Genomic DNA, 113,560 nt, shown 5'->3' with positions numbered 1-113,560 from the left:
AACCGGGGGCGCATCTCCCGGCAGGGAAGCCGCATGCCCTTTCTCTGGACGGAGACGGAACGGGATGCCGGCGGCTTCTGGGTGGGCGGGCGGACCTTCTCCGGGACGGAAAGGCGCACCTTCCCCCGGTATCGAGGAGATGCCACCGCCTGCCGACCCGGCGGTCCCTGCCGTCGGCGCGGCTGCTCCCTCCACCGGCCGAGGGCCCTCTGCCGACCGGGCAGCTTGCTCCGACGACCGGGCTACTTCCACCGCCTCGGCAGCTTCCTCCACCGCCACGAGCTCGTCCACGGCCTTGGCGGCAGCTCCCTCTGCCTGCCCCGTAGCTCCCTCCGCCGACCAGGCCGCCTCCACCGGCGCGTCGGCTCCCTCGGCTCCCTGCGCCGACCGGGACCTCAGTGCCGACCCGTCGGGCCCCACCGCCGACCGAGCGTCCACTGCCGACGGGGAGGCCCCCTCTGCCGGTGGGAAAGCTCCTGCCGTCGACTGGGAAGAAGCCCCCTCGGCCGACCACCGCGAAGTCGCTCCCGTCTCCACTCCGGGTGCCCGCTTGAGTGGGCCGGTCGGGGCGAAGCCGGGGGGCAGGGGGCCGAGTTGGTCGAAGATCTCGATGGTCTCGTCGTCGGGGCCGGGTTCCGGAAGGAGTTCGGCGGCCGAGGCGAGTGCCTTGCGCGCGCCCGTTGCCGTGCGGAAGCGGGCGTGCGGGTCGGGCTGGAGGAGCGAGGCCACGACCTGCCACAGCGGGTCTGGAATGCCCTGGGGGGCACTCGGGGTGCCGTGCGCGGCAAAGTACTGGATCAGGGCCTTGGCATCCGGCTTGGCGCCCTGGAGGAGGTACAGCGCGGTCAGTCCCACGGCGAACAGGTCGGCGGGGAAGTCCGGTTCGGCGCCCATCATCTGCTCGGGGGCGAGATAACCGGGCGTCCCCACCACGAGGTTGGTCTCCGTCAGGCGTGGCTCGCCCAGCCGCATCGCGATGCCGAAGTCGGACAGCCGTAGCCGGGGCCGTCCCATGCCGGTGGCTTCGAGGAGCACGTTGGCGGGCTTGATGTCCCGGTGGACGACGCCTTCCGCGTGCACCGCGGCGAGGCCCGCCAGGAGTTGGTCGAGCAGGGTGCAGACGAAGGCGGGTGGGAGAGGGCCGTAGTCGCCGATCAGGTGGACCAGCGAACCGCCGGCGACCAGGTCCATGGTGAACAGGACCTTGTCGTCGTCGGCGGCCCAGCTGGCGGGTGCGAGCACATGAGGGTGGTCGATCCGCAGCGCCTGTTCACGGACGAAGCGCAACAACGCGTGCGCGTCGCTCTGTTGCAGGACCTTGGCGGCGACATACCGGCGGCGGCGGTGGTCCCAGGCGCGCCAGACGGCGCCCACTCCTCCGCGTCCGATCGGGTCGGCCAGTTCGTACCGGCCGGCGAAGACCTCACCCATGGCTGTGCGTCGCCCCTCCCCCTTCGGTTACCCCCTTGCTTCTCCTGCTTCCCCCGTGATGAGCGATACGACCCCTCTCGCGCCCTCGTCGCTTAGGGACACACCCCCGCGTGTCCCTCCCGGCGAAGGCCGCGACCCCCTCGCGTTCCTCCTCGGCCGTCGGCCCGGCTGCCGAACCCCCTTCGGTGGCCGGGCCGCGGGTTCAGCTCTGGTGGGACTGGTAGTGCGTGACCGCGTCGGAGGTGCGGCCGGCGCCGTACACCCGGAGGAACTCTGCCAGTTCCGGGTGGGTCGGGGCGAGAGTGTCGGCCGCCTCGATGATGTCTCCCGCGGCGGCCACCGAGCGCAGCAGCGACTGGATCTCGCGGACCACCCGCTTGACCGTGGGCGCTCCCGAACTGCTGGTTGTCTGTGTGGTGTTGCTGAGCACCGAGCCCCCCTGCGACTTCTTGATCTCGTCCATGCGGTCGGTCGCCTCGGCCGCACTCACGCTGCCGTCCGCCACCTGTCCCGCGAGGTCCTGGAGCAGTTGCACTCGCTGGACCACGGCAGGATTGCCGATCTTCGCCCGCTGGCCGCTCATCAGCTGCGACAGCATCGGTGCGGACAGTCCCAGAACCCCCGCGAGACGAGCCTGGTTGAGACCAAGATCATCTATGAGCTTACGGAAGAGCGCCCCCAGCGGCTCCCCGTACCAGTTCCGCTGCAGTTCCCGCGCTCTTGCGGTGGCTTCCTGCTGTGCGGCGTCCATTGCGTCTCCCCATCGCTTCCCCAAAAACGGTGGTTCGCTGTAGCGAACCACGCGGAGCATCTTACGGAGAGTGGTCGTCCACGGGGACCCCCCATCTTTTTGCGAGATCCTGGGGGTGACCCGGTACTCTGGTCAGCGTCGTCACCCGGTATGCGGTTCTTCCGGGCGGGCGGCCATTTTCCGGGGCCTTAGCTCAGTTGGTAGAGCGCTGTCTTTGCATGGCAGATGTCAGGGGTTCGACTCCCCTAGGCTCCACGCACCAAACGCCCCCTGATCTGCGGAAACGCAGTTTCAGGGGGCGTTTTGCATGGTCATACCGGGGTGGCCTGGGCGAGTGGACGCTGTTTCACGTGAAACCGGCCCAACCCGTGGCCCGCTCAAGGCAGTTGTGGGGCGGAGGACCGCTCGGTCCTCCGCCCCACAGTGAGAGTCTTGCTCACCCGCGTTCGTCGCGGTGCGCAGCCTCCTCCTCGGCCTGCTTGGCCTGTACCTCAGGGTCGAGTACTGCCTGGCCGCTGCCGTCGACCGAGGTCAGATGGCTCGACTCCGGTACCTCGGTCGCGGCGGGCGGCTCGACCAGCCAGTCCGGGTTGGCCTGCTTGTCCCACCACTTCCAGGCGGCGAAGGCGCCGCCCGCGACCAGGCCCGCCACCGCCAGCGCCTTGGCGAGCCGGCCGGCCCGCGCCCGCCGCTCGTGCTTGCGGACGAGTTTCTGGATCTCCTTGGGCGAGACCTGGCCGCGCAGGGCGGCCACGGCGGCCACGCTACGGGCGGCAGCCTCGTCGCGGACGGGACCGGCCACGGCCACGGCCTGTTCGATCCGCGGTCGGGAGTAGTCGGCGGCCTGCTTGGCGGCCATACGGGTACGGGTCGCGGCCTCGTGTGCGGCCTGGTCGACCTTCGGCGGGACATGTGCGAGAGCCTGCGAGCGGGCCGACTCCAGACGCGGCGCGAGATGAGCGTCGTACTGGACACGAGCCTGGTCGGCGGCCTGCGACACCTTCGGCGCGAGCCGTACGCGTGCCTCGTGTGCGTAGTGTGCGGCCCTGTCCTTGGCCGTGTCGGCGTAGGGCGCCACCACTTCCGCGGCGTGCAGCACGCTGTCCTTCGCCGAGCCGGTCGCGGCGCGCACGCTGTCGATGCGGGTCACGGGTTCCTCCTCCTCGGTGGCGTACGGTATTTCGACTTTCCACCCTTTTACGGATCATGCCTGTCCGGGAGCGCCGGAGCATGTGAGGGCGGGCATCCGGGTCACAGCCACAGACTCCGGATGATCTCCGATCAAGAACTGCTCAAGATCCGATCACGTGTAATAGCGGATGAATACAGGGCAACAGGAGCTTGTCGTCGACAATGCCACGGATCGCCGCCATGCGCCCCCGGCCCGAGGCCACTCGACCGGATTTCTGCATGCGAAACCGCCGAACGCCGGGCGCCCGGGCGGGTGCCGGACGACGCACGGCAGGAACCATGCAAGGATCGGAAGGGCACAGAAGGACAACGGAAGGCAGATCGTGGCCGAGCAGCTTTACGCCACCCTGAAGACGAACCACGGCGACATCGAAGTCCGGCTCCTGCCGAACCACGCCCCCAAGACGGTCCGTAACTTCGTCGAACTCGCTCAGGGCGAGCGGGAGTGGACCCACCCGGCCACCGGCGAGAAGTCCACCAAGAAGCTCTACGACGGCACGGTCTTCCACCGGGTGATCAGTGGCTTCATGATCCAGGGCGGCGACCCGCTCGGCACCGGCATCGGCGGCCCGGGCTACGAGTTCGAGGACGAGTTCCACCCGGACCTCTCCTTCAGCAAGCCCTACCTGCTGGCCATGGCGAACGCCGGCCCGGGCACCAACGGCTCGCAGTTCTTCGTCACCGTCTCCCCGACGGCCTGGCTGAACCGCAAGCACACGATCTTCGGCGAGGTCACCGACCCGGCCAGCCAGAAGGTCGTGGACGCCATCGCCGCCGTCCCGACCACCCGACCGAACGACCGCCCGGTCAAGGACGTCGTCATCGAGTCGGTCGTCATCGAGACCCGCCAGGGCTGATCCCCCCCAAGAGCCCTCGAAGGCCCCGAGACCCCCGAGGCCCCCGCGATCCGCGCGACCGGTAACCTCTCCGGCCTGCGCGAAGGGAACCAAACGCCCCGTTCATCCGTAAGGATGGACGGGGCGGTGCATGTCTGTACGACGACTTAGGGGATGTCATGGACCAGGCGGCGAGTAGTTCACAGGACGCCCGAAGCCTGCCCGGCTGCTACCGGCACCCGGACCGCGAGACCGGCATCAGCTGCACCCGCTGCGAGAAGCCGATCTGCCCCGAGTGCATGATCAGCGCCTCCGTCGGCTTCCAGTGCCCCGACTGCGTCCGCGGCGGCTCCGGCACCGGCCACGCCCCCACCGCGTCCCAGCCCCGCACCATCGCGGGCGGCACCATCGCGGCGGATCCCCGGCTGGTCACCAAGATCCTCGTCGGCATCAACCTCGCGGTGTTCATCGCCATCCGGGCGTCGGACTCGCTGGCGACCGAACTGGCCCTCATCGGCGCCTGGCCGCCGGCCCCGTTCTCGCCCACCATGGGCGTCGCGGACGGCCAGTGGTACCGCCTGGTCACCTCGATGTTCGCCCACCAGGAGATCTGGCACATCGGGTTCAACATGCTCAGCCTGTGGTGGCTCGGCGGCCCCCTCGAAGCCGCCCTGGGCCGCGCCCGCTACCTCGCCGTCTACTTCGCCTCGGGCCTCGCGGGCAGCGCGCTCGCCTATCTGCTCGCCTCCCCGACCACGGCCACCCTCGGCGCCTCCGGTGCCGTCTTCGGGCTCTTCGGCGCCACCGCCGTCCTGATGCGCCGCCTCAACTACGACCTGCGGCCGATCATCGCCCTGTTGGTGATCAACCTCATCTTCACCTTCAACCCGGGCTTCAACATCTCCTGGCAGGCCCACATCGGCGGCCTCGTCGCCGGCTTGATCACCGGCTACGCCATGGTCCACGCCCCGCGCGAGCGCCGCGCGCTGATCCAGTACGGCACCTGTGCGCTGGTCCTGGCCGTGGTCGTGATCGTGACTGTGTTGAGGACCGCGCAGCTCACCTGAGCTGCGGTTGTCCACAGTGTGTGGCGAATCTTGTGCATACCGTGCGGGAACAGGTGTGCCCCCTGTCGCTGACCTGTGTTTCCGCAGGTCGGACAGGGGGCGAACAAGCTTTCGGTTGCCGGTGTGTCAGTCACACCGGCGTCAACACCCGATGGGTTATCCACAGATCGTCTTTCTTTTCCCCATGTGGAAAACCGCTGTGGATAACTCAGTGGATACCCCTGGGCAGAGCCCAGCGGCCGCTACTTCCACTGTGTGGAGACACCGAATCCCGCCGCGATGAAGCCGAAGCCCACCACGATGTTCCAGTTGTCGAGAGAGTCGATCGGCAGTGACCCGTCCGTCACGTAGAAGACGACGATCCAGGCGAGTCCGATGAGGAACATGGCCAGCATCACGGGTGCGACCCAGGAGCGGCTGGTCAGCTTGATGGCGGTCGCCTGCTTCGCCGGGGGCGGCGTGTAGTCGGCCTTCTTGCGGATACGTGACTTCGGCACGAGGGTCTCTCCTGTCGATGCGCTGCGTGGCCGCGCAGGGAACTGGGGCGGGCTCCGGGGCAGCGTACAAGGGGACACTTAGTGCTCCCCCGGGCGTCCGTTAGCGTAGTGCTTCCGCGGCGCCGAAGGAGATAAGGGTACGTTGAGCAATTCTGCCGACTCCCCCGGGACGGGATCCAGCCCTGCCGGCCGGCGGCGTTTCCGGCCCGTGCGGGTGCTCACGGCAGCCGTCTTCGCTCTCGCGGGGCTCATCTTCTTCACGAGTTTCAACACGGCCAAGGGCACCAACATCCGGACGGACGCGTCCTTGCTGAAGCTGTCGGACCTCATCCATGAGCGCAGCCAGAAGAACGGCGAGCTGGACGAGTCCAACGGCGCCCTGCGGCAGGGCAACGAGGCGCTGGCCGATCGCGACGACGGCAGCACCAAGGCCGAGGACGACAAGCTCGCGGCCCTGGAGGAGAGCGCGGGCACGCAGAAGCTCACGGGCAAGGCGGTCTCGGTCACCCTCAACGACGCCCCGCCGGACGCGACCGCCAAGCTCCCCGGCTATCCCGAGCCGCAGCCCGACTACCTGGTCATCCACCAGCAGGACCTCCAGGCCGTGGTCAACGCCCTGTGGAAGGGCGGCGCCAAGGGCATCAAGGTCATGGACCAACGGCTGATCTCGACCAGCGCCGTGCGCTGCGTGGGCAACACGCTGATCCTGCAGGGCCGCGTCTACTCGCCGCCGTACAAGATCACCGCGGTCGGTGACCCGGACGCGTTGCAGAAGGCGCTGGCGGAGAGCCCGGCGATCCAGAACTACATGGTGTACGTCAACGTCTACGGGCTCGGCTGGAAAGTCGAGGAGGACGGGGCGGTGACTCTTCCCGGCTACTCGGGCACAGTGGATCTGCAGTACGCGAAGCCCGTGGAGTGAGTCCCGAGTAGGCCCTCAGGAGCTGCCGGTGCGCGTCGTCGTCAGGACCGTCAGTGAGTTGTGCATCACCGCCGGTGCCCTGATCGTGCTGTTCGTCGTCTATGTGCTGTTCTGGACCGGTGTGAAGGCCGACCATGTGATGGACGACCAGATCGACCGCTTGCAGGACCAGTGGGCGCAGGAGCCCGTGCGGCCCACGACGTCGGCGGGTGCCTCCGAGAGTCCGGCCGAGCCGGCGCCGTACCGGGCGGGGAAGCCGTTCGCGATCATGTACATCCCGCGTCTTGGTTTCACGTGGAACAAGCCGGTCCTGGAGAACACCGCCACGAACACCCTGAAGAAGGGCCTCGGCCACTACGCGGGCACCGCGCAGCTCGGGCAGAAGGGCAACTTCGCGGTCGCCGGGCACCGGCGCACGTACGGGGATCCCTTCAAGGACTTTCCGAAGCTGCGGCGGCGCGATGCGGTGGTGCTGACGGACGGGACGACGTGGTTCACGTATCGGATCGACAAAGGCCCCTACAAAACAGTGCCCTCGGACGTCGAGGTGATCGACCCTGTGCCACGTAAGTCGGGGTATACGCGCCCGGGCCGCTACCTCACACTGACCACGTGTGATCCGGAGTGGGGGCACAGCCACCGGCTGATCGTCTGGGCGCATCTCGACTCCACACAGCCTGTGGAGGCAGGGAAACCACCGGCCCTGCGCCGTTAGTCTGGTGCGGTACGGCGTGAGTCTGGTGCCGTGGTGCGACGGAAGGGACGGCATGTACAGCTTTATCTGGCGGCATCTGCCGGGGAACGCCTGGGTGAAGGCGCTCATCTCACTCGTGCTGGTCGTTGGTGTCGTGTACGTCCTGTTCCAGTACGTCTTTCCGTGGGCCGAACCGCTGCTGCCCTTCAACGATGTGACGGTGGACAACCAGTGAGTGCGCGGATTCTCGTCGTCGACAACTACGACAGCTTCGTCTTCAACCTGGTCCAGTACCTGTACCAGCTGGGCGCCGAGTGCGAGGTGCTGCGCAACGACGAGGTGTCGACGGCGCACGCCCAGGACGGCTTCGACGGCGTGCTGCTGTCGCCGGGGCCGGGGACGCCCGAGGAGGCAGGGGTCTGCATCGAGATGGTGCGCCACTGCGCCGCGACCGGTGTGCCCGTCTTCGGCGTGTGCCTGGGCATGCAGTCGATGCAGGTGGCGTACGGCGGTGTCGTGGACCGTGCGCCCGAACTGCTGCACGGCAAGACCTCGCTGGTCGAGCACGAGGGCGGGGGCGTCTTCGCCGGGCTGCCGACGCCCTTCACGGCGACCCGTTACCACTCGCTGGCCGCCGAGCCGGCCACGGTTCCGGCCGAGCTAGAGGTCACCGCCCGCACCCACGACGGCATCATCATGGGACTGCGCCACCGGGAGCTGCCCGTCGAGGGTGTGCAGTTCCACCCCGAGTCGGTACTGACGGAACACGGGCACCGGATGCTGGCCAACTGGCTGGTGCAGTGCGGGGACCAGGGCGCGGTGGCGAGGTCGGTGGGGCTCGCCCCGGTGGTGGGCAGGGCCACGGCGTGACCGCGCTGCGCCCCGAGCGCGAGGACTCGTACGGCGGGGTGCCGTACGAGTCGTACGACTCGGTGCCGTACGAAACGTCCGCCGGTCGCGAGGTGCCGTACGAACCCTCCGTGGGCCGCGAGGTGCCGTACGAAGCGCCGGTCGCCCCCGAGGCGCCGTACGAACCTCCCATCGACGACGAGACGGTGGCGCTGCGGATACCCGAGCCGCCGACGCGTCCGATCGGCGGCGAGTCCATATCCGCCACTGACGCTTCATCCGCCTCGTCCGCCACAGGAACCCCCATGGGCGGCCGTGCGGCCCGCAGAAGGGCCGCCAAGCGCCGTGGCGGGCGTCATGGGGCCGGTGGGGGGACGGCGGCGGAGCCGTCGGAGTCTTCCGACGAGGGCAGGCCGCTCTCCCGGGTGGAGGCGCGGCGGCAGGCGCGGGCGCGCAAGCCCGGTGCGGCGGTCGTCGCGAGCCGGGCGATCGGTGAGGTGTTCATCACCACGGGCGTCCTCATGCTGCTGTTCGTCACCTACCAGCTGTGGTGGACGAACGTCCGGGCGCATGCGCAGGCGGACAGGGAGGCGAGCAGCCTCCAGGACGACTGGGCGAACGGCAAGCGCAACCCCGGGACGTTCTCGCCGGGGCAGGGCTTCGCCCTCCTGCACATCCCCAAGCTGGACGTGGTGGTGCCGATCGCGGAGGGCGTCAGCAACAAGAAGGTGCTGGACCGGGGCATGGTCGGCCACTACGCCGAGGATCCGCTGAAGACGGCGATGCCCGAGGCGAAGACCGGCAACTTCGGGCTCGCGGGCCACCGCAACACGCACGGGGAGCCGTTCCGGTACATCAACAAGCTACAGCCGGGCGACGCGATCGTCGTGGAGACGCAGGACGAGTACTTCGTCTACAAGATGGCGAAGATGCTGCCGGTGACGTCGCCGAGCAACACGAGCGTGCTGGATCCCGTGCCGCCGGGGTCGGGATTCACGACGACGGGTCGCTACATCACCCTCACCACGTGCACTCCGGAGTTCACCAGCAAGTACCGGTTGATCGTCTGGGGCAAGATGGTCGAGGAACGGCCGCGCAGCAAGGGCAAGCCGGATGCGCTCGTCGAGTAGGGGCAGATGACAAGTGGCAGCGACCACCGACGGCACCGCAGAGCAGACCGACATGTCCGGGCCCGCGCCGGCACCGCGCCGCCGCGGCATGGGCCGGATCGCCATGGCGGTCAGTGTCTTCGGTGAACTCCTCATCACGGCGGGCCTGATCCTCGGCCTCTTCGTCGTCTACTCGCTCTGGTGGACGAACGTCCTCGCCGACCGCAAAGCGGACCAGCAGGGCGACAAGGTCCGTGACACCTGGTCCCAGAAGGACACCGGGCCCGGCGCGCTGGACACCAGGGAAGGCATCGGCTTCCTCCACGTGCCCGCGATGAAGAACGGCGAGGTCCTGGTCGAGAAGGGCACGTCGTCGAAGATCCTCAACGACGGCGTCGCCGGCTACTACACCGACCCGGTCAAGTCCGCTCTCCCCACCTCCGGCAAGAAGGGCAACTTCAGCCTCGCCGCCCACCGCGACGGCCACGGCGCGAAGTTCCACAACATCGACAAGCTCAAAGAGGGCGACCCCATCGTCTTCGAGACGAAGGACAAGTGGTACGTCTACAAGGTCTACGCGATCCTTCCCGAGACCTCGAAGTACAACGTCAAGGTCCTGTCGGCGGTCCCCAAGGAGTCCGGCAAGAAGAAGGCGGGCCACTACATCACCCTGACGACCTGCACTCCGGTGCTCACGTCCCGGTACCGGTACGTCGTCTGGGGAGAGCTGGTGCGGGTGGACGCGGTGAACAACGAGCGGACGCCGCCCAAGGAACTGAGCAGCTGACCCGGGTCCTTCGAGGACGACCACAGAACGAAGCCCCGGCGCCCTCTGGTGAGGGTTCCGGGGCTTCGTTCGTGTCGCGAGCGACGGTGGTGAGCGGGTAGGTCACTCCTCCGTGCGGGCCGCCGTTCCGGTCGGGCCTCCGAAGATGTTGCCGTCGTCGCCGCCGTTCCCGCCGTTGCCGTTGCCGCCGTTGCCGATGCCGATGGTGGTCAGGTTGACCTGGGTATTGGCGGGGTCGTCAACCTCGCTGCCCGCGCCCGGGTCCTGCTGGCTCACGAAGGCGGTATCACTCTGATCGCTGCCGTTGGCGAACTGGATGTTGTTGAAGCCGGCCGCGTTGAGGATCTGCTTGGCCTGACCGACGGTCTGGCCGACGACGTTCGGGACCTCCGTCTTGTCCGCCGCCTTGCCGATCTGGATGTTGACCGCGGAGTTCTTGTCAGCCTGTTGGCCTGCCGACGGCGTGGTCTGGATGACCTTGCCGATCTGGTTGACGTCGTTGGTCTCGACCTCGGTGCAGTTTCCGACCAGGTTGCTGGCCGTCATCTGGGCCTTGGCCTCGTCACAGGTCCTGCCTAGGACGTCCGGGACCGTGGCCTTCTCCTCGGCCTTGGCGATGGTGAGGGTGATCGTGGAGCCCTTCTCCACTTCCTCGCCCTTGACCGGGTCCTGGTCGAGGACGGAGCCCGGGTCGTCCGAGGACTCCCGCGTTTCCGTCTTGACCGTGAACTCGTAGTCGTCGCCGCTGAGCTGTTCCTTGGCCTCGTCGACGGGCAGGCCGATCACGCTGGGGACGGTGACCTTCGGGGCGCCGGTCGACACGACCAGGTTGACCGTCGTGTCCTTCTGGACCTTCGTCTCGGGCTTCGGGTCCTGCTCGCAGACCTGTCCCTTGGGCTGGGCCTCGCAGGCCTTCTCCGAGGTCGTGAACTTCAGACCGGCATTGATCGCCTGTTTCTGGGCGTCGTCCTGCGTCTGACCGATGAAGTTCGGCACGGCGACCGTGCTGTTGCTCACCCCGCCGCCATCGAAGATCCACTTGCCGATGAGGATCGCGCCGACCAGCACCAGGACACCGGCCACGACCAGCAGGATCGTCGAGGTGTTCGACTTCTTCTGGCGGCGCCGGTCCGGGCGGTCGTCGTAGCCGTAGCCGCCGTCGTCCGGGTTCATGGGCGGCAGCATGGTCGTGGCGCCCGCGTCGGCGCGCAGGGCCGTCGTCGGCTGGTCGTCGGGGTAGCCGCCGTAGCCGACCGAGCCCATCGCGGCCGTGGCCGCGACCGGCTGGCCGTCAAGGCAGGCCTCGATGTCGATGCGCATCTCGTCGGCGGACTGGTAGCGGTAGTTCGGGTCCTTGACCAGGGCCTTCAGGACGATGGCGTCCATCTCGGGCGTGAGCTCGGGGTCGAACACCGACGGGGGCTGGGGCTCCTCCCGTACGTGCTGGTACGCGACCGCCACCGGGGAGTCGCCCACGAAGGGCGGCCGGACCGTCAGGAGCTCGTAGAGCAGACAGCCGGTGGAGTAGAGGTCGGACCGCGCGTCCACCTGCTCGCCCTTGGCCTGCTCAGGGGAGAGGTACTGGGCGGTGCCGATGACCGCGGAGGTCTGCGTCATCGTCATGCCGGAGTCGCCCATGGCGCGGGCGATGCCGAAGTCCATCACCTTGACCTGGCCGTTGCGCGTCAGCATGACGTTGGCGGGCTTGATGTCACGGTGGACGATGCCGGCCCGGTGCGAGTACTCCAGGGCCTGCAGGATGCCGATGGTCATCTCCAGCGTGCGCTCCGGCAGCAGCCTGCGGCCGCTGTGGAGAAGCTCACGGAGGGTGGAGCCGTCGACGTACTCCATGACGATGTACGGGATCGAGACCCCGTCGATGTAGTCCTCGCCCGTGTCGTAGACCGCGACGATCGCGGGATGGTTGAGCGAGGCGGCCGACTGGGCCTCCCGGCGGAACCGGGCCTGGAAGGACGGGTCGCGCGCGAGGTCCGCGCGCAGCGTCTTCACCGCCACGGTGCGGCCGAGCCGGGTGTCATGTGCGAGGTATACCTCCGCCATGCCACCACGGCCGAGCACCTGGCCCAGCTCGTACCGGCCGCCGAGGCGACGCGGCTCTTCCATAGCTTCCTACCAGCCCTCTCCGTCGGTCCCGACCGGCACAGTAGTGCGGTCGGGTGGCTGCCGTCCGGGCCTACCGTACCCGGATGGCCTTGTGTGACCTGGCCAAGCCCGTCACCCGATACAGGACCGGTATCGCAACGTGCACCGATGTGAAGGGGACGTGATCGGGGTCACTGCTTGCTGTTGATGACCGCCTCCATCACGCTCTTCGCGATGGGCGCCGCGAGGCCACCGCCGGAGATGTCGTCACGCACGGCACTGTCGTCCTCGACCACCACGGCCACGGCGACCGGCGAGCTGCCGTCGGCGAGCTTGGCGTACGAGAGGAACCAGGCGTACGGCTTCTCGCTGTTGTCGACGCCATGCTGGGCGGTACCGGTCTTGCCGCCCACGGTGACGCCGTCGATCTGCGCGTTCTTGCCCGTGCCGTCCTTGACGACCGTCTCCATCATCGACTGCAGGATCTGGGCGTTCTTCGAGGACAGCGGCTGGCTGAGCTTCTCCGGGTCGGTCTGCTCGATGGTGTCCAGGCTCGAGGTCTGCAGCTTGTCGACCATGTACGGCTTCATCAGCGTGCCGTCGTTGGCGACCGCGGAGGCGACCATGGCCATCTGCAGCGGGGTCGCGGCGGTGTTGAACTGACCGATGGAGGACAGCGCGGTCTGCGACTCGTTCATGTCGTCGGAGAAGACCGACGCGTTGGCCCGGACCGGCGTGAACTGCTCGGAGTTGAAGCCGAACTTCTCGGCCTCGGCGAGCATCTTGTCGTTGCCGAGGTCGGCGCCGACCTTGCCGAAGACGGTGTTGCAGGAGTACTGGAGGGCGACCCGCAGCGTGGCGTTCTTGCAGGGGATGTTGCCCTCGTTCTCCAGCGGCGTCGTGGTGCCGGGCATGATCCACGGCAGCGGCGTCTTGGTGGGCGAGTTCGCGTCCGGGTACAGCCCGTTCTCCAGCGCGGCGGCCGCGGTGACCACCTTGAAGGTGGAGCCCGGCGGGTAGGTCTCGCGCAGCGCCCGGTTGAGCATGGGGTCGTTGGCGTCGCTCTTCTTCTGGAGCTTGCCCCAGGCGTCCCCGTCGTTGGAGCCGGCGATCGTCGAGGGGTCGTACGACGGGTACGAGGCCAGGGCCAGGATCGCGCCGGTGGACGGGTCGATGGCGGCGACCGCGCCCTTGCCGCGGCCCTTCAGACCGTCGTAGGCGGCCTTCTGCGCGGCGGAGTTGAGGGTGGTGACGACGTTGCCGCCCTGCTTCTTCTTGCCCGTGATCATGTCGAGGGTGTTGCGGAAGAAGAGCTGGTCGTCGGTGCCGCTGAGGATGCCGTCCTCGAGGTTCTCGAGCTGGCTGGTGCCGTAGGCCTGCGAGGCGTAGCCCGTGACGGGCGCCCACATGGCGCCGTCCTTGTAGGTGCGTACGTACTCGAAGTCGCCGCTGTCGACTTCCTTGGAGCCGGTGATCTCCTTGCCGTCGACGATGATGTCGCCGCGCGGGGTGGCGTACCGCTCGATGGCGACGCGGCGGTTGGCCGTGTCGGTCCGCAGTTCGTCCGCCTTGACGTACTGGAGCCAGTTGTCGCGGATGAGCAGGGTGAGGACGAGGAGTCCGCAGAAGATCGCGATCCGGCGCAGGGGTTTGTTCATGACGGGCGAACCACCTGGGTCATCTCGGCGTCGGGACTGGGGGCGGGAGCGGGCGCCGGGCGGCGCGCGGTATCGCTGATGCGCAACAGGATGCCGATGAGCGCCCAGTTGGCGATGACTGCTGATCCGCCGGAGGCGAGGAACGGCATCGTCATACCGGTCAGCGGGATCAGGCCCATGACGCCGCCCGCGACGACGAAGACCTGGAGGGCGAAGGCGCCGGACAGGCCGACGGCGAGGAGCTTGCCGAAGGGGTCGCGGGCGGCGAGGGCGGTGCGGACGCCGCGCTCCACGATCAGGGCGTAGAGCACGAGGATCGCCATGATGCCGGCGAGGCCCAGTTCCTCGCCGAAGGTGGCGAGGATGAAGTCGGAGTTGGCGGCGAACCGGATGAGGTCGGAGTGGCCCTGGCCGAGGCCGGTGCCGAGGGTGCCGCCGGAGCCGAACGCCCACAGGGCCTGCATGGCCTGCTCCGAGTGGCCGCCGACGCCCTGCCGGGAGAGCGTGTACTCCTTCATCGGGTCGAGCCAGGCCTGGACGCGCTGCTGGACGTGCGGCTCGAAGCTGGCCACACCGACCGCGCCGGCACCGGACATCAGCAGACCGAAGACGATCCAGCTGGTCCGCTCGGTGGCGACGTACAGCATGATGACGAACATTCCGAAGAACAGCAGCGAGGTGCCCAGGTCGGTCTCGAAGACCAGGATCAGGATCGAGATGAACCAGACGACCAGGATCGGGCCGAGGTCGCGGCCGCGCGGCAGGTACAGGCCCATGAAGCGGCGGCTGGCCAGGGCGAGCGCGTCCCGCTTCACCATCAGGTAGCCGGCGAAGAAGATCGCCAGGACGATCTTCGCGAACTCACCGGGCTGGATGGAGAACCCGGCGACCGAGATCCAGATCTTGGCGCCGTAGATGGAGGTGCCGAGGCCCGGTACGAGCGGCAGCAGCAGCAGGATGAGCGCGCCGACCATGGAGATGTACGTGTAGCGCTGCAGGACGCGGTGGTCCTTGAGGAAGATCAGCACCACGATGAACAGGGCGATGCCCATGGCCGTGTACAGCAGCTGCCGGGAGGCGGCGTTGCCGGCCTGGTTGATCGACTGGAGCAGTTCGGACTGGTCCAGCCGCCAGATGACGACCAGCCCGAGCCCGTTGAGCAGCGTGGCGAGCGGCAGCAGCAGCGGGTCGGCGTACGGCGCGAACTTGCGCACGACGATATGCCCGATGCCGGCCAGCAGGCCGAGGCCCAGGCCGTAGCTCAGCAGGCCGGCCGGCACCTTGTCGTTGATGGCCAGGCCCACGTTGGCGTAGGCGAACACCGGGATCACCACGGCGAACACCAGCAGCGCGAGCTCGGTGTTGCGCCGGCTCGGCGTGCCGATCGCGCCGATGGTGGACGTGTGGTGCGTCGATGGGTTGGTAGTACTGCTCATCGTGTGACAGGGCCTCTCACGGCTCGGCTACTGCTTGTCGCACTGCGAGACGACCTTCTGCTCCTGGTCGGAGAGGCTGGGGCCGGGGGTGGGCGTGGGCGCAGTCGTGGACGGGGCGGGCGAGGTCGACGTCGATGGATTCGGCGTCGGCGAGGCCTTGGACGACCAAGAGGCGGGTGTGGTTCCCGTGGTGCCGCCGGCCTCGCCCTCGCCGGTCTTGGCGTTGTTCTCGCTCTCGGCCTTCTGCCGGGCTGCTTCCTTCTCGCATGCGGAGGCCTGGACCGCCAAGGCCTCGATCTTCGTCTGGGCGTCCTCGAGTCCGCCCTCGGTGATCGTCGCCTTGACCTGCTTCTGCATGTACGTCGGCAGGTACTTGAGTTCGATCTCGGGGTGGTCCTTGTGCACCTTGGACAGCGAGACCCAGGCGAGGTCCTGGCTGATGCCCCGGTACAGGGCGACGTGTTCGCCGTTGGCGCCGACGTAGTACTGCGTCTGCGTCCAGCGGTAACCGCCGTACAGGCCGCCGCCGATGACGGCCAGCGCGAGCGCGGCGTAGAAGGATCTCTTGAGCCACTTGCGGCCCTTGCGGGGCTTGACGAAGTCGTCGTCGCCGTAGTCGCCGAAGCCGGCGGTGGAGATGTAGCCGGTGGTGTCGCCGGAGCCGGGCGGGCCGAACTCGCCGCCTCCGCCCTGTCCGGGCACCTGGCGGCCGAGGCCGGAGGCGCGCCCCGCGGGGGTCTGCATGATGCCGTTGTCGTGCAGCTGGAGCTGGTTCTCGGCGACCGCGCCGACCACGACGGGGGTGTCGGACAGCTGTCCGGCGAGGGTGTCCCCGGTGTCGAGGTCGAGGACGTCGGCGACGATGACCGTGATGTTGTCGGGGCCGCCGCCGCGCAGCGCGAGCTGGATGAGCTCCTGGACGGTCTCCTGGGGGCCCTGGTAGCTGGCGAGGGTGTCCTCGAGGGTCTGGTGGGACACGACCCCGGACAGACCGTCGGAGCAGATCAGGTAGCGGTCGCCGGCGCGGACTTCACGGATGGAGAGGTCGGGCTCGACGTGCTCGCCGCTGCCCAGCGCGCGCATCAGCAGGGAGCGCTGCGGGTGGGTGGTGGCCTCTTCCTCGGTGATACGGCCCTCGTCGACCAGGCGCTGCACCCAGGTGTGGTCCTGCGTGATCTGCGTGAGGACGCCGTCGCGCAGCAGGTAGGCGCGCGAGTCGCCGACGTGGACGAGGCCGAGGCGCTGGCCGGTCCACAGCAGGGCGGTGAGCGTGGTGCCCATGCCCTCCAGCTGCGGGTCCTCCTCGACCATCGCGCGCAGCTGGTCGTTGGCGCGCTGCACGGCGGTGCCGAGGGAGGTGAGGATGTCGGAGCCGGGCACGTCGTCGTCGAGGGCGACGATGGTGGAGATGGCCTCGGAGGAGGCGACCTCGCCGGCCGCGGCGCCGCCCATGCCGTCGGCGATGGCGAGCAGGCGCGGACCGGCGTATCCGGAGTCCTCGTTGCCCTCCCGGATCATGCCTTTGTGCGATCCGGCGGCGAAGCGCAGAGACAGACTCATGCGCACCTCGCCCGTCGGCTCCGGGTACATCCGCACGGTGCCCACCCTCCGGTCGGGAGCGCGCCGGGGCCCGGGGTGCCGGGCGCCGCTGCGTGCTCGCTCCGCTCGCGCTCATTCATGACGTAGCACTACTTCCGCAGCTCGATGACGGTCTTGCCGATGCGGAGGGGCGCGCCCGGTGCGATCGGTGTGGGTGTCGTCAGCCGCGTTCGGTCGAGGTACGTGCCGTTGGTGGAGCCCAGGTCCTCGACGATCCACTGGCCGTCACGGTCCGGGTAGATCCTGGCATGTCGGCTGGAGGCGTAGTCGTCGTCCAGCACGATGGTGCTGTCGTGCGCCCGGCCCAGGGTGATGGTCTGGCCCTGGAGCGCCACCGTGGTGCCGGTGAGTGTGCCCTCGGTCACCACCAGTTTGGTGGGGGCGTTACGACGCTGGCGGCCACCGGCGGCGGCCTGCTGGCGCTGTTGCGGGGGCGCGGCCTGCCGGGCGGCGGCCTGCTGCTGCCGTCCGCTCTCCCGGCGCGAACCGCGCTGGGTGACACGCGTACCGAACAGGTCGCTGCGGATGACCTGCACGGCCACGATCACGAACAGCCACAGTACGGCCAGGAAACCCAGCCGCATGACCGTGAGGGTCAGCTCTGACATTGCCCCCGCTTCACCCTTCGGCTTGCCGGTAAATGATGGTGGTACTGCCCACGACGATCCGCGAGCCGTCGCGGAGCGTAGCGCGGGTGGTGTGCTGCCCGTCCACCACGATGCCGTTGGTGGACCCGAGATCCTGGATCGTCGGGGGCGTTCCGGTCCGGATCTCACAGTGCCGGCGCGAGACGCCGGGATCGTCGATCCGCACGTCGGCCTCGGTGCTGCGACCCAGCACGAGCGTCGCGCGGGAGATCTGATGGCGGGTGCCGTTGATCTCGATCCAGTGGCGCATGCGACCGCCGGCCGCGGGAGCGGGAGCAGGTGCGACCGGGGGCCGCTGTCCGCCCGCGGGCTGCGGGTAGCCGTAGCCGCCGGGACGGCCGCCGGGTGGCGGCGCGGCCGGCATCGGCGGGGCGGCCGCGGGTGCGGCGGCGGGCGGGTAGCCGTAGCCGCCGGGGGCCGGCCGGCCTGGGGCCGGGGCCGCCGGGGCGCCGCCGGGAGCCTGCTGGCTGGTGGAGGAGGCGAGCGTACGGCTGCGCACCCGGTACAGGCCGGTGTCGAGGTCGTCCGCCTTCTCCAGGTGGACCTTGATGGGGCCCATGAAGGTGTAGCGCTGCTGCTTGGCGTAGTCGCGCACCATCCCGGCGAGCTCGTCGCCGAGCTGGCCGGAGTAGGGGCTGAGCCGCTCGAAGTCCGGAGTGCTCAGCTCCACGATGAAGTCGTTGGGCACGACCGTCCGGTCGCGGTTCCAGATGGTCGCGTTGTTGTCGCACTCGCGCTGGAGTGCTCCCGCGATCTCCACGGGCTGTACCTCGGACTTGAACACCTTGGCGAAGGTGCCGTTGACCAGACCTTCGAGACGCTGCTCGAACTTCTTCAGGACTCCCATGGGGCACCTCCTCCGTAGCCGCTGCTGTCCTGTGTCCCGCTGAGCGGGCCCTGCCTTGCCCGGTACTGCTGCTGGTACTGCTTACTGATCGTATCCACGCGCCGTCGAATCGGCTGGTTCCCCCTGTCGGCCCGGTCGACGGGTGTCGACGCCTCCGAAGTTCCCTCCGGAGCTCCCCTTCGAACTCTTCTCGGACGTAGTCCTGCCAAGGATCGTAGAGGCGGCCGCAGACAAGTGTCCCGCACCGGACTGTGGACCTGGACCGCTCCTGCGGAGACGGTCGGGACCGGTACGAGGTTGATACGTGAACAGGTCGGCGTTGATACGTCTGCTGACGGAATCGGGGGCGGGGTGGCGGACTGACGCAGAGTGTGCTGGTCGGCGGCTGCCCGGCCATAAGGGATGTGAACCCACCCCGTCCTGCGTGCTAATGTTCTGCGTGTCGGAAGGCGCCGCCCCCTAGGGGGAACAGCCCGAAGACACACCCAATGCGCGGGTGGCGGAATAGGCAGACGCGCTGGATTCAGGTTCCAGTGCCCGAAAGGGCGTGGGGGTTCAACTCCCCCCTCGCGCACAGCGAAGAACCGAGGAACGGGTCTTCACCAGTGACGAAAGTCACGGTGAGGGCCCGTTTCTCGTTGGTCGTGGCGGGGGCCCGGCGGTGAGCTATCTCACGGTCGGGAGCCGCCCGTGCGCAGGTGCCGCAGGACGGCTTCCGCCTCGGGACGGGTCCTTCCGACGGCCAGCAGCACCGCCGTGGCGGCGGCGGGGGCGGAGCCCTCCCATGTCTCGTCGTTCACCGACTCCAGCATCGAGACGACGACCGACTCCATGACGTGGGCCAGCACCGGCGCCGGCAGGTGGTCGGCGAACACTCCGTCCCGCTGTCCCTGCGCGAGCAGTTCACCGGCCAGATCGCGTACGGCGGTCAGCGCGCCGCGGATGTCGCCGTCCGGGTCGCGGCGGCCGAGCGCGATGAGCATGCGGAAACGGTCGCCGATGCCCCAGACGGCCAGGACGTAGCGGGCCAGGGCCAGATCGGCGGGCTCGGCGGGGTTGCGCTCCTCGACGAACGCCTGCCGGAGCGACTCCACGGCCTCCACGGCCAGGGCGTTGACGAGATCCTCCCGGCCGGCGAAATGGCCGTAGAGCGTGCGGCGGGCGATACCTGCCGCGCGGGCGATGTCGTCGACGGTGGTCTCCGGATCCGCGCTCAGCGTCTCGCGCGCGACGTCCAGGATGCGCCGCCGGTTCGCCTGCGCGTGCCGCCGACGGGGTGCCGCCTTCGCGCTCTCGGTCATCGCCCCATCGCCTGCTCCTCGTGTCGCTCCGGCGAAGACTCGCATACGGGCGTGGCCTGCGGCAGGGAGGGCCTGAGGGCGGGTGGCCTGCTGTGGAGGTGCTTCGCCGGGTGGGACGGATGCCCGCCCCACCCGGCCGGCGGACTTACGCCGCGACCCGCTCGGCCACTTCCTTGGCCTTGGCGGACGCGTCCTGGAGGGCGCGCTCGCGCGAGGCCTCGAAGAGCGGGATCAGTTCGGTCATCGCGGGGTTCTGCGGGGCCATCGTGAGCTCCGGGACGATGAAGTGGAGGTCCACGGCGAGGGTGTCGGCGAGGACGGCCTGCAGGTAGGTCTGGACGTACTCGTAGCCCTCGCGCGGGGTGCCCGGGGCGTACGAGCCGCCGCGGCTGGCGACGACCGTGACCGGGGTGCCCTTGACCTTGGAGTCCTCGGTCATGGCGGTGCGGCCGATGAGGATCACGTTGTCCAGCCAGGCCTTGAGGGTCGACGGGATCGAGAAGTTGTACATCGGGGCGCCGATCAGCACCGCGTCCGCCTGCTCCAACTCCTCGATCAGCTGCACGCGCGCGGCGAAGGCGGCCGCCTGCTCCGGGGTGTGCGCGGCCGGGTCGGCGAAGCCGGCGGTGTGGGCATCGGCGGTGATGTGCGGGACGGGATTCGCGGCGAGGTCGCGGTGGATCACCGTGCCTTCGGGGTGCTGCTCCTCCCAGGTCTTGCGGAAGGCGTCCGTCACGGAGCGGGACGCGGAGGCGTCGGTGGGGAAGACGGAGGAGTCGATGATCAGGAGCGTGGCCATGGGGTCTCCAGGGGACGGCGGTCCGGCCCACGGGATGGTCGTTCCGTGGGCTAGTAATACGTACTCGACTATGGATAACACAGTCGCTTACTTTTTTTCACCCCTCTTCGTGAGGGGCAGTACCCTGAGGGCATGACGGTCGAGCAGAGTCACGACCCCACGGCGTGCAAGCGGGTCGACGACGGCATCACGCGCGTCTTCCAGCTGCTCGGGAAGCGCTGGACCGGCCCGATCGTGTCCGTCCTCACCAACGGGCCCGCCTACTTCGTCGACCTGCGCCGGGCCATCCCCGGCATCAGCGAGCGCATGCTCTCCGACCGCCTCACCGAACTCGGCGCCGCCCGGCTCGTCGTCCGCCAGGTCGACGAGGGGCCTCCGCTGCGGGTGTCGTACCGGCTGACGGAGGCGGGGGCCGCGCTGGCTCCGGCGCTGGGGCTGCTCAAGGAGTGGGCGGAGGAGCATCTGCCGGAGGGGGAACGGCAGACGGGGTGCTGACGGTTGCGGCGGGGGCCCCGCCGGCTCGCATCGTGCTCTGTGCCGGTGCGCCCCCGCTGTCGTGCCGGTGTGCTGTCGATGTGCCGTCGATGTGCTGAGGGCTGTCGGCGTTTTCCACAGTTGTGGAGTTGTCCACAGGGTCTGACGCCTTTCAGCCGCCCGCTGTACGGTCGGCACGAGTTGATGTTCGTGCGTACGCGGGGGAGGCGGTCGCTGTGACCGAGGTCGGTGCGGAGACGGTTGTCGGGGACGCGGTCCCCGTTCAGGAGGCGGCGGCGAGTGCCGAGGGCACCCGTCGGCTCCCCAGGGTCCGCGGCTTCGCCGACTGGCCCGCCGAGGGCACGCCCAAGGAGGAGGGCAGGGCGCTGCGGCGCAGCGTCCCGCGCAGTGCGCACGCCGTCCTCGACCTGGACGGGGGACGGCCCGACGCGGTGAGCGCGGTCGAGGAGTCCGGCCGGGGCCGTATCCCCGGGCTCACGCCCATACGGGTCGGCAGGATGGCGGCCACGCCCTTCGCCTTCCTGCGCGGTTCGGCCGGCCTCATGGCCTACGACCTGGCGCGCACCCCGATGACGAGGATCCGCGCCCAGATCTGCGGCGACGCCCACGCCGCCAACTTCGGTCTGTACGGCGACGCGCGCGGCGGTCTGGTCATCGATCTGAACGACTTCGACGAGACGGTGAACGGCCCCTGGGAGTGGGACCTCAAGCGGCTCGCCGCCTCCCTCGTGCTCGCCGCCCGTGAGGCGGGCGCCGACGAGGACACCTGCCGCAAGGCGGCGCACGACGCGACCGGTGCCTACCGCCGCACCATGCGGCTGCTGGCCAGGCTTCCGGTCCTGGACGCGTGGAACGCCATCGCGGACGAGGAGTTGGTCTCCCACACCGACGCCCACGACCTGCTCGGCACCCTGGAGCGGGTCTCCGAGAAGGCGCGGGCCAACACCAGCGGGCGCTTCGCCGCGAAGGCGACGGAGCCGACCGAGGACGGCGGCCGCCGCTTCGTCGACGCCACGCCGGTGCTGCGGCGGGTGCCGGACGAGGAGGCCGCGTCGGTGGCCGCGTCCCTGGAGCAGTACCTGACCTCGCTCTCCGAGGACCGCCTCCCCCTGCTGGCCCGTCACGCGGTGCACGACGTCGCCTTCCGCGTCGTCGGCACGGGCAGTGTCGGCACCCGGTCGTACGTCGTCCTGCTCCTCGACCACCGGGGCGAACCGCTCGTCCTCCAGGTCAAGGAGACGCGCCCCTCGGCGCTGGTGCCGCACCTGGCGAGCGCCGGGTTCGAGGCTCCGAAGGTCGACCACGAGGGCCGGCGGGTGGTCATGGGGCAGAAGCGCATGCAGGTGGTCAGCGACATCCTGCTGGGCTGGACCTCGGTCGACGGACTGCCGTTCCAGGTACGGCAGTTCCGCAACCGCAAGGGCAGCGTCGACCCCACCGCCCTCGCCGCCGACCAGCTGGACGACTACGGCCGGATGACCGGCGCCCTCCTGGCCCGCGCCCACGCCCACAGTGCCGACCCGCGCCTGATCGCCGGCTACTGCGGCAAGAACGAGGAACTGGACGAGGCGATCACCGCGTTCGCCGTCGCCTACGCCGACCGCACGGAGGCGGACCACGCGCAGCTGGTGGCGGCCGTGCGATCGGGGCGGATCGCGGCGGAGGTGGGTGTGTGAGGGGGGTGTGCCCGGGGCGCTCGGTGTAAGGGGCGCTTGGTGTCCGGGGTCCTCGGTGTCCGGGCAGGGGCGTGTCCAGAGTCCTGAGAGGGCCTGCTCGGAGGGTTGAGGACGGTGTGTTCGAGAGGCTCCTCCCGCCGTGGCCTACGCTGGTCGGGTGACGACCCCGGAAGCTGAGCAGGGTGGTGTCGCCGGTGAGAACCGGCCGACGCCGGACGCCGGTGTGCCCCGGCCCGAGGAGCGGCTGGAACGGGCCGTGCGGGCCGCCGAGCAGGCGCTGATCGAGTACGAGATCGCGGTCGATACCTTCCGTATCGAGGTCGAGAACTTCTCCCGGCTGCACCACCAGAAGCTCGGCCCGATGTACACCCGCCTCGACGAGCTGGACGCCCAGATCGCCGAGGCCCGGGCCGCCCGCACCGGCGACCCCGAGGACCTGCGCAAGGCGGACGAGGCGCGGGCCCGAGTCATGCCGATGCCCGGAGTCGAGGAGCTCTTCCACGGCTGGATGGACGGCGAGGGGCTCTTCCCGGAGTCTGAGGCGATGCTCACCGATCAGCCGGTGCGGCCCCCGCAGCGGGTGCGGCCCAGCGAGGAGGCCCGCAAGCGCTACCGCGAGCTGGCCCGCAAGGCCCACCCCGACCTCGCCCAGGACGAGACCGAGCGCAAGCGGCGTGAGGAGTTCATCACGCGGGTCAACGCCGCCTACGCCCGGGGCGACGAGGCGCTGCTGCTGGAGCTGGCCGAGGAGTGGGCCGCCGGACCGAAGCTCCCGGAGCAGGGGCCGACGCCCAGCGAGGATCTCTACGCCCGCCTCGAATGGCTCGCCCAGCGCAAGGAACTGCTCACGGTGGTCGCGCGCGAACTGGAGGAGAGCGCGATCGGCTCGATGCTCCGGATGGCCCCGGACGACCCGGACCGCCTCCTGGAGGAGGTCGCCGAGAAGCTCTTGGCCGACGTCGCCGCGCGCGAGGCCGAGCTGGCGGAGCTGCTCGGATAGCGGCCGGACCGGTGCGCGCCCACGTCGGGCAGCTCCGTCGGGTAGCGTCGGAGGCATGCATTTCGGAGCTGGTGTGCCCACGGTCGAGGTCACGGACCTCAAGGACAGCGACTTCCTGCTGGACGTCCGCGAGGACGACGAGTGGCAGGCGGGTCACGCCGAAGGGGCGCTGCACATCCCCATCAGTGAGTTCGTCGCCCGGTACGGCGAGCTGACCGAGGCCGCGCCGCAGGACGGCCGGGTCAACGTGATCTGCCGCTCCGGCGGGCGTTCGGCGCAGGTCGCGATGTACCTCGTCCAGCAGGGCGTCGACGCGGTGAACGTCGACGGCGGCATGCAGGTCTGGGCGGCGGCGGGCCGCCCCGTCGTCACCGACGAGGGGCAGCCGGGCTTCGTCCTCTGAGCCGAGCACTGCCGAGGGGTGGCTTGAGGTTCAGGGCGGCTTGAGGTTCAGGCCAGCGGGTGGGCCGCCAGCAGGTCGCCCAGGGTCTCCTCGTGTGCCGCCGCCGGGCCGAGTGACAGTTCCAGGTGCTTGGCCCAGGCGTGGAACCGGTGCAGGGGGTAGTCGACGTCGGCACCGAATCCGCCGTGCAGATGCTGCGCCGTCTGCACGACCCGTCGTACGCCCTCCGACGCCCAGATCTTGGCGACGGCCACGTCACCGGAGGCGGGCAGCGCCCCCGGGGCTCCCGAGGTGATGCGCCACGCGGCCTGCCAGAGGGTGACCTCCATGGCCCGCAGATCGATGTAGCGGTCGGCGGCCTGCACGGCGACGGCCTGGAACGTGGCCACCGGGAACCCGAACTGTTCCCGCTTGCCGGTGTATTCGCTGGTCATCCGCAGCACCCGCTCCCCCAGACCGAGCGCCAGCGCGCACGTCCCGGTGGCCAGCAGATCCCGCAGCCACTCCCACGCCCCGTCTGCGTCGATGACGTCCCGGTCCGCGATCCGTACGGAGTCCAGGCGCAGTTCCCCGAGCCGCTCGCCGGTGGTGGAGATCTGCTCGGCGAGCTCGACCCCCGCGTGCACCCGGGGGACCACGGCGAGAAGGGTCCGGTCTGCGGCCGTGTGCGCGGGGACCAGGACGAAGTCGGCGTCGTACGCCCACGGCACCGCCGTCTGCACACCGTCCAGCAGCCACTCCTCCCCCTCCCGCCGTGCGGTCACGGCTAGTTCGGCCGGGTCGTGGCCGGTGCGACCGCTCGCGGCGACGGTCAGGACGACCTCCCCCCGGCCCGCCCGCACCGCCAGACCGGACTTCAACTCCGCACCGGCGAAGGTCTGTACGGCGGCGAGCGCGGCGCTGTTCTCCAGCAGCGGTACCCGCGCCAGCACCTTCGCCGCTTCGCGCAGCACCAGGCACAGGGCGACGGCATCCAGGCCGGACCCGCCGTACTCAGGGTCGAGCAGCAGGCTCAACAGGTCCGCGTCGGCGAGCCTGGCCCACAGCGCACGGTCGAAGTCGTCCGCGACGGCACCCGAGGTGAGAGCGGGGCTGGGCACCGCGTCCGGGGCTACCCCGGCGAACACCCCCCGCGCCGCCTCGGCCGCTGCCTGTTGCTCCTCGGTGAAGGTGAAGTCCACGGTCCTGTCCTTCCGCCGGGCCCGCCGATCTGACGGTCCGTCAAGATAGAACAGCTTCTAGAAGAAGGGAACGGGCTGCCGACGCTCACCTGTGGAACGCCGGTGCGTTTCGCGGCTCCTCACCTGTCGAAGTCCAGCTCCACCTTCTCCGTCACCGGATGCGACTGGCACGCCAGCACGTACCCCGCCTCCGTCTCCTCCGGCTCCAGCGCGAAGTTGCGGTCCATGCGCACCTCGCCGGAGACCAGGAAGGCCCGGCAGGTCCCGCACACCCCGCCCTTGCAGGCGTAGGGCGCGTCGGACCGGTTGCGCAGCACCGCCTCCAGCAGAGACTCGCCCTGCTGGACCGGCCAGCTCCCGCCGCGTCCGTCGAGTCGGGCCGTCACCGTGCTGTGAGCGGGAGCGGGTGCGGTGGTCACGGGGGCGGCGGCGTCCACATGGAAGATCTCCTCGTGGATACGGGTGCGGGAAACGCCGAGCTTCCGCAGTGCCCTCTCGGCCCCCTGCACCAGCCCGAACGGACCGCACAGGAACCATCCCGCCACGTCCCCCACGGGCAGCAGCGCCGGAAGCAGCGCGCCGAGCCGCTCCTGGTCGAGCCGCCCGGACGGCAGCCCCGCCTGCTGCTCCTCCCGGGACAGCACCGTCACCAGGTGCAGCCGCTGCGGATAGCGGTCCTTGAGGTCGGCGACCTCCTCCAGGAACATCGTCGAGGCGGACGTACGGTCGCTGCGTATCAGGCAGAACCGGGCCTCCGGCTCGCGCGCCAGCAGGGTCGCCACGATCGACAGGACCGGGGTGATGCCGCTGCCGCCGACGATCGCCGCGTACACACCGGGCGCCGGGTCGAGGGTGAAGCGCCCCGCCGGGGTCATCACCTCCACCTCGTCGCCGAGGTTGATCTCCTTGAGCGCGTATGTCGAGAAGGCCCCGCCCTCGACCAGCCGCACCCCGACGCGCAGGGTGCGGGAGCCCTCGTCGCCCGGTGCCGGTGCGGGGGAGCAGATCGAGTAGGTGCGCCGGATCTCCGTACCGTCGACCGTGCGCCGCAGGGCGAGATGCTGGCCGGGGGCGTGCCGGTACTCCTCGCGCAGTTCCTCGGGCACGGTGAACGTCAGGGCTACGGAGTCGTCGGTGAGCCGGTCGACCGCGGCCACGGGGAGCGCGTGGAAGCGGGCCATCACAACTCCTTGAAGTGGTCGAAGGGTTCACGGCACGACAGACACCGCCGCAGCGCCTTGCAGGCGGTGGAGGAGAAGCGGCTGAGCAGCTCGGTGTCGGCGGAGTCGCAGTGCGGGCAGCGGATGGGGTCGGCGGCTTCCCCGGCTTCCTCGGCTTTCCGGTCGAGCGTGCGGGTCGGCCCCAGCTGCAGGCCTACCGGCCCGGCCGCCCGCCCCGTCCGCGGCGGGGCGATGCCGAACTCCCGGAGCTTGCGGCGCCCTTCGTCCGTGATGTCGTCCGTCGACCAGGCGGGCGCGAGCACCGTGCGCACGGTGACGTCCCGTACGCCGTATTCGTGCAGGATCCGCTCTATGTCCAGGGACATCGCCTCGACGGCCGGGCAGCCGGTGTACGTCGGGGTCAGCTCGACCTCGACCGAATCGGGGCCGTGGACGTGCACCGCGCGCAGCACGCCGAGCTCCTGGAGGGTGAGCACGGGCAGTTCGGGGTCGGGGACCGAACCGGCCAGCTCCAGCAGCTCCGCCTCCAGCGGAGTGGTCGTCACCATGACGCCCCCGGGTGGCTGCGGTGCAGATGCTGCATCTCGGCGAGCATCCGCCCGAAGGACTCGGTGTGCAGGCCCTGGCGGCCCGCCCCGGCCGCCCACGCTCCGGACCGCGGGCCCTCGGGGACGGTGAGGGTGGCGCGGCGCAGGACGTCCCCGACGGCCTCGACCCAGGTCGACTCCATGCCCGGCCAGTCGGCGTCCAGCCCTGCCACGGGCCGGAACATCTCCCCGGTGAAGCGCCACAGCGTCTCGCACGCCCGCTGCATCCGCTCATGGCTGGCGTCCGTGCCGTCGCCGAGTCGCAGGGTCCACTGTTCGGCGTGGTCGCGGTGGTAGGCGACCTCCTTGACGGCCTTCGCGGCGAGCGGCGCGAAGGGGCCGTCCGCGGCGGCCAGTTCGGCGTAGAGCAGGTGCTGGTAGGTGGAGAAGTACAGCTGGCGGGCGATGGTGTGGGCGAAGTCGCCGTTGGGCTGTTCCACCAGTTGGAGGTTGGTGAAGGCGCGCTCCTCGCGCAGATACGCCAGTTCGTCCTCGTCGCCGGCCAGCGAGAGCAGCACACGGGCCTGACCGAGCAGGTCCAGTGCGATGTTGGCGAGGGCGACCTCCTCTTCGAGGACGGGGGCGTGGCCGGCCCACTCCCCGAGGCGGTGCGAGAGCACCAGGGCATCGTCGCCGAGGGCGAGAGCGGCAGTCGTAGGGACGGATGTGGTGGTCACAGGTGCTTCACCCCCTCCGGGATCTCGTAGAAGGTCGGGTGCCGGTACGGCTTGTCGGCGGACGGTTCGAAGAACGGGTCCTTCTCGTCGGGCGAGGACGCGGTGATCGCGGACGACGGGACGACCCAGATCGAGACGCCCTCGCCGCGCCGGGTGTACAGATCGCGGGCGTTGCGCAGGGCGAACTCCGCGTCCGGCGCGTGCAGGCTGCCGGCGTGGGTGTGCGAGAGGCCGCGGCGGGAGCGCACGAAGACCTCCCACAGAGGCCAGTCGGTGTTCGTCATGCCTGCTCCACTCCCCTTCCGGCACCGGAGGCACTGTGCTTGGCCGCGTACGCCGACGCCGCCTCCCGGACCCAGGCGCCCTCGTCGTGGGCCCGCCTGCGTTGGGTTATCCGCTGTTCGTTGCACGGGCCGTTGCCCTTGAGGACGTCCCAGAACTCCGTCCAGTCGATCGGGCCGAAGTCGTGCTGCCCCCGCTCCTCGTTCCACCTCAGGTCCGGGTCGGGAAGCGTGAGGCCCAAAGATTCGGCCTGGGGGACGCAGATGTCGACGAAGCGCTGGCGCAGCTCGTCGTTCGAATGCCGCTTGATCTTCCACGCCATCGACTGCGCGGAGTGCGCGGACTCGTCGTCGGGCGGGCCGAACATCATCAGGGACGGCCACCACCAGCGATCCACGGCGTCCTGCGCCATCGCGTGCTGCTCGGGGGTGCCGCGACTGAGGGCCAGCAGCAGCTCGTAGCCCTGGCGCTGGTGGAAGGACTCCTCCTTGCAGATGCGGACCATCGCGCGGGCGTACGGGCCGTACGAGCAGCGGCACAGGGGCACCTGGTTGGTGATCGCTGCGCCGTCCACCAGCCAGCCGATCGCGCCGACGTCTGCCCAGGTCAGCGTGGGGTAGTTGAAGATCGAGGAGTACTTCTGGCGGCCGGTGTGGAGCTTGTCGAGCAGTTCCTCGCGGCCGGTGCCGAGGGTCTCGGCCGCGCTGTAGAGGTAGAGCCCGTGTCCCGCCTCGTCCTGGACCTTGGCCATCAGGATGGCCTTGCGGCGCAGTGAGGGCGCGCGCGTGATCCAGTTCGCCTCCGGCTGCATGCCGATGATCTCGGAGTGGGCGTGCTGCGCGATCTGCCGGACCAGGGTCGCGCGGTAGGCGTCGGGCATCCAGTCACGCGGCTCGACGCGCTCGTCGGCGGCCACGGCGGCGTCGAAGGCCCTCTCGTACGCGGCGGTGTCGTCGACGCCGGCCTGTGTGCCGTCCTGGCTGTCGTGCGCCAGTGTGCGCGCCGTCTGGTGCGTGGCTGCTGTCGCCATGGAGTCCCCCTCGACCTGGGCTCTGCCGGTACTGCTCCCGACCGATCGTTCGGTTCGTGCGATTCCATGGTGTGACGGGCGCCGTAAGGTGTCAACCGCTGTGGATAACCTCCGGGCATCCCCGGGCACGCCTGTGGACAACCGGGGTGGCTTCGCGGAAGAGCCGGTGGGGGCTGTGCCGGGCGGGCGGGCGTGAGTACCGTTCCGTGCGAGCGTCGGCGGAATGGTGGTGCGTGGGCGCTACGGCGTCCCTCGACAGTGCCTCGTGGCAGGCGGCGGCGGACCACAGCACCACAGCAGCACAGCACCTGGCACACAGCAGGCGGCAGGGCGGCCGGAAGACGGACCGGAACGGGAACGGGGCGGAATGGACGTGCACGACGGAGGCTCGAAGGCCCCGCACGGGCCGGGCGAGCCGGGCGCCGCGCCCGCCGGTCCCCAGGGCTCCCCGCCCGACCCGACTGATCCCTGCGACCCGCCACCTGACCAGGCACCACCCCGCGAGGCCCGCACCGGCATCGCCGCCCTCTCCCTCCGCTATCAGATCGCCGTCGCCGTGACCCTCGCGGTCGTCGCCGTCGCCGTCTGTGTGCACATCGGCATGGTGTTCCTGCACGTCGCGCCGTCGAACACGGTGACCAAGCAGCACGGCCGGGCGATCGACGACTGGATCTACCCGGAGTTCGAGCAGAACTGGAAACTGTTCGCGCCGAACCCGCTGCAACAGAACATCGCCGTCCAGGTCCGGGCCCAGATCGACACGGCGGACGGCGGGGTGCGCACGACCGGCTGGTACGACCTGTCCGCCGAGGACGGCCGGGCCATCGACGGCAACCTGCTGCCGAGCCACACCCAGCAGAACGAGCTGCGCCGGGCCTGGGACTTCTTCGTCGGCACCCACGACAGCGACAACCGCCCGGTGGGTCTGCGCGGTTCCCTGTCCGAGACGTATCTGCGCCGCATCGTGCTGCTGCGCCTGGAGCGCGACGACGCGGCCGGGAAGGGCGGTGCGATCGATCTCGTCCAGATCCGCTCCCGCACCACCAATGTGCGCCCGCCGCAGTGGAGCCAGGAGAAGGTGTCGGACGAGCCGGTGTACCGAGTGCTGCCCTGGTGGTCGATCACGGCGGACAGCACCGAGAGGGACGTCAAGTGAACCGTTTCGCGCTCGGCGTCTCCGCCGGCATCGCCCGTGTCACCGAGTCCGCCCTCGGCCCGTACCAGACCGCCGTGATACGCATCGGCTTCAGCGGGACCTGGCTGCTGTTCCTGCTGCGCGAGTTCCCGTACCGCGAGGAGATGTACGGCCCCGACGGCCCCTGGAGCTGGGGTCTCGCCCAGCAGCTGGTCTCGGACAACGGTGCCTTCACGGCCCTGATGTGGTCCGACGGCCGGTTCTGGTTCGAGGCCGTCTACGCGCTGGCCGTCCTGACGAGCGTCCTGCTGCTGCTGGGATGGCGCACCCGCACGATGTCCGTGCTGTTCATGGTCGGCGTGCTCTCGCTGCAGAACCGCAGCATCTTCATGGGGGACGGCGGCGACAACGTCCTGCACCTGATGTGCATCTACCTGGTGTTCACGCGCTGCGGCCAGGTGTGGTCGCTGGATGCGCGGCGGGCGCGGCTCGGACGCGAGGCACGCGCGCGTGGCGAACACGTTCCGGACCGGGTGGGCCCGGCCCTGTGGGGCGTGCTCGGCCTGGCGCTGGCCGCGGTGTCCCTGTCGGGCCGGCTGTTCGACGGCGAGGAGTTCGTGCCGCTGCTGCTGTGGACGGTCTGGCTCGCGCAGGCCCTGTGGTGGCTCATAGGACGCCGTGCGAAGACCCGCGAGCCCCGGATCCTGCTCGACCTCGTCGCCAACATCGTCCACAACGGCGCCCTGCTCGTGATCATGGCCGAGGCCTGTCTGATCTACGCCACGGCGGGCTGGTACAAGGTCCAGGGCTCGCGCTGGCAGGACGGCACCGCCGTCTACTACCCCCTGCACCTCGACTACTTCTCCCCGTGGCCCGCGCTCGCCGACGCGCTGGCGGCCAGCGGCACGATGGTGATGCTGGTGACGTACGGCACCGTCGCCGCGCAGGTCGCCTTCCCGTTCACGCTCTTCAATCGGCGCGTCAAGAACGTCCTGCTGGCGGTCATGATTTTCGAGCACGCCGCGATCGCCGTGATCCTCGGACTGCCCTTCTTCTCGCTGGCCATGATCGCCGCCGACGCGGTCTTCCTGCCGACGTCGTTCCTGCGCCGACTCGGCGGCTGGGCGGCACGCGCGCGTGGACGGCTGCTCGGGGGCATGGGCATGGGCGCGGGCGGTACACCGCTGCCGAAGCCCCGCGCCCCGGAGAGCGCGGGGACACGGCGGGCGCAGGGGATCCCGGCGGTGCGAAGGACGCCGGAGGCGCGGGGGACGCGGGGGACGCGCCCGTAGGCTTCAGGGCATGAGCGCCCCCGGCCCCCTCGACGTCTGGCACAAGCTCGCCGACACGTCCGTGCTGCTCGACGGCTTCCACGCCCTCAAGCACGCGCTGCGCTTCGGTGCCGAGGTTCCGGTGGCGGTCACCACCGACCGTGCGGCCGCGCTCGCCCTCGCCGACGAACTGGCGCCGGACGTACGGAACACACTCGACGCGCTCCTGACCCAGGTCCCGGCGCCGGCGTACCGGAGTCTGGTGCCGCGCCCGCACCCCACCGAGATCGCAGCCCTGGCCGTACGTCCGTCCCGCGCGGCCAACCTGGACAGGCTGGCGCGCACCCCCCGCATCGCGCCCGTCGTGGTCCTCGACAACCCGCGCAACCTGGGCAACGCGGGGGCCGTGATCCGGCTGGCCGCCGGTTTCGGGGCGACCGGAGTGGTCACCACCGGGACGCTCGATCCCTGGCATCCCACCGTCGTACGCGGCGGCGCCGGGCTGCACTTCGCGACCGCCGTGGAACGGCTGACGGTGGCAGAACTGCCGCCGGGGCCGGTGTTCGCCCTCGACCCGGAGGGTGAGGACATCCGTGGCACCAAGGTCCCGGACGACGCGATCCTCGCCTTCGGCTCGGAACGCAGCGGGCTGTCGGCCGACCTGCGCGCGCGTGCCGACCACTTGGTCGCGCTGCCGATGCGCCCCCAGGTCTCCAGCTACAACCTCGCGACCAGTGTGGCCATGACGCTGTACCACTGGAGCGCCACCGGGGGCGCACCGCACATCCCCTAGGCCTCCCGGCGCACCTCGACCACCCGGAAGCGGTTCGCCACGAACGCCCCGTCGGTGAGCGCCGCGTTGGCCGCCGGGTTGCCGCCCGAGCCGTGGAAGTCGGAGAAGGCGGCGGTCTGGTTGACGTACACCCCGCCCGTGAGGTTCAGCGACAGCTGGGCCGCCTCTTCCAGGCAGACCTCCTGGACGGCCTGCTCGATCTCCTCGTCGGTGGTGTACGCGCCGACCGTCATCGCGCCCTTCTCGCGGATCGTGCGCCGCAGCAGCTCCAGCGCGTCGGGCGCCGAGTCGACCGCGACGGCGAAGGAGACGGGGCCGAAGCACTCGCTCATGTAGGCGGCTTCGTCGTCCGGCTTGGCGCCGTCCAGCTTCACGATGACGGGCGTGCGGACGACGGCTCCCGGGAACTCCGGGTTGCTCACCTCCCGCGAGGCGAGGGCGACTTCGCCGAGGCCGGTCGCGGCCTCCAGGCGGGCCTTGACGTCCGGGTTGACGATCGCGCCGAGCAGGGCGTTCGCGCGCGCGTCGTCGCCGAGCAGGCCGTCGACCGAGCGGGCGAGGTCGGCGACCACCTCGTCGAAGGTCCGGGGGCCTTCCTCGGTGCGGATGCCGTCACGCGGGACGAGCAGGTTCTGCGGGGTGGTGCACATCTGGCCGCTGTACAGGGACAGCGAGAAGGCCAGGTTGGACAGCATCCCCTTGTAGTCGTCCGTGGAGTGGACCAGCACCGTGTTGACGCCGGCCTTCTCCGTGTAGACCTGCGCCTGGCGGGCGTTGGCCTCCAGCCAGTCGCCGAACGACGTCGAGCCGGTGTAGTCGATGATCCGGATCTCGGGGCGGGTGGCCAGGGTCTTGGCGATGCCCTCGCCGGGACGCTCGGCGGCCAGCGCCACCAGGTTCGGGTCGAAGCCGGCCTCGGTGAGGACCTCGCGCGCGACCTGGACGGTGAGCGCGAGCGGCAGTACCGCGCGCGGGTGCGGCTTCACCAGGACCGCGTTGCCGGTGGCCAGGGAGGCGAACAGGCCCGGATAGCCGTTCCACGTCGGGAAGGTGTTGCAGCCGATGACCAGCGCGATCCCGCGCGGGACCGGTGTGAACCGCTTGGTGAGCGCGAGCGGGTCACGCTTGCCCTGCGGCTTGGTCCACTCCGCCGTGTCCGGGGTGCGGACCTGCTCCACGTACGCGTACGCCACCGCCTCCAGGCCGCGGTCCTGCGCGTGCGGGCCGCCCGCCTGGAACGCCATCATGAAGGCCTGGCCGGAGGTGTGCATGACCGCGTGCGCGAACTCGTGCGTCCGGTCGCTGATCCGCTTGAGGATCTCCAGACACACCACCGCGCGGATCTCCGCGCCCGCGTCCCGCCAGGCCTTCTGGCCGGCCTTCATGGCGGGCAGCAGCTCGTCGACGTCCGCGTGCGGGTAGGTCACGCCCAGCTCGATGCCGTACGGCGAGACCTCGCCGCCCACCCAGTCGTCCGTGCCGGGCTGGGCGAGGTCGAGGCGGGTGCCCAGGAGGGCGTCGAAGGCAGCCTTGCCCGCCGCCATGTCCAGGCTGCCGTTCTCGCCGTAGGCCTTGGGGTGTTCGGGGTGCGGGGACCAGTACGCGCGCGTGCGGATCGCTTCCAGCGCCTGGTCGAGGGTGGGCCGGTGCTTGGCGATCAGATCGTGCGCGGTGAGTTCGGCGGCCATGCGGGACCAACTCCTCGTCTCAAGAACTCTTCGTCGAGCTCATGACCTGGGCAGAAACATGGGCAGGAACAGCCATCCAGAGTTAGAGTAACCGAACGATCGGTCGGGACAAGGGGGTCCGCCGCATCTGTGGAAAACCCCGTGCGGGAGGATCGCGCACATGACAGCACTCGACCTCAGCAGCCCCGTGGCCGTCGTCGGCACCGGCACCATGGGCCAGGGCATCGCCCAGGTCGCGCTGGTCGCCGGCCATTCCGTACGGCTGTACGACGCCGCTCCCGGCCGGGCCCAGGAGGCTGCCGACGCGATCGGCGCCCGCCTCGACCGGCTCGTCGAGAAGGACCGGCTCGGCGCCGCCGACCGGGACGCGGCATGCGCGCGCCTGCTGCCCGCGCAGAACCTCGCCGACCTCGCGGACTGTGCCCTCGTCGTCGAGGCCGTCCTGGAGCGGCTGGACGTCAAGCAGGAGCTGTTCCGCGCGCTGGAGGACGTGGTCGGAGAGGACTGTCTGCTCGCCACCAACACCTCCTCCCTGTCGGTGACGGCCATCGGCGGCGCCCTGCGCAACCCGGGCCGCCTGGTGGGCCTGCACTTCTTCAACCCCGCGCCGCTGCTGCCCCTGGTGGAGGTCGTCTCCGGGTTCGCCACCGACGTCTCGTCGGCCACGCGCGCGTACGAGATGGCCCGCGCCTGGGGCAAGACCCCGGTCGCCTGCGCCGACACCCCGGGCTTCATCGTCAACCGCATCGCGCGGCCCTTCTACGCGGAGGCCCTCGCGGTCCACGAGGCCCAGGGTGCCGAACCCGCCACCATCGACGCGGTCCTGCGCGAGTGCGGCGGCTTCAAGATGGGCGCCTTCGAACTCACCGACCTCATCGGCCAGGACGTCAACGAGTCGGTCACGCACTCCGTGTGGCAGGCCTTCTTCCAGGACGTGCGGTTCACGCCCTCGCTCGCCCAGCGCCGCCTGGTCGAGTCGGGCCGGCTCGGCCGCAAGACCGGACGCGGCTGGTACGACTATGACGACGCCGCCGACCGTCCCGAACCGCACACCGCGGAACCGGCCCAGCCGCCCGCGTACGTCGTCGCCGAGGGCGACCTGGGCCCCGCCGCCGAACTGCTCAACCTGATCCGGGAGGCGGGCATCCCGGTCCGCGAGGACGACGAGGACCACGGCACCCGCCTGGTGCTGCCGAGCGGCGGCCAGCTGGCCCTCGCCGACGGACAGACCTCGGTCGAGTTCCGGGACGTCGTCTACTTCGACCTCGCGCTCGACTACCGCCGCGCCACCCGCATCGCCCTGTCCGCCTCCCAGGACACCGCCCAGCAGACCCTCGCCGAGGCCGTCGGCCTCTTCCAGGCGCTCGGCAAGCAGGTCAGCGTCATCGGTGACGTCCCCGGCATGATCGTGGCGCGTACGGTCGCGCGCATCGTCGACCTGGCGCACGACGCCGTCGCCAAGGGCGTGGCCACCGAGGAGGACATCGACACCGCGATGCGCCTCGGGGTCAACTACCCCCTGGGCCCCTTCGAGTGGAGCCGCCGGCTCGGCCGCAACTGGGCCTACGCCCTCCTCGACGACCTGCACATGCGCGACCCCTCGGGGCGTTATGCGCCGTCCCTCGCGCTGTACCGCCACGCGTACGCCACCGACAAGCGGGAGGGCAGCACTTCATGACCACCGCCAAGCGCGACACGTACACGCCGGAGACGCTGCTGTCCGTCGCCGTCCAGGTCTTCAACGAACGCGGCTACGACGGCACCTCCATGGAGCACCTGTCCAAGGCGGCCGGCATCTCCAAGTCGTCGATATACCACCACGTCTCCGGCAAGGAGGAGCTGCTGCGCCGCGCCGTCAGCCGGGCGCTGGACGGCCTCTTCGGGATCCTCGACGAGGAGCACGCGCGCGTGGGGAGTTCCGCCGAGCGCCTGGAGTACGTCGTACGGCGCATGGTCGAGGTGCTCATCGCCGAACTGCCCTACGTGACGCTGCTGCTGCGCGTGCGCGGCAACACCGGCACCGAGCGGTGGGCCCTGGAGCGGCGTCGCGACTTCGACCACCGGGTCGCCGAGCTGCTCAAGGCGGCGGCCGCCGACGGGGACGTGCGCGGCGACGTGGAGGTACGGCTCGCCACCCGGCTCGTCTTCGGGATGATCAACTCCATCGTGGAGTGGTACCGGCCGGACGGACGGGGCATGAACGAGCGCGAGGTCGCTGACGCCGTCGCGCGGCTGGTGTTCTCAGGGCTTCGCGAGGAGCACTGACGTCAGCCCTGTGGCTCCAGGTCCTCCTCCTCGAACACCAGCAGCGTGCGTGTGCTGAGCACCTCGGGGATCGCCTGGAGGCGGGTGAGCACCAGCTCGCGCAGGGCCCTGTTGTCGGACGTGTGCACCAGGAGCAGTACGTCGAAGTCGCCGCCCACCAGGGCGATGTGGGAGGCGCCGGGCAGCTGTCTGAGCTGCTCGCGCACCGTGCGCCAGGAGTTCTGGACGATCTTCAGCGTGATGTAGGCCGAGGTGCCCTGACCTGCGCGTTCGTGGTTGACGCGGGCCCCGAAGCCGCGGATGACGCCGTCCTCGATGAGGCGGTTGATACGGGCGTAGGCATTGGCACGCGAGACATGGACCCGTTCGGCGACCGACCTTATCGACGCGCGGCCGTCCGCCTGGAGCATCTGCAGGATGTCCAGATCGATGGGATCGAGCGGGCGTGCGGGCGGCTGGGGGCCGCTGCCTTCCGGGCTCTCGGCCATTTGTTCAGATGCCATGTGCCCCCGCCTCTCTACCATGGACGTACTGCGTTCATTTCAGGCTGTGCAGAACCGTTTGTCCACAGCCTGCGGGTGCCCGTAGCCAAAATGTGCCGACGACCGAACAATCGGTAGGTGAGGCGCATCACACCCGTGGCGCGCCTGAAGCCGCTCCCACGAGGAGGTGCCGTCATGACGGTCATGGAGCAGCGGGGCGCTTACAAGCCGACCCCGCCGCCCGCCTGGCAGCCCCGCACCGACCCCGCGCCGCTGCTGCCCGACGCGCGTCCGTACCGCGTCCTCGGCACCGAGGCGGCCGCACAGGCCGATCCCGGGCTGCTGCGCCGTCTGTACGCCGAACTGGTACGCGGCCGCCGGTACAACGCGCAGGCCACCGCCCTCACCAAGCAGGGCCGCCTGGCGGTCTACCCGTCCAGCACCGGTCAGGAGGCCTGCGAGGTCGCCGCCGCGCTGGTGCTCGAGGACCGCGACTGGCTCTTCCCCAGCTACCGCGACACCCTCGCGGCCGTCGCCCGCGGCCTGGACCCCGTCCAGGCCCTCACCCTCCTGCGCGGCGACTGGCACACCGGCTACGACCCGCGCGAGCACCGCGTGGCCCCCCTGTGCACCCCCCTCGCCACCCAGCTCCCGCACGCCGTCGGCCTCGCGCACGCCGCCCGCCTCAAGGGCGACGATGTGGTCGCGCTGGCGATGGTCGGCGACGGCGGCTCCAGTGAGGGCGACTTCCACGAGGCGCTGAACTTCGCCGCCGTCTGGCAGGCCCCGGTCGTCTTCCTCGTCCAGAACAACGGCTTCGCCATCTCCGTCCCGCTCGCCAAGCAGACCGCGGCCCCGTCGCTGGCCCACAAGGCCGTCGGCTACGGCATGCCCGGCCGCCTGGTCGACGGCAACGACGCCGCCGCCGTGCACGAGGTCCTCGCCGACGCCGTACGGCACGCGCGCGAGGGCGGCGGCCCCACGCTGGTCGAGGCGATCACGTACCGCGTCGAGGCCCACACCAACGCCGACGACGCGACCCGCTACCGCGGCGAAGCCGAGGTCGAGACCTGGCGCGGGCACGACCCGATCGCCCTCCTGGAGCACGAGTTGACCGAGCGTGGCCTCCTCGACGAGGAGGGCATCCAGGCAGCCCGGGACGCCGCCGAGACCATGGCCGCCGACCTGCGTGAGCGCATGAACCAGGACCCGCCGCTCGACCCCATGGACCTGTTCGCCCACGTGTACGCGGAGCCCACCTCGCAACTGCGCGAGCAGCAGGCCCAGTTGCGTGCCGAGCTGGCGGCGGGACAGGAAGGGGCGCACTGATGACCACCGTCGCCCTCAAGCCGGCCACCATGGCACAAGCCCTCACACGCGCGATGCGCGACGCCATGGCCGCCGACCCGACCGTGCACGTCATGGGCGAGGACGTCGGCACCCTCGGCGGTGTCTTCCGGGTCACCGACGGGCTCGCCAAGGAGTTCGGCGAGGACCGCTGCACGGACACCCCGCTGGCCGAGGCGGGCATCCTCGGCACGGCCGTCGGCATGGCGATGTACGGGCTGCGCCCGGTGGTGGAGATGCAGTTCGACGCGTTCGCCTACCCGGCGTTCGAGCAGCTGATCAGCCATGTGTCGAGGATGCGCAACCGCACCCGCGGCGCCATGCCGCTCCCGCTCACCATCCGCGTCCCCTACGGCGGCGGCATCGGCGGGGTCGAGCACCACAGCGACTCGTCCGAGGCGTACTACATGGCGACTCCGGGTCTCCATGTCGTCACGCCCGCCACGGTCGCCGACGCCTACGGCCTGCTGCGCGCCGCCATCGCCTCCGACGACCCGGTCGTCTTCCTCGAACCCAAGCGCCTGTACTGGTCCAAGGACTCCTGGAACCCGGACGACCCGCAGACCGTTGAACCGATAGGCCGCGCGGTGGTGCGGCGCTCGGGCCGGAGCGCCACACTCATCACGTACGGGCCGTCCGTGCCCGTCTGCCTCGAAGCCGCCGAGGCAGCCCGGGAAGAGGGCTGGGACCTCGAAGTCGTCGACCTGCGCTCCCTGGTGCCGTTCGACGACGAGACGGTCTGCGCCTCGGTACGGCGGACCGGGCGAGCGGTCGTCGTACACGAGTCGGGCGGGTTCGGCGGCCCGGGCGGGGAGATCGCGGCCCGTGTCACGGAGCGCTGCTTCCACCATCTGGAGGCGCCGGTGCTGCGCGTGGCCGGGTTCGACATCCCCTACCCGCCGCCGATGCTGGAGCGTCACCACCTGCCCGGCGTGGACCGGATCCTGGATGCCGTGGGGCGTCTGCAATGGGAGGCCGAGAGCTGATGGCACAAGTGCTCGAGTTCAAGCTCCCCGACCTCGGGGAGGGGCTCACCGAGGCGGGAATCGTCCGCTGGCTGGTCGAGGTCGGTGACGTCGTCGCCGTCGACCAGCCCGTGGTCGAGGTCGAGACGGCCAAGGCGATGGTCGAGGTGCCCTGTCCCTACGCAGGGGTCGTCACCGCCCGCTTCGGCGAGGAGGGCACGGAACTGCCCGTCGGGGCGCCGCTGATCACGGTCGCCGTGGGTGCGTCGGCCTCCGGCGCCCCGGCCGAGGGCTCGGGCAACGTGCTCGTCGGATACGGCACGTCTCAGGCGCCCGCTCGCCGCCGCAGGGTGCGGCCGGGACAGCCTGCCCCGACGGCCGCTGCGGCCAACGGTCAGGTCGGCGCCTCAGAGCCGGCCGACGGTCCGGTTCCGGTGATCTCGCCGCTGGTGCGCCGCCTCGCCCGCGAGAACGGCCTCGACCTCAGGGAACTGAACGGCTCCGGGCCCGACGGGCTGATCCTGCGGGCCGACGTCGAGTACGCACTACGGGCCGCCGCCGCGCAGGGGCGTACGGCGGTCCCGGCCGGGCATACGGCGATGCCGTCAGCCGACGAACACCACCTGCCCGTGGCGCCGACCACCACCGCCACCCCGGCCCTCTCGGCACCGAACGCACCGACCGCCGCAGTTACCCGCATCCCCCTCAAGGGCATCCAGGGCGCCGCAGCCGACAAACTCTCCCGCAGCCGGCGCGAGATCCCGGACGCCACCTGCTGGGTGGACGCCGACGCCACGGAACTCATGCGGGCGCGCACCGCGATGAACGCCGCCGCAGGGCCGAAGATCTCCCTCCTCGCCCTTCTGGCCCGCATCTGCACCGCCGCCCTGGCCCGTTACCCCGAGCTCAACTCCACCGTGGACATGGTGGCCAGGGAGATCGTCCGGCTCGACGCCGTGCACCTCGGGTTCGCCGCTCAGACCGAGCGGGGACTCGTCGTGCCCGTCGTACGGGACGCGCAGGCGCGGGACGCTCAGTCGCTGACCGCGGAGTTCGCCCGGCTGACCGAGTCGGCCCGCGCGGGCCGACTCACCCCCCGGGAACTGACCGGCGGCACCTTCACGCTGAACAACTACGGAGTGTTCGGCGTCGACGGCTCCACGCCGATCATCAACCACCCCGAGGCCGCCATGCTCGGCGTCGGCCGCATAGTGCCCAAGCCCTGGGTGCACGAGGGCGAGCTGGCGGTGCGCCAGGTCGTCCAGCTCTCGCTCACCTTCGACCACCGGGTGTGCGACGGCGGCACGGCGGGCGGGTTCCTGCGGTACGTGGCGGACTGCGTGGAACAGCCGGCGGTCCTCCTGCGCACCCTCTGATCACGCCGTGACGGCGAGACCCCGCCCGCCTTCCCTGTGAGCGGCGTTCCCTGTGATCGCGACGGCACGCATACTCGGGGGGTGACCGCCAACGAGCCGCACCTGGCTGACGCCGAGTACGACGCCGTCGTACTCGCCGGCGGTGCCGCCCGGCGGCTCGGCGGTGCGGACAAACCCGGCGTACGGGTGGGCGGGCGGGCGCTGCTCGACCGGGTGCTCGCCGCTTGCGCCGACGCGCGTACCACCGTCGTCGTCGCCGCTCCCCGGCCGACCGCGCGGCCCGTGACCTGGGCACGCGAGGATCCGCCCGGCGGTGGACCGGTGGCCGCGCTCGACGCCGGGCTGCGGCACACCACGGCCGAGCAGATCGTCGTCCTCTCCGCCGACCTGCCGTTCCTCGGCGAGGCGACGGTACGGCGGCTGCTGACCGCCCTCGGGGCGACCGGCGCCGACGGCGTGCTGCTCACCGACGCCGACGGCCGCGACCAGCCGCTGGTGGCGGCGTACCGCGCGCCCGCACTGCGCCGGGAGCTGGCCGCCCTCGTCAAGGCGCACGGCAGCCCGACCGGGCTGCCCCTGCGCCGGCTCACCGCCGGTCTCGACCTCACCCGCGTCCCGGACCCCGTCGCGTCCTTCGACTGCGACACCTGGGACGACATCGCCACTGCCAGGGCACGCATCAGGGAGCATGGGCACGTGTTGGATGAATGGATTTCCGCAGTCAAGGACGAGCTGGGCATCGACCTCGACGTCGACACCGGTCTGCTGCTCGACCTCGCCCGTGATGCCGCCCACGGCGTCGCGCGGCCCGCGGCACCGCTGACCACCTTCCTCGTCGGTTACGCGGCCGCGCAGGCCGGGGGAGGCCCTCAGGCGGTGGCGGAGGCGTCCCGCAAGGCCGCCGCCCTCGCCCTGCGCTGGGCGGACGAGGACACCGCCGACGCCAAGCCGGACAAGGCCCCCGACGCCACGCCGGACGCCCGCCCGGACGCCGGATGACCGCCCGCTCCGCCCGGACCGGTGAGAACGCCGAGGACGCCGAGGACTTCGACGTCGAGGAGGTGCTCGCCCTCGTGAAGGAAGGGAACGGCCACGCCGGCGGTGATCACGTGCCCGCACCCGCCCCGCAAGCCGGCCGGCACGGCGCGTCTTCCCCACCGGACCCTGGCCACCGGGCCACCCCCTGGCCCGAGGCCCGCGCGATCGCCACCCGCGCAGCCCGATCCACCCCACACGGCAGCCACCGCGCCCCCGTCTCCGTCGTCCTCGACGACGCCCTCGGCCTCACCCTGGCCGCCCCCCTCACCGCCCTCACCGACCTGCCCTCCTTCGACACCTCGGCGATGGACGGCTGGGCGGTCGCGGGCCCCGGCCCCTGGGCCGTACGGGAGGAGGGCGTACTCGCCGGACACGCGGAGCCCGAGCCGCTCACCGACGGCGAGGCCGTCCGGATCGCCACCGGCGCCCGCATCCCCCTCGACACCACCGCCGTCCTGCGCAGCGAGCACGGCCGCACCGACGACAAGGGCCACCTCCACGCCACCCGCGAGATGGCGCACGGCCAGGACATCCGCCCGCGCGGCCAGGAGTGCCGCAGCGGCGACCACCTCCTCCCGGCCGGCACCCTCGTCACCCCGGCGGTGCTCGGCCTCGCCGCGGCCGCCGGATACGACACCCTCACCGCCGTACCCCGCCCCCGCGTCGAAGTCCTCGTCCTCGGCGACGAGTTGCTCACCGAGGGCAAGCCGCACGACGGGCTGATCAGGGACGCGCTCGGCCCGATGCTCCCGCCCTGGCTGCGCGCGCTCGGTGCCGAGGTCACCGCCGTACGCCGGCTCGGCGACGACGCCAAGGCGCTCCACAAGGCGATCACCACCTCGGGCGCCGACGTGATCGTCACCACCGGCGGCACCGCCTCCGGCCCCGTCGACCACGTCCACCCCACTCTTCGGCGCATCGGCGCCGAACTCCTGGTGGACGGCGTCAAGGTGCGCCCGGGCCACCCCATGCTGCTGGCCCGCACCAAGGAGAACCAGCACCTCGTCGGGCTGCCCGGCAACCCCCTCGCGGCCGTCTCCGGTCTGCTCACGCTCGCCGAGCCGCTGCTGCGCACCCTCGCGGCACGCCCCGCCCCGGAGCCGTACACGCTGCCGCTGCGGGACGAGGCGCACGGGCATCCGCACGACACCCGGCTCATCCCCGTGGTCCTGCGCGGTGACAGTGCCGTGCCGCTGCACTACAACGGCCCGGCGATGCTGCGGGGCATCGCGGGGTCCGACGCCCTGGCCGTCGTACCACCGGGCGGGGCGCGGCCCGGTGAGGAGACGGAACTGCTCGACCTGCCCTGGGCCACGGCCGGAATCGGGGTGTGTTTCACGTGAAACTTCCGGGCCAGGACGCGATCGCCCGTCAGGCGGACGAGCATCTCGTGACCCATCGGGTGAAACTCCCCCGGAAGGTGGTGGAGCACCCGTTCCGGCAGGTCGCCAGGCGCGTGTTCATGGCGTTGTTCCTGCTCGTGGCCACCTCTCTGATCGTCTACGCCGACCACGACGGCTACAACGACAACTCCGACGGCTCCGTCGACCTCCTCGACGCCCTCTACTACGCGACCGTCACCCTCTCGACCACCGGATACGGCGACATCACTCCGGTCAGCGACGCCGCCCGGCTCACCAACATCCTCGTCATCACGCCGATGCGCGTGCTGTTCCTGATCATCCTGGTCGGCACCACGCTCGAGGTTCTCACCGAGCGCACGCGTGAGGAATGGCGACTCAACCGCTGGAGGTCCACCTTGCGTGACCACACCGTCGTCATCGGTTTCGGCACGAAGGGCCGCTCGGCGATCCAGACCGTCTGTGCGACGGGACTGAAGAAGGAGCAGGTCGTCGTGGTCGACCCCAGCTCCAAGGTGATCGACGCGGCGACCGCGGACGGGTACGCCGGGATCATCGGGGACGCGACGCGCAGCGACGTACTGATGCGGGCCGAGGTGCACCGGGCCCGGAAGATCATCATCGCGACCCAGCGCGACGACACGGCGGTCCTCGTGACGCTGACGGCCCGGCAGCTCAACAAGGGCGCGAAGATCGTGGCCGCGGTGCGGGAGGAGGAGAACGCCCCGCTGCTGAAGCAGTCCGGCGCCGACGCGGTGATCACCAGCGCCAGTGCCGCCGGGCGGCTGCTCGGCCTGTCCGTGCTGAGCCCCGCGGCCGGCATGGTGATGGAGGACCTGATCCAGCAGGGCAGCGGGCTCGACATCGTCGAACGGCCGGTCATAAAGGCCGAGGTGGGCAAGCGCCCGAAGGAGACGGACGACCTGGTGGTGAGCGTCGTACGCGGGCATCGAGTGCTCGGATACGACGATGCGGCCGTCGGCACGCTGGAGCTGACGGACCGGCTGATCACCATCGTGCGGGCGACGCCGGGCACGCAGATCGCGCCCGACGTCCGCCCGCTGCGCCAGGACTGAGAGCGGCGATGGGGTGGGGCTCCTGGTCGCGGTGAAGCGGTGAAGCGGTGAAGCGGTAAGGCGGTTGAGGGGCGGGCTACTTGCGGTTGTACAGGCGCATCGTGATCGGCCCGAAGACCGCCACGAACAGGCCCGCCCAGCCCAGCGACCAGGCGACCTCCTCGGCCGGCCAGTCGCCCGCCATCAGGCCGCGCACCGCGGACGCCACATGGGTCACTGGGCTGTTGTTCACGAACGCCTGCAGCCAGCCCGGCATGGTCTTCGGGTCGACGAAGACGTTGGACAGGAAGGTCAGCGGGAAGATCACCATCATGCTGACGCCCATCACCGACTTCTCGGTGCGCAGCATCAGACCGAACATGGTCCAGATCCACGAGAACGCGAACGAGAACACGACCAGCAGCGCGATCCCGGCCAGCACTCCGGCGACCCCGCCGTCCGGGCGGTAGCCGAGGATCATGCCGACCGTGAGCATCACGACGGACGCGATCGTGTAGCGCAGGGCGTCGCCGAGCAGATAGCCGACCATCACCGACGGCCGCCAGATCGGCAGGCTGCGGAACCGGTCGAAGACGCCCTTCTCGATGTCGGTGTTCACCGAGACGCCGGTGTACATCGTGATCATCACCACCGACATCACCAGGATGCCTGGCAGCAGGAACTGGATGTACTCCTTCGGGGACCCGGCCAGGGCGCCCCCGAACAGGTACGTGTACATCAACACCATCATGATCGGGAACGCCGTGACGTCGAAGAGCTGTTCCGGCACGTGTTTGATCTTGAGGATGGCCCGCCAGCCGAAGGTCAGTGAGGCCGACAGGGCGCTCGGACGCGGCGGCCGCTCACCGGTGACGAGCAGCGCGGCGAGCGATTCGGCCCTGACCGGGGCGAGGTCCTTGGTCTCCGTGGTCGTCGCGGTGCTCATGCCGCCACCTCGTCCTTCGAGTCGTCCGTGTCGGTGGAGTTCTTCGCGTCGTGGGTGTCGTGTCCGGTGAGGGCGAGGAAGACCTCGTCCAGGCTGGGCTGCCCCAGGGAGAAGTTGTCGACGATCACGCCGGTGCGGGCCAGCTCGGCGAGCGCGCGGGCCGCCTGCTCGGCCGCCCCCTGCCCGTTCGACGCCCCGCTTCCGACGCGGGCCGTCAGCGCCACCGGATCCGGCTCCAGCTGCACGTCCGCGTCCATGGCCAGCCGCAGCACCTGCTCGGCCTGCGGCCGCTGCGCCGGGTCGCGCAGTCGCAGATGTACGGAACCTGCGCCCACGGAGGCCTTCAGCTCGCCCTTGGTGCCCTCGGCGATCACCTTGCCCTGGTCGATGACCGCGATCCGGGACGCCAGCTGGTCGGCCTCGTCCAGGTACTGCGTGGTCAGCAGCACGGTGGTGCCCTGGGCGACGACCGCGCGCACGATGTCCCACACCTGGTTTCGGCTGCGCGGGTCGAGGCCGGTCGTCGGCTCGTCGAGGAAGAGCAGCTCGGGGGTGTTGAGGATGGAGGCGGCGATGTCGATACGGCGCCGCATGCCGCCGGAGTAGTTCTTGACCTGCTTGCCGGCCGCGTCCGTGAGGCCGAAGGCCTCCAGCAGCTGCCCGGCACGCTCCCGCGCGGCCTTCTTGTGGTGGCCGAGCAGCCGGCCCAGCAGGACCAGGTTCTCGGTGCCGGTGAGGTCCTCGTCCACCGACGCGTACTGGCCGGTCAGGCTGACCCGGCCGCGGACCTCGTCGGCGTCTCGTACGACGTCGTGCCCGAAGACATGGGCCTCGCCGCCGTCCGGCCGGAGCAGGGTGGCGAGCATCTTCACCGTGGTCGTCTTTCCGGCGCCGTTCGGGCCGAGGACGCCGTAGACCGTGCCTGCCGGCACCGCGAGGTCGACTCCGTCGACGGCCCGTGTCTCGCCGAACGTCTTCACCAGGCCTGCGGTCTCGATGGCCAGGCCGGACGTGTGCTGGCTCATGGTGGGTTTCCTTCCACGCACTTGGGTTACGCATGGGGAGACCTTTACGGTCGCGCAAACTCATCGGTCGCGCCCAGCGAATTTCCGGAGGATCGGCCGAAGGACCGACGAAGGTCCGCCCAGGGACCGACGAGGATCCGCCCAGAGACGGAAGTGGGTCCGACCGAGGACCGGCCGGAGGACCGGCCGGAGGACCGGAGCGGGAACCGACCGGGGACCGGAGCGGGAACCGACCGCAGGACCGGCCCGAGGACCGAGCGGGGTCCGGCCCGGGATCCGGCCCGGGGACCGACCGAGCACCGGCCCGAGGTCCGGCCCGGGGACCGACCGAGCACCGGCCCGAGCACCGGCCCGGGATCCGGCCCGGGGACCGACCGAGCACCGGCCCGGGATCCGGCCCGGGGACCGACCGAGCACCGGCCCGAGGTCCGGCCCGGGGACCGACCGAGCACCGGCCCGAGGTCCGGCCCGGGGACCGACCGAGCACCGGCCCGAGGTCCGGCCCGGGGACCGACCGAGCACCGGCCCGAGCACCGGCCCGAGCACCGGCCCGAGGACCGACCGAGCACCGGCCCGAGCACCGACCGAGCACCGACCGAGCACCGACCGAGCACCGACGAGCGTCCGACCAGCGACCGACGGGTAGCGTCCCCTTCATGCATGCGATCACGATTCCCGAACCTGGTGGGCCCGAGGCGCTGGTGTGGGACGAGGTCCCGGATCCCGTGCCCGGCGAGGGCGAGGTGCTGGTCGAGGTGGCGGCCAGTGCCGTCAACCGCGCCGACATACTGCAGCGGCAGGGCTTCTACAACCCGCCGCCCGGCGCCTCCCCCTACCCCGGCCTGGAGTGCTCCGGACGGATCGCCGCGACCGGCCCGGGTGTCTCCGGCTGGAGCGTCGGCGACGAGGTCTGCGCGCTGCTCGCGGGCGGTGGCTACGCCGAGCAGGTCGTCGTCCCGGCCGGCCAGCTGCTGCCCCTGCCCAAGGGCGTCGACCTGAAGCAGGCCGCCGCGCTGCCCGAGGTGGTCGCCACGGTCTGGTCGAACGTCTTCATGATCGCCCACCTCCGGCCCGGCGAGACCCTGCTCGTGCACGGCGGCTCCAGCGGCATCGGCACCATGGCGATCCAGCTCGCCAAGACCGCCGGCGCCAAGGTCGCCGTCACGGCCGGTACCAGGGAGAAGCTGGAGCGCTGCGCCGAGCTGGGCGCCGACATCCTGGTCAACTACCGCGAGCAGGACTTCGTCGCCGAGATCAAGGAGGCCACCGACGGGGCCGGCGCCGACGTCATCCTCGACAACATGGGCGCCAAGTACCTCGACCGCAACGTCAAGGCCCTCGCCGTGAACGGCCGGCTCGCGATCATCGGCATGCAGGGCGGCATCAAGGCCGAGCTGAACATCGGCGCGCTTCTGGGCAAGCGGGCCGCGATCAGCGCGACCTCCCTGCGCGCCCGCCCGCTGGGCGAGAAGGCGGCGATCGTCGCGTCCGTACGCGAACACGTCTGGCCGCTGCTCGACGCCGGTCACGTCCGTCCGATCGTCGACCGCGAGTTCCCGATGAGCGACGCGGCCGCCGCGCACCGGGTCGTGGAGGAGAGCGGCCACATCGGAAAGGTCCTGCTCGTCACGTCGTAACGCCTCAGGCGGCGCTCCGCCGTATCCGGAGCGCCACGAAGGCGAGGCCCAGCCCGAGCCCGACGAGGATCAGCCCGCTGCCGAGGGGCACGATCCGCAGTGCGGGCTCGGCGGGGTGGGCGACGGTCTTCTTCGCGGGCCGCCGCGGGTGTGCGGGGGGCACGGCGGCGGTCTCGGCAGCGGTTCCGCGCGGCGGTTCCGGTACGGCGGTGGAGTCCCCGTCCGTCCCGCCGTCCAGGCCGGCGTCCGCGTCCTCGTCGGCGTCCGCCGCCCCCTCGTCCTCCGGCACCGCGGCTTCTGTGTCGACCGGTTCCGCCTGCTCCGCCTCGTCCCGCCGCCCCGGCCGCTGGCGTCCCTCACCCGGGCGGCTCCCGGCCCGGGAGGGCTTGGCCGAGGCGGATGCGGAGGATGAAGGGGACCGGGAAGCGGATGCGGAGGGGGAAGAGGAAGGAGAGGGAGAGGCGGACACCGCGTACGCCCACTCGCCCCCGGGCGGCAGCACCACCACCCCCGCCCCCACCACGATCAGCACCCCCGTCACGCGCAGCGAGCGCAGCCATGAAGTCACGGACCAAGCCTGACATTCACCCACGATCACGGCATTCCAGGCTGCTCCAGAGGATCGATGTCAAGGCCGAGCCTCCGTAAACGGTGGATCAGCCCTTACCGGGGGCACCACGGTGATGAGGTGTACGCGTGCGAGAGAATGGCGGCATGGAGATGCCGAGGAACGAACGGTCGCCGGAGAATCCCCAGATCCTGGTCGTTGGCCAGGACGGGATGGCTCTCGGCGGCGGAGGAGACGAGGACTCCCGCGAGGTTCCCGTGACGGAGATGGTCGAGCAACCGGCGAAGGTCATGCGGATCGGAAGCATGATCAAGCAGCTCCTCGAAGAGGTGCGCGCGGCTCCCCTGGACGAGGCGAGCCGGGTCCGGCTCAAGGAGATCCACTCCAGCTCGGTGAAGGAACTGGAGGACGGGCTGGCCCCGGAGCTCGTCGAGGAGCTGGAGCGGCTGTCCCTGCCGTTCGCGGACGAGGCCACCCCGAGCGACGCGGAACTGCGTATCGCGCAGGCCCAGTTGGTCGGCTGGCTGGAGGGCCTCTTCCACGGGATCCAGACCACCCTGTTCGCCCAGCAGATGGCCGCGCGCGCTCAGCTGGAGCAGATGCGCCGCGCCCTCCCGCCGGGCGTCGGCGGCCACGAGGAGGGCGGCGAGGACCTGCGCGCGGGCGGCCGTTCGGGCGGGCCGTACCTGTAACCCGCAGACACCACCACGGACGAAAAGGGCCCGGCAGCCGAAGCTGCCGGGCCCCTTCACATCACAGACCCGGCGTCACGACGACGGGTTGCCCGTGGAGACGTCGAACTGCATCTCCGGCGGGTTCTTCGGGTCGAAGTCCGTCCCCGCCGTGGGGTACTGCTTCATCACCGTGTCCTCGCCGTAGGTGTTCTCGTCCACGCGGGTCGGGTCGTAGTTCCACCCGGCGGCCTGGAGGCAGGCGAGGACCGAGTCCCAGTTCTTGAACGTGAAGTCCGGCATCCGCACCTGGTCGGGGTCGTTGTACGACTCCTCCGGCTCGGTGCATTCGGTCTTCTCGATCACCTTCGTCGTGTCCGGGCCGCGGTAGCCCGCCGCCTTGGTCGACGTCGACGCCGACACCGTCGGGCCGCTGTCGCCGCCCGCCTCCTCCCGGCCGCTGTTCATGATCAGCGCCGCGACCAGCCCCCCGACCGCGAGCAGCGAGACCAGGATCGAGCCGATGATCACCGGCTTGTTGCCCTTGCCGCCGCCGGAGGACGGCGTCTGGGCGGTCTGGGGCGTGAGGTTGTACGGCGGCGGAGTCGACGCGTGCTGCGGCGGGTACCCGGCCGGGCCGGGCGTCTGGTAGCCGGCCTGCTGCGGATAGCCGTACGCCGGAGAAGGCGCCGACGGCTGCGGGGTGCCGTACGGATTCGGCGTCGGAGCCTGCTGGTACGGCGTCTGGACGCTGCCCATCGGCCCCGGTGTCGCCTGGTCGACCGGCGGGAACACCGCGGAGCCGACGCCCGAGCCGCTCTGCGTCGGCGTGCCCGGGACGATGCTCGGGGCGGCGGCCTGGAAGGAGGCGGCCACCCGCAGACACTCGTCGCGCATGGCCTCGGCGCTCGGGAAGCGCTCGTTCGGGTTCTTCTTCAGTGCGCGGGCGACCAGCGCGTCCACCGCCGGCGGCAGGGCGCGGTTGATCGACGAGGGAGCCACCGGCTCCTCCTGCACGTGCGCGTACGCGATCGCCAGCGGCGAGTCCGCGTCGAACGGCAGCCGACCGGTGACCAGCTGGAACAGCATGATGCCGACGGAGTAGAGGTCGGAGCGCGCGTCGACGCCGCGGCCCAGCGCCTGCTCCGGCGAAAGATACTGCGGGGTGCCGACGACCATGCCGGTCTGGGTCATCGAGGTGACACCGGACTGCATGGCGCGGGCGATGCCGAAGTCCATGACCTTGACGACGCCGCGCTTGGTCATCATCACGTTGCCCGGCTTGATGTCGCGGTGGACCAGCCCCATCTCGTGGCTGATCTCCAGCGCGGCGAGCACGTCGGCGGTGATCTTCAGCGCCTTGTCGGCGGGCATCGCGCCGTACTGCCGTACGTCCGCGTTCAGCACCGAGCCGAGCGGCTGGCCCTCGACGTACTCCATGACGATGTACGGCATCGTCGTGCCGTCCAGCGCGTCCTCGCCGGTGTCGAAGACCGAGACGATGTTGGTGTGCGTGAGCTTGGCCACGGCCTGGGCCTCGCGGCGGAAGCGCTCGCGGAAGGCCTGTTCGCGGCCCAGCTCGGTGTGCAGGGTCTTGATCGCGACCTGGCGGTCGAGCACGGCGTCGTAGGCGAGGTGCACCGAGGCCATGCCGCCTTCGCCGAGCAAGTCGCGCAGCTGATAGCGGCCGCCGGCGAGCGCCCGCCCCGCGTACCGGCCGTGTGCGCCGTCCTGGCTCATGTCTCTGCGTCCCCCGTAGGCCTTCAGGCGCCGTGCGTGCCATTGATCCAAAGTGCTATTCCCGGCCAAGTCTGCCGGAGGGCACTGACACGTCAAGCGCGGTGCCCGTTCCGTGACCGTACGCGAAAGAAAGGTCGCGCAAGCGTTACAGCGGACGTACCGCCGGTACACGGGATTTGCACGTCTGCACGTACTACGGGTTTGATGGCCGGTCCGTCACGGGCCGGTCCCCGGGGTCTTCCCGGACCGGAGGCTTGCGCGGAGGCTGTAGCGTGGCCGACGGAGACCGTAACAACACCGCGCGCACCGCGGGCAGAAACGACGGCGAGGACTGATGGCACAGCAGCAGCGCGCTCAGGGCCCGTCCGACCCCGAGGCGACTGGCGGCGGGATGTCAGATGCGCCGGAACTGTGGGGTAATGGCGGACTTGTCGGGGACGGCCGATATCGGCTGACCCGCAGACTCGGCCGGGGCGGCATGGCCGAGGTCTTCGCGGCCGAGGACGTGCGGCTCGGACGCACCGTGGCGGTCAAGCTGCTGCGCGCCGACCTCGCCGAGGACCCCGTCTCCAAGGCCCGCTTCACGCGCGAGGCCCAGTCGGTCGCCGGGCTCAACCACCACGCGATCGTCGCCGTGTACGACTCCGGCGAGGACTTCGTGGGCGGCCAGTCCGTCCCCTACATCGTGATGGAGATCGTCGAGGGACGCACGATCCGCGACCTGCTCCTCAACGCCGAGGCGCCCGGCCCCGAGCAGGCGCTGATCATCGTCTCCGGTGTGCTGGAGGCGCTTGCCTATTCGCACCAGCACGGCATCGTGCACCGTGACATCAAGCCGGCCAACGTCATCATCACCGAGAACGGCGCCGTGAAGGTGATGGACTTCGGCATCGCCCGCGCCCTGCACGGCGCGTCCACGACGATGACTCAAACCGGCATGGTCATGGGCACCCCGCAGTACCTCTCCCCGGAGCAGGCGCTCGGCAAGGCCGTCGACCACCGCTCCGACCTGTACGCCACGGGCTGCCTCCTCTACGAACTCCTCGCACTGCGCCCGCCGTTCACCGGCGAGACCCCGCTGTCGGTCGTCTACCAGCACGTCCAGGACATCCCGACGCCTCCGTCCGAGGTCTCCGACGGCGTCCCGCCGGAGCTCGACGGCCTTGTCATGCGCTCGCTCGCCAAGGAGCCGGACGACCGTTTCCAGACGGCCGAGGAGATGCGCGGGCTGATCCAGTACGGCCTGCAGATGCTCTACGAGCAGGGCGGCCACACCGGCACCTGGAACACCGGGCCCGTCGACACGCACGACGGGCGGCACACCCCCGCCGCGGGCATGGCCGGCACGGCGCTCATGCAGCACCCCGGCGGCGACTCCTCCGGCACCGCACAGATCCCGCAGCCGATCCTGCCCAACCGCTACGGCGGCGGGGACGACGGCGGCTTCGAGGGACACGGCAACCGGGGCGGCGGCGGCCGCGGCAAGCTGTGGATCCTCGCAGTCCTCGCGGTGATCGCCATCGCGGCGGGCGTCGCGCTCGCGCTCAACGGCGGTGGCGGGAACGGCGGCGGCACCGACACCAGCCCGACGCCGACCACCTCGCAGACCACCGACAACCAGACGGCCAGCGAATCGCCGACCGACGAGCCCACCGACGAGCCCACCGACACGTCCACGGACGACGGCACGGGCACGGGGTCCGGCTCGGAGTGGACGCCGTCGTCCACGCCTTCCGCCACGCCGTCGCAATCGTTCTCCGACGACCCGACGACGTCGGCGCCGACGGACGACCCGACGACCGCGCCCCCGACGGACGACCCGACGACCGCGCCCCCGACGGACGACCCGGCGACCACGCCCCCGACGGGCGAGACCGTCGGAGGCGTCACGGGCAACGGCGGGACCACCGGAGGCTGATCGTCGCCTGCACCTCACAGGCATCCACGCGCGCGTGCGGCCCGGAAACGGGCTCCACGCGCGCGTGCTCGTTCAGAGCCCTCTCCAGGGCTCCGGGGCTCCGGAACTCAGTCCGCGAACGCGTCGCACACCGCGTCGTACTCCCGCGTCCACCACACCGCGAGCGCCGAGGCCGCCGGGAACTGGGGATCCGCGCGGGTGTCGCCGCGCTCGTAGTGCCAGCGCAGCATCCAGAAGTCGTTGAGGCGCTCCCACCACACCCGGTGCACGGCCGCCGCGAGTTCGGAGGGCGTGAGGCCGGCCGCACGCCGGTACGCGCGCGCGTACGCCCGTACCTTCGGCAGGTCGAGGGCTCCCGCGGGCCGTACGAAGAAGATCGCGGCGGCGCGTACGGCCTCCTCGGCGCGGGGCTTCACGCCGAGCCGGTCCCAGTCGACGATCGCGGCGGGGGCGTCCCCCTTGTAGAGCAGGTTGAACGGGTGGAAGTCGCCGTGCACCCAGCCCACCGAACCGCCGCGCGGCGGACGCCGGTCGGCGTGCTGCTCCAGGAGCGCGCGCCGCTCCAGGAGCCGGTGGCGGGCCAGTTCGTCGAAGGAGTCGGCGGGGCGGTGGCGGCGTACGTGGGCGAGCAGGTCGTCGATGAGGGCGAAGGTGTCGGCCGCCTTGGCCGTCTCGGGCGGCTCCCCGGACTCCACCGACTCCGTGCGCGCCCGCGCGTGCCTGTGCATCACGCGCTCCAGGCTCGCGTGGACGACCCCCAGCAGCGCCCCGAGTCGTTCGCACTGGGCGGGGGTGAGCTGGCCGCCGTGGCGGTGCCGGCCGTCGATCCAGGGGTGCAGGGCGTAGGCGTGCCCGCCGACGACGGCGACCGTGCGTCCGTCGCGGCCGGTCAGCGGGGGTGCGACCGGGACGCCCAGGTCGGCCAGGGACTGGGTGGCCCGGTGCTGGCGGGCGATCGCGGCGGGGGCGGCGGTCTCGGGGTCGAAGTGGTGCTTGAGGAAGTAGCGGCCGCGGGTCGTACAGAGCCGGTAGCCGCGGTTGAGCAGCCCCTGGTCGACGGGCTCGCAGGTGAGCGCGGACCCGGCGGCGTACTGGCTGAGGAGGGCGCCCAGCGGGGGCGCGTGGGGCAGCAGGGGTGGTACACAAGAGCGCGGCACGCTGCCCGATGCTAGGGCACGATCAAGGCCCCTGAGCTGCGGGTTGTCACAGACAGTCGCTTTCGATCACGGGATGTGCGGGAAGTGGCTTTCCAGGCCGCGGTCGCTCCACGACGTCGGGCCGGGTGGCCGGAAACCGTACCAGCGCGTCGGTAGCCGCACCCGCCTCGCCGACCGCTTCGAGGTCCGCCCCGACCGACGCGGCAATAGCCTGATTTTCCTTCTTCGCGCACGCGGTCGGTGTCATACGCGTGCGCGAGGCCCGCTTCGGGGAGACTCTTCCCGTGACCTGGGTCACCGAGATAACGTGCCGTTGTTCCGGCCCCCTGCAAGGCTGTGACCAGGGATGGTGCCCGATTTCTCGATTTACTTGGAAATCCAAGCAAAATCGCAGGTCAGAAGGGGTTTCACAGAAATGTGGAGCACTGGGTAACGTGCCTATTGCAGGGCGCTCGCCGGGGCACCTGTCACGCCTGTTCCCGAACGAGCCGCACCCACCCCGTGCGTCCGGAGGGCCCAGGTGAGCCGCACTGGCGCCCGGCGAACCCGGGTAGCCGGACCGACGGAGGAGCACACGTGACCGTGGAGAGTACTGCCGCGCGCACACCGCGACGCAGCGCAGGTACGACCGGTGCGAAAAGCACGGCCGGCAAGCGCCCGACCGCAAAGAAATCGCCAAGTGGTGAGCCCGAACTCGTCCAGTTGCTGACGCCCGAGGGCAAGCGCGTCAAGAGCGCCGCATACGACAAGTTCGTCGCCGCCATCACCCCCGACGAGCTGCGCGGTCTGTACCGCGACATGGTGCTCACCCGCCGCTTCGACGCCGAGGCCACCTCCCTGCAGCGGCAGGGCGAGCTGGGCCTGTGGGCGTCGCTGCTCGGGCAGGAGGCCGCCCAGATCGGCTCCGGCCGGGCCCTGCGCGACGACGACTACGTCTTCCCCACCTACCGCGAGCACGGCGTCGCCTGGTGCCGCGGCGTGGACCCGTCCAACCTGCTCGGCATGTTCCGCGGCGTGAACAACGGCGGCTGGGACCCGAACAGCAACAACTTCCACCTCTACACGATCGTCATCGGCTCGCAGACCCTGCACGCCACCGGCTACGCGATGGGCGTGGCCAAGGACGGCGCGGACTCGGCGGTCATCGCCTACTTCGGCGACGGCGCCTCCAGCCAGGGCGACGTCGCGGAGTCCTTCACCTTCTCCGCGGTCTACAACGCCCCCGTGGTCTTCTTCTGCCAGAACAACCAGTGGGCGATCTCCGAGCCCACCGAGAAGCAGACCCGCGTCCCGCTCTACCAGCGCGCCCAGGGCTACGGCTTCCCGGGCGTCCGCGTCGACGGCAACGACGTACTGGCGTGCCTGGCCGTCACCAAGTGGGCGCTGGAGCGCGCCCGCGGCGGCGAGGGCCCGACGCTGGTCGAGGCGTACACGTACCGGATGGGCGCCCACACCACCTCCGACGACCCCACCCGCTACCGCCACGACGACGAGCGGGCCGCCTGGGAGGCGAAGGACCCGATCCTGCGCCTTCGCCGTTTCCTGGAGGCCTCAAACCACGCGGACGAGGGATTCTTCGCGGAACTGGAGGCCGAGAGCGAGGCGTTGGGCAGGCGAGTGCGCGAAGCGGTCCGTGCCATGCCGGACCCGGACCACTTCGCCCTGTTCGAGCACGCGTACGCGGACGGGCATGCGCTGGTGGACGAGGAGCGGGCGCAGTTCGCCGCCTACCAGGCGTCGTTCGCCGAGGCAGAGGGGGACAACTGAGATGGCCGAGACGATGACTTCCACGACCTCCACGCCGGTCAAGAGCATGGCGCTGGCGAAGGCGATCAACGAATCGCTGCGCACGGCCCTGGACACGGACCCCAAGGTCCTGATCATGGGCGAGGACGTCGGCAAGCTCGGCGGCGTCTTCCGCGTCACGGACGGCCTGCAGAAGGACTTCGGCGAGAGCCGGGTCATCGACACCCCCCTCGCCGAGTCCGGCATCGTCGGCACCGCGATCGGCCTCGCCCTGCGCGGCTACCGCCCGGTGGTGGAGATCCAGTTCGACGGCTTCGTCTTCCCGGCGTACGACCAGATCGTCACGCAGCTCGCGAAGATGCACGCGCGCTCGCTGGGCAAGGTCAAGATGCCGGTCGTCGTCCGGATTCCGTACGGCGGCGGCATCGGCGCGGTGGAGCACCACTCGGAGTCCCCGGAGGCGCTGTTCGCGCATGTGGCGGGCCTGAAGGTGGTCTCCCCGTCGAACGCGTCGGACGCCTACTGGATGATGCAGCAGGCGATCCAGAGCGACGACCCGGTGATCTTCTTCGAGCCCAAGCGCCGCTACTGGGACAAGGGCGAGGTGAACACGGAGGCCATCCCCGGCCCGCTGCACAAGGCCCAGGTCGTCCGTGAGGGCACGGACCTCACCCTCGCCGCCTACGGCCCCATGGTGAAGCTCTGCAAGGAGGTCGCCGACGTGGCCGCCGAGGAGGGCAGGTCCCTGGAGATCCTGGACCTGCGTTCGGTGTCTCCCCTGGACTTCGACTCGATCCAGACCTCGGTGGAGAAGACCCGCCGCCTGGTGGTGGTCCACGAGGCACCGGTGTTCTTCGGCTCGGGCGCGGAGATCGCCGCCCGGATCACCGAGCGCTGCTTCTACCACCTGGAAGCCCCGGTGCTGCGGGTCGGCGGCTACCACGCCCCGTATCCGCCGGCCCGCCTGGAGGAGGAGTACCTGCCGGGCCTGGACCGGGTACTCGACGCCGTCGACCGTGCCCTGGCGTACTGAGGAGAGGGTCGTGACGACGATGACGGATGCGTCCGTACGCGAGTTCAAGATGCCGGACGTGGGCGAGGGGCTCACCGAGGCCGAGATCCTCAAGTGGTACGTCAAGCCGGGCGACACGGTCACCGACGGCCAGGTGGTGTGCGAGGTCGAGACGGCGAAGGCGGCGGTGGAACTGCCGATCCCCTACGACGGAGTCGTACGGGCACTGCACTTCGGCGAGGGCACCACGGTGGACGTGGGCACGTCGATCATCGCGGTGGACGTGTCGGGCGGCGGCGCGGCTCCCGCGGCGGCGTCGGCACCCGCCCCGGTGGAAGCGAAGCCCGAGGAGCCGAAGTCGGCGGGCTCGGGCCGCCAGCCCGTCCTCGTCGGGTACGGCGTGGCGACCTCCTCCACCAAGCGCCGCCCCCGCAAGGGCCCGGAGATCCCGGCCCAGGAGGCGTCGACGGCGATCCAGGCGGAGCTGAACGGGCACGGTTCCGCCGCGCCGGCGAAGCAGCGCCCCCTTGCCAAGCCCCCGGTGCGCAAGCTGGCGAAGGACCTGGGCGTCGATCTGGCGACGGTGGTCCCGTCCGGCCCGGACGGCATCATCACCCGGGAGGACGTGCACGCGGCGGCGGCACCGGCGCCCGAGCCGGTGACGCAGGCCCCGGCCGCGGCGCCCGCGCCCACCGTCCCCGCGGCCGCCGCTGTGCCGGTGGCCTCGTACGATGCCGCCCGTGAGACCCGCATCCCGGTGAAGGGCGTCCGCAAGGCCACGGCCGCGGCGATGATCGGCTCGGCCTTCACCGCCCCGCATGTCACGGAGTTCGTGACGGTGGACGTGACCCGGACCATGAAGCTGATCAAGGAGCTCAAGGAGGACAAGGAGTTCGCGGGCCTGCGCGTGAACCCCTTGCTGCTGATCGCCAAGGCCCTGCTGGTCGCGATCAGGCGCAACCCGGATGCCAACGCGTCCTGGGACGAGGCCAACCAGGAGATCGTGCTCAAGCACTACGTCAACCTGGGCATCGCGGCCGCGACCCCGCGCGGCCTGATCGTCCCGAACATCAAGGACGCCCACACCAAGACCCTGCCGCAGCTGGCGGAGTCCCTGGGCGAGCTGGTGGCGACGGCGAGGGAGGGCAAGACGTCCCCCGCCGCCATGCAGGGCGGCACCGTGACCATCACCAACGTCGGCGTCTTCGGCGTCGACACGGGCACGCCGATCCTGCCCCCGGGGGAGTCCGCGATCCTCGCGGTCGGTGCGATCAAGCTCCAGCCGTGGGTTCACAAGGGCAAGGTGAAGCCCCGCCAGGTCACGACGCTGGCCCTGAGCTTCGACCACCGCCTGGTGGACGGAGAACTGGGCTCGAAGGTCCTCGCGGACGTGGCGGCGATCCTGGAGCAGCCGAAGCGGCTGATCACCTGGGCGTAGGAGAGCGGGGGCCGCGTACCCCGGACGGGACACGCGGCCCCCGCTTCACCACCCCCGATCGCCTCCATCGCCTCGGTCCACCCGATCCCCCCGCATCCAGTGCCCGCCCGTGCTCCAGCCGAGGAGCCGTCGGCCGTCGCCCTCGTCCGGCGAGCCGCCCTCCGCGACCTGGCGGAGCCCGGTGAGGGCGGGAGACAGTCGGGCCATCACGTGGTCGGGGTGGCGGGCGGCTTCCTCGGTCAGCCAGGTCAGCGTGCGCGTCTGCTCCTGGGGAGTGCACAGGGACAGGTGGAAGAGCATCTGCCGCCACGCGTAGGCGGCGTCCTTGATCGTGCTCAGCGGTCGCGGATTGGCCTGCACCCGGGCGGTCAGGCGGCACACGGTGACGAAGCAGCGCCGGGCCAGGTCCTCCCAGCCCGCGGCCGGGCTGACACCGGCCCGGTGGACCAGCGCGGCCAGATTGTGCGTGGTGAGGATCTGCGCCTGCTCGATCACCATGCCGTTCTCGGCCACCGGCCCGTACCCCGAACCGGAGAGGCCGGCCCGCTCCACGCACAGCTTCGCGAAGCCCGGGGACGTCCGGGCCCCGTACGACCGCGTCAGGGCCTGACCGGCCTCGAAGATCGCCAGGTTGCGGACGGCCCGGTAGTCGATGGCGTAGTACCGCTCGTAGAGCGTGCCGCCGCCGAGCAGTTCCGCGGCGACCCGGGCCGCGGTGAGGAACTTCGGGCTGAACGTGCCCATGAAGATGTCCGCGGCCAGCTCCTCCACCAGCGGCGCGCCGAGTTCGGCCTGGCGGGCCAGTACGCCGAGTTCGCGGACGAGCGGATTCGGCAGGACGGTGCCGGGAAACGCCTGCACGGCCAGCTCGCCCAGCTGACGCAGGGCGGCGGCCGAGGCCTCACCCGCCGCGACGCCGGCACGCTGCGGGGCGATCGCCCGTACCCAGGGCAGCTCCTCCACCCGCACCTGCCGCTCCAGGTTGAGCAGCAGCAGCGAACGCCGGTTGCGGAACGCCCGGTAGTTCGCCGCTGCGAGGGTTTGCAGCGCCTCGTCCGGGTATGCCTGGGCGGTGGTCACGGCGACCAACTGCGGTACGAGTTCCGCGAGGACCTCGGCGGACGGCACGACACCGCGCTCCACGAGCGTGCCGATGGGCGCGCTCAGCGCGGCCTCGACGGTCCGCCGGACGCCCGCCGGTATCGCCGCTCCGGCGGGCAGCCCCGTCTCCCGCGCCTCCCGCCCGCTCACGGGAGCGACGAGCGGGGCGACCTCGGCGACCCCCGCCTCCTGCGGCAGCCCGGAGAGGCGGCGCAGTACCAGCTGGGCCAGCGCGTGATGCGAGGGCAGCGCCGCCTGGGCCGCCTGCTCGCGGCGCAGCGAGGTGTGCCGCTCGGCGCCGGGCAGCCCACGCTTGCGCACCATGGACGCGACGGCGTGCCGCAGCAGCCCGAGCCGACGCGCGTCCAACGGCCGTCCGGCGACCGTCTCCTCCAGCGCGCCCCGCAGAATCCCCAGGTTCCCCTTGGGGTTGCGGTGCTTGGCGCAGTACGTGTGGTCCGCCGCGAGCAGGCGGTAGCGGCGCAGTAGCTCCGCTCCCCGCTCTACCCACGCCGCGTCCGGTGTGCGGGTCAGCACCCTGCCGTCCTCGGCCGTCTCCAGCCAGTGGACGAGCAGTTCGTCCCCGAACGGCTGCCAGACCGCAAGGGCCTCGCGCTGTGTCTCGACGGCCGTGTTGGGGCGTCGCCGGGCCAGGGTGCCGCCCGCATCGGCGACGGTCTTCCGGTGTACCGCAGTGGGGTCGGGCGCCGGCCGCCCGGCCGGGCGGGGCGTGAAACGCAGCCGTCCCGCGAACGGCGCCAGTTCCACGACGAGTTCCAGAGCGGCGTCCACCTGCCCGGCACGCGTCAGCCAGGCCGCGGTGAGCAGCGCGGCCTCTTCCGGGACGGTCACCTCGTACCGCCCGCTGTCCAGCAGCCCGTACAGCTCCTCGAGCCCGTCGTCGGTGAGGGCGTGCGCGAACAGCGCGCTGCGGTCCTGGGCCACGCCCGCCCGGCGGGCTGCCTCGGCCTCGTACTCCTGAAGCGGTCCTCCGGCGCTCGCCGCTCCGGTGACGAAGCCGCCTCGTACGACCTCGGGAGTCACCCAGGCCGGCAACCCCTTCACCGGGGTACGCGATCCGACCTTCAGGAGCCCGCTGGCCATGCCCGCGAGGACGGCCCGCCACTGCCCCTGCCGCTTCTCCGCGCGGAGGCGGGTGTCGGCGTCCTGGTGCGTGAGCGCGGTCCGGAATGCCTTGGCCAACTGGGCCGACGGGTACGAAGAGCTTGCCGTCCCCACGATGTGCTGCTTGTCAGCGTCGTCCTTCATAAGCCGACGTGGCGGGTTCCGCCCCCGCGCCCTCCGGGTCTCAAGCCCGGTGCTCTCCTGCTGAGCTACACGTCGATGCACCGACGCTAGACGCCGAACGGGTGCGCGTACAACTGGGTTTGGGACGGCCGCCGCACGTAGTCCGGGAGTGTCACGGTCGACATGGTGAAGGGCCCTCCGCCGAAGGCGAGGGGCCCTTTACTCAAACGTGGTGGCTGAACGTGGTGGCCGATTGACGAGGGTCTGGGTCAGCCGAGCCTGGCGAAGGCGTAGTTCATGAGCTTCTTCGCGTCCGTCGCGCGCTGGGTGGCGCTCGTGGAGGCGAGGACCGTGCCGATGACCGTCTTGCCGTTGCGGGTGGCGGCGAAGACGAGGCAGTACTTGGCCTCGGTGCCGGAGCCGGTCTTGACCCCGATCGTGCCGCTGTAGCTGCCGAGGAGGGTGTTGGTGTTCGTCCACGTCGGCATGGTGCGGGTGCTGCCGGTCTTGGTGATCGTCTTGGCGGTGTACGACTTCGTCTTGACGATCGTGCGGAACGTGGTGCTCTTCATCGCGCTGCTGGCGAGCTTGGTCAGGTCCTTCGGCGTCGAGTAGTTGGCGCCGTTGCCGATGCCGTCGAACGAGTCGAAGTGCGTGTTCGTCAGGCCGAGGTTCTTGGCCTGGGTGTTCATCTTGCCGATGAACGACTTCACGCGCGCCGCACGCGTCGTGCCCGAGCCGAACTTGTCGGCGAGGGCGTACGCGGCGTCGCAGCCGGACGGCAGCATCAGCCCGTACAGCAGCTGGCGGACGGTGACCTTGTCGCCGACGATCAGGCGGGCCGAGGAGGCGCCCTTCGACACGATGTAGTCGCTGTACGCCTTCTGGATCGTGACCTTGGCGTCGAGGTTGAGGTTCGACTGCGCGAGTACGACCTTGGCGGTCATGATCTTCGTGGTGGAGCCGGTGGAGCGCTTGGTGTTCGCGGCCTTGCCGTACAGCCCCGCGCCGTTCGCGTTGTTCATCACGTAGCCGCCCTTGGCGACGATCGTGGGCGCGGTGACGGCCTGCGCGGGTGCCGCGGTGAGGGCTCCGGACGCGAGCATGGCGCCTGCGGTCACGGTGACGGCGGCGGCTCGGCGGAAGCGGACAACCTGGAAGCCGTCCTTGATGCCGGTTATCAACTGAGATACCCCGATTGGTGTCGAATGCCCCTGAAAATGCGGCCGAGTTGAGGTGTGCGAAGAAGGTGGGGCCGCAGGTGTGTGACTCGTAACTAGCACAGAAGGTTGTGCGGTCGCTGGCACGGGTTCCCGTTCTTTACCGACGGATGGCGCTCCGGTTCGCCCGGCGTCCGGATGCTGGACGGTCGCCATCATGCGTACGTGTTGTATCTAAGCTGTGGGCATGAGCCTGGCAGTCAAGCACCCGCCCGCCGCCGACCGTGTGTATTCCCACGTCAAACAGGGTGTCCTGGACCGCCGTTACGAGGGCGGCACCCTGCTGACCGAGGGCGAGCTCGCCGAGGCCGTGGGAGTTTCCCGCACGCCGGTGCGCGAGGCGCTGCTGCGGCTGGAGGTGGAAGGGCTGATCAAGCTCTACCCGAAAAAGGGAGCGCTCGTCCTGCCGGTCTCCGCCCAGGAGATCAAGGACGTGGTCGAGACCCGGCTGCTGGTCGAGGAGCACGCGGCCCGCAAGGCCGTACCGGCCCCCGCCCGACTCATCGAGCGACTCGAGGAACTGCTGGCCCGGCAGAAGGAACAGGCCGCCGCCGGAGACCTCGCCGGGGCCGCCGTCACCGACCGCTGTTTCCACGCCGAGATCGTCCGCAGCGGCGGCAACGCCATCCTCTCCCGCCTCTACGACCAACTCCGCGACCGCCAGCTGCGCATGGGCGTCGCCGTCCTGCACTCCCACCCCGACCGCATCGCCAAGACCCTCGTCGAACACGAGGAGATCCTCGACGCCCTGCGCTCCGGGGACGCGGAGGCCGCCGTCGGCATCGTCCACCGGCACGTCGACTGGTTCTCCCACCTGGCGCGGGGGGAGGTCCGATGAGCTCGACGTCGGTCACCCTGCCGGGCGACCCGCCGGGGGGACGTCGCGCCATGGCCGTCTGGGGCATCGGCGTCTCCGTCTACTTCGTCGCGGTCATCTTCCGTACGTCCCTCGGTGTCGCCGGCCTCGACGCCGCCGACCGCTTCCACGTGGGCGCCTCCGCGCTGTCGACCTTCTCGATCCTCCAGCTCCTCGTCTACGCGGGCATGCAGATCCCCGTCGGCCTGCTGGTGGACCGGCTCGGCACCAAGAAGGTGCTGGGCCTGGGAGTCGTCCTCTTCACGGCCGGACAACTCGGCTTCGCCTTCTCGCCGTCGTACGGCATGGCCCTCGCCTCACGCGCCCTGCTCGGCTGCGGTGACGCGATGACCTTCATCAGCGTGCTGCGGCTGGGCACCCGCTGGTTCCCGGCCCGGCGCGGCCCGATGGTCGCGCAGCTCGCCGGGCTGGCCGGCATGGCGGGCAACCTGGTCTCCACCCTCGTACTGGCACGGCTGCTGCACGGCATCGGCTGGACGGCGGCCTTCGCGGGCAGCGCGCTCGCCGGTGTCGTCGTCTTCGTGCTGCTCCTGCTGTTCCTGAAGGACCACCCCGAGGGGCACGAGCCGGAGCCGTTCCCGCACCAGGGGGCGGCCTACGTACGGCGGCAGATCGCCGCGTCCTGGCGGGAGCCGGGGACCCGGCTCGGGCTGTGGGTGCACTTCACGACCCAGTTCCCGGCGATGGTGTTCCTGCTGCTGTGGGGCATGCCGTTTCTCGTCGAGGCACAGGGGCTGTCGCGGGCCGTCGCGGGGGAGCTGCTGACGCTCGTCGTGCTGTCCAACATGGTCGTCGGACTGGTGTACGGGCAGGTCGTGGCCCGGCATCACGAGGCGCGGCTGCCGCTCGCGCTGGGGACCGTGGGGGCGACGGCGCTGATGTGGGCCGTGACGCTGTCCTGGCCCGGCGAACACGCGCCGATGTGGCTGCTGGTGGTGCTGTGTACGGTGCTCGGCGCCTGCGGCCCCGCCTCCATGCTCGGCTTCGACTTCGCCCGGCCGGCGAATCCGCCGGAGCGGCAGGGCACCGCGTCCGGGATCACGAACATGGGGGGCTTCGTCGCGTCGATGACCACCCTGTTCGCCATCGGGGTGTTGTTGGACGCGACCGGGGACGACTACGGGGTCGCGTTCTCTTCGGTGTTCGTGCTGCAGGCGGTGGGCGTCAGCCAGATCCTGCGGTTGCGGAAGCGGGCGGCGCGCAGGGAGCGGGAGCGGTTGGTTGCGAGCCGGGTGGAGACGGTGCACGTGCCTGCGTGAGGCACCCGGTGTTGGTGCGGGCGTTTCTGGGGGCTCCGCCCCCAGACCCCCGGACCTATGCCCACCCACCACCCGACTCGGTCGGATAAAAGGGTCCCCCTACGGCGTCACCCTGAAGTTCCGCAGGATCGCCCCCGTCAGCGCGGGATCCCCCTCCGCCTTCACCCGGTCCGCGACCGCCTCCGGCGTCACACGGCCGCAGGCGAGGCGGACGTACGTCTCCCAGTCGAGGGTGAGCGTGGCGGCGGGTCCGAGCGCGGGGACCGTTTCGAGGGTGCCGCGGCCCTGGATGTCGATGCGGATCGTGCGCAGGAACTCGATGGGCCCGTGCACGTCGAAGACGATCGCCGAGCTGCGGGGAGCCTCGGCCTTGACCGCCACGATGTCGGGGAGCGCGGCGAGCAGCACGTCACGGGCGATGTGCGCGCCCGGGGAGTCGAGGTTGCCGGGACGGCCGAGGGCGGCGCGCAGGTCCTGCTCGTGCACCCACACGTTGAACGCGTGATCGCGCATGGCCTCTTCGAGGGTGACCTCGGTGCTCAGGTGGCCGCGCACCTTCTTGCCGGGATCACGGGACTCGTTGCGCAGCTGGCGGTTGCGACGGATGATCACGTACTCCAGCTCGGAGGTCATCTCCGGCGCCGTGTGGTGACGGCGGACGTCGACCTGCATCTCCATGTAGCGCTGGTGCTCGTTGGTGACGTGGAACAGGTCGCGCGGCAGCGTGTGGATGGGGCGCGGATCGCCGAGCATCTCGCAGTCCAGGCCGATGACATGGGAGACGATGTCACGGACGGACCAGCCGGGGCACGGCGTTCGTCGGTTCCACTCACCCTCCACGAGCGGCTGCACCAGCTCGGATATCGCTTCGATGGAGTGGGTCCAGGCGTCGGCGTAGGGCTGGAGAGTGGGATGCAGACTCACGGAACGGGACCCCTCGGCGGTCGGTACTCGGGCGGTTGCGGCGGCGTTGCCTGCGGGAGGTGGCTGTCAGCGGGTGTCTTGGGACGCTAAGTTACGCTGCTGTGAGGCACGCTGGCAGTGCTTTCGTGTGACGATCGTAGGCCCGTGTGGACGGCTCGAATGCCAGGACGGTGGTAGTGTGCGCGCCTCTTTGATCCAGATCGCCGTGGACGAGGGCGAATCGGTCGACTCACGTCGGCGGCGCGTGGCCTCGCTGGTACGGGATCAGGCGGGCGCCCACCTGGTCGTCCTGCCCGAGTTGTGGACCACCGGGGCGTTCGCGTTCGAGGAGTTCGGGGGCGAGTCCGAGCCGCTGCAGGGGCCGACGTACGAGGCCATGGCGAAGGCGGCGAGCGACGCGGGCGTGTGGCTGCACGCCGGTTCGATTCCGGAGCGCGCCCCGGACGGGACCCTCTACAACACCTCCCTCGTCTTCTCTCCTTCCGGCGATCTGGCGGCCTCCTACCGCAAGATCCACCGCTTCGGCTTCGACAAGGGCGAGGCCGTGCTGATGGGCGCGGGTGCGGACCTGGTGACGGTGCGCCTCCCGGACACGACCGTCGGCATGGCGACCTGCTACGACCTCCGTTTCCCCGAGCTCTTCCGCGGTCTCGTCGACGCCGGTGCCGAGACCCTGGTCGTCCCGGCGGGCTGGCCGGAGCGCCGCCGGGCGCACTGGACGCTGCTGGCTCAGGCGCGGGCGGTGGAGAACCAGGCGTTCGTGCTCGCGTGTGGAACGGCCGGGGCGCACGCCGGAGTTCCGCAGGCCGGTCACTCGATCGTGGTCGGTCCGTGGGGCGAGGTGCTGGGGGAGGCCGGGGCCGACGAGGAGGTCCTCACGGTGGAGTTCGACCCCGGGAAGGTCGCGACGACCCGCGAGCAGTTCCCGGCGCTGAAGGACCGGGTGCTCGGGGTGGCTGCGCCGCGTCGGTGACGGTGGGGTGTGGTGCGCGCCCAGGGTTTTCGCCCCCTCCGCCCCTTCCCGTCCCGTCCCTGGGGGCTGCCGCCCCCAGACCCCCGCTTCGGCCCGAAGGGCCTCGTCCTCAAGCGCCGGACGGGCTGAGTTTCTCCGCCAGGTGGATCACGCAGACCGCCACCGCGATCAGCAGCGCCGGGTCCGCGTCCTCCCGTACGACGTCCACGCCGTAGGTCTCCCGGACGTGGAGCCAGCGGCGGGAGACGACGGCCAGGAGTTCGCCGTCGTACTCGATGGCGAACTCGCGGTCGAGGATCTTGCCGCTGACGTCCAGTTCCGTGCTGCCGTCCGCCAGGGCCACCCGGTAGTGGTTGCGGAGCAGTGACAGCCGCTTGCGGCGGATCGTGGCGAGCGGTTCGCCCTCCCGTTCGATCACCATGGTGTCGCGCAGGGCGAACATCTTCTGGCGGATGTCGATGAGGACGCGCCCCTGGGTGTCCTTCAGCTCGAAGGTGTCCCGCAGCCGCATCGCCTTGCCGTCGACGAGGAACACCCTGTTGCCGCGGTCGTCCTCGATCCAGTAGTCGTCACCGATGCCGAGGAGCCGGTCGCGCACGAGGAATCTCATACCGTCCTCATACCCTCACCGCCTCCCCGGCGGCCGGTCCGAAACGCCGCCGGTAGGCCGACGGACTGAGGCCGGTCTCGCGCCGCACGCGCGCGCGTAGGTTCGCGGCCGTCCCCAGCCCGCTCCGGGCGGCCACCACGTCCAGCCGTTCCTCCCCGCGCTCGATCAGCCGGCAGGCGAGCGCCACCCGCTCCCCCGTCAGCCAGGCCAGCGGGGTCGTCCCGAGCTGTGCGCGGAAGCGCCGGTGCAGGGTCGCCGGCGAGACCGCCGCCCGCGCCGCCAGATCCGCCACCGTCAGCGGCTCCTCCAGCCGTTCCTGTGCCCACGCCACCAGCGGCCCCAGCGACTCGTCGGGCACGTCCGGCACCGGCCGCTCCACGAACTGCCGCTGCCCGCCGTCCCGGTGCGCGGCGAACACCAGGCGCCGGGAGACGTGGTTGGCGACCTCGGCGCCATGGTCGCGCCGTACGACATGAAGGCCGAGGTCGAGCGCCGAGGCGCTGCCCGACGCGGTGAGGATGTCACCGTCGTCGACGAACAGGACGTCCGACTCCAGGCGTACGCCCGGGAAGCGCGCGCGGAAGGCGTCCGCCCACATCCAGTGGCAGGCGGCCCGGCGCCCGTCCAGCAGCCCCGCCTCCGCGATGGTGAACGCGCCGGAGCAGAACCCGACGAGCCGGGCGCCCCGCGCGTGTGCCCGGCGCACGACGTCCAGCACCCGCGGGGCACGCGGAGCGTCGGTGTCGGGCCGGTTCGGCACGATCAGGGTGTCCGCCTCCTCGGCCGCGTCCAGCCCGGCGACCCCGGTGAGCGTGAAGAACCCGTCCCGCATCCGGGTCGCGGGCTCGGCGGCGCACAGCCGGAAGTCGTACAGCTCCCGGCCCAGTTCCGGCCGCCGCAGCCCGAAGATCTCGATGGCGCAGCTCATTTCGAAGGGGTTGGAGTTCTCGTCCACGAGCAGAACCACGGTGTGCGGCTGAGAGGATCGTTGCGGCATATGCGATTTCTAGCACTCGTACGGCGACCGGGGCACCCCGCACGATGAGCCCATGGAACCCATCGCGCTGTCCGCCGCCCTCGCCTCCTTCACCGACCTGTGGAGCCCCCGCATCGTCACGGCCGTCAACGACTACGACGTACGCGTCGCGAAGGTCGAGGGCGACCACGTCTGGCACGTCCACGACCACACCGACGAGTTCTTCCTGGTCCTGGACGGCGAGCTGCACATCTCCCTCCGGGAGCCGGACGGCGAACGCACGGTCGTCCTCCCCAAGGGCTCGCTCTTCACGGTCGCCCGCGGCACCGAACACAAGCCGTACGCCCCGATCCCGACCGAGATCCTCGTCCTCGAACCGACCGGCACCCTGACCGTCGGCGACCGCCACGACGACGTACCGGACCATGTGGACGCCACCACGGGCCATGCCTTGGCCTGAGGGGTCGGCGGACCGGGGCAGGCCGGGCTCAGACCCCCACCGCTGCCTCCTGGGCCTCGACGTCCTCCAGAGCCGGGTCTTCTTCGGGGGTGGTCTTCCGGCGGAGGTTCTCCACATCCGTCTGAAGCCCGATCAGCAGCTTGTGGAGATCGTCGAGGACGGGCAGCGGGACGATCGGGGTGTGGCCGCCGACCTCGGGTTCGAGCAGCAGCAGCCGGTCGAGGGCGTCCCGGGCGGCCGTCACGCTGTGCCGCAGCACCTGCTTCTGCTCGGCGGCGCGCTGGCTGGCGGGACGGAAGGGTTCGTCCGTGTTGGACGAGTGATCTCCCTCGGCCTCGGTCGCGGCAGCGGTCGTCACGGGCTGACCGGCACCTGCCTCGTCGGCTGCCACGCCCTCTGCACCGGCCGGCCCATCGGCCTCCACCCCCGCGCCGGAGTCGCCGGGCGACGCGGTTGCCGCCGCCGCCCGGCCGGTCGCCGGGCGCGCCGGGGACGGGACCAGGAGCGCCTTCGGCGGGTGCGCCTTGCGCGCGCGGCTCGGGTTCGAGGCCCAGACCACGTCCCACTGGTGCAGCGTGATGGGCACACCGTCGGCATCGCGCGCGATCTTGTCGGGACTGTCGAGGTCGACCTTGAAGTGGACGTACGCGGTGTCGGACACGTCTCCCGTCTTCTCCTGGCGGATGAGCTGGCGCGCGGTCACCGCGTTCTCCGGCAGCGCGTCGCTGCGGAACCGGTTGGCGGCCAGGGCGAGGGTCCACAGCCCCAGCTCGTTGTGCCGCTGGGAGAGGTCCTCGACGACCTGGTTGACGTCGGCGCGGAAGGGGACACCGCCCTTCTCCTTGGGGGCCATGAGCGCCGACCCGACGTTCCGGGTGAGCAGCTTGTCGGCGATCAGTGCCACGCCGCCCGCCACGGCCAGCGTGCAGCGGGCGTCGGTGTCACCGGCGAGGGCGGGTGCCACCAGGGCGGTGAAGTCCTCCGTCGGACGGGGAGTCCACTCCTCGACCACGTCGCAGGTGAGGACGCCGCCGTTGTTCCAGGCGTTGCGGGCCTGGGTCGTGACGTACTTCTTGTGGGAGCGCCAGGGAAGGTCGATCAGCGGTCCGAGGAGCTCCGCGAACCCCTTCAGCCCCATCCGCTTGCCGCCCTTGATGGCCTTGGCCTGGTCCTTCAGATGGTCCAGGAGCTCGGGCCGGGTCAGCCAGTAGACCAGGTAGACGCTGCGCCACAGCGCGGTGCCGGGCGGGGGCGTGTCGCCGGGGACCATCCGGGGCAGCTCCTCCACCGGGATCCGGCCGACGGCCAGGCCGTGGACGACCTGGAGATCGTCCTTCGGTACCAGTGACTCGCCCAGCTGGATCACGCGCTTGAGCGCGCGGGTCGCGACCTCGACGTTCTGGGCGGCGGGGTCCCACTGCTTGAACTCGACGTGCACCGAGGCCAGTACGGAGCGGATGGCGTCGTCGAAGATGTCCTCGGCGGCGAGCAGATGGCCCGGGTGCCCTTCGGCCCCTACGGCGATCTGGGCCGGAAGGACGTAGGTCTGGGCGATCTGGGCCGCGCGCAGCCCCGGCTCCTCCACCGCGTTCTCCTGGGCGAACTCCTCCCTGAGGGCCTGGCGCCACTTGTCCCTCCCCGCGGCCAGCCGGTGCCCGAGAGGGACACCTCCCGGCGCGGGCGCCGCGGTGGCGTTCTTGCCGAAGAGCGAGTCCACCGCGAGCGTCGCCGCCTCCGCCGCCCCGGCGTCGGGGCCCGCGAGCACGGCCCAGGCACTCGCGAGCCGGGTGATGCCGTCCCGTACGACCAGGACGTGGAACGGCTCCGTGCCGTCGTCGAAGGCGATCTCGACGGGGTGCGTGATCAGGTTGCGGGTGACCTTGCGGGCGAGGACGGACGGCGCGTAGCTGTTGAGCGACAGCGTGCCGTGGACGGTCTGCCAGACGTGGTTCCGCAGGTGGGTGAGGTTCTGGTACCGGTACCGCACGATCGCGCACGGTCGGCCCTCGTCGGTGATCCCCTGGACCTGGGGGTCGGGGATCTCCATGACCTCCATGCCGGTGCGGGGCTGGATGCCGGGCAGCAGTTCGCTCAGGTGGACCCGGGTGACGATGGAGCGCAGGGTCGCGCCGTCGACGTTCTCCACCATCAGGAGCCCGGCCGGCTCCTCGGCGGTGGTCCTGAGCTGTACGGCCACCCCGTCGGGGCCCGTCGTGGCGCGAGCGACGGCCTGCCAGGCGGTTTCCGGCAGCAGCGCCAGCGGGTTCGCCCGGCCCGCCGCGACCACCTTCGCGATGTCGGCGTCCCGGGACGTGGCCGGCAGTTCGGGCTCGACATTCGACACCAGTACGGATTCGGAACCCCAGTCCACGGTGAAGGAGCGGGGGGCGTGAAGGGGCATGGGAGATGACCTCCGGGTCAGGAGAGGCGGAACGAGGCAGGCGAGGCGGGCAAGGCAGGCGAGGCGGGCCAAGGCAGGCAGGGCGGGCAAGGCAGGCAAGGCGCGTCGGGCGAACGGAACGCCGCCCGGTCGTGAGTTTCAGAGCTCCAGCGGTCCCTCGGCGCCGGGCAGCAGCTCCGGGAACCAGTCCCACAGGAAGCGGCGGTTACGGCGCCGGGCATGGTGCTGGTAGGCGCAGTAGGCGACGAACTCCGCCGCCTCCAGGAGACCGTCCAGCCCCGCCTCCAACCCCGCCGAGACGTACGGCAGTTCCCGGGCCGCCCGCGGGTCCACGGCCGACGGCGCGGGTGTGAGCTCGTACCAGGACGCGGCCGTGTTCGTGCGCAGGACCGCGAGCGCGGACGTGCCCTCCGCCGCGTGGTGGGCCGACAGCCTGGAGAGCAGGGCGTCGGCCGTCGCCGCGTGGGCCCCGCCCCGGCTGCGGGCGGTGCCGACCGTGGTGCCGGGCAGCCCGGCGATCACGTCGAGGCCGCGGCGCAGGACATGCCGGTAACCCCACTGCTCGGCCTTGGTGGGGCCCCGCCTGGTCGACGGGAACCGCGTCCTGCCCTGTCCGGCCGCGAGTTTCCGGGCGCGAAGGGTGTCACCGCGTCGGATGTTGAGTGCGGGGTCCGTGTACAGAGCCTCCTGGAACTCGGCCCAGGCTGCCACCGCCGCCTTTGATTCGATGGCCTGGTAGCCGATACGCAACCACCCTGCCAGGGATATGTCCTGGCCGCCCGAGAGGACGCCGACGTAGAGGTCGCGGGGCGGGTGGTTCGCATGAGCGAATTCTGGTGACGCACAGTCGTGTCCGCCGCCGGCGGCGGGCGAGGGCTGGCTCGCGGTACTGCTCATGGCTCACTCCATTGCACAGCAAAAAGGTGTGATGGAGCCTCCGCTGCAACGGCGGTGCTCGCGCGTTGCAGGACTCGCCTCGCTTCACGCGATGACGACGTTAGGGCCCGCCAAGTCGTCAGCAAAGCCGATTTGTGCACTCGGGCCCGGTATGAACAAGAGTCGATCAGAACCGGTCCCGGTCGGACAGGATCCGACCGGGACCGGTTCTGATGTGAGCCGACCGCCGTCAGATCGGGCTCAACTGCCCTCGCGCATCCGGGTAGTTCTCGAAGAGCTGCGGAAGCGGGCTCTGTCCGAGCCGGTCGAGAGCGGCGACGGACGACGCGATCGCCACGGTCTGACCGAGGACGCTGTCCTTCTCGATCACGAACACGAACTCGTTCTCCGACGTCGGCAGCCGCCTCGGCAGCGTGATGAGGCCGAGCTTGTCGAACTCCTTAGAGATGTCCTCGCACAGTTCGGCACTCAGACGCTGGCGCTCCGGTGCCGCGTACTGCTTGATGAAGCGCATCGAGAGCCGCTTGATCCCGTGGTCCACCTCGACGGCGTGCGCGATAACGGTGAAGTTCATAACTCAGCAGATTACTGAGTTAGTTACTGAGATACGGGACCTTTCCCTGAACGCCGTGCCACGCCGTAGCTGTCACATGCCGTAGCTGTCACACGCCGTAGCCGTCGCTGTACCCGTTCCGCCTGCTCTGGTGCCGTTCCTCTTCGATGACCGGTGTGTTCGGCGGCACCACGACGCGCCTGCGCCGCGCGATGCTGCTGAAGGTGCTGACGCCGATCAGTCCCACGACCATCAGGATGATCCCGACGAGGTCGAGATTGACCCCCTGCATGTCCCAGTCGGTCGCGAACGTGAGGATGGCTCCCGCGGCGATGAGGATGATGCATCCGCCGAGGCCCATGAGTGTCGCCTCCCTGTCCGGTCCGGTCGATCCGGTCCGTGACTGCGAGTACCCCGGCTGTCAACCCCCATGCCGGGCGGAACCCTTGAAGGCCGGAACCTAGCCCGCCAGGAACGCCACCAGCGAGTTCGCCAGCAGATGCGGGTCGTCGACGCCGCACAACTCCCGTGCGCTGTGCATCGAAAGGATGGCCACGCCGATGTCGACGGTCATGATGCCGTGGCGGGCGGCGGTGATCGGGCCGATCGTCGTGCCGCACGGCATGGAGTTGTTGGAGACGAAGGTCTGGAACGGCACGTCCGCCTTCTCGCAGGCGGCGGCGAAGACCGAACGCCCCGAACCGTCCGTGGCGTAGCGGTTGTTGACGTTGACCTTCAGGATCGGGCCGCCGTTGACGCGCGGGTGGTGCGTCGGGTCGTGCCGCTCCGCGTAGTTGGGGTGGACCGCGTGGCCCGTGTCGGAGGACAGACAGACGGTCCCCGCGAAGGCCCTCGCCCGGTCCTCGTACGATCCTCCGCGCGCGAACACCGAACGCTCCAGCACGCTGCCGAGCAGCGGTCCGTCCGCACCCGTGTCCGACTGCGAGCCGTTCTCCTCGTGGTCGAAGGCGGCGAGCACCGGGATGCAGGGCAGGTCGCCCCCGGCGAGCGCGGCCAGCGCGGCCACCCCGGAGTGCACGGACAGCAGGTTGTCCATGCGCGGCCCGGCGAGCAGCTCGCCGTCCCGGCCCAGGTAGGCCGGCGCCTCCACGGAGTGCGTCATCAGGTCCCAGCCGGTGGCCTCGCCCGCGCCGATCCCCGTCTCCTCCTCCAGGAAGGCGATGAGATCACCGTCGCGGACGTCGTTGCCCAGCCCCCAGATGGGCTGCAGATGGCGCTGCTTGTCGAGCTTGAGGCCCTCCGACGACACCGAACGGTCCAGGTGGATGGCGAGTTGGGGCACCCGCAGCAGCGGCCGGTCGATGTTCACCAGCCGCGTCGAACCGTCCCGCAGGGTCAGCCGGCCCGCCAGGCCCAGATCGCGGTCCAGCCACGAGTTCAGCAGCGGACCGCCGTAGATCTCCACGGCCACCTGCCGCCACCCGTGCGCCCCCGTGTCGGGCCGCGGCTTGACCCGCAGGTTCGGCGAGTCGGTGTGCGCGCCGATGATCCGGAAGGGAGTGTGCGGCTCGGCGCCCTCGGGCACGTACCACGCCACGATCGCCCCGCCGCGCAGCACGTACCGGCCGCCCGTCGTCCCGTCCCACGCGTCCGTCTCCGCGACCTGTCGGAATCCGGCCTTCTCCAGGCGCTCGGCCGCGTTGGCCACCGCGTGGTACGGCGAGGGACTCGCCGCGAGGAAGGACATGAGGTCGTCGGTGTGGCCGCGATCGAAGCGGGAGGGTGCGCTCATGGGGTTCACCTTAACGACGTACGAGGGCCCGCTCCCGGCGATGCGGAGCGGGCCCTTGTGTGGACGATGTGGAGCCGCGTACGGCTGGTCTGATGTGTCCTAGAACGCGGCCTCGTCCAGCTCCATCAGGTCCAGCTCGACACCCTCGGCGACCTTGCGGGCCAGGGTGACGCCCGGCAGGACGTTGGCCGCGAAGAACTTCGCCGCGGCGATCTTGCCGGTGTAGAACGCCTTGTCCTTGGCCGAGGCCGTCTCCAGCTTCTCGGCGGCGATCGCGGCGCCCTTGAGGAGCAGATAGCCCACGACCACGTCACCGGAGGCCATCAGCAGGCGGGTGGTGTTCAGGCCCACCTTGTAGATGTTCTTGACGTCCTGCTCGGTCGCCGCGAGGTCGGTCAGCATCAGGCCGACGATCGCCTCCAGCTCGACGGCCGCCTTGGCCAGGTGCTCGCGGGCGCCCGCCAGCTCCTCGCCGCCCGTGCCCAGCGCGAGGAACTTCTTGATGTCCTCGGCGAGCGAGTTCAGCGCCGCGCCCTGGTTGCGGACGATCTTCCGGAAGAAGAAGTCCTGGCCCTGGATCGCGGTCGTGCCCTCGTACAGGGTGTCGATCTTGGCGTCGCGGATGTACTGCTCGATCGGGTACTCCTGCAGGAAGCCGGAGCCGCCGAAGGTCTGCAGGGACTGGGCGAGCTGCTCGTAGCCCTTCTCGGAGCCGTAGCCCTTCACGATCGGCAGCAGCAGGTCGTTCAGCGCCTCCAGGGCCGTGAAGTCCTCGCCCGCCGCCTCCTTGACCTGGATCTCGTCCTGGATGGAGGCCGTGTAGAGCACCAGCGCGCGCATGCCCTCCGCGTACGCCTTCTGCGTGATCAGCGCGCGGCGTACGTCCGGGTGGTGCGTGATGGTGACCTTGGGCGCGGTCTTGTCCATGAAGTTCGCAAGGTCGGGACCCTGGACGCGCTCCTTGGCGTACTCCAGCGCGTTCAGGTAGCCCGTCGACAGCGTGGAGATCGCCTTCGTGCCGACCATCATCCGCGCGAACTCGATGATCCGGAACATCTGGCGGATGCCGTCGTGCTTGTCGCCGATCAGCCAGCCCTTGGCGGGGTGCTGGTCGCCGAAGGTCATCTCGCAGGTGTTGGAGGCCTTGAGGCCCATCTTGTGCTCGACGTTCGTCGCGTACACGCCGTTGCGCTCGCCCAGCTCGCCGGTCTCGAAGTCGAAGAGGTACTTCGGAACGAGGAAGAGGGACAGGCCCTTGGTGCCGGGGCCCGCTCCCTCGGGACGGGCGAGCACGTAGTGGAGGATGTTGTCCGACATGTCGTGCTCACCGGACGTGATGAACCGCTTGACGCCCTCGATGTGCCAGGAGCCGTCCTCCTGCTGGACCGCCTTGGTGCGGCCCGCGCCCACGTCCGAGCCGGCGTCCGGCTCGGTGAGCACCATGGTGGAGCCCCACTGCCTGTCCACGGCGATCTTCGCGATGTGCTTCTGGACCTCGTTGCCCTCGTCGAAGAGGATGCCCGCGAAGGCCGGGCCGGAGGAGTACATCCAGACCGCCGGGTTGGCGCCGAGCACCAGCTCCGCGTACGACCAGATCAGGGAGCGGGGGGCGGTGGTGCCGCCGATCTCCTCGGGCAGGCCGAGCCGCCAGTACTCGGAGTCCATGAAGGCCTCGTAGGACTTCTTGAAGGACGCCGGTACCGGCGCGGTGTTCGTTTCCGGGTCGAAGACCGGCGGGTTGCGGTCGGCGTCCGCGAAGGACTCCGCCAGCTCGTTCTCCGAGAGGCGGGTCAACTCCTCGAGGATGCTCTTCGCGGTCTCGGTGTCCATCTCCTCGAACGGTCCGGTCCCGTACAGCTTGTCGCGCCCGAGGACCTCGAAGAGGTTGAACTCGATGTCGCGGAGATTCGACTTGTAGTGCCCCATGGCGACGGCTCCGTAGAGGATCGGCGAGGGACTGTCCTCGCACCTAGTTCACATACCAACAAGTAGCTACCGATGATGCTACCCGCCGGTAATAAGAAGCAACCCCGATCCGACATCTGTGACAGGTCACACCGGAACCGTCAGCGTCGCCGTGTACCCCGCGTCGACACTTCCCTCAACCGTTGCGAGCTGCTGCTCGTAGCCGTCGCTGAAGATGCCGTCCGACTCCAGGGAGAGCTGACCGAGGGTCGCCACGCTCTCGCCGTAGCCGTCCGTGGCGTACACGGTGTCGCAGACGTCCTTGGGCAGCGCGAGCTGCGAGGTGTTCGTGATGGACGTGGCCGCCGTCGCGTCCTCCAGGCTGCCGTAGACCTCGAAGTGGATGTGCGGCCAGCGGCCCGGGTAGCACGCCGGGAAGATGCTGGTGAAGGTGACCTGTCCCTTGTCGTCGGTCTCCTGGACGCCACGCAGGTAGTTCTCGTCGGTGACACCGTCCGAGTACAGGGAGTACTTGCCGTCCCGGTCGCACTGCCAGATGTATACGGCGGCGCCCGCCTTCGGGGTGCCACAGCCGGAGGCCGCGTCCACCACCGTGAGCGTGACGGTCAGCGGCACGCCCTCCGCGGTGCCGCCCGCGGAGTCGCCGAAGCTGCGGGTGATGTCGCTGCGGACGACACCGCTCTCCTTCAGGACGTTCACGCCGTTCGAGCCGTCGCCGGGGAAGGGACCGGCCGTCTCGTCCGGGATCGTCGCGCACTCGGCGGACGAGGAGGAGGACGAGGAGCCCGAGGTACTCGAGGAGCCCGAGGAGGCCGGGCTCGACGAGCCGCCACCGGCCGAGGCGTCGTCCTCGGTGGTGCACCCCACCAGCGGCACCAGGCTCACCCCCGCCATCAGCCGGATCATCCGGCGGCGGGCGAGGACAGGGAGGTCGTAGGAGAGGCCTCTGTCGTGCTCGTGGATGTCGTCGCCGTGGTGGTGTCCGCTCATGGCCATGTCCCCTTGCCGCTGATCGCTCGTGCTGTGCCGTTCCCCGGCGCGTCCTTGACACGTCGGACGCTATGGGTACCCGCGGAGCGAATCCAGGGCCCGCACCTGTCAACTGCCTGTTGAACCTGCGCCACCCGTACCGCCCGCTCGCCCCGGTCCTGTCGGTACGCTTACGCCCATGTACGGCTACGACCAGAACGTCGGTGCACAGCAGGGGTACGCCCCGCCGCAGCAGCCCATGTCCGGCGGCGTCGGCGGCTACGGCCAGCAGCCGCCGCTCTACCCCGAGCCGTCCCCACCCTCGCTCGCGGACGCGGTGCGCGCCTTCACCACCGGGCAGCTGTCCGCCGAGGACTTCCAGCAGGTCTTCGCGACCTCCAAGGTCTACTGCCCGCGCGGCGACAACCCCGGCTTCCTCGCCCTGCACAACACCCAGCAGCCGGTGATCCCCATGTTCACCTCCCTCAAGGAACTGCGCCGGTACGCGGGCAAGGAGTCCAAGTACTTCGTCATCACCGGCGCCGAGGTCATCGACCTGCTCCCGACCGGCTACGGCTTCGTCCTCGACATGGAGGGCGAGCACCGCATGGTCTTCGACGCGAAGGCCGTGGAGCAGATGGTCGAGTTCGCGATGCGGCGGATGTACGGCTGACCGCTCACGTGCGGAGCCGTAGCGCGCCACCGGGGTGAGCTGGGCCGTAGCGCTGTCGCGGTACGTGGATCTCGGCGGCGACCTCGTCGACGGCGGGGTCGCGCCGGCGTTCAGGTGGGCGCCCAGCCTGCGCATGCTCACGTTCAAGATGCCGTCGGGGTCGCAGGCGGGGGCGGACACCGGGCCGGATTTCGCGAACGAGCGGGAGCCGGTCGCCTGACCTGCTTGGGTTGAGCCGGGAGGCCGGTGCCCTGAGAAGGGCACCGGCCTCGGCGTTGTCCGCCAGGGCCGACGACGGGAATGCATTCCCGTCCTGCGCCGTTGGGGGTGGCAGGAAGTTCAATGCTCAACTAAACTCGGAGCACAAGGAGGTACCGACATGCCTGCAGTGACCGTCGAGAACCCGCTGACGCTGCCCCGCGTCGCCGCGTCCGCCGACGCCGTGGCCCGTCCCGTGCTCGCCGTCACGACCGCGCCCAGCGGTTTCGAGGGTGAGGGCTTCCCGGTGCGCCGAGCGTTCGCCGGGATCAACTACCGCCATCTGGATCCGTTCATCATGATGGACCAGATGGGTGAGGTTGATTACGGGGCAAATGAGCCAAAAGGGACCCCGTGGCATCCTCACCGTGGCTTCGAGACCGTCACGTACATCATTGACGGCACCTTCGTTCACCAGGACTCCAACGGCGGTGGTGGCACCATCACGAACGGGGACACTCAGTGGATGACAGCGGGCTCCGGCCTGCTGCACATCGAGACCCCGCCCGAGTCGCTGGTGAGGTCCGGTGGGCTGTTCCACGGGCTTCAGCTCTGGGTCAATCTGCCGGCCAAGGACAAGATGAAGGACCCGCGTTACCAGGACATCCGTGGCGGCCAGGTCCAGCTTCTGACCTCGCCGGACGGCGGCGCACTGCTGCGTGTGATCGCGGGTGAACTGGACGGCCACCAAGGTCCCGGCATCACCCATACGCCGATCACGATGATCCACGCGACGCTCGCGCCCGGCGCGGAGATCACGCTGCCGTGGCGGGAGGACTTCAACGCGCTGGCCTACGTCCTGGCCGGGCGCGGCTCGGTCGGCGCGGACCGACGTCCTGTCCACCTGGGGCAGACCGCGGTCTTCGGCCCGGGATCCTCGCTGACCGTTCGTGCGGACGAGAAGCAGGACTCACACACCCCGGACCTGGAGGTCGTCGTACTCGGCGGGCAGCCGATCCGTGAGCCCATGGCCCACTACGGCCCCTTCGTGATGAACACCCGCGAGGAGCTGCAGCAGGCATTCGAGGACTTCCAGAAGGGCCGGCTGGGAACCATCCCCGCAGTGCACGGGATGTCCGAGGGTGGACTGTAGCCACTTGGCGGATCGTCGGCCGGCTTGAATGCCGGCCGACGATGTCCTGCTCCAGGCCCTTCTTCAGGCAGGCTTGTGCAGCCTTTCGGTGTCCGGCAAGGCGTCAAGAGTCACGCCGCCTGCCCAGGTGATGCTGACGCGCGATGCGGTGGGCACGCCTTGTCCGGCGTAGCGGTATGCCTTGCGGACCTCCACGCGGTCCAGGAAGAGCCGGAAGAACGCGCGTTTGTCGTCTCGGGTGGCCTGGTCCCACCAGGAGCCCGGACCGATGGGGTCCGAGCCGTCACGTGGCAGCCAGGCGGAGCAAGGCAGTTCGACGCGTTCGTTGTTCCCGAGCTCTGCGACACGGGCGTCAAGTGCCTTCAGGCACTCCGTGAGGGCCCGCTCGGTCTTGTCCCACTCGTCTTGCGCGACGGCGTCGATGAATCCGCCTGTCAGCACAGCGCGTCGCTTCTCCGCATGGTGCTTCTGGCGGGAGTGCCGCAGGTTCGCACGTTCGGCCAAGAGGCGATCCCGCTCTTGCCTGACCGGTGATGAATCCTGCTGCTCCTGATCGTGCGCATACCTTGCCGACGCATGTGCGAGAACGGTGACGGTCGCTTCGTCGTGTTGTGCTGTTCCGATCACAGCGAGAACCCGGCGGGCGAGATACTCCTCGATGCCCTTCGCGCCGATGGCCACCGTTCCCATGTGCTGGCCCGGCTTCACGACCCGGCGGCGGCACCGGTAGTGCTTCTTGGTGCCGCTTCCGCCGTGCGTCATGTAGGACCCGCACTCGCAGTACAGGAGTTTCATCGCAGACAGGACTCCTGTGGGTTCGCCCTGCCAGTACCCACCGCCGGGGTGACGGTCTCTCATCCACTTTTGCACTTGGTACCACCGCTCAGGGCTGACGATCGGCTCGTACATCGATACGGGGTTGCCGCTGTCGTCCCGGATGATCCGGTACTCGGCGATCTTGTTGCTCGGTGTGCCGTCGCGGCGGACGCCATACACGCTCTCACAAGCGAATCCGGCGATACGCGGGTCAATCAGGATGCGCTTTACGGTCGCGTTGTCCCAGGCTGCGTCGGCGTGCTGTTGCCCAGTCTTCTTGCCACGTGTCAGGTGTCCCTCGGCTTCGAGACGGCTGACGAGGTTCCAGCACGAGCTGGACATGTCGTCCGTCGCGATCCACTCTTCGACGATTTCCACGATGCGGCGCACGATCGGTGCTTCGTGCTCTTCGTCAGGCGTCAGGATCTTCACGCAGATCGGCTTGCCGTCGGCGGACCTGCGTGTCTCGCGGACGAGGGTGAAGCCGAAGGGAGCCTTGCCCGTGTATCCGCCCAAGCTGGCCTCCAGGGCCTTGGCGGCCTTGACCGCGCGGCTCTTGTTCAGGCTCTCTTCGTGGTTGGCCTGAAGCTTGAACAGGAGCTCCATCAGGGCGAGCGGATTGTCGGTGTGGAACTCGCGGTGTTCGCCGACGCTGATGATGCGAACCCGGTTAGCGAGGAGCGGGCGGAGCTCGTCGAACGTCTCCATTGCGTTCTTCCGGCTGAGCCGGGACATGTAGTGCACCATGATCACGTTGATCCGGTCGGCTCGGGCGTCGCGCAGCAGCCGTTCGTATGCGGGGCGCTCCACGTTCTTGAAGGCGCTGATCCCCAGGTCCTCGTACACCTCGACGTGGGCCGGCTGAACGTCCCATCCCTCCAGGGCCCTCAGACACTCTTCGCGCTGAGCTGCGGTGCTGGCCTCGCTGCCGGTGGCACGACGTCCGGATTGGCGTACGTACACCCCCACGTGGACCGCCATACCGGTCGCTACTTCTGGTCTGTGCGGGAGAGCCACGGGGCGTGTGGGAGTGGGCAGGGCAGCGCTAGAGTCGCTGTTATCCATGAGATCGGTCCGTTCGATCCTGTGGTGAGACCCCGGCGGGTGCTGCTAACACCCGACCGGGGTTGTTTGTTACCGCGAACGCTAAGCGATGGTGACGGAGTGTCGCAGCTGGTTGCGAAAAGTGATCTGCATTGGTGTGCGCGGTAGTTGAAGCGCGAGCAGTGCGCAGGGGGGCGTTGGCGTTGGCGGAAGCCGGTCAGGCCTCGGTGTGGAAGGGTGCAGGATCGGGCGATCGTCCGGACATGCTCCCGCGACACAGGACCTGACGCGTGGCCAGATGAGGGTGTGTTTGCGCCGCAAGCCCTACTTGCCGGCGCTGCTCGGGCCCCTGCACCGGCGGATCGTGAAGGCCGGGGTCCATCTCGCCGATCACTTCGGAGGACGTGGGGCTGGGGGATCTCGTATTCGGCGGCGCCTGCATTCCCCAGCTCGGCGCGTTCATCTCCGATGCCGTCGCCGTGCTGGTCGCGCTCGCCGACCGGGGTTCGTCATCGCGCTGTGGGCGCCAGGGGTCGTGCCCGCCGTGCAGGTGCTGTGGAGAGGCATGTGCTGCAGCCGGTGACCCAGAGCCGGACCGTGCAGATGCATCCCGCTGTCGTCATGGTGGTCATCAGCGGCGGGGCGTCCGTCGCCGGGACCTTCGGGATGCTGCTCGCCGTGCCGCTCACACCGCCGTCGCCACGGCGGTGCTGCACGAGCTGCGGGTGCTCTACTCCGAACTCGCCGAGGACTCGCACAACTCGAACCAGATGCTCTTCCCCTCGCCCCGCGGATCCACCCCCCACACATCCGCGAGCAGCTCGATCAGTACCAGCCCGCGTCCGGACGACGCCAGTTCCCCCGGTCTGCGCTTGTGCGGGAGGTCGTCGCTGGTGTCGGTGACCTCGATGCGCATCCGGCGTTCGCCCGGGTCGCCCCGTACCTCGGCGAGGAGCAGGGCGTCGGCGTCGGTGTGGACGAGGACGTTGGTCAGCGTTTCGGAGAGCAGCAGGACCGCCGAGTCCACCTGGTCCGCCGATGCCCAGTCGTGCAGGAGCTCGCGCAGTTGTTGCCGGGCCACCGCGACCCGTTCGGGTTCCGCCTGGGCCACCGAGAGCATCGTGCGGCGGACCCGGGGGCGTACGACGACGGGGTCGCCGGCGCTCTCGCCCTGCCGGGACAGCAGCAGGACGGCTATGTCGTCCTCGCGGCGGTCGGCCAGTGGGCCGGTGGTGTGGTGGGAGGAGGGGCCGTGCACGGCTTGGACCAGGGCGTCGGCGAGGGCCTCCAGGTCGCCCTTGTGGTCCTCCAGGATCGTGCGGATGCGCTTCCAGCCGGTCTCCATGTCGTGGCCGCCGGTCTCGATGAGGCCGTCGGTGCACAGCAGCAGGGTCTCGCCGGGTTCGAGGGTGATCCGGGTGGTGGGGTAGTCGGCGTCGGGGTCGATGCCCAGGGGGAGGCCGCCGGCCGTGGGGCGGGTCAGGACCGTGCCGTCCGCCATGCGGATCGCGGGGTCGGGGTGGCCGGCGCGGGCGACGTCCAGGATGCCGGTGGTGGGGTCGGCCTCCACGTAGAGGCAAGTCGCGAAGCGGAGGTCGGTGGCCTCTGTGTCGCCGTACGTCATGCCGTGCAGGAAGCGGGAGGCGCGGGAGAGGACCGCGTCGGGGCGGTGGCCCTCGGAGGCGTATGCCCTGAGCGCTATGCGGAGCTGGCCCATCACGCTCGCGGCGCGGACGTCGTGGCCCTGGACGTCGCCGATGACCAGGGCGAAGCGGCCGTTGGGCAGGGGGATCATGTCGTACCAGTCGCCGCCGACCTGGAGGCCGCCGCCGGTGGGGACGTACCGCGCGGCGACGCTCATGCCCGGTATCTGGGGGCCGAGGGTGGGCAGCATCGAGCGTTGCAGGCCGTCCGTGAGCTCCCGTTCCGACTCCGCGACCCCCGCCCGGGAGAGGGCCTGCGCGAGCATGCGGGCCACCGTGGTCAGGACCGACCGCTCGTCGGGTGTGAACGCCACCGGATACGCGAAGGCGGCCATCCACGCGCCCATGGTGCGGCCGGCCACCGTCAGGGGCAGGAACGCCCAGGACTGGCGGCCGAAGCGCCGGGCGAGCGGCCAGGTGACGGGGTAGCGGGACCTGTAGTCGTCGGGGGAGGAGAGGTAGACGGCGCGGCCGGTGCGGACCACCTCGGCGGCGGGGTAGTCCGTGGCGAGGGCCATGTGGGAGAAGGGGCTCTCGTCGCCGGGCTGCTGGCCGTGGTGGCCGATGATCGTCAGGCGGTCGCCCTCGACGCCGAAGACGGCGAGGCCGTCCGGGGAGAAGCCGGGCATGGACAGGCCGGCGGCGACCCGCAGGACCTCGGTCGTGGAGCGGGCCTCGGCCAGGGCGCGGCCCGCGTCCAGCAGGAAGGCCTCGCGGGAGCGGCGCCAGTCGCCGGTGACGGTGGTGCGTCCGGCGGGTGTGCCGGGTCTGGGCTCGGTGACCTCCTGGAGGGTGCCGATCAGCTCGTACACCTTCTTGACCGGGTCGAAGGACGGCTTGGAGCGGCTGCGGACGATGCGCACGACCTGCCCCTGGTCGTCCATGATCCGCACGCGCACCTCGGCGAGGGTGTCCTCGGCGACGGCGAGCTGGATCACTCCGGTGATCTCGTTCCAGTCGACGGGGTGGAGCCGGGCCCGGGTCTGGGCTTCCGTGAGGACGGCATCCTCGGCGGGCAGCCCGAGCAGCCGGGCCGCCTCGGTGTCGAGGGTGACCAGTCCGGTGGCGGTGTCCCAGTGCCACAGGCCGGTCGCGAGGGCGGCGAGAACCTCCCCCACGGCGGGCAGAGGCTCGCCAGTGCGCATTGACCCACTTTAAGAAGACGAGGACGAAGAGTGCCACTGATCACCGGCTCCGATCACCGGCTCTTAATGGTGGGGAGGCGATCCCGGGGTGGCCGGTACCCTTGGGAGGTCCGGGCACCGGGCCCCGGAGATCCCCGATCAGCGAAGGCTGGATGAACGACGATGCATCGGTACAGGTCCCACACCTGCGGCGAGCTCCGCGCCTCTGACGTCGGCACCGACGTCCGGCTGAGCGGCTGGCTGCACAATCGGCGCGACCTGGGCGGCATCCTCTTCATCGATCTGCGCGACCACTACGGCATCACGCAGCTGGTCGCCCGCCCCGGCACCCCGGCGTACGAGGCTCTGGACAAGGTGTCCAAGGAGTCGACGGTACGTGTAGACGGCAAGGTCGTTTCACGTGGAACCGAGAACGTGAACCCGGACCTTCCGTCCGGCGAGATCGAGGTCGAGGTCGGCGAGGTCGAGCTGCTCGGCGCGGCGGCCCCCCTGCCCTTCACGATCAACACCGAGGACGGGGTCAACGAGGAGCGGCGTCTGGAGTACCGCTTCCTGGACCTGCGCCGCGAGCGCATGCACCGCAACATCCTGCTGCGTACGTCGGTCATCTCGGCGATCCGGCACAAGATGACGGCCCTGGGCTTCAACGAGATGGCGACGCCGATCCTGTCCGCCACCTCCCCCGAGGGTGCCCGCGACTTCGTCGTCCCCTCCCGCCTGAACCCGGGCAAGTTCTACGCCCTCCCCCAGGCCCCGCAGCAGTTCAAGCAGCTGCTGATGATCTCCGGCTTCGACCGCTACTTCCAGATCGCGCCCTGCTTCCGCGACGAGGACGCCCGCGCGGACCGCTCGCCGGGCGAGTTCTACCAGCTCGACGTCGAGATGAGCTTCGTCGAGCAGGAGGACGTCTTCCAGCCGATCGAGAAGCTCATGACGGAGCTGTTCGAGGAGTTCGGCAACGGCCGTCACGTCACCTCTCCCTTCCCGCGCATCCCGTTCCGCGAGGCGATGCTGAAGTACGGCTCCGACAAGCCGGACCTGCGCGCCCAGCTGGAGCTCGTCGACATCACCGACATCTTCGAGGGCTCGGAGTTCAAGGCCTTCGCCGGCAAGCACGTGCGGGCGCTGGCGGTGCCGGACGTCTCCGCCCAGCCGCGGAAGTTCTTCGACCAGCTCGGGGACTACGCCGTCTCGCAGGGCGCGAAGGGTCTCGCCTGGGTGCGCGTGGCCGAGGACGGCTCGCTGACCGGCCCGATCGCGAAGTTCCTCACCGAGGAGAACGTCGCCGAGCTGACCAAGCGGCTGTCCCTGGCCGCCGGTCACGCCGTGTTCTTCGGCGCGGGCGAGTTCGACGAGGTCTCGAAGATCATGGGCGCGGTGCGGGTCGAGGCCGCCAAGCGTGCCGGGCACTTCGAGGAGAACGTCTTCCGGTTCTGCTGGATCGTCGACTTCCCGATGTACGAGAAGGACGAGGAGACCGGCGCGATCGACTTCTCGCACAACCCGTTCTCCATGCCGCAGGGCGGTCTGGAGGCCCTGGAGACCCAGGACCCGCTGGACATCCTGGGCTGGCAGTACGACATCGTCTGCAACGGCGTCGAGCTGTCCTCCGGCGCGATCCGGAACCACGAGCCGGAGATCATGCTCAAGGCGTTCGAGATCGCGGGCTACGACCGGGAGACCGTCGAGGAGAAGTTCGCCGGCATGCTGCGCGCGTTCCGCTTCGGCGCCCCGCCGCACGGCGGCATCGCCCCCGGCGTCGACCGCATCGTCATGCTGCTGGCCGACGAGCCCAACATCCGCGAGACCATCGCCTTCCCGCTCAACGGCAACGCCCAGGACCTGATGATGGGCGCGCCGACGGAGCTGGAGGAGGCGCGGCTGAGGGAGCTGCACCTGTCGGTGCGCAAGCCGCAGCCGAAGTAGGCGACAGCGTGAGAGTGGCCCGGAACCGACGTCGGTTCCGGGCCACTCTCATATGCAGGGCTCTTACCCAGCTCTTACCCATGCTGCTGACAGACGCCGTCCCTAACTTCCCTGCACATGACGGGAAACCAGACGGCCGAAGGGCCGAAACACAAGAAGGACCTCACCCGACGCAAGGTCGTTGTCGCGGGTGCGGGAGCGGCGGTCGCGGTGGGTGTCGGCGGCGCCGTCGCCGCGGGCGCCTTCGCGGGTGAGAAGAGCGGGAAGGCGGCCACCGCCTCCGCGACCAGCACCGCCACCGGCGCGGAGGCCTGCTACCAGCTCACCTCGGAGACCACCGAGGGCCCCTACTACATCGACGCCGACAAGATCCGCCAGGACATCACCGAGGACAAGGAGGGCATCCCGCTCACCCTCACCCTCAAGGTGATCGACTCCGCGACCTGCAAACCGATCGCGAACGCGGCCGTCGACATCTGGCACTGCGACGCGCTCGGCATCTACTCCGGCTACGAGAGCCTGTCGACCGGCGGTGGCGGCACCGCCCCGACCGACGCGCCGTCGGGCACGCCCACCGGTACCCCGACCGGCGAGCCGCCGTCGGGCGCACCGTCCGGCGGCACCGGCGGCGGGGGCCACGAGGAGCCCACCGACGACGAGCGCTACCTGCGCGGCACCTGGAGGACCGACAAGCAGGGCCGGGTCACCTTCAAGACGGTCTTCCCGGGCTGGTACCGGGGCCGCTGTGTCCACATCCACACCAAGGTGCATGTGGACGGCGAGTGGACCGACGCCGGCTACGAGGGCGGGCACGCCTGTCACACCGGTCAGTTCTTCTTCGACGAGGAGTCCGTGCTCGCCTCCGCCGAGGTCGAGCCGTACTCCACCAGCACCACCGAGCGCACCACGCTCTCCGAGGACACCATCTACGACCAGAGCGGCACCACGGGCGGTCTCCTCAAGCTGAAGTACGACAAGAAGAACATCGCCGAGGGCGTCCTCGGCACCATCACGATGGGCGTCGCGCCGGACGAGACGAACGACGGCACCTGATCCCCGCCTTCCCGCCTCCCCGGTCCCACCGGGTCGATGGGCTGCCGCAGTTGCTCGTGTTCGCGTTCGTGTACATGAACATCCGCTCAACCCATTGACCCGGAAGATCAGCCTCCGTAACGTCCCCCAGTGCCCGCGTACGTGATTGCAGTTCACGTATGTGCACACGAGGGAGACAACGATGTCAGAAGTCGTGTCAGAAGTCGTGACACCCGACGCCGAACGCCGAGCGGTCGGCAAGTTCCTGCGCCGCATGCTGCCGATCCTGGTTCTGATGCTGCTGGTCAACCAGATGGACCGGACGAACGTCGGCTTCGTCCAGGACGAGTTGCGGGCCGATGTGGGGGTGAGTGCCACCGCGTACGGTCTCGGCGCGGGCCTGTTCTTCATCGGGTACGCGCTGTTCGAGGTGCCGAGCAACATGCTCATGGAGCGGTTCGGCGCCCGGGTCTGGCTGACCCGGATCATGATCACCTGGGGTCTCGTGATCGTGGCGATGTGCTTCATCCACAACGTCGCGATGTTCTACGCCCTCCGCTTCCTCCTCGGCGTCGCGGAGGCCGGTTTCTTCCCCGGCGTGCTCCTCTACTTCACCCAGTGGCTGCCCGACTCCAGCCGGGGCCGCGCGAGCGCGATCTTCCTCGGCGGTTCGGCGACGGCGTACATCGTGACGGGTCCCATCACCGGGGCGCTGCTCGAACTGCACGGGGCGGGCGGATTCGCCGGCTGGCGTTGGATGTTCGCGCTGGAGGGCGCCTTCTCGATCCTCGTCGGGTTCATCGCCGGGTTCTTCCTCGTCTCCCGCATCGAGGACGCCCGCTGGCTCACGCGGGAGGAGAAGGCGGCGCTGACCGCGGCGGTCGACCGCGACAAGGAGGCCCGCAGCCGCGCCCCGAAGGTGTCGCGGCTCAAGCTCCTGTTCCACCCCCAGGTCGCCCTGCTGACCGGCGTGTTCTTCGCGATGGCCCTCACCGGGTACGCGATCACCTTCTGGCTGCCGAGCCTGGTCGACGACATCGGCGGGCTGTCGCCCTTCCAGGTCGGGCTGCTCACGGCCGTACCGTGGATCTGCGCCGTGATCGCGATGTACACGGTCAGCCACTTCACCGACAAGGCCCCCGACCGCCGCCCCTACCTGGCGATCGCCCTGGTCCTGTCGGCCGTGGGCACCTTCCTCGCCACCCTGGGCTCCCCCTGGTTCGGGCTCGCCGCCCTCACGCTCGCCGCGGTCGGCGGGAAGTGCGCGGCCACCCTGTACTGGCCGATGGCCCAGTCCGGACTCGACCTGAAGATCGCCGCTCCGGGACTGGCCGTGGTCAACTCCATCGGAAACCTGGGCGGTTTCGTCTCCCCCACCCTCTTCGGCTACCTCAAGGACACGACCGGCAGCACGAACGGAGGCCTGTACACACTCTCCGCCGCGTCCCTGCTCGCGGTGCTCGGAGTGATCTACGTCAGGAACACCCGCGGGACGCCCGACGCCCTGGCGCGGACCCCGCGGGAGGCGAGCGCACAGCGGCCCGTCGTCTCCTGAGACATGCGAAGGCGCCCGGGGTGAACGCACCCCGGGCGCCTGCATGCACAACCAACCGCTCAGGAAAGCGACTTGTAGCCGCTCCACCCGGTGGCGATCTTCACCCGTGCCCCGAACGACCCCTTGCCGTCGCCGCTGTTGCGCCAGACGTTGCCGCTGGTGTCGCGGGAGACGAGGTCGGCCTTGCCGTCGTCGGTGATGTCGCCGATGCCGACGATGACGTTGTACGAGCCGCCCCAGTTCGCGAAGAGCTTGGTGCGGGCGGAGAAGGTGCCGTTGCCCTTGCCGTAGTAGCGGTAGAGGGTGTTGGCCTTGTCCTGGGCGATGAGGTCGCCGACGCCGTCGCCGTTGAGGTCGCCGACGCCCACGATCTTCTTGTACGTCTTCCAGTTGTCGTAGAGCTTCACGCGGGCGGACAGCTTGGCGGTGCTGGTGCCCTTGTAGAGGTAGACGGCCCCGGTCGAGCTGTTGCGGGCGATCAGGTCCGGGCGGCCGTCGCCGCTCACGTCACCGGGGGAGGTCAGGACGTCGTACTGGGTCCACCCGCCGGTCGACAGTGTCGTGTACGACGTCGACGGCTTGACCGCGGCACCGCAGCCCGGCTTGTACAGGCGGAGCGCTCCGCTGCTGTACCGCACCAGGACGTCGTTGCAGCGGTCGCCGCTCAGGTCGCCGAAGGGGATGGCCTTCACCGAGGTCGGCCAACCGGTGCCGGTGTACTTGGAGTTGACCTTGCCCGTTCCGGTGCCGCTGTGGAAGGTCAGGCCGCCGGAGGAGCTCAGGGTGAGCAGGTCGCCCCGGCCGTCCGGGCCGTCGGGGCTGGTGAAGTCGCGGCGTACCGGCGCGCCCCGCAGCAGGTAGCCCGCGCCGGACTTCACCGTGACCGCGGCGGAGGTGCCCAGGCCGGTGGCCTTGAGCGTCCAGGTGAACTCGCCGTTGGGGAAGTAACCCCCGCTCGCCGTCTTGCCGCTCCAGTTCGCCGACACCCAGGCCCGGGCCGCGGCGCCGGTGATCGTGCGCGTGGCCTTGCCGGTCGCGCCGCTCTGGACCGAGGTGAAGGTGAGGGACCAGGAGCTGACCGGGCGGGACAGGAGCCACTGGCCGGACCAGGCGGTGGACGTGCCCGGTTCCACGTAGCTCCCGGCCTCCGACTCGAAGGCCGTCGGCGCGGACGGGGTGACGCCGGTCGTGGCGACGTGCGTCTGCTCGAACGAGTCGAACCAGGCGACCAGGCCCGTGTACTCGTCCACCGTCCAGCGGTACCGGCGGTCCACCGCGAGTCCGCTGTCCGGCAGGCCGGAGGCGATCACGCGGGTGGTGCCGGTGGCCGCGTCGGTGAGGACCAGCCGGTCGCCCTCGTGGTCGTGGCGGACGGTGAAGCCGTCGCCGAGCAGCACGTCACCGGGCTGTACGGCGACCGACGTACCGGCCTTGGTGTCGTAGACGCCGGCCGAGGCCGTCCCGCAGGACCAGTACACCCAGCGGCCCGCGGCCTGGAGTTCGCTCGGCACACAGCCGAGCGAGGGGACCGTCACCGTGGTGAGGGTCTTGTTCTCGGTGAGGCTGTAGGAGGTGAGCTTGCCGGTGGTGGAGGCGCTCCAGAGGGTGGAGCCGTTCAGGGCGGCGGCGCGCACGGAGCGCTTCAGCTTCTGTCCCTGGCCGAACTCGCCGACGTACTGCGCGGGGGTGGAGCCGCCGGAGTTGTAGACGGCGTAGTCGTCGGAGACGTCGACGATCGTGCCGCCCGTGGTGCCGAACTCCAGGTCGACGTAGCCGATCGAGGCCACCTTGTCCGCGGTGTCCTGGCCGCTGCCGGGGTCGTCGCCCTCGGCGGTGTCCAGGTAGACGTCCCCGGGTGCGGAGCCCGTGTTGCCCCACAGCGCCGCGCAGGTGGTGCCGGCGTACGGGCAGGCGGGGCGGATCTCGGCGCTCTCCGTGGCGGCGGACGCGGTGAGCTTGGCGGCGCCGTCGGTCGTCAGGGTCCGCAGGGACGTGGTGTCGTAGTTGTTGGCGTCGGCGGTGGGGTCGTCCTCCGCGACGCGCAGGCTGCCCCGGCTGAGCGCGATGCCGGTCTTGGCGTTCTCCTCCGCCGGGACCTGGTGCTCCTTCGTCAGCTGGAGCGAACCGTCCTCGGCCTGGCTCGCACGCTGGACCCACCAGTCGGCGGGGCCGGTGCCGCCCGTGACGAGGGCGTCGTCGTCGGAGGCCTGGAGTGTGTACGCGCCGGACGAGGCGAGCAGGGTCTTGGAGGAACCGTCGACGATCGAGACCGCCTTGAGGGCCTCGCCGCCGCTTCTCCTGGTGATGGGCAGCAGCAACTGATCGCCGACCAGGGCGGGGTTGCCGCCGAGCGTGCCCAGGTAGGTCAGCTCGTTGACGTTCGGAAGGGTGACGACCTGTTCCGCGGCGGTCAGGTCCGAGCGGGACTTGAGATGCAGTTCGGTGCCGTTGGCGTTGGACCAGCCGATCCGGTCGCCGCTCTGGACGTAGTGCGCGCTGCTCGGGACACCGGTGAACACCTCGGTGTTCACGGCCGTCGCGAGGTCGATGTAGCCGACCGTGCCGGCGCTCGCCCAGAGCACGCCGGAGGAGTCCGCGGCCACGAGCTCGTCGTCCGAGATGCTCGTCGCATCACCGGTGACGGCGCGTTCGCGCCGCTCGCCGTCCACGAAGTCGATCAGGCTGGAGCTGGTGACGACGGTCTCCCCGGCCAGACCCCGGTAGTAGTTGGAGCTGTCGGTGGAGGCCACGGTCGACAGCTCGTGCGTCGCCGGGTCCCAGAGGGTGACGGACCTGCTGGTCAGGGCCGTCGGCAGGGCGACCAGGTCGCTGTCCGAGCCGTACCAGGCCGTACGGCACGCGGAGCCGAGGGCCGTGCAGCCCGCACCCGGCGTGTAGACGCCGCTCGCGTTCTTGACGGTCACGCTGGTGCCGTCCGTGTAGTCCGTCCACAGCAGCCCGTCGATCCCTGACTGCCGGCTCAGGAACCCGGTCCCGCCCGCGACGAGCGGGCGGGTGACACGCGGGGTGTCCGACTTCGGATCGGCGAGCGTGATCTCCGTGGTGGGCGCGGCCGCCGCGGTGGCCGCCTCGGCGTTGGCGCCGCCCATCGAACCGGAGAAGGTGTACAGGGCCCCGGCCATCAGGGCCAGGGCGGTGGTGGAGACGGCGGCGGTCAGACCGCCCCGTCTCAGGGCGTGTCTGCCCACGTGAAGTTCCCTCCCCAACGAGGGCCCCCGCCCTCGCACAAGTGGCCGGATGCTATCAGGGGCAGAGCGCCGGACGGGACGGTGTCCGTGCAGGTGAGGAGGGTCGGCCGAGGCGGAGCAGGACGCGCGACCCGACCCGGGCCGGACCAAGCGACCTCCGTCCACCGTCAGTTCAACTTCCGTATCCGGTCAAGACTTCTCAAAGTCGCTTAAGGGATCTCAAAGGAGCCTCACAGCCAGGTCCTCGACTGTCGTCACATGACCTCAACGGCCGTGCACCAGCTGGTACTGGTGGGCTGCGACCTCGTCGCCATCTCCGTCCTCACCTTCGGCGTGTACTTCCCGCGCCACCACCGCCGGGACCTGGTCACGGCCTTCCTCGGCGTGAACGTCGGCGTGCTCGCCGTGGCGATGACCCTGAGCAACACGTCGGTCGGGATCGGCCTGGGGATGGGTCTCTTCGGGGTCCTGTCGATCATCCGGCTGCGGTCGTACGAGATCGCCCAGCACGAGATCGCGTACTACTTCTCCGCACTGGCCATCGGCCTGCTGAACGGGCTGCCGCAGAGCGTGAGCGTCCTGACCGCGAGTCTGACCGTGCTGGTCGTCGCCGCCCTGTACGTCGGCGACCACCCCCGCCTCTACCCCCGCCACCGGCAGCGCAGCCTGCGCCTCGACTCCGCCCACACCGACGAGGACGCCCTGCGCGCACACCTCGGAGTACTGCTGGGCGGGCGGGTGGTGAACCTGTCGGTCAAGAACATCGACCTCGTCAACGACACCACCCTGGTGGAGGTCCGATACGTGGTTCCCGCGGCGCGGACGGCGGAGGACGTCGCCGTGCCCACCGAGCAGGAGATACGGGCGTGACCGCGCTCGACTCCCTCGGGACGGCCGTCGACAGGCTCCGGCCCATCACGCTCGACGAACTACTCGCCCGCGCCGAGCTGTTGACCCGCGTGGACCGCAAGTACGTGCTGCCGGTCGTCGACCTCCCCTTCGTGTTCGGCGGCCTGGACGAGGACGTACGGGTCCTGGAGCTGGGCGGCGAGCGGCAGTTCCGCTACCGGTCCGTCTACTACGACACCCCGGAGCTCGACGGCTACCTGGCCGCCGCCCGGCGCCGCCGCCGGCGCTTCAAGCTCCGCATCCGCACCTACCTCGACTCCGACGAGCACTTCGTGGAGGTCAAGACGCGGGGTCCGCGCGGTACGACGGTCAAGGACCGCATCCCGTACGCGGGTGACGCGCTGCGGCTCAGCCCCGACGCCCGCGCGTTCGCCGACGCCGTACTCGCCGGGGCCGGGATCGACTCCGCCCGCTTCCGCTTCGTGCCGACACTGACGACGACGTACCGGCGTACGACCCTTTTCCTCCCGGCCACCGGCAGCCGGCTGACCGTCGACACCGGCCTGACCTGGTCGCTCCCCGACGGCACCGCCACCCTGCGCACCCCGGACCGGGCGATCGTCGAGACCAAGGCGGGGCGTGCCGGGTCCGACGCCGACCGGCTGCTGTGGTCGCTGAAGCACCGCCCGTGCCCCGTGTCGAAGTACGGCACCGGTCTGGCCGCCCTGAGGCCCGACCTTCCTTCCCACCGTTGGCTGCCCGTACTGCGGCGCCACTTTCCCACCGCACTCGACGGGAGTCCGGCATGAGCAGAAGATCATTTCGTACGAGGGCCGCGGGGGCGTTCGCCTCCGCGGTGCTCGGCGCGGCGGCACTGGCCGGGTGTTCGGCCGCGGAGGACTCCGAGTCCACCGCCGGCTCGTCGACGGAGAGTTCGGGTACGACGTCCGCCGCCGTGGCCGGAGCCCAGGGCGCCGCCGCCGTCCTCGCCGCCAACGAGGAGGCGCATGCCGCTGCCGGTGAGGTGGACGCCTCCGATGCCGTGGAGATCACGCTCGACGGCGACTCGGCCGCCGTGGAGGGTGCGGACGGCGCGGACGGCGCGGACGGCTCGGGCGCGAAGGCCGACGGGAGCACGGTCACGATCAGCTCCGGTGGGACGTACCGGATCAGCGGGAAGCTCACCGACGGGCAGATCCTCGTCAACGCCCCTGACCAGACGGTCACGTTGATCCTCGACGGCGCCGACATCGCCAGCTCCGCCGGGGCGGCGATCGCGGCGACGGAGGCGGAGGAACTGGTGGTCGTGCTGGCAGACGGGAGCGAGAACGCCCTCTCCGACGCCGACTCGTACGCCGAGGGCGACGATGCCAACGCGGCTCTCTTCAGCGCCGGGAACCTGACGATCGGGGGCGGCGGCTCGCTCACCGTCCGCGGCAACGGCAACGACGGCATAGCGAGCAAGGACGGCCTGGTCATCGCCTCCGGCACGGTCACCGTCGAGGCCGCCGACGACGGCATCCGCGGCAAGGACTACGTCGTCGTGCACGGCGGCACGGTCACCGTGGCGGAGGCCGGGGGCGACGGTCTCAAGGCCGACAACACCGAGGACGCGGACGCCGGTTACATCGCGGTCGACGGCGGCACGGTCAAGGTCACGTCCGCGGGTGACGGCGTCGACGCGGCTACCGACCTCGTCGTCACCGGCGGCACCCTGGACGTGCACAGCGAGGCCACCGACGACACCTCGGCCCACGGCCTGAAGTCGGGGGTCATCACCGTCCTGGAGGACGGCACGATCGGCGTCGACGCCTCCGCCGACGGCGTGCACAGCGACGCCGCCGTGCACCTGAGCGGGGCCGCGGTCACGATCGCCGCCGGTGACGACGGCGTACACGCGGAGGGCGACCTGGTCGTCGACGGCGGCACGGTGAAGGTCACGCGGTCGAACGAGGGGCTGGAGGGCAAGGACATCGCGATCGGCGGTGGCTCGACGGACATCACCTCCTCGGACGACGGGGTGAACGCGTCGGGCGGGACGACGACCGAGCAGGGCGGCGGCGGTGGTCGTGGTGGCGGCGAGGCCGCGGGGGACTACACGCTCAAGGTCTCCGGCGGCACCCTCGTCATCAACGCCGAAGGCGACGGCTTCGACTCCAACGGCACCGCCGAGATCACCGGCGGCACCCTCGTCGTCAACGGCCCCGAACAGGGCGGCAACGGCGCGCTCGACGTCAACGGCAGCTTCACCGTCAGCGGCGGTGTGCTGCTCGCCGCGGGCAGCGCGGGCATGGCCGTCGCACCCGACAGCGAGTCCGGGCAGGGCTGGGTGTCGGCGACGCTCGACTCGGCGGTCGACGCGGGGACGACGCTGCAGGTCGTGGACGCCGACGGGAAGGTCGTGGCGACGTACGTCACCTCCAAGGCGATCCAGAACGTCGTCTTCTCGTCCTCCGCGGTCAAGAGCGGGGAGGAGTACCGGATATACGCCGGCGGATCGGCGTCGGAGGCGAACACGGGAGGCCTGGCGAAGTCCGGCGAGCTGGGCTCGGCGGAGGAGATCGCGACGGTGACGGCGGGGGAGGCGCCGGAGGGCGGCGGGTTCGGGGGCGGGCGGATGTAAGGGATACGGGGAGGTGCCGGCGGCAGGTCAGCGGCTGCCGTCGCCTGACGTTTCATCAATTTCCTTTTCCCCGGCAACCCTTGTGACATCGGTGACCACTGAGGAGTCGGAAGCCCCGTTCACCGGAGCTTCACGGACCACACGTGCGGCACACAACACGTGCGGCACACGACCACATAAGGACTCCTCCGTGGCAGCCACCTCCCACCGCCGGTCCCTCCGCTCGCGGCGCACGCTCGTCGTCTCCGTCGCCGTTCTGGCGGCCGGGGCCGGCGCCGGTGTCTTCGTGATGAACGCGAACGCCAATCCCGTCGACCTGTACCACCAGACGCTGGCCGCCAAGAACGGCTGGGCGTCCTCCGGGACCGGCACGACCGGTGGCGCGAAGGCCGACTCCGCGCACACCTTCACGGTCAGCACCCGCGCCCAGCTGGTGAAGGCGCTCGGCTCGGTCACCGACACCACCCCCCGCATCATCAAGATCAAGGGCACGATCGACGCCAACACCAACGACGCCGGCAAGAAGCTGACCTGCGCGGACTACGCGTCGGGCACGGGCTACTCGCTGGCGTCGTACCTGAAGGCGTACGACCCCGCCTCCTACGGCAAGAAGGCGCCGTCGGGCACGCAGGAGAAGGCCCGCGCGGCGGCCCAGACCAAGCAGAAGAAGAACATCGTCTTCAGGGTGCCCGCCAACACCAGCATCGTGGGCGTCCCGGGCACGGCGGCCGGGATCAAGGGCGGCAGCCTCCAGGTGCAGAACGTGGACAACGTGATCGTCCGCAACCTCACCTTCTCCGCCACCGAGGACTGCTTCCCGCAGTGGGACCCGACGGACGGCTCGGCGGGCGAGTGGAACTCCAACTACGACTCCGTCACCCTGCGCGGGGCGACCCACGTGTGGGCCGACCACAACACCTTCACCGACGCCCCGTTCTTCGACAGCGCGGAGAAGACGTACTTCGGCCGCAAGTACCAGGTCCACGACGGCGCCCTCGACATCACCAACGGCTCCGACCTGGTGACCGTGGAGCGCAACCAGTTCACCAACCACGACAAGACGATGCTGATCGGCAGCAGCGACACCGACAGCGTCGGCAAGCTGCGCGTCTCCATCCACCACAACGTCTGGAAGGGCATCACCCAGCGCGCCCCGCTGGCCCGCATCGGCCAGATCCACATCTACAACAACCTCTACGACACGACCGCGCTGAACGGCTACACCGCCAAGTACAGCATCGACTCCCGCGCCAAGGCCCAGGTCGTCGCCGAGCACAACTACTTCAAGCTGCCGTCCGGCGCGAAGGTCGCGAAGCTCCTCAGCGGCGACGGCACGGGTTCGGTCGCGGGCAGCGGCAACCTGGTCAACGGGACGGCGACGGATGTCGTGGCCGCGTACAACGCCGCGAGCTCGAAGAAGCTGAAGACGACGGTGAACTGGAAGCCGGCGCTTACGGCGGGGCTGGAGACGTCGGCGAAGAACCTGGTGACGGGGCTGGTGACGACTGCGGGGGCGGGAGCGCTGAAGTAGGGCGGCGGCTGAGGGCAGCGGCTGAGGGCGGCGGCTGAGGGCAGCGGGGCTGGGAAGCGTTCGGCTTCCCGGCCTCGCCTGTCCCCCGACTGTCCCGACCAGGTCCGAGAGGTCAGCCACGCCAGGCCGAGACCACGTCCCCCGCCCCCCACACGAGCCCGACCGCATCCTCGGTCACCGCCCCGGTCGCACCGGAGAGCGATACGACGGCGAGACCGGTGGTGCCCGGTGTGAAGCCGGGGACCTGGGCGGCACCCTGCATCAGGGCGGTCAGGTCGTGCTGGTCGAAGGGGGAGGCGAGCCACTTCACGGAGCCTGCGAAGAAGACCGTTCCCGCAACGGGCGAGCGGTCGGCGCCGATCAGGTCGATCTCCGGTGAGAACTGCCGGTTCCACCAGCCGCCGACGACTTCCGTGTCCGGCCAGGGGAAGTCCCCCGTAGCCGCTGCCAGCTCCAGCGCCTGACGGACCAGGGGTTCGACGGCCCGTCCCCGCCAAGCCGCCCACCGTCGCTCGACCACCCGGTACGCGATCTCGGGCCGGCCGCGCCGGGACAGCTCGTGGGCGGAACGCGTCGCGGCGAGGTAGAGAGCCAGATTGCTGTCGGCCACGCGGTAGAGCGCCGGCTTGCCGGGCTGGGTGGAGAGCGGTGCGTCCGATGCGAGGGCACGCTTCTCGTCGGTGAGGCGCCGCAGCAGGGGGGACAGTACTCCGGAGGGCAGGGCGCCGCTCTGGCTGCCGGCCGTCGCGGCGATGTTGGCGTGCGTCCGGTCGCCGCTGCCCACCGCCTCAAGGACACGGCGCGCCTGGTCCGGCGCCGGGAACTCGGCCATGAGCGCCGCTTCCGGCACACCGAAGAGGGGCGAGGCCGGATCGGCGCACTCCGTCCTGACGAAGTCGAGCGCCGGGGTGCCGTGCGGCCAGGCCCGCAGGATGCCCGGCAGTCCGCCGGACACCAGGTGCGCGTCGACGGCGTCGGCCGCGTCCAGCCCGAGCGCGCTTCCCACCTCGGCCGGATTGAGCGGACCGAGCACGAAGGAGTCGGCCCGGCCGTAGAAGGGCCGGTCGTACGCGGTGAACCGCTCCATCATGTGCAGATCACTGCCGAGCAGCAGCAGAAGCACGGGCCGACCGGACAGCGACCGGTCCCAGGCGGTCTGCAGCGCGCCGTCGAACACGGTGTCCTGCTCCGAGAGCCAGGGCAGTTCGTCGATGACGACGATGCTGGGCGAGGCGGGCAGCACGGCAGCGAGGGTGCGGAAGGCGTCGGGCCAGCTTGTGGGGGCGGTGTCGGGCACGAGTTCCGGGTCGGCCGGAAGGGAGGACTCACGCAGTTCCGCAATGAAGTCGGCGATGCCTTCCACGGGGGACGCGCCCTTGGTCGCGGTGAAGAAGACGTACGGCCGCCCGGCGCGGTCGCAGAACTCCTGCACGAGCCGTGATTTCCCGACCTGCCGCCGTCCCCTCATGGCGAACGCGACTCCGGTGCCGTCGGCGGCGACCCGGTCGAGACGCTTGTGAAGGAGGGCCAGCTCGGCTTGGCGGCCTACGAAAGGGGTGGGCATGGCACCTCCTGGTTACGTAGATTCATTCTACGTAGATTGGTTCTAGGTAACCAGGAGGATCAGGTTGGAGCGTTCCCGGGTGCTGTACCGGCCTGCATTCGTGTCGGGAACGGGTCAGGATTCAGCGGGGCCGGTGGCAGGGATCTCGGCGAACAGGTCCTCGGCCGCGGTGGCGCTCAGGGAGCGGTCGAACCAGAGGGTGAGGGTGTCGAGGTCGGTGCAGGAGGTGATGCGCTCGCGGATGTCCTCGGGGACGTGGATGGCGTGCTTCTCCAGCACGCGCAGGATCAGCGCGGCGCGATCCTCAGCCCGGCCCGCAGCCTGGCCCTCCGCCTTGCCCTCCAGGTACGTCTCCTCGAACAGCGTCCCGTGGCCGGGGAAGTGGGTGGTGTAGCCCTTCATCAGCGTTCTCCATTTCTCCTTGGTCGGCGTGTCCTCCAGGCCGACTTCCACCACCTCGAACCAGTACGCCGTGGTGGGCGGGTCGAATGACAGGAGGCCGCGGGCCACCGTTTCCAGTATGGCGGGCGCCATCCGGTCCTCGCTATGAACGATGGCCGAGAGCGCGGCCAGTCCCGGCTGCTGGGTCACCATCGACTCGTCGGTGACCTTCGGGACGGTCTCCGGCCCCAGTACGAACGGCCGTGTGACCTGGGTTGTCCAGGGACCCACGGCACACTCGAAGGGCCCGGCCGCCCAGGCGGCCGTGGGCCGGTCCCTGCAGACCGCCACGAGCAGCACCGGCATGTCGTACTTCGCGCGCAGGTGCGCGACGTAGTACGCCCAGCTCTTCGCCTTGTCCGGATGCTTCTTGGTCTGGGCCTCGATGGCGACCAGGAAGCTCTCCCCCATCTCAGGTTCGAACTTGAGCACCGTGTCCACACGGCGTTCCAGCGGCCGGATCTCCGTGGCGTCGGGCGAGAGGGTGTCGAAGTCCGACTTCGAGGGTGGCGGGATTCCCAGTGCCTCGAAGACGAGTGTGAGGGTCTCTGGATGCTCCTGAAAGAGCCGATGGGAGGCCTCGTGGGTGGATGTGACCATGTGCGCAACCTAGGTGGATCAAGGGGCGGGGTGTCCGGGCGATTTGGGGGCGTTCACTCTTTCGAGGGGCGGAGGAACGTTCAGGCCGCGGCGGTCAGTTCGCACCACACGTATTTGCCCCGACTGCCGTTCCTGGCCAGCGGCTGCCAGCCCCAGAGGTCGGAACAGGCGCGGACCAGGGCGAGGCCGCGGCCGTTCTCCGCGTCGGTGAGGTCCGTCAGGTCGTGGGGTGGGGGCGGGGGTTCGGGGTCTGCGTCCCACGCGCCGATTCGCAGTACGCCGGCCGACCATCGGACGCGGAGGGTTGCGGGGCCCTTCGTGTGGAGTACGGCGTTGGCTACCAGCTCGGTCGCGAGGAGTTCGGCGGTGTCCGCGAGGCGGATCAGGCCGTGCAGGGTGAGGATCAGGCGGAGGGTGCGGCGGCAGACGGTGACGGCGCGGGGGTCGTGGGGGATGGAGAGGGTGTACTCCCAAGGCTCGGGGGCGGATTGGGTTTCGGGCATGGGTGAACTCCAGGTGGCGGTGGGGGGTTGCTGGTTCGCTGCGGGGCGGGCGGTGGCTCCGTCGCTCCCGTCATGGCATGGCGGGGCGGTGCGCTTCCGGTGCCCCGGGTTCCGCAGTGTGTGCGTCGCGTCACTGACGGTAGAGAATAAAGTTAGTACGCCGCAACCTGTTGTCGTAGTCTGGTCACTCGATGTGATGGGAGCGGGGAGGCGCAGGTGCCACGGAAGCAGCCGACGGCTCGACAGCAGCGGCTGGGGCGGGAGTTGCGCAGACTGCGTGAGGCAGCAGGCATGACGGGACGCCAGGCTGCCGCGCTGCTGGGCGTGATCTCGGTGACGGTGAGCCAGATCGAGTCGGGTGTCGCCGGTGTCAGTGAGGCGCGGGTGCGGCGGATGGGTGCTCAATATGCCTGCGCCGACGCCGATTTGATCGAGGCCCTGGTGAAAATGGCCACGGACCGTACCGAAGGTTGGTGGGAGGAGTACCGGAACATCCTTCCGCCCGGTTTCCTGGACCTGGCCGAGCTGGAGCACCACGCGCGGTACCTCCGAGTGATCTCCACTGCACACGTACCAGGGCTACTGCAGACCGAGGCGTACGCCAGAGCCGTGTTCACCTACATGGTTCCGGAGCTGCCCGCGAGTGAGCTCGAGCCGAGGGTCGCGCATCGGATGCGCCGACGCGTCGTCGTTGAACGGGACTGCCCGGTCGACTACGAGGCGGTTGTTCACGAGGGGGTGCTGCGGACGCGCGTGGCCGACCGCTCGGCAGCGCGAGCCCAGTTGGAGGAAATCCTGCGTCAGTCGGAGCGCCCGAACGTCACAGTCCGGGTTATTCCGTTCGACGTGGACGGCTTCGCCGGGGCCAATACGTCGATGCTCTACGCAAGTGGCCCGGTCCCGCAGCTGGACACCGCCAAGCGGGACGCGCCGCATGGCGGACCCTTCCTGGACGCGGCGTCCCAACTTGCCAGGTTTCGAACGCTGTTCCGTAAAGTTGAGTCGGCCTCGCTCGACCCGGTGCGGTCGCGGGACTTCATTCAGCGTCTGGCGAAGGAGCTGTGAAGCGTGACCCAATGGCAGAAGTCGTCCTTCTCCGGGGGTGGCGACGGTGACGAGTGCGTTGAACTCGCCCATGGAAACCGCTCGTTGCTCCTCCGCGAGGGCGACGATCCTGAGCGAATACTCCAGGTCAGCCAGGGCGGTCTCGCCGCCCTCCTGCGTCGGCTGCAAGGCGATCGCTTGTGACCAGCGGGGTGCGCTTACGCCGGCTGGCCCCCGCCCGGTCGCCGGACGTGATTCAGTGGCAGAAGTCCACATACTCCGGTGGCGCCGAGGGCAACGAGTGCGTCGAGCTCGCCCGCACCAATGACTCGCTGCTCCTCCGTGAAAGCGACGACCCCGACCGCATACTCCACGTCACCGGGACGGCCTCGCCGGTCTGCTTCAGGTGACGTACCGGCCGTCCCACGGTTCGCCGAATTCCAGGCGGTCCGGGTAGAGCTCGGCCCAGGTCTCGCCGTCCTCCTTGCGGATCACCAGGCCGAAGCGGACGCCGTCGAGGGTGAGCTGGAAGGGGCGGATGGCGATGTCCGTGTACGAGCGACGGGGGAGGCTGCGTAGGAGTTTCGCCAGGTGGATGCGGGCGCGGCCGAGAACGGAGTCGTTGCCGTGCGGGGCGCGCTGCTGGTCGGCCCAGGTGCCGGCGCACCAGATTTCCGAGTCGCGGTAGTGGCCCTCGGCGTCGAAGGTGTGGAGTGCCACGTAGAGGCGTTTGTGTTCTTCCCAGCCTTCGTCGGGGCGGAAGCCTTCGGGGAAGGCGTACGAGATCGACGCAAGGAACTGACCGTCCGCGTACCAGCCGATGGACTCGGTGTGACGCCTGGGCACGTAGGCGATCGGAATGACCTTGGGTACTGCCATTGCCATGGCGGAAACCATACGGGTGGACGTGGACATGCAGGTAGGGGGTACGGGTAGGCCGAGGGCCCGGGAAGCAGCCTTTCCGCTTCCCGGGCCCCGTGCCGCGCGCGTGCGCTACGCCGTCGGCTTCTCTTCCAGGCGCGGGAAGAGGACCGCGCCCTTGGTGACCGTCGTGCCGACCGGGAGCCTTCCCCAGTCGCCCGCCTCCTGGACCCTCTGGTCCGCGAGGGCGCCCAGCGACGTCTCCGCGCCGAGCGAGTCCCAGAGCTTCTGGGAGGTGTCCGGCATGATCGGGTTCAGGAGGACCGCCACCGCGCGGAGGGACTCCGCGGCCGTGTAGAGGATCGTGGCGAGGCGGGCCTTGCCCTCGTCACTGGTGTCCTTCGCGACCTTCCACGGTTCCTGCTCCGTGATGTAGCCGTTGACCTGCTTGACGAAGTCGAAGACGGCGAGGATGCCGCCCTGGAAGTCCAGCTCGTCGCCGATCTTCCGGTCGGCTTCCGCGACCGCCTTCGCCAGGCCGTCCTGGACCGCCTTCTCCGCCTCGCCGGACGCCGTCGCCTCCGGCAGGGCGCCGCCGAAGTACTTGCCGACCATCGCCGCGAGGCGGGACGCCAGGTTGCCGTAGTCGTTCGCCAGCTCGCTGGTGTAGCGGGCCGAGAAGTCCTCCCACGAGAAGGAGCCGTCCTGGCCGAAGGCGATCGCGCGCAGGAAGTACCAGCGGTACGCGTCCACGCCGAAGTGGGACGTGAGGTCCTGGGGCTTGATGCCTGTCAGGTTCGACTTCGACATCTTCTCGCCGCCCACCATCAGCCAGCCGTTCGCGGCGATCTTGCCCGGCAGCGGCAGGCCCTGCGCCATCAGCATCGCGGGCCAGATGATCGCGTGGAAGCGGAGGATGTCCTTGCCCACGAGGTGGACGTCGGCGGGGAAGGTGCTCTCGAACTTCGCCGGGTTCTCGTTGTAGCCGACCGCCGTCGCGTAGTTCAGGAGCGCGTCGATCCACACGTAGATGACGTGCTTGTCGTCCCACGGGACCGGGACGCCCCAGTCGAAGGTGGAGCGGGAGATGGAGAGGTCCTGAAGGCCCTGGCGTACGAAGTTCACGACCTCGTTGCGGGCCGACTCGGGCTGGATGAAGCCCGGGTTGGCCTCGTAGTGGGCGAGGAGCTTCTCGCCGTACTCGCTGAGCTTGAAGAAGTAGTTCTCCTCCTTGAGGATCTCCACCGGCTTCTTGTGGATGGCACACAGCTTCGTGCCGTCCTCGGCCTCGATGAGGTCGCCGGGGAGCTTGTACTCCTCGCAGCCCACGCAGTACGGGCCCTCGTAGCCGCCCTTGTAGATCTCGCCCTTGTCGTGGAGATCCTGGACGAACTCCTGGACGCGGTCCGTGTGACGCTTCTCCGTCGTACGGATGAAGTCGTCGTTCGCGATCTCCAGGTGCTCCCAGAGGGGCTTCCATGCCTCGTTGACGAGCTTGTCCGCCCACTCCTGCGGGCTGACGCCGTTCGCCTCCGCGGTGCGCATGATCTTCTGACCGTGCTCGTCCGTGCCGGTGAGGTACCACACCTTCTCGCCGCGCTGACGGTGCCAGCGCGTGAGCACGTCCCCTGCGACGGTCGTGTAGGCGTGGCCCAGGTGAGGAGCGTCGTTGACGTAGTAAATGGGGGTCGAGACGTAGTACGCCTTCGCCCCCTGCTTCTCGGTTCCAGTGGCCGCCATGCCCGAAATCCTACTGGGCGCGCGAAGATCGACTCACATGCGTTTCGGGGGATGGACGGGGATCCGTCCACCCCCCGGGTGCGGCTGCGGCCCTGGTGCTACGGGCGCCAGGTGGCCAGTACGCCCTCGTAGAGCTCGGCGTCCGTGAGCTCTCGGGGGGTCGGGCCCGCGAGGAAGTAGGACGTGTTGTCGCTCTTCAGCTTGCGGAGGTATTCGAAGGCCTTGTTGTCGGGCTCACCGAAGGCGACGAAGGAGAAGAACACGGTGGGGTGGTTCTTCGCGGCGTCGGTGAGGGACTGGGTGGCGGGGGTCTTCGCGTCCGGGGCGCCGTCGGTCTGGAAGACGACGAGGGCGGGGGTGCCGGGGGCTGCGTGCTTGTCGTGGTGGGTTACGACTGCCTCGACCGCGGCGTGGTAGCTGGTACGGCCCATGCGGCCCAGGCCGGCGTGCAGCTCGTCGATCTTGTTGTCGTGGTCGGTGAGGGTCAGCTCGCCGGTGCCGTCCACTTCCGTGGAGAAGAAGACGACGTGGACCTTGGACTCCGGGTCCATGTGCGCCGCGAGGGCGAGGGTCTGCTCGCCGAGGGCCTGGGCGGAGCCGTCCTTGTAGTACGGGCGCATGCTCGCGGAGCGGTCGAGGACGAGGTAGACCTTGGCGCGGGTGCCGGTGAGGTTCTTGGACTTGAGGGTGGCTTCGGCTGCGGTGTATGCCGTGCGGAGGGTGGCTGGTACGGCCTCGGCTTCGCCTTCGGCCTTGGTGTTCCCACCCGCACCACCCGTACCACTTTCGTCGTCGACTGCGGGTGGCCCCTGTGGGGCGTCCTCGCCGTCGGCGGCGAGCGGTTCGGGGGTGGTCTCCGCGACCGGCTCGGGCTCAGGAGTCGCCTCGACTTCAGGGGCCACCTCTGCGACCGGCTCCGGCTCCGGCTCAACGACCGGCTCGGGCTCCGGCGTCGCCTCGACGGTCGGCTCGGGGGCGACCTCCGCCACCGGCTCCGGGGCAGGCGTCACCTCGGCGACCGGTTCGGGCTCCGGCTCGGGGGCGACCTCGATGACCGGCTCGGATTCGGGCTCCGGCTCGGGAGTGGCCTCCGCGATCGGCTCCGGCTCGGGGGCGACCTCGATGACCGGCTCGGGCTCCGGCTCCGGCTCGGGAGTGGCCTCCGCGATCGGTTCCGGCTCGGCCGTCGCTTCGGTGACCGGCTCCGCCACAGGTTCGACGACGGGCTCGGGGGCGACCTCCGCCACCGGCTCCGGTTCGACGACCGGCTCGGGCTCGGGCTCGGGGGCGGGAGTGGCCTCAGCGATCGGCTCCGGCTCCGGCGTGACCTCCGCCACCGCCGGTTCTTCTGCCACGGCCGGCTCCGCCGGCTTCGGTACCTCCACCTTGTCGAATGCCGCCGCCACCAGGTCGTGCTCGTCCTTCGTGGAGAGCGTGGACTGGGGGGTGGACGGCGTGGCGGTGCGGGGTTCCGGGACCGTCGCCGTGGGGGCCGTCGGCTCTGTGGCCGTCGGCTTCGGGGACGGGGTCGGCTCCGTTGACGGGGCCGGGACCTTCGGTGCGGCCTCCTGGGAGGCAACCTCGGTTTCCTGCGAAGGGGACGTGGTGTGCCCCTTGCGTGACCGGCCGAACGCGTTCCGCAGGAGAGTGAGAATGCCCATGTGCGCAACCCTTCGCATGAGTTGATGCCCGTAAATCCCTGGCCAGGACGGACACGTAAGGTTAGCGGCCCCAGGTGGTGATCTTTGGCAGGGGCGGGTCACGATACGCACGCGACGTCAAGGGGCACATCCAGCCTTCACCCGCTCGCCGGGCAATCGACGCCAACTGGCCTACGGCCACATCAGGTTCACCCTCCGTTCACCAGTGCGCCCCGCTCCCGAACGAACGTACCCATAACGTCCGTCACGCCGGACTCAAGGGGAAACAAGGGGAGAGCAAAGTGCGCATGCAGTTGCCGTTGATCAGGACCTCGTCGGAGTCGCATCCCGGTGGGCGGTCCGCCCTCACCTGTCGTTTCCGGTGTGGTGACGCCTGTTTCCACGAGGCGCCCAACACCTCCGCCAACGAGTACGTCGGTGACGTCATCGCCGGTGCGCTCAGCCGCCGCTCGGTCATGCGGGCCGCGGCCGTCGTCACCGTGGCCGGGGCCGCGGGGGCGGGTCTCGCCTCGCCGGTCGCCGCGGCCGAAAACAGCACGACGACACACAAGCCCGGCACCTCCAAGGGCGCCCGCGGCCTCCGGTTCACCGCCGTCGCGCCCAACACCGCCGACGCCGTGACCGTCCCGGACGGCTACAAGCAGAACGTCGTCATCCGCTGGGGCGAGCCCATTCTGCGCGGTGCCCCGGCCTTCGACCCGGAGAAGCAGACCGCCGCCGCCCAGGCCGGTCAGTTCGGGTACAACAACGACTTCCTCGCGCTCCTGCCGCTTCCGGGTGACAAGCAGCTCCTCGTCGCCAACCACGAGTACACCGACGAAGTGCTCATGTTCCGTGGTTACGACGCCGCCAACCCGACCCGGGAGCAGGTCGAGATCGCGTGGGCGGCCCACGGGCTGTCCGCCGTCGTCGTGGAGGAGGACCGCAGGACCGGCAAGCTCACCGCCGTCTCCCGGCACCCCCTCAACCGGCGCGTCACCGCCACCACCGAGTTCCGCGTCACCGGGCCCGCCGCCGGGTCCGACCTGCTGAAGACCTCCGCCGACCCGACCGGCACCAAGGTGCTTGGCACCCTGAACAACTGCGCGGGCGGCGTCACCCCCTGGGGCACCACGCTGCACGGCGAGGAGAACTTCAACCAGTACTTCGCCAACGCGAGCCGCGCCACCGACAAGCGGTACGGCATCGGGACCGCGGCCTCCGAACGCAAGTGGGAGCGGTTCGACAAGCGGTTCGACGTGGCCCAGGAGCCGAACGAGGTGCACCGCTTCGGGTACGTCGTCGAGCTCGACCCGTACGACCCCTCCTCCACGCCCCGCAAGCACACCGCTCTCGGCCGCTTCAAGCACGAGGGCGCGACCGTCCGCCTCACCCACGACGGCCGTCCGGTCATCTACACCGGTGACGACGAGCGCTTCGACTACTTCTACAAGTTCGTCGGCAGCAAGCGGATGAAGCACGGGACCTCCCGCGCGGTGCGCGAGCACAACCTGAGCCTGCTCGACGAGGGCACGCTCTACGTCGCCAAGCTCACCGGTGACTCCCCCGCCATCGAGATCGACGGCACCGGCAAGCTGCCGAGCGACGGCGAGTTCGACGGCAGCGGCGAGTGGATCCCGCTGGCCACCGCGACCGCCAAGGGCGCCGTCTCGCACGTCGAGGGCATGACCGCCGACGAGGTGTTCGTCTTCACCCGGCTCGCCGGTGACAAGGTCGGCGCGACCAAGATGGACCGGCCCGAGGACATCGAGCCGAACCCGCACTCCGGCAAGGTGTACGTCGCCCTCACCAACAACACGAACCGCGGCATCGGCACGAACGCCAAGGCCGACGAGGCCAACCCGCGCAACGCCAACAAGCACGGGCACATCCTCGAGCTGACCGAGCGCTGGAACCTGGCCGACAGCACCAAGTTCGCCTGGTCGCTGTTCCTGGTCGCGGGCGACCCGAACGACCCGGCGACCTATTTCGCCGGGTTCCCGAAGGACAAGGTCAGCCCGATCTCCTGCCCGGACAACGTGGCCTTCGACCCGTACGGCAACCTGTGGATCTCCACCGACGGCGCCCAGCTCGGCTACCACGACGGTCTCTTCGGCGTGGCCACGAAGGGCGACCGGCGCGGTGAGCTCAAGCAGTTCCTGACCATGCCGATCGGTGCCGAGACCTGCGGCCCGATCGTCCAGGACCGGCGGGTTCTCGTCGCCGTGCAGCACCCGGGCGAGATCAGCGGCGCGTCCGTGGAGAAGCCGGCCAGCGCGTGGCCCGACGGCCCCGGCACGTACGTCCGCCCGTCGGTGGTGGCCGTGTGGCGTGCCGACGGCGACGACATCGGCGTCTGAGCCCGGAGCCCGTGATTCAGAAGCGCCCTGTCATCTCCGCTGGTGAAGCGTGACCTCGACCAGCAGCGCGCGGTGATCCGTGTCGGCTAGGTCGAGGAAGCGGGCCTTGTGCGCGGCGAAGTCGGCGGAGACCAGGACGTGGTCGATCTGCGCGCCCAGCGCCGGGGTGGCCCCGGCCGTGCGGGCGGGCCAGGTGGGGGTGCGGTCGGAACCGGCCAGGCGGGCCGCGTCGCGCAGGCCGGTGTCGAGGATGCGGCGGAAGGCGGCGTGGTCCTGGGAGGCGTTGAAGTCGCCGGCCAGGATGGTGGGGGTCCGCGCGTGCGTGGCGGCGAAGTCGCGCAGGGCGTCCAGTTCGCGCCGCCAGACGTCCACCTGGCCGGGCAGCGGCGGCATGGGGTGCGCGAGCTGGAGCCGTACGGTCCGCCCGCGCACCTCGGTGACGGCCCCCGGCATGCCCATCGTGCCGGGGACGCGTTCGGCGGCCCGGAGCGGGAAGCGGCTGAGGAGGACGGACCCCGCCGATCCGCCGCCCTCGACGGCCTGCCGGTGGGGGTAGTCGGCGCCGAGGGACTCCTTCAGCGCCGCGTCGCACCCGTACTCGCATTCCTGCACGAAGACGAGGTCCGGCTTCTCCCGGAGGACCGTAGCGATCAGGGGGTCGGTGGCCTGTCCGAACTCGACGTTCGAGGTCAGCACCCGCAGGGAAGCGACGGGCGGCCCGCCGGGTGCGGCGATCCTGCCGTACGGCTCCATGAACCACGCCAGCAGCCCCAGCACCGCCACCGCCCACACGACCCCGGTCCACCAGCGGGCGAGCAGCGCGAGGCCCAGTCCCAGCGCGGCGGGCGCGAGCAGCCACGGCAGGAACGCGAGGAGCTGGGGGACGGGGGTGATCCCGTCGGTGTCGGCGACCCGGCAGCCCACGACGACGCTCACCCCGGCGAACAGCAGCGCGGCGAACCAGATGCCGGGTCTGCGCAGGCGCTGTCGAGTCACCGTCCCGAGACTACGAGCGGCCGTCCACCCGCGCCAGGAACTCCCCGAGCGCCCCGTTGAACTCCTCGGGCCGCTCCAGGTTCGGCATGTGCGCCGCGCCCTCGACCACCAGCAGCGTGGAGTCGGGGAGGGCCGCGTGCATGGCCTCGGCGTCGGAGACCGGGGTGTACGCGTCGTCGGCGCCCACCACGACCAGCGCGGGGACGGAGACGCGGGTCAGCAGCTCGCGGTAGTCGGGGCGTGAGGCGCGGGCGCGGAGGGCGGCGGCGGCACCCTCGGGGGGTGCGGATGTCATCATGCGGTGGACGTGGGCCTTCACCTCGGGCGAGGCGTACGGCGCCACCATCTTCTCCAGCACCTCGTCGGCGTACCCGCGCATGCCCTCCCGCAGGAGCCGGTCCGCCATGGCGTTGCGGGCGCGCACGCCCTCCGGTGTCTCGGGCGCCGGGAAGGTGTCCGCGAGGACCAGGCCCCGGACGCGGCTCCCGAACTGCCGGTAGCCGTCCATCACGATCTGGCCGCCCATCGACAGACCGGCGAGGACGAAGGTCTCCACCTTCAGCTCGTCGAGGAGCGCCTCGATGTCCTCGGCGAACCGGGCGAACCGTGTGACGCCGGGGGTCCGCGGGGACTCGCCGTAGCCGCGCAGGTCGGGGGCGATGACCCGGCGTGTGGCGGAGAACTCGGCGATCTGCGGGGCCCACATCGTGCGGTCGAAGGGGTGGCCGTGGACCAGGACGAGGGGAACCGCGGAGGTATCGGTGCCTTTGTCCTCGTACGCCTCGTACGCCTCGTACGCGAGGAACTCCGGGAAAGGGGTCATGTGAGCGACCCTAGATCGCCCCAACTCGTCGGTGCAATAAGATCTTTGCCCTCGGTGCAATGTGAGGGGGGATCCCGTGGACGACTCGGACGACTACCGGCGCCTCGCCGACCGGCTGGCCGACGACATCGCCGCCGGACGGCTCAAGCCCGGTGAACGGCTGCCCCCGCAGCGGGTGTTCGCGCGGCGGCGCGGGATCGCCGGGTCGACGGCCGGGCGGGTGTACGGCGAACTCGTCCGGCGGGGCCTGGTCGTCGGGGAGGTGGGGCGCGGGACGTTCGTGCGGGCGGTTCCGGCCGCACCCCTGGGGCGGGCGCTCACCGAGCCCGCCACGGCCGCTCCCGTCAACCTGGAGCTCAACTACCCGTCCGCGCCCGGCCAGGCCGAACTCCTCGCCCCCGCCCTCGCGCCCCTGCTCCGGCCCGACGTGCTGGCCGAGGCCCTGCTCCCCGCCCCCGCCGACGGCACCACGGCGGCCCGGAACGCCGCGGCCGGTCTTCTCGCCACCCCGGGCTGGCAGCCCGGCCCCTGCCAACTGCTCTTCACCGGCAACGCCCGCCAGGCGATCGCCGCCACCCTCGCCTCTCTGGTCCGGCCCGGCGGCCGGCTCGGCGTCGAGCCGCTGACGTATCCCGTGGTCAAGGAGATCGCCGCCCGGCTGGGCATCACACTGGTGCCGCTGGCGGCGGACGAGGACGGTCCGCTGCCGGAGTCCGTGGCCGCCGCCCACCGCACGGCCCCCCTCTCCGCCCTGTACGTGCAGCCGACGCTGCACAACCCGACCTCGGTGACGATGGGCGAGGAGCGCAGGCGCCAACTCGCGGGCATGGCGACCGACTTGGACATCCCGGTCGTCGAGGACCGCATCTGGTCCTTCCTGGCCGACGGCGACCCCCTCGCCGTCCACGCGCCCCGCATCACCCATGTCATCGACGGGCTGTCGAAGCGGGTCGCCCCCGGACTCACCGTCGGCCTGGCCGTCGTACCCGCGTGGCGGGCCGAGGCCGTGGCGGCCGCCATCCGGTCCGGCGGGTGGAGTGCCGGGCGGTTCGCGCTGGAGGCCGCCGTGCGGTGGATCGGGGACGGGACCGTGGCGCGGCTGGTCGCGGCCAAGCGGGCGGACGCGGGGCGCCGGCAGCGGATCGTCGAAGAAGAGCTGCACGGTTTCGCCGTACGGTCGGATCCGCGCGCCTATTACGCCTGGTGGGAGCTGCCCGCGCCCTGGCGTGCGGACACCTTCACGGCCGCGGCCGCCGCGCACGGCATCGCGGTCACGCCCGGGCCCGCCTTCGTCGTCGACCCGAGCCGGACGCCGGACGCGGTCAGGCTCGGGCTCGCGTCCGCCGCCGAGCCGGATCTGCGGCGGGCGCTCTGGACGCTCGCGGACCTCGCCGGAACGGCGGCGGGTACCCGTACCGGCCGGTGAGCCAGCTGGTCAGGGCCACCGTGAGACCGATGGCGACCAGCAGCCAGGAGACCGTGCGCAGGGTGGCCGTGAGGGCGTCGTAGATCGCGCCGGCGGCCGGGTGGTGGGCCGGGTCGGGCAGGTCGGCGAGAGTGAGGCGGCGGCCCACGGCGACCGCGAGGGCGAGGAGGGCGCCGCCCAGGGCCGTGCCGAGGGCGGTCGCGGTGACCGCGCGGCGGCGGCAGGCGGCGACGGCGATCCCGGTGGCCGCGAGGACGGCCGCCGCGACGGGCAGCCAGAAACCGGCGACGTCGAGCACGTGGAACCCCTTCCGGAGCCGGGCCAGGTCCTCGGCCGGGAGGACGGAGACCTCGGTGTGCGGGACCGGGATGCGGTGAGCGAACGGCACGCGGTCCGCGGTGAGCCGGTCCTTCACCTCGGCGGCGACCGGCGCCAGGTCCACCGTCACCGCGCCCTCGCCGCCGCTTCGCAGCGCCCTCAACACCGCGTTGTGCACGGCCCTGTTGCCCGCGTCCCAGGCCGTACGGAAGGCCTCGGTCCGGGTGAACGAGCGCACCGCGTCCCGCACGAAGGGGCGCATCGGTCCGCCGACGTCCACCTCCCGCACGATTCCGGCGCCGACCGTGTCCGCGATCGCGTCCCGCACGTGCGGGTCGGAGGCGAGCGGCGCCATCGTGGTGACGTACCGGCTCGTGTCGGCGAGCCCGTACGCCACCCAGGCCGCCAGCGCGCCGAACGGCGCGAGCAGACAGGCCAGGGCGATGAGTACGGCCGACAGAACGTTCCGGAGTCGAGTGGACACCCTTCCAGGCAAGACGGGCCGCGACGGGGGTGCGAGCGGCGTGACTGCATATGGGCGCACGGGCCGAGCCGAACGGGCACCGGTTCCGGCCGGGAACCCCCGCGGAACTGGGCATTCCGCTCTCCGGTGGAGGCCTCACCCGAACGGGTGTTTCCTGGTTCTGGGGAGAAGGAGGCCGATTCATGCGCACCACTCCGGCCCTGCGGACCCTGGCCGCGGTCCTGCTCACCGGCGGCACCTTCGCCGTCGCGGCAGCGGGAACCTCGGCAGCAGCCGCGACCCCGCCGACGTATGCCGACGGACAAGGCAGTGGCGGATCCGGCGGTCCGATCTGGGGCACCGTCGTCTCCGGTACCGCGCTCAACGTGAGAGCGGCGCCCACCAGCCACTCACCAGTCGTCGACCGGCTCGCGCCGGGCAGTCAGGACCGTGTCGAGTGCAAGGTCCGCGGCCAGAGCGTCAACGGCAACCCGTACTGGTACTGGTTCGTCGGCGCCGAGGGCTGGGCGAGTGCCGCCTTCGTCGACACCGGCGGGCACCGGGTACCGACCTGCTCGGACCCGTGCCCGGAATGGAAGGACGACGCCTGGTCCAACCTCGACCCGAACGACCCGAGATGGAGCGAGTCCTGGGCCGTGTCGACTTCGGTTTCCTGGACCGTGTCCGGTTCTGATTCCGGGTCCTGGAGCGCCTCGGGCTCGTGGAGCTGGAGCGCGACCGGATCCTCGTCGGGCGAGGGCGAGGGCGACTGGGAATGGCTCCCGGCCGTGCCGTGAGCGGAGGGATGAGTGAGGGAGGCGCAGGGGCCCCGGCGACCGGCCGGGGCCCCTGCACCGTACCCGGACACCTCAGCGGATGCGGTTTCCCTGCGCGTCCTCGCGCGTGTAGTAGCGGTAGAAGAACACGCCGAAGATGGCCGCCGCGATCACCAGGCCCATGACGGTGGACCTGAGCACGCTCGCGCCGGCCTGGCTGTAGAGGAAGCCGAACGCCGCGCCCGCGAAGCCGGACTTCGTCATCGAGTGCAGTTCGCGCTGCAGACGCGGGGCGAACGTCGCCACCGCGATACACAGCACGATGAACGCGATCGCCGTGGCGAAGCCGAACAGGAGGTTGCCGCCGGTGATGGGCCCGCCGTCGCGCCGGTTGGCCGCGGCCCAGTAGCCGTAGACGAGTCCGAGCACCACGGGGATCGCGTACCGCGCCACCGTGTGGACCCGCTCGCTGAACAGGTCGGGCGTGCGGCGCGGCCGTGTCATGACGCGCCGGGCCGGACGGCGGTGCATGCCCCGCATGCCGCCGGGCGTGGGTGCCGCTTGAGCCATGAGAGCGCTCCTCTCTCTCCTCGCCCCCGCCTTCCAGAGCACACCTGGGGACAGACCCTGGCAAGTCGGCGGAGGCGGGTTTCCGGTGCGGATGCGCGCCACGCGGGCCCGTGCTTCGCTGAGGCCGTGAGCGGCCGAGTACCGAGACCCATGAGCGGCCGAGTACGGAGACCGAAGAGCGGCCGAGTACGGAGACCGAAGAACGGCCGCCCAAGGGTCCTCGCCCGGACGCCCGGCGCCGGGCCGGGCAGTGGGCTGCGCCGGCACCAGATGCTGCGCGTGCGCGGCCGCAGCGTGGCCTGGGTGCCGCCGCTGCTGCTGCTCGGCGGGATCGCGCTGGTCGACTTCAACACCAGCGGCGAGTTCCGGATCATCTCCTGGATCGTGCTGGTGCCCGGCATCGCCGCCGCGATCTGCGGGGTGGTGGGCACGGCCGTGTTCGCCGCCCTCGCGCTCATCACGTACGTCCTCGCGGACAACGCCTGGCCGCACCAGTTCCAGAGCGGCCTGCCCGACTTCATCCTGGTCGCCGTCGGTGGCGTCCTCGCCGTCTCGGCCTGCGCGGTCCGGGTGCGCGGCGAACGGCACATGCTGCACATGCGGGACGTCGCCGACACCACCCGCCGGACCGTGCTGCGCCCGCTGCCCCCGGTCTGGGGCGGCCTCGACCACGCCGCTGTCTATCTCGCCGCCGACAGCGAGGCCCGCGTCGGCGGCGACTTCTACGACATCCAGCCCGGCCTGTACGGCACCCGCGTCCTCGTCGGCGACGTGCAGGGCAAGGGGCTCGCCGCGGTCGAGGCGGCGGCCGCGCTGCTCGGCACGTTCCGCGAGGCGGGCTACCACGAGCCGGACCTGGCCACGGTCGCCGAACGCCTGGAGATCCGGATGCTCCGGCACGACCAGCACCTCGCCGCCCTGGGCCGCGACAACGGCGACCGGTTCGCCACCGCCGTGCTGCTCGGCTTCCCCGCGGACGAGCCGGGCGTGGTGCAGGCCGTCGTCTTCGGCCACGAGCCCCCGCTGGCGGTCGGCCCCGACGGCGTACGGCCCCTGCCGCCCGGCGACGGCCTCCCGCTGGGACTCACCGAGCTCGCCGCGGGCCTGCCGCCCGTGCACCGGGTGCCCCTCGCCCCCGACGAGACCCTGCTCCTGACCACCGACGGCGTGACCGAGGCCCGCGACGGCACCGGCGGGTTCTACCCGCTCACCGACGAGGTGGCCCGGGCCGTGGCCGCCGACCCGAGCCTGACCGAACCGAGCCTGCTGGTCGCCTTCGTACGGGACGGCACGCTGCGGCACTGCGGGGGCCGACTGGCCGACGACACCACGGTGTTCGCGGTGCGGCGAGCCGCGAAGGGGACGCTCGCACCGGGTCGTTTGCAGTCCTGAGACACACCTTTGCAGCCGCAGCGGTTACGGTGCTGCCGTACGTGATCGACGGGGGACGGGGAGGGACCGATGCCGGGAACCGTGCTGCTGCTGGCCGCATCACCGGTGGGCAAGGGCTGTCTGGTGGACGCGGCGTCCGTACTCCCCGTGCTCGCGGCCGTGCCGCCCGCCGTGCTGTCCGGCACCGACACCGCCAACGTCGTCGAGCTCGCCGACCCGCTGGAGCCCCAGGCCGTCCTCACCCGGCTGCGCGCCGCCGCGACGGCCCCCGGCCCGCTGACCGTGTTCGTCACCGGCCAGCTCCTGCTCGACCGCCGTCAGCACCTGCCCCACCTCGCGCTGGCCCGCACCACGTCCGCGACCGTCCGCTACACCGGCTTCCCCTGGCACTGGTTCCGCGAGGAACTGCGCCTGCGCACACCGGGGACGACGACCCTCCTCCTCGACCTGCACGCGGACGCGGAGACCTGGGCCTGGCTGCGCACCCACCCGCTCGACTCCGGGCGCAGCAGCGCGGTGTACGGCCGGGTCGCGCCGCCGCCGTCGTCCCGGCGGGCGGTGGCCGCGCCGGCGTACATGAAGGCGATCGCGACGATTCTGCGCAGCGGGTGGCGTCCGCCGGTGGAGCAGTTGCATGAGCAGGCGTTGGTACGGCTCGGGAGTGACGGGTACGGGGACCTGGTGTTCGGCGTACCCGGCGTCGCGGTGCCCGTCCCTGGGGGCTCCGCCCCCAGACCCCCGTATCGGCCTGAACGGCCTCGTCCTCAAG

The 113,560-nt window shown here is 70.5% G+C and carries 100 protein-coding genes, 3 tRNA genes and 3 pseudogenes (1 of these 106 only partly in view); 54 read left to right on the top strand and 52 right to left on the bottom strand.

What is annotated here, in order from left to right:
* Positions 1-534 precede the first annotated feature (534 nt).
* Both OG252_RS25670 and OG252_RS25665 read right to left on the bottom strand, forming a co-directional pair.
* A pseudogene (locus tag OG252_RS25670) lies at positions 535-1,431 on the bottom strand (serine/threonine-protein kinase); the annotation flags it as partial.
* A gap of 202 nt (positions 1,432-1,633) precedes the next feature.
* Positions 1,634-2,182, bottom strand: a complete 549-nt coding sequence (locus tag OG252_RS25665; protein ID WP_053753862.1) for a helix-turn-helix domain-containing protein — start codon at positions 2,180-2,182, stop codon at positions 1,634-1,636.
* Positions 2,183-2,364: 182 nt separating this feature from the next.
* On the opposite strand from OG252_RS25665, the gene OG252_RS25660 reads away from it, so the two are divergent.
* Positions 2,365-2,437: transfer RNA gene (locus OG252_RS25660), tRNA-Ala, on the top strand.
* 181 nt (positions 2,438-2,618) lie between these two features.
* Here OG252_RS25660 and OG252_RS25655 read toward each other — a convergent pair.
* The gene (locus OG252_RS25655) at positions 2,619-3,332 is read right to left on the bottom strand and encodes a DUF5324 family protein (RefSeq protein WP_329338991.1); all 714 of its coding nucleotides are present in this window, start codon (positions 3,330-3,332) and stop codon (positions 2,619-2,621) included.
* Positions 3,333-3,696: 364 nt separating this feature from the next.
* Here OG252_RS25655 and OG252_RS25650 point away from each other — a divergent pair, with 364 nt between their 5' ends.
* Complete coding sequence (locus tag OG252_RS25650; protein WP_266436628.1) at positions 3,697-4,230, top strand: peptidylprolyl isomerase; 534 nt, start codon at positions 3,697-3,699, stop codon at positions 4,228-4,230.
* Between the two features lie 158 nt (positions 4,231-4,388).
* Positions 4,389-5,276, top strand: coding sequence for a rhomboid family intramembrane serine protease (locus tag OG252_RS25645; protein ID WP_329338989.1), 888 nt, complete (start codon positions 4,389-4,391; stop codon positions 5,274-5,276).
* Between the two features lie 242 nt (positions 5,277-5,518).
* On the opposite strand, the gene crgA is transcribed toward OG252_RS25645, so the two are convergent.
* On the bottom strand, positions 5,519-5,773 hold the full coding sequence (gene crgA, locus OG252_RS25640) for a cell division protein CrgA (protein ID WP_266436626.1): 255 nt from the start codon (positions 5,771-5,773) through the stop codon (positions 5,519-5,521).
* Positions 5,774-5,915: 142 nt separating this feature from the next.
* Here crgA and OG252_RS25635 point away from each other — a divergent pair, with 142 nt between their 5' ends.
* From OG252_RS25635 to OG252_RS25610, 6 genes are read left to right on the top strand one after another with little or no spacing between them, the layout of a single operon-like run.
* Positions 5,916-6,695 carry a DUF881 domain-containing protein gene (locus OG252_RS25635; protein WP_329338986.1) on the top strand — a complete coding sequence of 260 codons (780 nt, stop codon included), beginning with the start codon at positions 5,916-5,918 and terminating at the stop codon, positions 6,693-6,695.
* A 28-nt stretch (positions 6,696-6,723) separates the two neighbouring features.
* On the top strand, positions 6,724-7,410 hold the full coding sequence (locus OG252_RS25630; RefSeq protein WP_329338984.1) for a class E sortase: 687 nt from the start codon (positions 6,724-6,726) through the stop codon (positions 7,408-7,410).
* 52 nt (positions 7,411-7,462) lie between these two features.
* On the top strand, positions 7,463-7,624 hold the full coding sequence (locus tag OG252_RS25625) for a hypothetical protein (protein ID WP_266436623.1): 162 nt from the start codon (positions 7,463-7,465) through the stop codon (positions 7,622-7,624).
* A complete protein-coding gene (locus OG252_RS25620) occupies positions 7,621-8,259 on the top strand; it encodes an aminodeoxychorismate/anthranilate synthase component II (RefSeq protein ID WP_266436622.1) in 639 nt (212 codons plus the stop codon). The genes OG252_RS25625 and OG252_RS25620 overlap by 4 nt, the downstream gene beginning before the upstream one ends.
* Positions 8,256-9,368 (top strand): class E sortase, encoded by a 1,113-nt coding sequence (locus OG252_RS25615; protein ID WP_329338980.1) that lies wholly within the window; start codon positions 8,256-8,258, stop codon positions 9,366-9,368. Before OG252_RS25620 ends, OG252_RS25615 begins: the two co-directional genes overlap by 4 nt.
* 13 nt (positions 9,369-9,381) lie before the next feature.
* The gene (locus OG252_RS25610; RefSeq protein WP_266436619.1) at positions 9,382-10,134 is read left to right on the top strand and encodes a class E sortase; all 753 of its coding nucleotides are present in this window, start codon (positions 9,382-9,384) and stop codon (positions 10,132-10,134) included.
* A gap of 102 nt (positions 10,135-10,236) precedes the next feature.
* Here the strand turns inward: OG252_RS25610 and pknB are convergent, their stop codons facing one another.
* The 6 genes from pknB to OG252_RS25580 form a co-directional block, all read right to left on the bottom strand.
* Positions 10,237-12,258: a Stk1 family PASTA domain-containing Ser/Thr kinase gene (pknB, locus tag OG252_RS25605; RefSeq protein WP_329338978.1), complete on the bottom strand. Its 2,022-nt coding sequence runs from the start codon at positions 12,256-12,258 to the stop codon at positions 10,237-10,239.
* Between the two features lie 170 nt (positions 12,259-12,428).
* A complete protein-coding gene (locus OG252_RS25600; protein ID WP_329338976.1) occupies positions 12,429-13,895 on the bottom strand; it encodes a peptidoglycan D,D-transpeptidase FtsI family protein in 1,467 nt (488 codons plus the stop codon).
* Positions 13,892-15,331, bottom strand: coding sequence for an FtsW/RodA/SpoVE family cell cycle protein (locus OG252_RS25595; protein ID WP_266436613.1), 1,440 nt, complete (start codon positions 15,329-15,331; stop codon positions 13,892-13,894). The genes OG252_RS25600 and OG252_RS25595 overlap by 4 nt, the downstream gene beginning before the upstream one ends.
* A gap of 27 nt (positions 15,332-15,358) precedes the next feature.
* Positions 15,359-16,891 (bottom strand): Stp1/IreP family PP2C-type Ser/Thr phosphatase, encoded by a 1,533-nt coding sequence (locus OG252_RS25590; RefSeq protein ID WP_266436611.1) that lies wholly within the window; start codon positions 16,889-16,891, stop codon positions 15,359-15,361.
* Between the two features lie 128 nt (positions 16,892-17,019).
* Complete coding sequence (locus tag OG252_RS25585) at positions 17,020-17,538, bottom strand: FHA domain-containing protein FhaB/FipA (protein ID WP_266436609.1); 519 nt, start codon at positions 17,536-17,538, stop codon at positions 17,020-17,022.
* A gap of 10 nt (positions 17,539-17,548) precedes the next feature.
* A complete protein-coding gene (locus OG252_RS25580; RefSeq protein WP_266436607.1) occupies positions 17,549-18,424 on the bottom strand; it encodes an FhaA domain-containing protein in 876 nt (291 codons plus the stop codon).
* 490 nt (positions 18,425-18,914) lie between these two features.
* Here OG252_RS25580 and OG252_RS25575 point away from each other — a divergent pair.
* A tRNA-Leu gene (locus tag OG252_RS25575) sits at positions 18,915-18,998 on the top strand.
* A gap of 97 nt (positions 18,999-19,095) precedes the next feature.
* On the opposite strand, the gene OG252_RS25570 is transcribed toward OG252_RS25575, so the two are convergent.
* Both OG252_RS25570 and OG252_RS25565 read right to left on the bottom strand, forming a co-directional pair.
* Complete coding sequence (locus OG252_RS25570) at positions 19,096-19,725, bottom strand: TetR/AcrR family transcriptional regulator (RefSeq protein ID WP_329338971.1); 630 nt, start codon at positions 19,723-19,725, stop codon at positions 19,096-19,098.
* Positions 19,726-19,870: 145 nt separating this feature from the next.
* Positions 19,871-20,524 (bottom strand): FMN-dependent NADH-azoreductase, encoded by a 654-nt coding sequence (locus OG252_RS25565; protein ID WP_329338969.1) that lies wholly within the window; start codon positions 20,522-20,524, stop codon positions 19,871-19,873.
* A 132-nt stretch (positions 20,525-20,656) separates the two neighbouring features.
* Here OG252_RS25565 and OG252_RS25560 point away from each other — a divergent pair, with 132 nt between their 5' ends.
* The 4 genes from OG252_RS25560 (at position 20,657) to OG252_RS25545 (ending at position 24,098) form a co-directional block, all read left to right on the top strand.
* Positions 20,657-21,019 carry a winged helix-turn-helix transcriptional regulator gene (locus tag OG252_RS25560; RefSeq protein WP_329338967.1) on the top strand — a complete coding sequence of 121 codons (363 nt, stop codon included), beginning with the start codon at positions 20,657-20,659 and terminating at the stop codon, positions 21,017-21,019.
* A 215-nt stretch (positions 21,020-21,234) separates the two neighbouring features.
* Positions 21,235-22,695, top strand: a complete 1,461-nt coding sequence (locus tag OG252_RS25555; RefSeq protein WP_266436599.1) for a DUF2252 domain-containing protein — start codon at positions 21,235-21,237, stop codon at positions 22,693-22,695.
* Between the two features lie 157 nt (positions 22,696-22,852).
* Positions 22,853-23,695 (top strand): J domain-containing protein, encoded by an 843-nt coding sequence (locus OG252_RS25550; protein WP_266436597.1) that lies wholly within the window; start codon positions 22,853-22,855, stop codon positions 23,693-23,695.
* 73 nt (positions 23,696-23,768) lie between these two features.
* The gene (locus tag OG252_RS25545) at positions 23,769-24,098 is read left to right on the top strand and encodes a rhodanese-like domain-containing protein (protein WP_266448294.1); all 330 of its coding nucleotides are present in this window, start codon (positions 23,769-23,771) and stop codon (positions 24,096-24,098) included.
* 47 nt (positions 24,099-24,145) lie between these two features.
* Here the strand turns inward: OG252_RS25545 and OG252_RS25540 are convergent, their stop codons facing one another.
* The 6 genes from OG252_RS25540 to paaA form a co-directional block, all read right to left on the bottom strand.
* Complete coding sequence (locus tag OG252_RS25540; RefSeq protein WP_266436595.1) at positions 24,146-25,279, bottom strand: acyl-CoA dehydrogenase family protein; 1,134 nt, start codon at positions 25,277-25,279, stop codon at positions 24,146-24,148.
* 119 nt (positions 25,280-25,398) lie between these two features.
* Positions 25,399-26,460 carry a 2Fe-2S iron-sulfur cluster-binding protein gene (locus OG252_RS25535; RefSeq protein WP_329338964.1) on the bottom strand — a complete coding sequence of 354 codons (1,062 nt, stop codon included), beginning with the start codon at positions 26,458-26,460 and terminating at the stop codon, positions 25,399-25,401.
* Entirely contained in the window at positions 26,460-27,008 is a 549-nt protein-coding gene (gene paaD, locus OG252_RS25530; RefSeq protein WP_266436591.1) for a 1,2-phenylacetyl-CoA epoxidase subunit PaaD, read from the bottom strand. Before paaD ends, OG252_RS25535 begins: the two co-directional genes overlap by 1 nt.
* Entirely contained in the window at positions 27,002-27,724 is a 723-nt protein-coding gene (gene paaC / locus OG252_RS25525) for a 1,2-phenylacetyl-CoA epoxidase subunit PaaC (protein ID WP_266436589.1), read from the bottom strand. The genes paaD and paaC overlap by 7 nt, the downstream gene beginning before the upstream one ends.
* On the bottom strand, positions 27,721-28,008 hold the full coding sequence (gene paaB / locus OG252_RS25520) for a 1,2-phenylacetyl-CoA epoxidase subunit PaaB (protein ID WP_054242083.1): 288 nt from the start codon (positions 28,006-28,008) through the stop codon (positions 27,721-27,723). Before paaB ends, paaC begins: the two co-directional genes overlap by 4 nt.
* Positions 28,005-29,036 carry a 1,2-phenylacetyl-CoA epoxidase subunit PaaA gene (paaA, locus tag OG252_RS25515; protein ID WP_266436586.1) on the bottom strand — a complete coding sequence of 344 codons (1,032 nt, stop codon included), beginning with the start codon at positions 29,034-29,036 and terminating at the stop codon, positions 28,005-28,007. Before paaA ends, paaB begins: the two co-directional genes overlap by 4 nt.
* A 367-nt stretch (positions 29,037-29,403) precedes the next feature.
* On the opposite strand from paaA, the gene OG252_RS25510 reads away from it, so the two are divergent.
* The 3 genes from OG252_RS25510 to OG252_RS25500 are packed head-to-tail and all read left to right on the top strand — an operon-like array spanning position 29,404 to position 32,235.
* Complete coding sequence (locus tag OG252_RS25510; RefSeq protein ID WP_329338957.1) at positions 29,404-30,192, top strand: DUF5819 family protein; 789 nt, start codon at positions 29,404-29,406, stop codon at positions 30,190-30,192.
* Positions 30,189-31,463: an HTTM domain-containing protein gene (locus OG252_RS25505; protein ID WP_329338955.1), complete on the top strand. Its 1,275-nt coding sequence runs from the start codon at positions 30,189-30,191 to the stop codon at positions 31,461-31,463. The genes OG252_RS25510 and OG252_RS25505 overlap by 4 nt, the downstream gene beginning before the upstream one ends.
* Before the next feature lie 10 nt (positions 31,464-31,473).
* Entirely contained in the window at positions 31,474-32,235 is a 762-nt protein-coding gene (locus tag OG252_RS25500) for a TrmH family RNA methyltransferase (protein WP_329338953.1), read from the top strand.
* On the opposite strand, the gene paaN is transcribed toward OG252_RS25500, so the two are convergent.
* Positions 32,232-33,923, bottom strand: coding sequence for a phenylacetic acid degradation protein PaaN (gene paaN / locus OG252_RS25495; RefSeq protein ID WP_329338951.1), 1,692 nt, complete (start codon positions 33,921-33,923; stop codon positions 32,232-32,234). The two genes, OG252_RS25500 and paaN, sit on opposite strands and share 4 nt — an antisense overlap.
* Before the next feature lie 160 nt (positions 33,924-34,083).
* Here paaN and OG252_RS25490 point away from each other — a divergent pair, with 160 nt between their 5' ends.
* Together OG252_RS25490 and OG252_RS25485 are read left to right on the top strand one after the other, a co-directional pair.
* Complete coding sequence (locus tag OG252_RS25490; RefSeq protein WP_266436576.1) at positions 34,084-35,601, top strand: 3-hydroxyacyl-CoA dehydrogenase; 1,518 nt, start codon at positions 34,084-34,086, stop codon at positions 35,599-35,601.
* The gene (locus tag OG252_RS25485) at positions 35,598-36,188 is read left to right on the top strand and encodes a TetR/AcrR family transcriptional regulator (protein WP_266436574.1); all 591 of its coding nucleotides are present in this window, start codon (positions 35,598-35,600) and stop codon (positions 36,186-36,188) included. The genes OG252_RS25490 and OG252_RS25485 overlap by 4 nt, the downstream gene beginning before the upstream one ends.
* A 2-nt stretch (positions 36,189-36,190) precedes the next feature.
* Here the strand turns inward: OG252_RS25485 and OG252_RS25480 are convergent, their stop codons facing one another.
* Positions 36,191-36,676 carry an Lrp/AsnC family transcriptional regulator gene (locus OG252_RS25480; protein ID WP_266448292.1) on the bottom strand — a complete coding sequence of 162 codons (486 nt, stop codon included), beginning with the start codon at positions 36,674-36,676 and terminating at the stop codon, positions 36,191-36,193.
* A gap of 189 nt (positions 36,677-36,865) precedes the next feature.
* Between OG252_RS25480 and pdhA (OG252_RS25475) the strand changes: the two genes are divergently transcribed.
* The 6 genes from pdhA (OG252_RS25475) (at position 36,866) to OG252_RS25450 (ending at position 43,833) form a co-directional block, all read left to right on the top strand.
* Positions 36,866-37,999: a pyruvate dehydrogenase (acetyl-transferring) E1 component subunit alpha gene (pdhA, locus tag OG252_RS25475; protein WP_329338949.1), complete on the top strand. Its 1,134-nt coding sequence runs from the start codon at positions 36,866-36,868 to the stop codon at positions 37,997-37,999.
* Positions 37,999-39,003: an alpha-ketoacid dehydrogenase subunit beta gene (locus OG252_RS25470; RefSeq protein ID WP_266436570.1), complete on the top strand. Its 1,005-nt coding sequence runs from the start codon at positions 37,999-38,001 to the stop codon at positions 39,001-39,003. The genes pdhA (OG252_RS25475) and OG252_RS25470 overlap by 1 nt, the downstream gene beginning before the upstream one ends.
* Entirely contained in the window at positions 39,003-40,358 is a 1,356-nt protein-coding gene (locus OG252_RS25465; RefSeq protein WP_329338947.1) for a dihydrolipoamide acetyltransferase family protein, read from the top strand. The genes OG252_RS25470 and OG252_RS25465 overlap by 1 nt, the downstream gene beginning before the upstream one ends.
* A gap of 81 nt (positions 40,359-40,439) precedes the next feature.
* Positions 40,440-41,357, top strand: coding sequence for an NTP transferase domain-containing protein (locus OG252_RS25460; RefSeq protein ID WP_266436564.1), 918 nt, complete (start codon positions 40,440-40,442; stop codon positions 41,355-41,357).
* Positions 41,354-42,739 carry a molybdopterin molybdotransferase MoeA gene (locus OG252_RS25455; protein ID WP_329338944.1) on the top strand — a complete coding sequence of 462 codons (1,386 nt, stop codon included), beginning with the start codon at positions 41,354-41,356 and terminating at the stop codon, positions 42,737-42,739. The genes OG252_RS25460 and OG252_RS25455 overlap by 4 nt, the downstream gene beginning before the upstream one ends.
* Complete coding sequence (locus OG252_RS25450) at positions 42,736-43,833, top strand: potassium channel family protein (RefSeq protein ID WP_329338942.1); 1,098 nt, start codon at positions 42,736-42,738, stop codon at positions 43,831-43,833. The genes OG252_RS25455 and OG252_RS25450 overlap by 4 nt, the downstream gene beginning before the upstream one ends.
* Positions 43,834-43,909: 76 nt before the next feature.
* Here the strand turns inward: OG252_RS25450 and OG252_RS25445 are convergent, their stop codons facing one another.
* Together OG252_RS25445 and OG252_RS25440 are read right to left on the bottom strand one after the other, a co-directional pair.
* Entirely contained in the window at positions 43,910-44,758 is an 849-nt protein-coding gene (locus OG252_RS25445; protein WP_266436558.1) for an ABC transporter permease, read from the bottom strand.
* The gene (locus OG252_RS25440; RefSeq protein WP_329338939.1) at positions 44,755-45,783 is read right to left on the bottom strand and encodes an ATP-binding cassette domain-containing protein; all 1,029 of its coding nucleotides are present in this window, start codon (positions 45,781-45,783) and stop codon (positions 44,755-44,757) included. The genes OG252_RS25445 and OG252_RS25440 overlap by 4 nt, the downstream gene beginning before the upstream one ends.
* A 656-nt stretch (positions 45,784-46,439) precedes the next feature.
* On the opposite strand from OG252_RS25440, the gene OG252_RS25435 reads away from it, so the two are divergent.
* Positions 46,440-47,420 (top strand): NAD(P)H-quinone oxidoreductase, encoded by a 981-nt coding sequence (locus OG252_RS25435; protein ID WP_266436554.1) that lies wholly within the window; start codon positions 46,440-46,442, stop codon positions 47,418-47,420.
* Between the two features lie 4 nt (positions 47,421-47,424).
* On the opposite strand, the gene OG252_RS25430 is transcribed toward OG252_RS25435, so the two are convergent.
* Positions 47,425-47,988: a hypothetical protein gene (locus OG252_RS25430; protein ID WP_329338937.1), complete on the bottom strand. Its 564-nt coding sequence runs from the start codon at positions 47,986-47,988 to the stop codon at positions 47,425-47,427.
* A 146-nt stretch (positions 47,989-48,134) separates the two neighbouring features.
* On the opposite strand from OG252_RS25430, the gene OG252_RS25425 reads away from it, so the two are divergent.
* Positions 48,135-48,680, top strand: a complete 546-nt coding sequence (locus OG252_RS25425; protein ID WP_266436550.1) for a bacterial proteasome activator family protein — start codon at positions 48,135-48,137, stop codon at positions 48,678-48,680.
* Between the two features lie 75 nt (positions 48,681-48,755).
* Here the strand turns inward: OG252_RS25425 and OG252_RS25420 are convergent, their stop codons facing one another.
* Positions 48,756-50,399, bottom strand: coding sequence for a protein kinase domain-containing protein (locus OG252_RS25420; protein ID WP_329338935.1), 1,644 nt, complete (start codon positions 50,397-50,399; stop codon positions 48,756-48,758).
* 334 nt (positions 50,400-50,733) lie between these two features.
* On the opposite strand from OG252_RS25420, the gene OG252_RS25415 reads away from it, so the two are divergent.
* Positions 50,734-52,317 (top strand): protein kinase domain-containing protein, encoded by a 1,584-nt coding sequence (locus OG252_RS25415; protein ID WP_329338933.1) that lies wholly within the window; start codon positions 50,734-50,736, stop codon positions 52,315-52,317.
* 107 nt (positions 52,318-52,424) lie between these two features.
* On the opposite strand, the gene OG252_RS25410 is transcribed toward OG252_RS25415, so the two are convergent.
* Complete coding sequence (locus OG252_RS25410) at positions 52,425-53,447, bottom strand: phosphotransferase (RefSeq protein ID WP_329345193.1); 1,023 nt, start codon at positions 53,445-53,447, stop codon at positions 52,425-52,427.
* Between the two features lie 139 nt (positions 53,448-53,586).
* Positions 53,587-53,673: pseudogene (locus OG252_RS52375) on the bottom strand (DNA-binding response regulator); the annotation flags it as partial.
* Between the two features lie 377 nt (positions 53,674-54,050).
* On the opposite strand from OG252_RS52375, the gene pdhA (OG252_RS25405) reads away from it, so the two are divergent.
* From pdhA (OG252_RS25405) to OG252_RS25395, 3 genes are read left to right on the top strand one after another with little or no spacing between them, the layout of a single operon-like run.
* Positions 54,051-55,241, top strand: coding sequence for a pyruvate dehydrogenase (acetyl-transferring) E1 component subunit alpha (pdhA, locus tag OG252_RS25405; RefSeq protein WP_266436544.1), 1,191 nt, complete (start codon positions 54,051-54,053; stop codon positions 55,239-55,241).
* Positions 55,242-55,254: 13 nt separating this feature from the next.
* Positions 55,255-56,253: an alpha-ketoacid dehydrogenase subunit beta gene (locus tag OG252_RS25400; protein WP_406494112.1), complete on the top strand. Its 999-nt coding sequence runs from the start codon at positions 55,255-55,257 to the stop codon at positions 56,251-56,253.
* A 10-nt stretch (positions 56,254-56,263) separates the two neighbouring features.
* On the top strand, positions 56,264-57,670 hold the full coding sequence (locus OG252_RS25395; RefSeq protein WP_329338929.1) for a dihydrolipoamide acetyltransferase family protein: 1,407 nt from the start codon (positions 56,264-56,266) through the stop codon (positions 57,668-57,670).
* Positions 57,671-57,715: 45 nt separating this feature from the next.
* On the opposite strand, the gene OG252_RS25390 is transcribed toward OG252_RS25395, so the two are convergent.
* The 3 genes from OG252_RS25390 to OG252_RS25380 form a co-directional block, all read right to left on the bottom strand.
* A complete protein-coding gene (locus OG252_RS25390; RefSeq protein WP_329338925.1) occupies positions 57,716-60,040 on the bottom strand; it encodes a hypothetical protein in 2,325 nt (774 codons plus the stop codon).
* Between the two features lie 3 nt (positions 60,041-60,043).
* Positions 60,044-60,115, bottom strand: a tRNA-Ser gene (locus OG252_RS25385).
* A 173-nt stretch (positions 60,116-60,288) separates the two neighbouring features.
* Positions 60,289-61,191, bottom strand: a complete 903-nt coding sequence (locus OG252_RS25380) for a D-alanyl-D-alanine carboxypeptidase family protein (protein ID WP_406499015.1) — start codon at positions 61,189-61,191, stop codon at positions 60,289-60,291.
* 235 nt (positions 61,192-61,426) lie between these two features.
* Between OG252_RS25380 and OG252_RS25375 the strand changes: the two genes are divergently transcribed.
* Both OG252_RS25375 and OG252_RS25370 read left to right on the top strand, forming a co-directional pair.
* Positions 61,427-62,077, top strand: a complete 651-nt coding sequence (locus OG252_RS25375) for a GntR family transcriptional regulator (protein ID WP_266436534.1) — start codon at positions 61,427-61,429, stop codon at positions 62,075-62,077.
* Positions 62,074-63,375, top strand: coding sequence for an MFS transporter (locus OG252_RS25370; protein WP_266436532.1), 1,302 nt, complete (start codon positions 62,074-62,076; stop codon positions 63,373-63,375). Before OG252_RS25375 ends, OG252_RS25370 begins: the two co-directional genes overlap by 4 nt.
* A 99-nt stretch (positions 63,376-63,474) precedes the next feature.
* On the opposite strand, the gene OG252_RS25365 is transcribed toward OG252_RS25370, so the two are convergent.
* A complete protein-coding gene (locus OG252_RS25365) occupies positions 63,475-64,299 on the bottom strand; it encodes a maleylpyruvate isomerase family mycothiol-dependent enzyme (protein ID WP_266436530.1) in 825 nt (274 codons plus the stop codon).
* A 178-nt stretch (positions 64,300-64,477) separates the two neighbouring features.
* Here OG252_RS25365 and OG252_RS25360 point away from each other — a divergent pair, with 178 nt between their 5' ends.
* Positions 64,478-65,272, top strand: a complete 795-nt coding sequence (locus tag OG252_RS25360; protein ID WP_329338919.1) for a carbon-nitrogen family hydrolase — start codon at positions 64,478-64,480, stop codon at positions 65,270-65,272.
* Between the two features lie 109 nt (positions 65,273-65,381).
* On the opposite strand, the gene OG252_RS25355 is transcribed toward OG252_RS25360, so the two are convergent.
* Positions 65,382-65,882: an LURP-one-related/scramblase family protein gene (locus OG252_RS25355; RefSeq protein WP_329338917.1), complete on the bottom strand. Its 501-nt coding sequence runs from the start codon at positions 65,880-65,882 to the stop codon at positions 65,382-65,384.
* A gap of 7 nt (positions 65,883-65,889) precedes the next feature.
* Positions 65,890-66,879 carry a GlxA family transcriptional regulator gene (locus tag OG252_RS25350; protein WP_329338915.1) on the bottom strand — a complete coding sequence of 330 codons (990 nt, stop codon included), beginning with the start codon at positions 66,877-66,879 and terminating at the stop codon, positions 65,890-65,892.
* A gap of 52 nt (positions 66,880-66,931) precedes the next feature.
* Here OG252_RS25350 and OG252_RS25345 point away from each other — a divergent pair, with 52 nt between their 5' ends.
* Complete coding sequence (locus tag OG252_RS25345; RefSeq protein ID WP_266436523.1) at positions 66,932-67,318, top strand: cupin domain-containing protein; 387 nt, start codon at positions 66,932-66,934, stop codon at positions 67,316-67,318.
* 28 nt (positions 67,319-67,346) lie between these two features.
* Here OG252_RS25345 and OG252_RS25340 read toward each other — a convergent pair whose 3' ends face one another.
* From OG252_RS25340 to OG252_RS25310, 7 genes are all read right to left on the bottom strand, one after another.
* Positions 67,347-69,719, bottom strand: coding sequence for a hypothetical protein (locus OG252_RS25340; protein WP_329338913.1), 2,373 nt, complete (start codon positions 69,717-69,719; stop codon positions 67,347-67,349).
* Positions 69,720-69,857: 138 nt separating this feature from the next.
* The gene (locus OG252_RS25335; protein ID WP_266436519.1) at positions 69,858-70,616 is read right to left on the bottom strand and encodes a hypothetical protein; all 759 of its coding nucleotides are present in this window, start codon (positions 70,614-70,616) and stop codon (positions 69,858-69,860) included.
* A gap of 229 nt (positions 70,617-70,845) precedes the next feature.
* Complete coding sequence (locus OG252_RS25330; RefSeq protein WP_266436517.1) at positions 70,846-71,190, bottom strand: hypothetical protein; 345 nt, start codon at positions 71,188-71,190, stop codon at positions 70,846-70,848.
* Between the two features lie 88 nt (positions 71,191-71,278).
* Positions 71,279-71,530, bottom strand: coding sequence for a DUF6458 family protein (locus OG252_RS25325; protein ID WP_266436515.1), 252 nt, complete (start codon positions 71,528-71,530; stop codon positions 71,279-71,281).
* A 99-nt stretch (positions 71,531-71,629) separates the two neighbouring features.
* Positions 71,630-72,922 (bottom strand): M18 family aminopeptidase, encoded by a 1,293-nt coding sequence (locus OG252_RS25320; RefSeq protein ID WP_266436513.1) that lies wholly within the window; start codon positions 72,920-72,922, stop codon positions 71,630-71,632.
* Between the two features lie 99 nt (positions 72,923-73,021).
* The gene (locus OG252_RS25315; RefSeq protein WP_329338910.1) at positions 73,022-74,848 is read right to left on the bottom strand and encodes an acyl-CoA dehydrogenase; all 1,827 of its coding nucleotides are present in this window, start codon (positions 74,846-74,848) and stop codon (positions 73,022-73,024) included.
* A 126-nt stretch (positions 74,849-74,974) separates the two neighbouring features.
* Positions 74,975-75,838, bottom strand: coding sequence for an intradiol ring-cleavage dioxygenase (locus OG252_RS25310; protein WP_329338909.1), 864 nt, complete (start codon positions 75,836-75,838; stop codon positions 74,975-74,977).
* Between the two features lie 178 nt (positions 75,839-76,016).
* Here OG252_RS25310 and OG252_RS25305 point away from each other — a divergent pair, with 178 nt between their 5' ends.
* The 3 genes from OG252_RS25305 to OG252_RS25295 all read left to right on the top strand — a co-directional run bounded on the left by OG252_RS25305 (position 76,017) and on the right by OG252_RS25295 (position 77,841).
* Positions 76,017-76,490, top strand: coding sequence for an SseB family protein (locus OG252_RS25305; RefSeq protein WP_266436507.1), 474 nt, complete (start codon positions 76,017-76,019; stop codon positions 76,488-76,490).
* Positions 76,491-76,524: 34 nt separating this feature from the next.
* Complete coding sequence (locus OG252_RS25300; protein WP_329338907.1) at positions 76,525-76,710, top strand: hypothetical protein; 186 nt, start codon at positions 76,525-76,527, stop codon at positions 76,708-76,710.
* A gap of 159 nt (positions 76,711-76,869) precedes the next feature.
* Positions 76,870-77,841 (top strand): pirin family protein, encoded by a 972-nt coding sequence (locus tag OG252_RS25295; RefSeq protein WP_329338905.1) that lies wholly within the window; start codon positions 76,870-76,872, stop codon positions 77,839-77,841.
* A gap of 63 nt (positions 77,842-77,904) precedes the next feature.
* Here OG252_RS25295 and OG252_RS25290 read toward each other — a convergent pair whose 3' ends face one another.
* Positions 77,905-79,638, bottom strand: coding sequence for a recombinase family protein (locus OG252_RS25290; protein WP_329338903.1), 1,734 nt, complete (start codon positions 79,636-79,638; stop codon positions 77,905-77,907).
* A gap of 467 nt (positions 79,639-80,105) precedes the next feature.
* Here OG252_RS25290 and OG252_RS25285 point away from each other — a divergent pair.
* Positions 80,106-80,435: pseudogene (locus OG252_RS25285) on the top strand (AI-2E family transporter); the annotation flags it as partial.
* Here OG252_RS25285 and OG252_RS25280 read toward each other — a convergent pair.
* A complete protein-coding gene (locus OG252_RS25280; RefSeq protein ID WP_329338901.1) occupies positions 80,432-82,549 on the bottom strand; it encodes a SpoIIE family protein phosphatase in 2,118 nt (705 codons plus the stop codon). The pseudogene OG252_RS25285 and the gene OG252_RS25280 overlap by 4 nt on opposite strands.
* A 162-nt stretch (positions 82,550-82,711) precedes the next feature.
* Here OG252_RS25280 and aspS point away from each other — a divergent pair, with 162 nt between their 5' ends.
* From aspS to OG252_RS25265, 3 genes are all read left to right on the top strand, one after another.
* The gene (gene aspS / locus OG252_RS25275) at positions 82,712-84,475 is read left to right on the top strand and encodes an aspartate--tRNA ligase (protein WP_329338899.1); all 1,764 of its coding nucleotides are present in this window, start codon (positions 82,712-82,714) and stop codon (positions 84,473-84,475) included.
* Between the two features lie 117 nt (positions 84,476-84,592).
* Positions 84,593-85,528 (top strand): intradiol ring-cleavage dioxygenase, encoded by a 936-nt coding sequence (locus OG252_RS25270; RefSeq protein WP_266436494.1) that lies wholly within the window; start codon positions 84,593-84,595, stop codon positions 85,526-85,528.
* 181 nt (positions 85,529-85,709) lie between these two features.
* Positions 85,710-87,062 (top strand): MFS transporter, encoded by a 1,353-nt coding sequence (locus OG252_RS25265; protein WP_266436492.1) that lies wholly within the window; start codon positions 85,710-85,712, stop codon positions 87,060-87,062.
* A 59-nt stretch (positions 87,063-87,121) separates the two neighbouring features.
* Here the strand turns inward: OG252_RS25265 and OG252_RS25260 are convergent, their stop codons facing one another.
* Entirely contained in the window at positions 87,122-90,271 is a 3,150-nt protein-coding gene (locus OG252_RS25260) for an FG-GAP repeat domain-containing protein (RefSeq protein WP_329338895.1), read from the bottom strand.
* A gap of 258 nt (positions 90,272-90,529) precedes the next feature.
* Between OG252_RS25260 and OG252_RS25255 the strand changes: the two genes are divergently transcribed.
* The 4 genes from OG252_RS25255 (at position 90,530) to OG252_RS25240 (ending at position 95,274) form a co-directional block, all read left to right on the top strand.
* Positions 90,530-91,141: a DUF4956 domain-containing protein gene (locus OG252_RS25255; RefSeq protein WP_266436488.1), complete on the top strand. Its 612-nt coding sequence runs from the start codon at positions 90,530-90,532 to the stop codon at positions 91,139-91,141.
* Positions 91,138-91,929, top strand: coding sequence for a VTC domain-containing protein (locus OG252_RS25250; protein WP_329338893.1), 792 nt, complete (start codon positions 91,138-91,140; stop codon positions 91,927-91,929). Before OG252_RS25255 ends, OG252_RS25250 begins: the two co-directional genes overlap by 4 nt.
* Positions 91,926-93,743 carry a carbohydrate-binding domain-containing protein gene (locus OG252_RS25245; RefSeq protein ID WP_329338891.1) on the top strand — a complete coding sequence of 606 codons (1,818 nt, stop codon included), beginning with the start codon at positions 91,926-91,928 and terminating at the stop codon, positions 93,741-93,743. Before OG252_RS25250 ends, OG252_RS25245 begins: the two co-directional genes overlap by 4 nt.
* Positions 93,744-93,933: 190 nt before the next feature.
* Positions 93,934-95,274 carry a pectate lyase family protein gene (locus tag OG252_RS25240; protein WP_329338889.1) on the top strand — a complete coding sequence of 447 codons (1,341 nt, stop codon included), beginning with the start codon at positions 93,934-93,936 and terminating at the stop codon, positions 95,272-95,274.
* A 112-nt stretch (positions 95,275-95,386) separates the two neighbouring features.
* Here OG252_RS25240 and OG252_RS25235 read toward each other — a convergent pair whose 3' ends face one another.
* The 3 genes from OG252_RS25235 to OG252_RS25225 form a co-directional block, all read right to left on the bottom strand.
* Complete coding sequence (locus tag OG252_RS25235; RefSeq protein WP_329338887.1) at positions 95,387-96,838, bottom strand: ATP-binding protein; 1,452 nt, start codon at positions 96,836-96,838, stop codon at positions 95,387-95,389.
* A gap of 114 nt (positions 96,839-96,952) precedes the next feature.
* Positions 96,953-97,879: a hypothetical protein gene (locus OG252_RS25230; RefSeq protein ID WP_266436480.1), complete on the bottom strand. Its 927-nt coding sequence runs from the start codon at positions 97,877-97,879 to the stop codon at positions 96,953-96,955.
* An 80-nt stretch (positions 97,880-97,959) separates the two neighbouring features.
* Entirely contained in the window at positions 97,960-98,382 is a 423-nt protein-coding gene (locus OG252_RS25225) for an ATP-binding protein (RefSeq protein WP_266436479.1), read from the bottom strand.
* A 291-nt stretch (positions 98,383-98,673) separates the two neighbouring features.
* Between OG252_RS25225 and OG252_RS25220 the strand changes: the two genes are divergently transcribed.
* The 3 genes from OG252_RS25220 to OG252_RS25210 are packed head-to-tail and all read left to right on the top strand — an operon-like array spanning position 98,674 to position 99,836.
* Entirely contained in the window at positions 98,674-99,447 is a 774-nt protein-coding gene (locus tag OG252_RS25220; RefSeq protein ID WP_443068428.1) for a DUF5753 domain-containing protein, read from the top strand.
* A 3-nt stretch (positions 99,448-99,450) separates the two neighbouring features.
* Positions 99,451-99,630, top strand: a complete 180-nt coding sequence (locus OG252_RS25215) for a DUF397 domain-containing protein (RefSeq protein WP_266436475.1) — start codon at positions 99,451-99,453, stop codon at positions 99,628-99,630.
* Positions 99,627-99,836, top strand: coding sequence for a DUF397 domain-containing protein (locus OG252_RS25210; protein ID WP_323186008.1), 210 nt, complete (start codon positions 99,627-99,629; stop codon positions 99,834-99,836). Before OG252_RS25215 ends, OG252_RS25210 begins: the two co-directional genes overlap by 4 nt.
* Here OG252_RS25210 and OG252_RS25205 read toward each other — a convergent pair.
* From OG252_RS25205 to OG252_RS25195, 3 genes are all read right to left on the bottom strand, one after another.
* Positions 99,829-100,305, bottom strand: coding sequence for a hypothetical protein (locus OG252_RS25205; RefSeq protein WP_266448284.1), 477 nt, complete (start codon positions 100,303-100,305; stop codon positions 99,829-99,831). The genes OG252_RS25210 and OG252_RS25205 overlap by 8 nt on opposite strands.
* A 114-nt stretch (positions 100,306-100,419) precedes the next feature.
* Positions 100,420-102,027: a methionine--tRNA ligase gene (metG, locus tag OG252_RS25200; protein WP_266436473.1), complete on the bottom strand. Its 1,608-nt coding sequence runs from the start codon at positions 102,025-102,027 to the stop codon at positions 100,420-100,422.
* Between the two features lie 98 nt (positions 102,028-102,125).
* A complete protein-coding gene (locus tag OG252_RS25195; RefSeq protein ID WP_329338883.1) occupies positions 102,126-103,688 on the bottom strand; it encodes a VWA domain-containing protein in 1,563 nt (520 codons plus the stop codon).
* Between the two features lie 281 nt (positions 103,689-103,969).
* On the opposite strand from OG252_RS25195, the gene OG252_RS25190 reads away from it, so the two are divergent.
* On the top strand, positions 103,970-106,027 hold the full coding sequence (locus OG252_RS25190; protein WP_266436469.1) for a PhoX family protein: 2,058 nt from the start codon (positions 103,970-103,972) through the stop codon (positions 106,025-106,027).
* Positions 106,028-106,057: 30 nt separating this feature from the next.
* Here OG252_RS25190 and OG252_RS25185 read toward each other — a convergent pair whose 3' ends face one another.
* Positions 106,058-107,023 carry an endonuclease/exonuclease/phosphatase family protein gene (locus tag OG252_RS25185; RefSeq protein ID WP_329338881.1) on the bottom strand — a complete coding sequence of 322 codons (966 nt, stop codon included), beginning with the start codon at positions 107,021-107,023 and terminating at the stop codon, positions 106,058-106,060.
* Positions 107,024-107,033: 10 nt separating this feature from the next.
* On the bottom strand, positions 107,034-107,846 hold the full coding sequence (locus tag OG252_RS25180; RefSeq protein ID WP_329338879.1) for an alpha/beta fold hydrolase: 813 nt from the start codon (positions 107,844-107,846) through the stop codon (positions 107,034-107,036).
* Between the two features lie 76 nt (positions 107,847-107,922).
* Between OG252_RS25180 and OG252_RS25175 the strand changes: the two genes are divergently transcribed.
* Positions 107,923-109,272, top strand: a complete 1,350-nt coding sequence (locus OG252_RS25175) for an aminotransferase-like domain-containing protein (protein WP_329338877.1) — start codon at positions 107,923-107,925, stop codon at positions 109,270-109,272.
* Here OG252_RS25175 and OG252_RS25170 read toward each other — a convergent pair.
* On the bottom strand, positions 109,169-110,074 hold the full coding sequence (locus OG252_RS25170) for a hypothetical protein (RefSeq protein ID WP_266436461.1): 906 nt from the start codon (positions 110,072-110,074) through the stop codon (positions 109,169-109,171). The genes OG252_RS25175 and OG252_RS25170 overlap by 104 nt on opposite strands.
* Positions 110,075-110,256: 182 nt before the next feature.
* Between OG252_RS25170 and OG252_RS25165 the strand changes: the two genes are divergently transcribed.
* Positions 110,257-110,850, top strand: coding sequence for an SH3 domain-containing protein (locus OG252_RS25165; protein WP_329338875.1), 594 nt, complete (start codon positions 110,257-110,259; stop codon positions 110,848-110,850).
* Between the two features lie 72 nt (positions 110,851-110,922).
* On the opposite strand, the gene OG252_RS25160 is transcribed toward OG252_RS25165, so the two are convergent.
* Complete coding sequence (locus OG252_RS25160; RefSeq protein ID WP_406494157.1) at positions 110,923-111,399, bottom strand: hypothetical protein; 477 nt, start codon at positions 111,397-111,399, stop codon at positions 110,923-110,925.
* 270 nt (positions 111,400-111,669) lie between these two features.
* On the opposite strand from OG252_RS25160, the gene OG252_RS25155 reads away from it, so the two are divergent.
* Positions 111,670-112,791 (top strand): PP2C family protein-serine/threonine phosphatase, encoded by a 1,122-nt coding sequence (locus tag OG252_RS25155; RefSeq protein ID WP_329338873.1) that lies wholly within the window; start codon positions 111,670-111,672, stop codon positions 112,789-112,791.
* 69 nt (positions 112,792-112,860) lie between these two features.
* A protein-coding gene (locus tag OG252_RS25150; protein WP_329338872.1) for a hypothetical protein crosses the window boundary here: on the top strand, positions 112,861-113,560 show its 5' portion. The gene runs 479 nt beyond the window's last position; 700 of the gene's 1,179 nt are visible here — the first part of the coding sequence; it begins with the start codon at positions 112,861-112,863; its stop codon lies beyond the right edge, outside the window.

It is taken from the genome of Streptomyces sp. NBC_01352 (genome assembly GCF_036237295.1).
Taxonomy (GTDB): Bacteria; Actinomycetota; Actinomycetes; order Streptomycetales; family Streptomycetaceae; genus Streptomyces; species Streptomyces plumbiresistens.
Note: the sequence above shows the minus strand (reverse complement) of the source record. Positions and strands in the feature narration are given on the sequence as shown.

What these genes read in the sequence shown, in the direction of transcription:
- metG (WP_266436473.1), bottom strand. Translation starts at nt 102,027, where the DNA reads ATGGCGGCCACTGGAACCGAGAAGCAGGGGGCGAAGGCGTACTACGTC.
- OG252_RS25500 (WP_329338953.1), top strand. Translation starts at nt 31,474, where the DNA reads ATGAGCGCCCCCGGCCCCCTCGACGTCTGGCACAAGCTCGCCGACACG.
- OG252_RS25155 (WP_329338873.1), top strand. Translation starts at nt 111,670, where the DNA reads ATGCTGCGCGTGCGCGGCCGCAGCGTGGCCTGGGTGCCGCCGCTGCTG.
- OG252_RS25310 (WP_329338909.1), bottom strand. Translation starts at nt 75,838, where the DNA reads ATGAGCGGACACCACCACGGCGACGACATCCACGAGCACGACAGAGGC.
- OG252_RS25510 (WP_329338957.1), top strand. Translation starts at nt 29,404, where the DNA reads ATGGACGTGCACGACGGAGGCTCGAAGGCCCCGCACGGGCCGGGCGAG.
- OG252_RS25465 (WP_329338947.1), top strand. Translation starts at nt 39,003, where the DNA reads ATGGCACAAGTGCTCGAGTTCAAGCTCCCCGACCTCGGGGAGGGGCTC.
- pknB (WP_329338978.1), bottom strand. Translation starts at nt 12,258, where the DNA reads ATGGAAGAGCCGCGTCGCCTCGGCGGCCGGTACGAGCTGGGCCAGGTG.
- OG252_RS25590 (WP_266436611.1), bottom strand. Translation starts at nt 16,891, where the DNA reads ATGAGTCTGTCTCTGCGCTTCGCCGCCGGATCGCACAAAGGCATGATC.
- OG252_RS25325 (WP_266436515.1), bottom strand. Translation starts at nt 71,530, where the DNA reads ATGGGCCTCGGCGGATGCATCATCCTCATCGCCGCGGGAGCCATCCTC.
- OG252_RS25570 (WP_329338971.1), bottom strand. Translation starts at nt 19,725, where the DNA reads ATGACCGAGAGCGCGAAGGCGGCACCCCGTCGGCGGCACGCGCAGGCG.
- OG252_RS25600 (WP_329338976.1), bottom strand. Translation starts at nt 13,895, where the DNA reads ATGAACAAACCCCTGCGCCGGATCGCGATCTTCTGCGGACTCCTCGTC.
- paaN (WP_329338951.1), bottom strand. Translation starts at nt 33,923, where the DNA reads ATGGCCGCCGAACTCACCGCGCACGATCTGATCGCCAAGCACCGGCCC.
- OG252_RS25320 (WP_266436513.1), bottom strand. Translation starts at nt 72,922, where the DNA reads ATGAGCGCACCCTCCCGCTTCGATCGCGGCCACACCGACGACCTCATG.
- OG252_RS25225 (WP_266436479.1), bottom strand. Translation starts at nt 98,382, where the DNA reads ATGCCCGAAACCCAATCCGCCCCCGAGCCTTGGGAGTACACCCTCTCC.
- OG252_RS25340 (WP_329338913.1), bottom strand. Translation starts at nt 69,719, where the DNA reads ATGCCCCTTCACGCCCCCCGCTCCTTCACCGTGGACTGGGGTTCCGAA.
- paaA (WP_266436586.1), bottom strand. Translation starts at nt 29,036, where the DNA reads ATGGCGACAGCAGCCACGCACCAGACGGCGCGCACACTGGCGCACGAC.
- OG252_RS25330 (WP_266436517.1), bottom strand. Translation starts at nt 71,190, where the DNA reads ATGAACTTCACCGTTATCGCGCACGCCGTCGAGGTGGACCACGGGATC.
- OG252_RS25270 (WP_266436494.1), top strand. Translation starts at nt 84,593, where the DNA reads ATGACGGGAAACCAGACGGCCGAAGGGCCGAAACACAAGAAGGACCTC.
- OG252_RS25255 (WP_266436488.1), top strand. Translation starts at nt 90,530, where the DNA reads ATGACCTCAACGGCCGTGCACCAGCTGGTACTGGTGGGCTGCGACCTC.
- OG252_RS25375 (WP_266436534.1), top strand. Translation starts at nt 61,427, where the DNA reads ATGAGCCTGGCAGTCAAGCACCCGCCCGCCGCCGACCGTGTGTATTCC.
- paaD (WP_266436591.1), bottom strand. Translation starts at nt 27,008, where the DNA reads ATGGTGACGACCACTCCGCTGGAGGCGGAGCTGCTGGAGCTGGCCGGT.
- OG252_RS25485 (WP_266436574.1), top strand. Translation starts at nt 35,598, where the DNA reads ATGACCACCGCCAAGCGCGACACGTACACGCCGGAGACGCTGCTGTCC.
- OG252_RS25195 (WP_329338883.1), bottom strand. Translation starts at nt 103,688, where the DNA reads ATGGGCATTCTCACTCTCCTGCGGAACGCGTTCGGCCGGTCACGCAAG.
- OG252_RS25355 (WP_329338917.1), bottom strand. Translation starts at nt 65,882, where the DNA reads ATGAGATTCCTCGTGCGCGACCGGCTCCTCGGCATCGGTGACGACTAC.
- OG252_RS25470 (WP_266436570.1), top strand. Translation starts at nt 37,999, where the DNA reads ATGACCACCGTCGCCCTCAAGCCGGCCACCATGGCACAAGCCCTCACA.
- OG252_RS25415 (WP_329338933.1), top strand. Translation starts at nt 50,734, where the DNA reads ATGGCACAGCAGCAGCGCGCTCAGGGCCCGTCCGACCCCGAGGCGACT.
- pdhA (WP_329338949.1), top strand. Translation starts at nt 36,866, where the DNA reads ATGACGGTCATGGAGCAGCGGGGCGCTTACAAGCCGACCCCGCCGCCC.
- OG252_RS25245 (WP_329338891.1), top strand. Translation starts at nt 91,926, where the DNA reads ATGAGCAGAAGATCATTTCGTACGAGGGCCGCGGGGGCGTTCGCCTCC.
- OG252_RS25580 (WP_266436607.1), bottom strand. Translation starts at nt 18,424, where the DNA reads ATGGGAGTCCTGAAGAAGTTCGAGCAGCGTCTCGAAGGTCTGGTCAAC.
- OG252_RS25265 (WP_266436492.1), top strand. Translation starts at nt 85,710, where the DNA reads ATGTCAGAAGTCGTGTCAGAAGTCGTGACACCCGACGCCGAACGCCGA.
- OG252_RS25420 (WP_329338935.1), bottom strand. Translation starts at nt 50,399, where the DNA reads ATGAGCCAGGACGGCGCACACGGCCGGTACGCGGGGCGGGCGCTCGCC.
- OG252_RS25370 (WP_266436532.1), top strand. Translation starts at nt 62,074, where the DNA reads ATGAGCTCGACGTCGGTCACCCTGCCGGGCGACCCGCCGGGGGGACGT.
- aspS (WP_329338899.1), top strand. Translation starts at nt 82,712, where the DNA reads ATGCATCGGTACAGGTCCCACACCTGCGGCGAGCTCCGCGCCTCTGAC.
- OG252_RS25235 (WP_329338887.1), bottom strand. Translation starts at nt 96,838, where the DNA reads ATGCCCACCCCTTTCGTAGGCCGCCAAGCCGAGCTGGCCCTCCTTCAC.
- paaB (WP_054242083.1), bottom strand. Translation starts at nt 28,008, where the DNA reads ATGACGAACACCGACTGGCCTCTGTGGGAGGTCTTCGTGCGCTCCCGC.
- OG252_RS25595 (WP_266436613.1), bottom strand. Translation starts at nt 15,331, where the DNA reads ATGAGCAGTACTACCAACCCATCGACGCACCACACGTCCACCATCGGC.
- OG252_RS25425 (WP_266436550.1), top strand. Translation starts at nt 48,135, where the DNA reads ATGGAGATGCCGAGGAACGAACGGTCGCCGGAGAATCCCCAGATCCTG.
- OG252_RS25290 (WP_329338903.1), bottom strand. Translation starts at nt 79,638, where the DNA reads ATGGCGGTCCACGTGGGGGTGTACGTACGCCAATCCGGACGTCGTGCC.
- OG252_RS25345 (WP_266436523.1), top strand. Translation starts at nt 66,932, where the DNA reads ATGGAACCCATCGCGCTGTCCGCCGCCCTCGCCTCCTTCACCGACCTG.
- OG252_RS25205 (WP_266448284.1), bottom strand. Translation starts at nt 100,305, where the DNA reads ATGGCAGTACCCAAGGTCATTCCGATCGCCTACGTGCCCAGGCGTCAC.
- OG252_RS25455 (WP_329338944.1), top strand. Translation starts at nt 41,354, where the DNA reads ATGACCGCCCGCTCCGCCCGGACCGGTGAGAACGCCGAGGACGCCGAG.
- OG252_RS25350 (WP_329338915.1), bottom strand. Translation starts at nt 66,879, where the DNA reads ATGCCGCAACGATCCTCTCAGCCGCACACCGTGGTTCTGCTCGTGGAC.
- OG252_RS25230 (WP_266436480.1), bottom strand. Translation starts at nt 97,879, where the DNA reads ATGGTCACATCCACCCACGAGGCCTCCCATCGGCTCTTTCAGGAGCAT.
- OG252_RS25565 (WP_329338969.1), bottom strand. Translation starts at nt 20,524, where the DNA reads ATGGCCACGCTCCTGATCATCGACTCCTCCGTCTTCCCCACCGACGCC.
- OG252_RS25625 (WP_266436623.1), top strand. Translation starts at nt 7,463, where the DNA reads ATGTACAGCTTTATCTGGCGGCATCTGCCGGGGAACGCCTGGGTGAAG.
- OG252_RS25180 (WP_329338879.1), bottom strand. Translation starts at nt 107,846, where the DNA reads ATGACCCCTTTCCCGGAGTTCCTCGCGTACGAGGCGTACGAGGCGTAC.
- OG252_RS25400 (WP_406494112.1), top strand. Translation starts at nt 55,255, where the DNA reads ATGACTTCCACGACCTCCACGCCGGTCAAGAGCATGGCGCTGGCGAAG.
- OG252_RS25220 (WP_443068428.1), top strand. Translation starts at nt 98,674, where the DNA reads ATGACGGGACGCCAGGCTGCCGCGCTGCTGGGCGTGATCTCGGTGACG.
- OG252_RS25490 (WP_266436576.1), top strand. Translation starts at nt 34,084, where the DNA reads ATGACAGCACTCGACCTCAGCAGCCCCGTGGCCGTCGTCGGCACCGGC.
- OG252_RS25645 (WP_329338989.1), top strand. Translation starts at nt 4,389, where the DNA reads ATGGACCAGGCGGCGAGTAGTTCACAGGACGCCCGAAGCCTGCCCGGC.
- OG252_RS25165 (WP_329338875.1), top strand. Translation starts at nt 110,257, where the DNA reads ATGCGCACCACTCCGGCCCTGCGGACCCTGGCCGCGGTCCTGCTCACC.
- OG252_RS25295 (WP_329338905.1), top strand. Translation starts at nt 76,870, where the DNA reads ATGCCTGCAGTGACCGTCGAGAACCCGCTGACGCTGCCCCGCGTCGCC.
- OG252_RS25480 (WP_266448292.1), bottom strand. Translation starts at nt 36,676, where the DNA reads ATGGCCGAGAGCCCGGAAGGCAGCGGCCCCCAGCCGCCCGCACGCCCG.
- OG252_RS25280 (WP_329338901.1), bottom strand. Translation starts at nt 82,549, where the DNA reads ATGCGCACTGGCGAGCCTCTGCCCGCCGTGGGGGAGGTTCTCGCCGCC.
- OG252_RS25585 (WP_266436609.1), bottom strand. Translation starts at nt 17,538, where the DNA reads ATGTCAGAGCTGACCCTCACGGTCATGCGGCTGGGTTTCCTGGCCGTA.
- OG252_RS25665 (WP_053753862.1), bottom strand. Translation starts at nt 2,182, where the DNA reads ATGGACGCCGCACAGCAGGAAGCCACCGCAAGAGCGCGGGAACTGCAG.
- OG252_RS25535 (WP_329338964.1), bottom strand. Translation starts at nt 26,460, where the DNA reads ATGGCCCGCTTCCACGCGCTCCCCGTGGCCGCGGTCGACCGGCTCACC.
- OG252_RS25305 (WP_266436507.1), top strand. Translation starts at nt 76,017, where the DNA reads ATGTACGGCTACGACCAGAACGTCGGTGCACAGCAGGGGTACGCCCCG.
- OG252_RS25390 (WP_329338925.1), bottom strand. Translation starts at nt 60,040, where the DNA reads ATGAAGGACGACGCTGACAAGCAGCACATCGTGGGGACGGCAAGCTCT.
- OG252_RS25560 (WP_329338967.1), top strand. Translation starts at nt 20,657, where the DNA reads ATGACGGTCGAGCAGAGTCACGACCCCACGGCGTGCAAGCGGGTCGAC.
- OG252_RS25445 (WP_266436558.1), bottom strand. Translation starts at nt 44,758, where the DNA reads ATGAGCACCGCGACGACCACGGAGACCAAGGACCTCGCCCCGGTCAGG.
- OG252_RS25440 (WP_329338939.1), bottom strand. Translation starts at nt 45,783, where the DNA reads ATGAGCCAGCACACGTCCGGCCTGGCCATCGAGACCGCAGGCCTGGTG.
- OG252_RS25435 (WP_266436554.1), top strand. Translation starts at nt 46,440, where the DNA reads ATGCATGCGATCACGATTCCCGAACCTGGTGGGCCCGAGGCGCTGGTG.
- OG252_RS25160 (WP_406494157.1), bottom strand. Translation starts at nt 111,399, where the DNA reads ATGGCTCAAGCGGCACCCACGCCCGGCGGCATGCGGGGCATGCACCGC.
- OG252_RS25335 (WP_266436519.1), bottom strand. Translation starts at nt 70,616, where the DNA reads ATGAGCAGTACCGCGAGCCAGCCCTCGCCCGCCGCCGGCGGCGGACAC.
- OG252_RS25315 (WP_329338910.1), bottom strand. Translation starts at nt 74,848, where the DNA reads ATGGGGCACTACAAGTCGAATCTCCGCGACATCGAGTTCAACCTCTTC.